The following is a 115,343-nucleotide window of genomic DNA, read 5'->3' as shown; positions in this document are numbered from 1 at the left end:
GTTATGTACCAGCAACAGGCCGTCGGTCATCGGCGTTCCGAGGCGGTTGATAAACTCCAGCGGCGCAGCACCAGTGCCACCCTCACCGCCATCCACCACGATGAAGTCGGGATGCTCACCCGTCTCCAGCATCGCCTTGACGATGCCGAACCACTCCCACGGATGCCCGATTGCCAGCTTGAAGCCAACGGGCTTGCCGCCCGACAGTTCACGCAGTCTGGCAATAAACGCCATCAGCTCCAGTGGGGTATGAAACGCCGAGTGAGCCGCAGGCGACACCACATCCTGCCCCTCCGGCACGCCTCGGGCTTCAGCAATCTCGGCGGAGACCTTGGCCCCCGGCAGAATACCGCCGTGCCCCGGCTTGGCGCCCTGTGACAGCTTGATCTCGATCATTTTCACCTGTGGCAGCCGGGCGTTGCGCTCGAACAGCTCGGCATCAAAGCCGCCATCCGGCGTGCGACAGCCGAAGTAGCCCGAGGCGATTTCCCAGACCAGATCACCGCCGGGGCGCAGGTGGTAGCGCGAGATCGAACCCTCGCCGGTGTCGTGGTAGAAGCCGCCCTTCTTGGCTCCGGTATTGAGCGCCAGAATCGCGTTGGCCGACAACGAGCCAAAGCTCATCGCCGAGATGTTGAATACGCTGACATCATAGGGCTGGGTAGTTTTCGGATGGCTGCCAACCCGCACCCGAAAATTGCTGTCCGCGATGTGCACCGGCGCCAACGAGTGGTTCAGCCACTCATAGCCCTCTTCGTTCATTGGCATCAGCGAGCCAAACGGTTTCTTGTCGAGTACGTTCTTGGCGCGCTGGTAGATCACGTTGCGCTGCTCGCGCGAAAACGGCAGCTCATCGGTGTCGGATTGAATGAAATACTGCCGCAGCTCTGGCCCGATCGACTCCAGCAGATAGCGCAGGTGCGCCAGTACCGGATAGTTGCGGCTGATCGTCCGGCGCCGTTGAGTCACGTCCCAGAGCCCCAGCAGCGCCAGCGCCAGCAAGGGCACAGCGAGCACCCACCAGAGTGGTGATAACGCAGTCAGCGCCAGGCTGATCAATGCGCCCAGCACGCACAGCAGCCAGGTCAGATAACGGGTGGGAATCGCGGTCGGTTGCATTCAGTGGTCCTTGTCAGCGAGGCATCAAGCCAGAGGATTGATAACATATCCGCTCCGGCACTGCACGGTCAGCGCGCCGACACGGCCACCTGATCAGCAATACAGGGCGAGACAAACAGCTCGCCACGCCAGGCACCGCGCAGGGTCGCAGCCATCACTACTAGCCAGAGCAGCGCCAACAGGCAGACCAACCCGGTTCCAAGGTGCGAGAAAAAGGCCAGTTGCAGCGTTTGCCCCAGAGTCAGCGTCGCCAGGGCATACACCCCGAGCGGAAAGGTAAAGGCCCACCAACCCAGGTTAAACGGCATTCCCTCACGCAGATAACGGCAAATGATCAGCAGCGCCAGCAACAGCCACCATAAACCCAGCCCCCAGAGCAACAACCCGCCGACTACCCCAAGGCCGTGCGCGACCACACCGACGCTGGAAAGGCCGTGGGCGGCAAAGACCTCTGTTGCTGCCTGACCCAGCAGCAACAGCCCGAGCGCACCAGTCCCCAGGGGCCCCAGTGCCAGCAAGCTGGACGCCGCCATATTGCGGTGCGGCAACTTGTGGACAGCCATGCGCAGCAACAAGATCACCAGAATGCTCAGCGCGACCGGCACCGAGCAGGCCCAGAGCACATAGCTGGTCACCAGCACGGCATAGGCCTGCTCCGCTGCCAGCCAGGGAATCAGTACCCCACCACTCGCAGCAGCGACCTCAGCGGCCACCACTGGCAGCAGCCATACCGCAGTCATCTGGTCGATACTGTGCTCCTGACGGGTGAACATCAGATAGGGGATGCCGACACCGCAGGCCAGCGCCAACGCCACATCCAGCCACCACAGAGGTAATGCCAGCGTCATCGCGACCTCGCCCCAGAGGGCGACCCCATGACTCGGCAGGCCATTGATCACGGTGGCCAGCCCCATCGGAATGGTACCGATAAACATCGATACGGTAGCGTGGCCGAAGATGCGTCGCGCCTCATTGAAAAACAGCAGCCAACGGGCGGCATACAGCCCGATGAACAGCGTAAAAAGCAGCAGGTTCAGCAGCCACAGCGCCTGCCCCAGCAATGCCGCGCCCGGCAACGCAAGGTGCGGCAGCGCAGCCGACAGAATGCCAGTGCCCATGGTGACGGCGAACCAGTTAGGGGTGAACTGCCGAACGACCTCCCGTGGGTGGCTCAACTGCCCTAGCGGGCGGCAGCAGGCAGTGTTGAATGGCATACGGGGCATGGCGGCACTCCAGCGGTAAATTCCATTTCATTCTACCGACCTTAAATATCGATATAAGCGCATAATTCCTGTTTCGCTTATCGGTTTTACCGAACACTAAGAATGACTGGCACTCTTTGTGCTTCACTGGCAACAGGCACCACACGAGCGCAGTCACATGATTCGATCCGATACCGCCTGCCAGGCACCCGACCGCAGATTGATCAGTCTGCAGAGCACCTGCCTGATCGCCAACTGGCTGGAGGAGCACAATCTGCCTGTTGAACCGGTCCTGGCGGGTTCCGGACTTAGCTCAGCGGACCTGCAGACCCCGGCTCTGCTGATCACCCCAGAGCAGGAGCAGCAGGTATTCGCCAACACGGTAGCGCTGACCGGCGACCCACTGATCGGCCTCAAGCTCGGTCAGCGCATGCGGGTATCGGCCTATGGCCAACTGGGCTATGCGATGCTGTCGGCACCAACGCTGCTCGATGCCTTGCAGGTCATGCTGGCCTTTCCGGTGTTACTCGGCAGTTACTTCCGGCTGCAACTGGAGACCCTCCCGGATGGTCAGCTGGCGCTGCGCGCCGACCACTATCACGAGTCGCCGGCGCTGCGGCTGTTCAACGTCGAACTCTGCCTGTCCTCCATCAAGGCGATGCTGGATGATGCGCTGGGCGGCCAACTTATGATCAGCGCGGTACACCTGAGCGGCAGTCCACCCGACCACAGTGACCAGTACCGGGACTACATGGGCGACTGTCCTCTGCTTTGCGACCAGGACGCCGAGCGCCTGGTGTTTGCAGCAGGCACGCTAAATGCTCCGTTGCCGCTGGCTGAACCGGTCACCCACTTCGAAGCCAGGCGCCACTGCCAGACGGTACAGGACAGCTTCTGCCCCGAGCCGTCGCCGCTGGTCAGCCAGCTGCGCGCGCAGCTGGAGCAACAGCTGGAAGCGCCACCCACCCTTGAGCAACTGGCCAACCAGCTGCACTGCACCACACGCACCCTGCGGCGCCACCTGCAACGTGCCGGCTGTGGCTATCAGCAACTACTCGATCGGCTGCGCTTCCAGCGGGCCAAGCTGCTGCTTAATCGCGAGCAACTGCCGATCTACGCCATCGCCGAACAGCTCGGCTTCAGCGAGACGGCCAGCTTCCGTCACGCATTCCAGCGCTGGTCCGGCACCACGCCACGTGCCTGGCGGCAGAGTCAGCAGCCACCGCACAGCGCGTTCTGACCCGAAGAAGCGGTCTTTCCCGGTCAAAGCACTGTCCGTTTCGGTCCCTTTTCTGTCCCTCTGCAGCATTTCCCGCGGCCCTGCTGAGCGCCATGATCAATGGCAACCCAGCCACTCGCCACAGGATTTACCATGCAGACGTTCTACAGCGACGATCACCGCCTGCACCACGCCAACGCCGAACTCAACGAAGGTCAGCTCATGCCCTGCTTCGAGAAGCCCTCGCGCGCCGATATGGTGCTGGAGCAGGTGAAACGAACCGGTTTGGGGCCAATCAGCGAACCGCAGGACTTTGGACTGGCGCCGATCAAGCGGGTACACAGCCCGGATTTTGTCGACTTTATCCAAAGCGCCTGGCAACGCTGGAGCGCATTGGGCCGCAGCCACGACATGCTGCCGCTGGCCTGGCCGCTACGGCGCATGCCGCCGCGCTGCCCGGATGACATCGACGGTCAGCTCGGCTATTACAGTTTTGACGTTGGAGCGCCGCTGACCGCCGGCAGCTGGCAAGCGATCTACAGCAGCGCCCAGGTAGCGCTCAGCGCTCAAGCCCAGCTGTGTGCCGGTGCACGCAGTGTCTTCGCCCTGTGTCGTCCGCCGGGGCACCATGCCGGCATCGACTACATGGGCGGCTACTGCTACTTCAACAACGCCGCCATCGCCGCCCAGGCGATGCTCGATCAGGGCGCCCGCAAGGTCGCTATCCTCGACGTCGACTTCCATCACGGCAACGGCACCCAGGACATCTTCTACCAGCGCCCGGACGTGCTGTTCACCTCGATCCACGGCGACCCGCGCAACGAATATCCCTGCTTCGCCGGCTACGCCGATGAACGCGGCGAAGGCACCGGCCTTGGCTACAACTACAACTACCCGCTGCCCGCCGGCAGCGACTGGAATGTCTGGTCGCAGGCCCTGCGCGACGCACTGCGGCAGATCGCCGGATTCGGTGCCGATTATCTGATCGTCTCACTCGGCGTGGATACCTACCTGGCCGATCCGATCTCCAGCTTCAAACTCGACAGCCCCGACTACCTGAAGATGGGCGAACTCATCGCTAGCCTCGGGCTGCCGACGCTCTTTGTCATGGAAGGCGGCTACGCCGTGGAAGAAATCGGCATCAACGCCGTCAACGTCCTTACTGCTTTTGACGCAACCGTCACGACTCAAGGAGAAGCACAATGAAACTGGCAAGCAAACTCGGGCTGATTGCCCCGCTGGCCGCGCTGTCATTCAGTGCGCTGGCCGCCGATCAGGTAAAGATCTACAACTGGTTCGACTACACCCCGCAAGCCACGCTGGACGGCTTCCAGGCAGAAACCGGTATTGTTCCGACCCTGGACACCTTTGACTCCAATGAAGTGCTGGAAGCCAAGCTACTGTCCGGTCGGTCGGGCTACGACGTGGTGGTGCCAAGCGACAGCTTTCTCGCCAAGCAGCGCCAGGCTGGCGCCTTTCAACCACTGGACAAAAGCCTGCTGCCGAACCTAGGCAACCTCAACCCGGACCTGATGAAGGTGCTGGAGGGCAGCGACCCCGGCAATCAGTACGCCGTGCCCTACATGTGGGGCACCAACGGCATCGGCTACAACCCGGAAAAAGTCCGTGCCGTGTTGGGTGACGATGCCCCGGTCGACTCCTGGGCACTGGTCTTCGATCCGGAAAACATGAAGAAACTGTCCGAGTGCGGCGTTGCATTCCTCGACTCGCCGTCGGAGATTCTGCCCGGTGCCCTGCACTACCTGGGCCTGGACCCGAACAGCACCCGCAGTGAAGACTACGACGCTGCCGTCGCGATGATGAGCAAAATCCAGCCCTATGTGCGCTACTTCAACTCCTCCCGCTTTCTCAACGATATCGCCAATGGCGAAATCTGCGTTGCGGTCGCCTGGTCCGGTAGCATCCTGCAGGCCAATTCACGCGCACAGGAAGCCAACAATGGCGTCCACCTTGAGTATCGCATTCCGAAGGAAGGGGCACAGGTCTGGTTTGACCTGATGGCGATTCCGCAGGATGCACCCAATCCCGCTGCAGCTCACGCCTTCATCAACTATCTGCTCAAGCCCGAGGTAGTAGCCGAGATCAGTAACGTGGTGGGCTACGCCAACCCCAACGCAGCCGCGACCGAGCTGGTCAATGAAAGCCTGCGCAACAACCCCGGTGCCTATCCGCCGGCCGATGTACAGGCCCGCCTGTTTACCCTCAAGCCGCTGCCCCTGGCCGCCGAGCGCGTGCGTACCCGTGCCTGGAACCGGATCAAGACCGGACAATAATTCCAGTCTGATTTGAGCCAATAAAAACCCGCAGCGATGCGGGTTTTTTGTCTTCCGCAAAATGTCAGGGACACACCATCGCAGCCGCTGCTCGCGACAGCTCAAGGGTGCGACACTAACGTGAGATATAGGGCTAATGGCGACTGGATCAGCGTTGCGCCATCGGCAAGTCTCCATTTCGCCTTCACGGCGAGCCAAGGGGGGCTGCTTGCCCAGCCCCCCTTGGCGATCCCCCCGGGCACCCGGCTACGCGGCCCTGCGGGTTCGCTGCGTTGCTCGGCTTGGCAGGGGCCGGCAGAACTCGGCTCTGCGAGCCTCAAACAGGCTGCCGTCCTTTTCCCTGCCAATCCTGTGCTACTCGCCCGCGTAAACGGGGAGTGGGTCCGTGCAGTCTTCACATCCTGCAACACCCTGATCGTTCCGACGCCTGCGTGCGGTGAGTCTGACAGGGCCTTATCTTGGCGCCAAAGACTCCCGATCAAACAACAAAAAACCCGCATCACTGCGGTTTTTTCATGCCTGCCGGGATCACACTCCCATCGGCTTAACCCCAATCCAGGCGCCATGCAGGTAGAAGGCAAAGGCCGCCCAGGCGACCAGACCGACCACCACAACCACCGCATCCATCACCGGCTTGCCCTTGCCGTAGCCGACACCCGCCGCGCGATCGCGCTTGCGCGAGACCACAAACAGCGCAGTGGCCCAGGCCAGGAAGCCGCCAAACAGCAGCAGATCAGCCAGCGAGCCGTTGGCGATCAGGTGGGCCAGCGCCCAGAACTTCACGCCCAGCAGCATAGGATGACCAACGCGCGCCTTGATACAGGAGCCGGGAATATAGGTCGCAGCGATGAGAATGAATGCAGGAATAGTCAGCAGCGCAGCCAGATGGCGTGTCCAGACCGGCGATATCCACAGCCAGGTGGGGCTCATGCGGGCCTGGCCGTAGCCGTAGATGATCAATACAAAACCGACAATCGACACCAGCGCGTAGATACCCTTCCAGGCCAATGGCCCCTTGGCGGCAATGAAGGACGCGCGTTTTTCCGCGGCGAACAGGCGGGCGGAGTGCATGCCCAAAAACAGTATCAGGCCCAGAATCAGCAGCAGCATCACGGTACTCCGTTGTTATGGTTTTGGTTCACCGGCCCGATACCGGGCCGGACGCTGCCATCTTACTCCAGCCGAGCCTTCAGGGAACCGCCCTCATCACCCTCAAGGATCAGGGCACCGGTTTCATCAAGATGGAAACGACTGATCTGCTCCAGCGTCTGCACAAAACGGGTCTCCTGCTCGTTCAGCGCTGGCGCACAGGCACGCCGGGTGGTCGCCAGTTGCGTCAGCTGCAGGCTGCGGCCATCGACCTGATAGGCGCCGACGTAGTTGTTGCAGCTGGCGCGGCCGGAGACGCGACCGTCGTTGCCGAAGTTGAGCGTCACCCGTGAGCGATCAATGATGCCGCCACGGTTGATGTCCTCAACCACCCACTCTCCGGCTTGCAGCACCAGCGCCCCGGCCGGCTCACACTCGGGCAGGCTTTCGCCCCGAATGGTCAGCAGGCCCTGATCGCCCTTATTCCAGAAACTGGTCGAGCTGTCATCAGGCGCCTCGTAGCGGGCACCTGAGGCGGTAACCACTCGCTCCAGCAAAAACCGGCCCTGCATTGCCTCAACCAGCGCCTGATCACCCGTCAGAGTAACTCGCACCGGTGTCCGGCCACACTGCAGAATCATCACACCGCGCTGCGGAATCTGCTGCTCAGGGGCAGCAACCTCCGCGGGTTGGCTGTCGAGGCCACTGCACCCCGCCAGCATTGCTGCACTGATCATCCCGGCTGCCAACACTGCCTGCCGTACATTCATTCTGCCTCTCCCTGTGTGATTCAATGCTGCAAGCATAGCCGGTTGGCCCTCCCTATCGGGATGCCTGGATCTCAATCCGGCAAATGAATGCAGCCTTCAAGATAGAGCACCGCGTAGCCGCTGATGCGAACTCGCTCGGCCTCGACCTGACAATACAGACGGCCGCAACGCGCGGATGCCTGTACGGCAACCAACCGGTCACATCCCAGTCGCTCGGCCCAGTACGGTGCCAGCCCGGCATGAATCGAGCCGGTCACCATATCTTCCAGCCCGCCATTGGCCGGCCAAAAATAACGCGACACAAAGTCCACCTCGTGTCCGGGCGCAGTAACCACTACATCGCGCGGTGCCAGCTGGCGGATCAGCTCTGGATCCTGCTCGACCGCGCGCACCTGTCCCTCATCAGCATAAACAGCAAACCACGCCTGACGGCTGACCAACACCGAATCCGGCCTGATCGACAGACCGTCGAGCAACAATGCAGGAGCCTCCTCTACCGGTTCCGGTGCCAGCCGCGGCGCATCCATGTGGATCAGCCCATCGGTTTCACGGCTGAGGCTCAGCTCCCCCACCGCAGCCGCCCGAAAACGCAACACTTGGGTATCCGGGTTCAGCCGGAACAGGACAAACGCGGCAGCCAGCGTGGCATGCCCGCAGAAGTCGATCTCGGCCAGCGGCGAAAACCAGCGAATGGCGTAGCCACCGTCAGCCTGTTTAACCACAAAGGCGGTTTCAGACACATTGTTCTCGGCCGCGATCGCCTGCATCAGCTCTGCCGACAGCCAGTCGGCCAGCGGCACAACGGCGGCGTAATTGCCACCAAACAGGGTGTCGGTGAAAGCATCAACCTGAAAGATCGACAATTGCATGAAGCATCTCCGGCAAAAGACTCAAGCCTACGCCATCACATACGGGGCGTCGCAACACAGTTTGCTCAGCGTTCCGGGGTACAGTTTTGCTAGAAAGCACTGCCCTTGGTACGCAGAAACGCCACCTCCTCCGCTGTGCTTGGCCGGCCAAGAATCGCGTTGCGATGCGGGTAGCGGCCAAAACGCTCGATAATCTCCCGGTGCCGCTGCTCAAAACGCAAGTTGTCTTCCAACCCTGGCGTGCTGAACAGCTTCGTTGCCTGTTCATGCATACGCAACGACTCGCTATGCATGAACGGCATGTACAGGAAAGCGCGCCATTTCACCGGCAACGGCTGGTCCGCGCCTTCAGTCACAGCCTCCTGCGCCAGGACCAGCGCCATCCCATCGGCGGCAAAGGCACGTGGCGTATCGCGCCAGATGTTGCGTGAAAACTGGTCCAGCACGATGATCTCGGCCAGCCGCCCCAGTGCAGTACCACGCCAGTTCATCAATTCACCGCGCACCGCACGTTCGTGCAGATCGCCAAAGCGGCTACGGATCAATTCATCCAGCGCCGGATCCTTTTGCCACCACTGAGCCGGGCGCAGCTCAGCAAACCAGAACGCCAGTACTTCATCCGCCGCCGACATCACCGTCTCCTGGTCAATCACTTCAGAGGCCGAGGCAATTCCCGGCATCTGGATCAGATCAGTCACACCCGGATCGGTTCCCAATTGGGACAACAGTGTAGTGAGTTGCCCACGGTGATGGGTCTGATGATTGAAGAAGTGAGTCAGCGCCAGCCACAGCGGATAGCAACGCGGCTCCGGGTTGACCAGGCTCGTGTACCGCAGCTCACCCGCCAGCCGCGCCGGCGACAGGGTGCCGACCCATTCAATGATCCGCTCATCCATCATCTCGCGCGCACGACGCAGCTCGGCAAACCCGGCATACAGTTCGGTATCGAGCGCCGGAGCAGAGAAAGGCTGATCGGTAAAGCGCCCCATCCACAGGTTATCGGCCAGCAGGATGTGGTTCAGCGTGCCATGAATGGAGCCGAAAAAGGCCCCCCGGGGGGCCCGCCGGTCAGCCTCCTCAAGCGTCTCACACAACGCATAAAGCCGCTGATTCATCCACTGGTTATAGCGCGCGAGGGCTATTAGCTGGGCGTAATGCATGGGCTCTCCTTGATCACGATGCTCCCGGCAGTCGACACGGCTAAGAGCCGTCTGTCCAGACCCTTTTGCCTGTCGTCAGTCAGGGTCATGGAGGAAGCCTCGACACACCACCGCCAGCTTGTTGCCATCCGGGTCGCGTACATAGGTACTGTAAAAGTCCGGATTATAGTGCTCGCGCAGCGCCGGCTCGCCTTCGCTGCGTCCGCCGTTAGCCAGTGCCGCAGCATGAAAGGCTCGTACTGATTTCCAGTCGGGCGCCGTAAAGGCGACCATCACCCCATTACCGACCGATGCGGGCTGGCCATCAAAGGGCTCGCACAGCCAGAGCGCCAGCTCCCGGGCACCGCGATTCTCGTAACGCCCCCAGCCGACCCAACCGTCCCAGTTTTCCTCATCCGGCGTAGACACCCGGGCAATACCGAGCGTCGCCATCACCGCGTCATAAAAGCGCACCGCTCGCGGCAGGTTGTTGGTGCCCAGGGTGATATAGGTAAACATGGCGAACTCTCCAAGCAAAAACCGGGGCTTCAGCATAACCAACTGCGGGGCATCAGGTCGTTTTTTAGACATCAATGGATCATTTCGCTATCATGCTCGACTGCTGAACATTCAGCCCATCACTATGATCATTGCAAATTAGCCAATGATCGACGCTTTTTTTCGCCGTTCACTCCAGTTTGTCGGCTTACTTTCATGCACGCGCACTGCTTCTCAGCAGCCTGCCCGATGCGACCTATTGTTTTTTACAAGAAAGATACAGACGATCCTCTATGCCAAAATCCAATCTTTTAGCCGTTACCTCCATCACACCTGATCAGTTCAACGTCAACCAGCTGCGCCACCAGCGCTTCAAGGTTTACACCGCCAAGCAGCTCGACCAGATTCCGCAGCTGCAGCAATTGAGTGCAGAGCAGCGCTTTGAAATGCAGGTTGTCGCTAGCGTCCTGCCGTTCCGGGTCAATCAGTACGTCATTGACGAGCTGATCGACTGGCAGCAGGTGCCGGCCGACCCGATTTTTCAGCTCACCTTCCCACAACGCGGCATGCTCAAGCCAGAGCACTACGACCGGGTTGCCAATGCCATGCGTGATGAGGTCGGGGCCGCCGAGTTGAAGGCGCTGATCAGCGAAGTCCGCGCTGAGCTGAACCCCCACCCGGCAGGTCAGCTGGAACACAACATCCCCAAACTGGATGGCGAGGTGGTGGAAGGTTTGCAGCACAAGTATCGCGAGACCGTGCTGTTCTTCCCCAGCTCCGGCCAGGTCTGCCACAGCTACTGCACCTTCTGCTTCCGTTGGGCCCAGTTTGTCGGTGACAAGGACCTGAAGATTGCTGCCCGTGAATCCAACCAGCTGCAGGACTACCTGCGCGCTCACCCCGAAGTGACCGACGTACTGGTCACCGGTGGCGACCCGATGGTGATGAAAACCCGCAACCTGCGCGCCTACCTCGAACCACTGCTCAGCGATGAATTTGCCCACGTCCGTACCATCCGCATCGGCACCAAGGCACTGACCTTCTGGCCCCAGCGTTTTGTCAGCGATGACGATGCAGAGGACCTGCTGGCCCTGTTTGCTGAAATCCAGGCCGCCGGCAAGCACCTGGCGCTGATGGCGCACTACAACCACTGGAAGGAGCTGGAACCGGAGGTGGCCCGCGAAGCAATCCGCCGTGTCCGCGAAACCGGCGCGCAGATTCGCGCCCAGGGCCCGCTGCTGGCGCATATCAATGACGACGCCAGCGTCTGGGCAAGGCTCTGGCAGACCCAGGTCGAGCTCGGCATCATCCCCTACTATATGTTCGTTGAACGCGATACCGGGGCACGCCACTACTTTGAGGTGCCGCTGGTCAAAGCCTGGCAGATCTACCGCGACGCCATGCAGCAGGTCTCGGGTATCGCCCGCACCGCCCGCGGCCCCTCCATGAGCTCGCACCCGGGCAAGGTGGAAATCCAGGGCGTCACCGAGATCAATGGAGAGAAAGTCATCGCCTTGCGTATGATTCAGGGCCGCAACCCCGACTGGGTGCAGCGCCCGTTCTTTGCCAAATATGATGAGCAGGCCACCTGGCTCAACCACCTGAAGCCAGCATTCGGCGAAGAACGCTTCTTTTTCGACGAGTAACCCGACGACGCCCGGTGGTTTAGCACGCCGCCCGGCTCTTTTATAATGCGCGCCTCATCCCTTGGGGCGCTGCATGAAACCGCAACTGATTCCCGCCGCCGACATCGACCGGCTAGACACCTGGCAGAAGTACCGCAAGGGCCTGTGCGATAGCTGCAACGCCAGTTGCTGCACGCTGCCGGTAGAGGTTCGGCTGGACGACCTGATTCGCTTGGAACTGGTAGATGAATTCGAACGTGGCGAGCCACTAAAGCAGATCGCCAAACGCCTGCAGAGAGAAGGTGTCGTCGAGCGTTTTCACCAGAAGAGCGGCGTTTTCACCCTTAGCCGCATGAGCAACGATGACTGCCTGTTTCTCGATGCCCGCAGCCGGCGCTGCACTGTCTACGACAGGCGCCCTGCGACCTGCCGCAACCACCCGCAAGTCGGGCCGCGCCCCGGTTTCTGCGCCTACCGACCAAAACCCTGACCAACAGCCACAAAAAAGGCGCCGACCCGACGAGGGGCCGACGCCTGCTCCTTGAGCCCGGAACTTAGTACGGGCAGTTGCCGCGATAACCGGAGATCTGGAAATCTGAAGTGTGGTTCGGACCACAGAGGAACTGCTTGTAGCGGTTGTCTTCATCCAGATGCAGTTTCATCCAGGACACGCCCAAGCGGCCCAATACATCGTTGTAAATGCTGCCACCATTGGCACAGAAGTGGCTGCCACCGTTAATTTCCACAAAGGCCTTGTCGATGTTCGACGGCAGCGAATTGTAGAACGGCGATGCGTGCTGGAAGACCGGCGCGATCACATCCGCCTGACAGGCAAAGATCAAGGTCGGCGCCTGAGCGCGGCTGGCGTAGTAGCTGGAAGTATCCCAGGGTGCCAGCGGAATGGCAGCCTTGATACGGCCTTCGCTGGCCACCCGCAGGGTACCGCCACCGCCCATCGACCAGCCGACTACACCGAGGCGATTGGTATCGATCATTCCGCGCACGGGGCTTGTGCTCCGGCTGTTCTGGCTGATCAGGTAATCCAGTGCGTTATTGATCTGACGTGCACGGCTCGGCGGCTGATCAAAGCCGGTGTTGGTGTCAATGGTCATGACCACAAAGCCGTAGGACGCCAGTTTCGGCCCCCACCAGTCAATCGACGACTCGGCAGAAACAAACCCGGGAATCACCACCACCGCTGCCATGGTGCCGGTAGTACCGGTGGGGTAGTAAATGGTGCCGCCGCCAAAGCCGCTGACCAGGCCGGATACGCGGCTGGAGCGCACGCTGTACTGGCCGCGATCGGCTTCGAGGAAACTGACGGATGGATCCGGGCCGCGCTGGTAGCTGGAACCACCGCCGTCACCAGGATCGGTCGGCGGTGGATTGTTGGCCAGGGCAGACATCGAAAACAGCAGCGCGCCAGCGCTACAAATGGCAAGGATGCCTTTTTTGCTGAATGGCATGAGGTGTAGCCTCCATGAATCGTGCGTGGTTTTTGTTGTTGGGTACATCACGATCCGGCCTGCGCCGTTTCGGACCTCGGGTTGCCTGAGCGCTACTCTAGCGCCGCTCCCGACCAACACCAGCACCCATTCAGGTGACTTACCGGCAAATCCACCCTTTCGGGCGATGGCCGCTCCGGCAGCGGCCAACTAGTATCCTGTCTGCAATAAGCGAATCCCGTTGCCCGCCGCTCGGACCTCAGGTTGCCGCCTACACGAGCCAACGCCGATCAGGGGTCGCTCAGCGATGCCCTGATGAACTCGATCTCGTCAAATAGTCCAGCCATGATTTCCACCCCTGCTGGGTCAAAATGCTTACCCGACTGGGCAAGAATGTAGGCCTGTGCCTTCTCTGCGCTCCAGCCTTGTTTATAGGGTCGCGAACTGCGCAGCGCATCATAGACATCGCACAGCGCAACGATGCGCGCCGAAATGGGTATTTCTTCCCCCTTGAGCCCGCCTGGATAGCCGCTGCCATCCCACTTCTCATGGTGATTGAGCGCAATTTCCGCAGCCAGCTCCAGCAAGGACGATCGACCGCTATCGGCAAGAATGTCGTGCCCGATACGCGCGTGCCGCTTCATGATGTCGAACTCGTCCTCAGTCAGCTTGCCCGGCTTGAGCAGAATATGATCAGGTATGCCAATCTTGCCAACATCATGCATGGGCGCGGCGAGCCGCAACAACTCTACCCAGGTCGCTGGTGCGCCAATCGCCCGTCCTAGCAAGGCGGCAGTTTCACCTATCCGCATAATGTGGTTGCCGGTCTCGTTATCCTTGTAATCTGCCGCCCGGGACAGCGCCCGAATCACCGCCTGGTAACTGTCACGCAACCGCGCAGTGCGCTCCTCGACGCGCATTTCCAGGGTCTCCCGCTCCTGCTGCAGCAGGCGATGGGCGAAACTCAAGTCCAGACAGTTGCGCACGCGCAACAGCAGCTCAGGCAAATCAACCGGCTTGGTCAGGTAGTCGTTGCCACCCAGGTCCAGGCCGCGTCGACGACTCACGGCGTCACCCAACGCCGTTACCAGTATTACCTGCTGCGCACTGCGATCGCGGTCGCGCAGCGCCTCCAGAATGGCAAATCCGTCCGGCGCCGGCATGTCCAGGTCCAGCAGCAACAGATCCCAACTGTTCTGCTGCAACCAGGTCAGCCCCTCGGCAGAATTGCTAAAGCCCTTTACCTGACCAAGACCCATAGTGTGCAGGCTGGATTGGAGCAAGCGCAGGTTGGCCGGGACATCGTCAATCACCACCACGGTCGCACGACGCAAGACGTTACTCAGCATGGCCAGCCTCCCGTTCCAGCAACACGTTCACCAGCGCGTCAAACTCGTCACTGTCCAGAGGCTTGCGCACCAGCCCCTGACACTCACTTACCAGTTCATGGACCGACGCCAAATTCGGTGCATCGGCCAGCAGCAGCACTGGCAACGCCAGGCCCGCCTGCAGCTGACGCAACCGCTGCAGCACCGATACAGTAGAGGAATCCACCACTGCATCATCGATCAGCACCAGGGAAGGAGGGCTCTCCGCGGCCTGCTCAAGCAACTTACCGGCGTTGCCGACCCGAAGCTGCGCCCGCTCCCCGAGCACCTCACGCACCTGCTCAATCAACACTTCATCATCGCTGAGGCAATAGACCAGCGGCCCACCGGACCTAGGCAGGGCTGGCGCCGCGCTCAGCGGCAATTCAACCCAAAACCGGCTGCCGACCCCAGGCTCGCTGTGCAGGCCAATGTCTCCTCCCATCGCGCGGGCGTACTCACGACAGATGGACAAGCCGATTCCAGTTCCCTGAATAGCGGTGTTTTCCCGACCCAGTCGCTGGAACGGCTCAAACAACAGCGCCTGATCCTCGGGCTCGATACCCATGCCCGTGTCCTCGACCACCAGACGCAGGCGAGCGCCAAACACGTCAGAGTACAACCGCACACTGCCCCCGACGGTGTTGTATTTCTTGGCATTCGACAGCAGGTTGATCATTACCTGACGCAGCCGCCGAGGATCCGCCATCACGGTCACCCCCTCGGACGGCGGCACAACCTCAAAGGACAAGCCCTCCTGGCTGATCGCGAGCCGCACCATTTCGGCACTTTCATTCATGATCTGGGCAACATCGGTCGGCATCAGCTGCACGCGCCGGGCATCTACCTGAATGGCTGACCAATCGAGGATGTCACTTAACAGCGTATTGAGGTGCCGGCTTGCCAGCAAGATTTCCTGAACGTATTCCGAGGGTTGCCCACTTTCCTGACTGTCGAGCTCCATCAACTGGGCAAAACCGAGAATCGCGTTCAACGGCGTACGCAGCTCATGACTCATGCTGGAGATGAATCGCGCCTTCGCCAGGTTCGCTGCCTCTGCTTCGTGGGTCGCCGAACGCAAGTCACTTTCAATGTGCTTGAGATCATCGATGTCCACATGAGTACCGGCCAGCAGCAGTACCTCGCCGGTAGCCGGGTCCTGCTCAAGGACACGGCCACGGCTGAGCAACCAGTGATACACCCCCTGAGCATCAGCAAACCGGAATTCCGCAGCATACTGTGCGCGGCTGCGCAAAGCCGACTCCTCCGCGCTCAAGACTCGGGCTCGATCATCGGGGTGAATCCGGGCGCGGAACATGTCCAGCGGCACACGCCCGGCTGGCAGCCCGAAGCGCGCGCCAAAGCGCCCGCGCAGCTCTATTTCCCGGTCACCGACGTGCCACTCCCAGATGCTCTCGGTGGTACTGTCGAGCACCAGCTCAATACGCTGTTGGGCGGTACGATTGAGTTCCTGGCTGCGCTCCAGCTGCAATCCAATTTCATGGGTGTGGCGCGCCATGCCGTCGAGTTCGGCGATTTCCGAGTGCACCGGCTCCGAGCGCCAGCGCTCGGCACCGATGTCTGTCATCATTCGAGATATCCCTTCAATCGGAACCAGCAACCGCTCCGTCAAACCTCGGGCCCGAATCCACAGAAATGCAAAGAACACCACATAGAAGGCGATCAAACCGGCGATCAGCAGCATGCCTATCTGTCGATAGTGGCTCGCCATCTGATTGGTCTGAGCAAACAGCAACTCTTCATCCACGACCGTCAACAATTGCCAGCCGGTTTGCTCGACTTCGGTCCAACCCACCAGTAGCGCCTTGTCATTAAGCATCAACTGCTGCACACCGTTGCTACGTCCCTTCAGCACCGCGGCCAGATCAACTGTTTCCGCGCGCTGAGCCAGGTTGAAGTCATCCGGCTTGAATATTTCCCGGCGAATCGCATCCTGATAGGAGTGCGTGGTCAGCTCACGCAAGCCGAAATCCCGCTCGGCGGGCGCAGGCATGGCCATGATGTTGAGGTCCTGACTGACCAGCATGGCATAGCCGTCCCAGGACACCGGCAGGCGGTTGATCTCGGTCAGAATGCCGTCGACGGTGATGTCGACACCCACCACTCCCTCAAGAAAGTCGCCACGGTAAACCGGGGCGATCGCCGACATCATCCAGCCCTGACCGGCCGGGTCCAGATAGACATCCGTCCAGACCACCCCCCTGCTCGGGTTATGCTCGGCGTCCGCTAGATAGTAGAAGTTGTAGTCCGGGATCACCATGTCGTGCGGATACTGATCCGCGGTGGCAAACCAAGGGTAGATGTGGTTGTAGTTATCCCAGCTATTGAAGTAAACACTGGCAATCAGCGGGTTGCTCCGCTGCACCTCACGCATGACCGGATCAAGCGTCGCCATGCGATGGATCTTGTTCCTGTCCTGCCGAGCCGGCGGCGTTGCGCCCGAGTAAAAAAACGCGCTGCCGCCATTGTCGGCCGGGCTGTAGGTCACGCCACTGTCGATGGTTTTAACAGATACCGGCGGGGCAACCATGGGCACCGTCAATGTCTCCGCCACCAGATTGCGATAGCCATTGGCCAGCGACGCTACCTGCTCAAGACGAGCATTGATCACCCGCGCCTCCAGCCGGGCTGCGCCGCTCAGCTCTGTCAGCGCAGTCTGCCGTAGATAGGCAGTCTGCTCGTCACGAATTTCGGAGTTACTGAACAGGTAGATGGCAATCAGCGCCGCCTCCACCAGCACCAGCGGTACCAGCGCACTGCGAATAAAGGCGCGCCAGATCCACTGCTGCAGTCCGATGTGCCGATTTCCACCCATTATTGTTATCCCCGAGCAAACGATGCGAGAAGGCTTTTTGATGTCAATATAATATCACGCAGACGATTCAGAGCTCCCCCTCAAACAGTAGCCATTGGTCGCACATCCCGCCAACTCGGACCCGCAGACATGAAAAAACCCGCGCCGGAATCCGGGGCGGGTTTTTCAGTCGCGGCGAGGCTCAGCTCTTGCTGGCACGCTTGCGGTCGGTCTCGCTCAGCAGCTTCTTGCGCAGGCGAATCGACTTCGGCGTCACTTCGACCAGCTCGTCGTCATCGATAAACTCCAGCGCCTGCTCCAGAGTGAACTTGACCGGCGGAACCAGCTGAATGGTCTCATCCTTGCCGGAAGCGCGCATGTTGTCGAGCTTCTTGCCCTTGGTCGGGTTGATGACCAGGTCGTTGTCACGGCTGTGGATACCAGCCAGCTGGCCTTCATAGATATCCTGACCCGGCTCCAGGAACAGCTTGCCGCGATCCTGCAGGGTTTCCAGCGAGTAGGTCAGTGCCTTGCCGGTTGCCATGGAGACCAGCACGCCGTTCTGGCGGTGGCCTACTTCACCCTGCTTGACCGGGCCGTAGTGGCTGAAGGTACTGGTGATGATGCCGGTACCCGAGGTCATGGTCAGGAAGCTGTTGCGGAAGCCGATCAGGCCACGTGCCGGGACAACGTACTCCAGTCGAATACGGCCCTTGCCATCCGGAACCATGTTGCCCAGGTCGCCCTTGCGCAGACCCATCTGCTCCATGATCGGACCCTGGTGCTGCTCTTCGATGTCGATGGTAACGTTCTCGTACGGCTCCTGCTTCTCGCCGTCGATTTCCTTGATCACTACCTCAGGACGGGAAATACCCAGCTCGAAACCTTCGCGACGCATGGTTTCGATCAGCACCGACAGGTGCAGCTCGCCACGACCAGATACTTTGAACTTGTCAGCGCTGTCGCCTTCTTCAACGCGCAGAGCCACGTTGTGCAGCAGTTCTTTTTCCAGACGCTCTTTGATGTTGCGGCTGGTGACGAACTTGCCTTCTTTACCGGCGAACGGCGAGTCATTGACCTGGAAGGTCATGCTTACGGTCGGCTCGTCGACGGTCAGCGCCGGCATAGCTTCAACGTTTTGCTGATCGCACAGGGTGTCGGAGATGAACAGCGGGTCAAAGCCGCTGATGCAGATGATGTCGCCAGCCTGAGCTTCTTCAACTTCAACGCGCTGCAGACCGTGGTGACCCATGATCTTCAGGATACGGCCGTTGCGCTTCTTGCCCTGCGCATCGATAGAGGTCACCGGCGTGTTGGTCTTGACCTTGCCGCGGCGGATACGACCGATGCCGATCACCCCCAGGAAGCTGTTGTAGTCCAGTGCCGAGATCTGCATCTGGAACGGGCCGTCGAGGTCAACGTCCGGAGACGGCACGCGATCAACGATGGTCTGGAACAGCGGGGTCAGATCCTCGGCCATTTCTTCCGGGTCCATACCAGCAATACCGTTGATTGCGGAGGCGTAGACGAACGGGAAGTCTAGCTGCTCGTCGGTAGCGCCGAGGCTGTCGAACAGGTCGAAGACCTGGTCGATAACCCAGTCAGGGCGGGCACCCGGACGGTCAATCTTGTTCACGACAACGATCGGACGCAGGCCGGCCTGGAAGGCCTTCTGGGTTACGAAGCGGGTCTGTGGCATCGGACCATCAACCGCATCAACCAGCAGCAGTACCGAATCAACCATGGACATCACGCGCTCAACCTCGCCACCGAAGTCGGCGTGGCCGGGGGTGTCGACGATGTTGATGTTGTAGCCGTTCCACTTGATGGCGGTGTTCTTCGCCAGAATGGTAATGCCGCGTTCCTTTTCCTGGTCGTTGGAATCCATGATCCGCTCGGAATCCAGTTCCTTGCGATCCAGGGTACCGGACTGACGCAGCAGAGCGTCGACCAGCGTGGTTTTGCCGTGGTCAACGTGCGCGATGATGGCGATATTGCGGAGATTCTCGATCACTGTGAGCGTCCTGGGTGATGCGGCGACAGCCGGCATACTGAAAAAAAGAGGGGGGCATTATACAGACCCAAAGGTGACAATGGGTGTTTTTTGTTCAAAACACCCTGCCATTACTTCAATTGCGCCGAGCAGAACAGCTGCCCGGTGATGCTATTCAGCGCTTGCTGCTGCCGCCCGGCCGCAGCACACGTACATTGCCGTGACCTTCATCCAGCAGATATTGGGCATGCAGCTGACTCATGACCCCTTTCTCGCAATACAGCAGATAGGCGCGAGACGGGTCGAGTTCGGCAAAACGACTATTGAGGGTATAGAAAGGAATCGACTGCACTTCCACCCCGTCCAGCTGCAGCGGCCTTAGTTCCTGCTCATCGGGGTGGCGGATGTCGATAACGATCTGGCCGGTCAGTGCCTGCTCGACAATTTCGACCGGCGAGCCGCCTTCCATCATCTCGCCCAGCTCGCTGCACTCGCTGTAGGCGGCATTCTCCACCGCCTGCGACAGCACCTCAAAGTTGAATCCGGCTTCAGCCGCCTCAACCCGCGCCACTGTGGTGCGAATAGCCGGACTGACGGAGATCACCCCGCAGTACTCAGGCATGCTGCTGGAAAATTCCAGCGTGCCGATACGCCGGGCCACATCGATAATGTCCAGCTTGCTGGTGGTAATCAGCGGACGAATGACCAACCGCTCTGCCACCTTGTCGATAACACTCAGGTTCGGCAGCGTCTGACTGGCCACCTGGGCAATGGCCTCGCCGGTGACTAGAGCATCGATGCCCAAGCGGTAGGCTACCCGGTCTGCGGCACGCAGCATCATGCGCTTGAGCACCACACCCATCTGGCTGTTTTCAACGTTCTGCAGAATCTCGGCAACCACCCCTTCAAAGGGAACGCTGACAAAGCGCAGGCGGTGACTGGTCGCATAACGCTCCCACAGGTAATGCGCAACCTGACGCACACCCAGCTCGTGGGCTCGGCCCCCCAAATTGAAGAAGACGAAATGCGGAAGCAGGCCTCGCTGCAGCATCTGATAGCTCGCCACCGTGGAGTCGAAGCCGCCTGACAGCAGGCTAAGCACCGGCTCCATGGTTCCCAGCGGGAAGCCGCCCATACCTTCGTGACGCGCCTGGATCAGATAAATTTTCTGATCACGAATCTCGACATGCACTTCCACTTCAGGATCTTTCAAGGACACACCGGCTGCGCCGCAGCGGGTATTGAGCGCGCTGCCCACCTTGATCGCGACATCCTGCGAGCTGAACGGATGGCTACCCACCCGCTTGCAGCGCACCGCAAAGGTCTTGCCGCGCAATTGATCGCCGACATTGGCCACACAGAGCTCGATTAACTCATCGATGGTGCCGAGCGGATACTCGTGCACCTCGAAGCAATGCGAAATGCCCGGCGTGTTGCGCAACCGTTCGATACAGCGCTGCTGCAGCGCCGGATCAGGCCCCAGATTGACTTCGAGACTGTCCCAGTTCCCGTTGACCCGGGCTTGCGGGTCAACCGCCGACAGCACCTTTTTTAAGTTGCCCTTCAATTGGGCAATGAAACGCTTGCGAACCTGACGGCTCTTGATGGTGATTTCCGGGAAAAATTTGATGATCAGTTTCATGGGGGGCTGGCATATCGTGCGCAAAGCGCTGCATTATACGCGCAGCAGGCGCTCAGCGCTCGGCTAACTGCCGTGCAGACAACGCACCAACTTGGCGCACACTCACCATTGAATGCACCAACAAGGTGCTCCAGAATGGTGCGCATCACCAAGTTTCAGAGCAAAAAGCGCCAAATACGGGGCTCACAGGCGATGCTCCGAAATGGCACACCTTTTGCTCACTTGTAATGCAACCGAGCAGCGGCCTGTCCGCTGGACGTTATATAAGGTGCCAGACCGGCTGTCTGGCAAACGATTCCTTTTGGAGGAAACCATGTCGAAAGCGATGCAACTGATCAACGAGCATGACGTGAAGTGGGTAGACCTGCGCTTCACCGACACCAAGGGCAAACAGCAGCACGTCACCATGCCGGCCCGTGATGTCAACGAAGACTTCTTCGAAGACGGCAAGATGTTCGACGGCTCCTCGATTGCCGGCTGGAAAGGTATCGAAGCGTCCGACATGATCCTCATGCCCGATGACAGCACCGCCGTTCTGGACCCGTTCACCGAAGAGCCGACCCTGATCATCGTCTGCGACATCATCGAGCCCTCCACCATGCAGGGCTACGAGCGTGACCCGCGCGGCATCGCCAAGCGCGCCGAAGAATACATGAAGTCCACCGGTATCGGTGACACCGTATTCGTTGGTCCGGAACCGGAATTCTTCGTCTTCGACGAAGTGAAATTCAAGTCCGACATCTCCGGCTCCATGTTCAAGATCTTCTCCGAGCAGGCTTCCTGGAACACTGACGGCGACTTCGAGACTGGCAACAAAGGCCACCGTCCGGGCGTCAAAGGTGGTTACTTCCCGGTGCCGCCGGTCGATCACGACCACGAAATCCGTACTGCCATGTGTAACGCCATGGAAGAAATGGGCCTGACCATCGAAGTTCACCACCACGAAGTGGCAACTGCTGGCCAGAACGAAATCGGCGTACTGTTCAACACCCTGGTGAAGAAAGCCGACGAAGTACAAACCCTGAAGTACTGCGTACACAACGTTGCCGACGCGTTCGGCAAGACCGCTACCTTCATGCCGAAGCCGCTGTACGGCGACAACGGTTCCGGTATGCACGTTCACATGTCCATCGCCAAAGACGGCAACAACACCTTTGCTGGCGAAGGTTACTCCGGCCTGTCTGACACCGCCCTGTACTTCATCGGCGGTATCATCAAGCACGGTAAGGCACTGAACGCGTTCACCAACCCGTCCACCAACTCCTACAAGCGTCTGGTCCCGGGCTTCGAAGCTCCGGTCATGCTGGCCTACTCCGCCCGCAACCGTTCCGCTTCCATCCGTATCCCGTACGTTTCCAGCCCGAAAGCCCGTCGCATCGAAGCACGCTTCCCGGATCCGGCTGCCAACCCCTACCTGGCCTTCGCAGCACTGCTGATGGCTGGCCTGGACGGCATCCAGAACAAGATCCACCCCGGCGATGCGGCCGACAAGAACCTGTACGATCTGCCGCCGGAAGAGTCCGCGCTGATCCCGCAGGTATGTGGCAGCCTGAAAGAGGCACTGGAAGCGCTGGACGCAGACCGCGACTTCCTGACCAAGGGCGACGTGTTCACCAACGAGTTCATCGACGCTTACATGGAGCTGAAGAGCGCCGAAGAGATCAAGGTTCGCACCTTCGTTCACCCGCTGGAATACGACCTGTACTACAGCGTCTGATCCAGAGACAGGCAACTGTCACCCAAAAAAGGGGCGCCCGGTCGGGCGCCCCTTTTTTACGTCTGTCGCCAAGGCAGACCAAGGCAGTTGCCAGCTTTCCCGGACGGTGCCAGCATGAGCAGATGTCTCAAGGAGAGTACGACAATGCCGCGCAAGCTTATCTTTGCCCTGTGCAGCGCGCTGATCTTCAGCCAGAGCGCCACTGCCGAGATCTATACCTGGACCGATGCCGAAGGCAACACCGTCTACTCGGACCAGCCATCCCCCAATGCCAAGCGCATTGAGATTTCCACGCCCAACGCCATGGATGCACCGCGCCCTGCTCCGACCTATAACCAGAGCAGCAGCACCACCGGCAATGCGGCAACAAGCCAAGGACGCTACCGCCGCCTGGAAATCACCAGCCCTGCCAACGACAGCGGGGTACGGGCCAACGACGGCAATCTGGTCCTCGGCATTGCCATTGACCCGCCGCTGCGAAGCGGAGCGCTGCTTCGGGCCCGAGTCGATGGCACCCTCTCCACCCAGGCACTGCCGGGCGATGGCCAGAACGAGGCCAGCCTGACCCTGCCCAACCTGGATCGGGGGTCGCACCAGATTGAAGCGGTGATCACTGACGCCAGCGGCCAGGAATTGATCGCCAGCAGCCCGATCACCGTCCATGTGCAGCGCACCTCGTTAAACCAGCCCGGCCGAATCAACTCACCCAACCAGGCACCGCGGGCGCCGGCCGCACCGACAGCGCCGAACGTGCCCAAGCCACCCGCCAGCACCCCCTGACCCACCCCCCCAGCGCGAATGACGAGCGCACCAAATCGGTGCATACTCGTCACTCGCGACTCCAATTCGCGCACCGTTCCAATGCGCCCAGCCGATATCCACTAGCCCAACGAACGACTGAAACGTCCGCTCAAGGCCCTCGTCGGCAGCGGGAACACCAGCAAACACCGGGCCTGCGCACGCGCCTGAGCATTCCGGGAGCCACTCGTCACAGAAACGGGCAACGGATTATCCATCTCTCCCGGAATACGCCCCGAATTGGTTCGCTTCTTGCATTTCCTTGCCCAAACGACGGATATAGCCATGCTGCCAGACCGATTTCTACGCCAGATTCTCGATAACCTGACCACTGCCGTGCTGCTGCTGGACAGCGACCTGCGCCTGAGCTTCATGAATCCGGCGGCGGAAATGCTGCTGGCAGTCAGCGGACAACGGGTATATCAACAGCCCTTGCAAGGGCTGTTCACTGATAGCGCGGCAGCCCTCGATTCGCTGCACAACGCGGTTGAGAACGGCCACCCTTTTACCAAGCGCGAAGCCCAGCTAACCCTTGGCAACGGCCAGAGCATGATGGCTGATTATTCGGTCACACCGATCATTGCCGCCAACCGCAACTGGCTGCTGATGGAACTGTATCCACGTGATCGCCTGCTGCGTATCACCAAGGAAGAGGCCCAGCTGTCCAAACAGGAAGTGACCAAGGTACTGGTGCGCGGCCTGGCCCATGAGATTAAGAATCCGCTCGGAGGCATTCGCGGCGCGGCTCAGCTGCTGGCCCGAGAACTGCCGGAAGAGAGTCTGAAAGACTATACCGACGTGATCATTGAAGAGGCCGACCGGCTGCGCAATCTGGTCGACAGCATGCTTGGCCCGTACCGGCCACCCGCGCTGCGACCGATCAACATTCACGAGATCACCGAGCGGGTCTGCAGCCTGATCGAGGCCGAAACCCAGGGCGCCCTGCACATCAAGCGCGACTACGACCCGAGCATCCCGGATGTCCAGGCCGACCGTGAGCAACTGATCCAGGCGCTGCTGAACATTGTCCGCAACGCCATGCAGGCACTCGCCGCCAATGGTCCGCTTGAGCAGGGCCAGATCACCCTGCGCACCCGCACGCTGCGCCAGTTCACGATCGGCCAGACCCGCTACCGACTGGTTTGCCGGGTTGAGGTGATCGACAACGGCCCTGGCATTCCGGCCGACATCGCCGAGAGCATCTTCTACCCCATGGTCAGTGGCCGGGCCGAAGGAACCGGGCTTGGCCTGTCGATTACCCAGAACATTATCAGCCAGCATCAGGGCCTGATCGAATGTGACAGCGTGCCGGGAGAAACCACTTTTACCCTGTTCCTGCCACTGGAACAGGAGGGGGCCGACTGAGATGCAGCCACGCCCCCATGACAACACCAGTGCTGCCCCGACGGCAGCGCGACCTTACGCATTCTTGCCTCTGCGCAATGCCTCAACTGCCTGCCGGTGAAACCGGAACTGGAGAACTGTTTTATGACCCGCTCACAGAATCGTGCCGAGAACGTCTGGATCGTTGATGACGATCGTTCCATCCGCTGGGTACTAGAGAAGGCCTTGCAACAGGAAGGCATGGAGCCGGTCGCCTTCGATAGCGCAGACGCCGCACTGGCACGCCTGCAGCGTCAGCACCCGGATGTTCTGATCAGCGACATTCGCATGCCTGGCACCAGCGGTCTGGACCTGCTGGCGACCGTGCGCGAACGTTATCCGAAACTGCCGGTCATCATCATGACTGCCCATTCCGACCTGGACAGCGCCGTCGCCTCCTATCAGGGTGGTGCGTTCGAATACCTGCCCAAGCCATTTGACGTAGACGAAGCCGTTGCTCTGGTACGCCGTGCTCTGGCCCATACCCACGAGCAGGAGGCGCAGGAAGAAGAAACTCTGCAGACCCGTACCCCTGAGATCATTGGTGAAGCGCCGGCCATGCAGGAAGTCTTCCGCGCCATTGGCCGTCTGTCGCACTCCAATATTACCGTGCTGATCAACGGTGAATCCGGTACCGGCAAGGAGCTGGTCGCCCACGCTCTGCACCGCCACAGCCCGCGCTCGCACAATCCCTTCATCGCCCTGAACATGGCGGCGATTCCCAAGGATCTGATGGAGTCCGAGCTGTTCGGTCACGAGAAAGGCGCTTTTACCGGCGCCGCCGTGCAACGCCGTGGCCGCTTTGAGCAAGCCGACGGCGGCACGCTGTTCCTCGACGAGATCGGCGACATGCCCGCCGAAACCCAGACCCGGCTGCTGCGTGTACTGGCCGATGGCGAATTCTACCGGGTCGGTGGTCACACACCGATCAAAGTCGACGTGCGCATCATCGCCGCCACCCACCAGAATCTGGAAGGGCTGGTGCAAGCTGGCAAGTTCCGCGAGGATTTGTTCCACCGCCTCAACGTCATCCGCATCCATATTCCCAAGCTGGCCGAACGCCGCGAAGACATCCCGGCCCTGGCCCAGCACTTCCTCGCACGCGCCGCGCAGGAACTGGCCGTCGAGCCGAAGACCCTGAAGCCGCAAACCCAGGACTACCTGCGCAACCTGCCGTGGCCCGGCAACGTGCGCCAGCTGGAAAACACCTGCCGCTGGATCACCGTCATGGCGTCCAGCCGCGAGGTATTGATCGAGGACCTGCCCCCGGAACTGCTCACCCAGCACCAGGACAGTGCGCCGGATGGGCACTGGGAGCACGGATTGCGCACCTGGGCCGATCAGGAACTGGCTCGCGGCGTCACCAACCTGCTGGATATCGCGGTACCCGCATTCGAACGCATCATGATCGAAACGGCCCTCAAGCACACCGCCGGCAGACGCCGCGATGCCGCGCAGTTACTGGGCTGGGGCCGAAATACCCTGACCCGCAAAATCAAGGAACTAGGCATGAATGTCGACGGTTCCGACGACGATGAAAGCGAATAAAGTACACCTGCAAGGAAACTGGCACGCTTGATGCTAAATGACTAATGGGTGTATTTGGGGTGACCTCGGTTCAGGCAGGCTGGGGTCGCCTTTTTTTTGAGCTGCAAGCCTCGAGTTGCAAGCCTCAACCCAAACCCTTCCAGCCTTCAGACTAACACCAACGCTCGCAGCACCACGGACTGCTTGCGGCTTGCCGCTTGAAGCTTGCCGCTCCAACCGGGTAGCCTACCGCTCCGCCCTTGCGTAGCCGCCAGCCATGTTTCATATCGCCCTGCTCGAACCCGAAATCCCGCCGAACACCGGCAACATCATCCGCCTGTGCGCCAATACCGGCTGCCAGTTGCACCTGATCGAGCCACTGGGCTTTGAACTGGATGACAAGCGCCTGCGCCGCGCCGGGCTGGATTACCACGAGTTTGCCGCCGTACGCAGTTACCCGGATCTGACCAGTTGTCTGGAACAGGTGCAGCCGAACCGAGTGTTCGCACTGAGCACCAAAGGCACCCGCTGGTTCAGTGAACCCGAGTATCAACCGGGCGACCTGTTCCTGTTCGGGCCGGAGAGCCGCGGCCTGCCAGCTGACGTACGTGAATCACTGCCAACCGATCAGGTGCTGCGTATTCCGATGCAGGCCAACAGCCGTAGCCTGAACCTGTCCAACAGTGCAGCAATACTGATCTACGAGGCCTGGCGCCAGCAGGGGTATGGGGGCGCGCTTTAGCGCGCCCAGCCGCAAGCCGCTCAGTCTGTCCCTGGCATTGATGCTGCCACATGGTATTTAGGGATTAGAGTGTCGTCGCGCCCATGAAAAAACCCGCGCGATTCAACACCGCGCGGGTTTTTCTTGTACCTTGCCGCTTGTGGCTTCCCACCAGGGCCAGCCTGCGGCTGGCGTTAGCGGGTCTTGACGACCACTTTGCCCACCGCCTGACGGGTGCTGAGGATGTTCAGCGCAGCTTCGTACTCGTTCAGCTCGAAGGTCTTGGAGACCAGCGGCTTGAGCTTGCCTTCGCTGTACCAGCGAAACATTTCCTGGAAGTTCTCCAGATTGACCTGCGGCTCACGGGCAGCAAAGGCACCCCAGAACACACCCACGATGGACGAGCCTTTCAGCAGCGCCAGGTTGACCGGGAATTCCGGGATACGGCCGCTGGCGAAGCCAACAACCAGCAGACGGCCTTTCCAGTTGATGCAGCGCACGGCTTCGTCGAACAGGTCGCCACCGACCGGATCATAGATCACGTCAGCGCCCTGGCCGTTGGTCAGTTCCTTGACCGCATCCTTCAGGCTGACTTCGCTGTAGTTGATCAACTCGTCAGCACCAGCGGCCTTGGCGACTTCCAGCTTTTCAGCGCTGGAGGCAGCAGCAATGACGCGCGCGCCCATGGCTTTACCCAGTTCAACCGCAGCCAGACCAACGCCGCCAGAAGCGCCCAGCACCAGCAGGGTTTCACCCGGCTTGAGTTCGCCACGCTGCTTCAGCGCGTGCATGGAAGTACCGTAGGTCATGCTGAAACCGGCGGCGGTAACATAATCCATGTCGGCCGGCATTGGCAGCACGCGCATCGCGTCGGTAGCGACCTTCTCGGCAAAACTGCCGAAACCGGTCAGACCCATTACCCGATCACCGACTTTCAGGTGTTTGACGTTCTCGCCAACACTGGCAACCACGCCAGCCGCTTCACCACCCGGGGAGAACGGGAAAGGCGGCTTGACCTGATACTTGCCTTCGATGATCAGGGTGTCGGGGAAGTTGACGCCGGCAGCGTGGATGTCGATGACGACTTCGTTTTTCTTGGCAACCGGATCAGCAGTCTCTTCCAGCACCAGACTGCTGGCAGGGCCGTAGGCTTTGCACAGTACCGCTTTCATTGTTGTCTCCTTGGCTTAAGCTGAGCAATGGCGACAGTCTAGACGTGAACCCGGCTACAGGGTCAATCACCATGCCCTGAAGTGATAGGTTCGCATAAGGTCAAAGGCACGGCTATTTGGCGCTTAACCGCACCTCGGCTATCCTGTGCGCACTTTAATGGAGTTTCAGTCCGATGCATCGCAACCCCCTCACTACCCTGCTGCTGGCCCTGACGTTAATTGCTACCCCGGTTCTGGCGGAAGAGGAAGCCGCAGCCCCCACAGCCCAATACGTCCAACTCAAGCCCGCCTTCGTTGGCACCCTGGGCGCCGGCCCGCGGATTCAGTATCTGAAGGCCGATGTCGCACTGCGCACTGACGACCCGGCTGCGGTCGAGCGTATCCACTACCATGACGCGCTGATCCGCAACGCGCTGGTCTTCCTGTTCAGCGAACAGCTGCCAGAGAACCTGAGCACGCTGGAAGGCAAGGAAGCACTGCGGGCCAGCGCGCTGGCCGCCGTACAGAAGGTACTGGAAGAGGAAGAAGGTGACCCGTTGGTCGATGACCTGCTGTTCACCAACCTGATCGTGCAGTGACAACTGCGGGGGCTTAGGCCCCCGGTGTATCAGGCCTGCTGACTCAGATAACGATCCACAAAGGTATCGAAGTCGACGTCATCTGCCGCTTCAATCGCTGCCTGCTCCGTCAGTGATGCGGCCGCCTCAGCGGCCATTCGCTCCTGCGCATCGCTATCCAGCGGGCGGGCACGAAAATTCTGGCTGTGCTCCTCGGATTGCGCTAGGGCAAAGCGGAAGAAGCTGTCGCCGTGCTCGGCAATCGCCGCCAGCACCTTGGCCGACGGCGTCAGCGACGCATCCTTGAGCTTGGCGCGCTGAACAGCAACGGACTCCAGAAACGCCGAACCGCCCTGTGACTGGTCAAGCAGTTCTGCGCAGGCGGAAATTCCGTCCAGCAAAGACTCGCCCCAACTGACCAGGCTGCGTTCGCTGCCATTGTCGCTCAACATCAGGCCGGGCTCGCGGCCGCGCTTGACCGCCAGACTGAAGTTACCCGCCGCCTGCTCACACTCGCTGTCGCTCAACTCGGGGCTGTCGTTGATCGCGCAGAACAGCAGGAAACTGTCGAGGAAACGAGCTGTCGCCGGCTCGATTCCGAGCGGCACGAAGGGATCGATATCCAGGCAGCGAACCTCGATGTACTCGACTCCGCGCTCACGCAGGGCATGCACCGGCTTCTCACCACTGTTGGCGACCCGCTTGGGGCGGATCGGGCTGTAGAACTCGTTTTCGATCTGCAACAGGTTGGTATTGAGCTGCTGCCATTCACCGTTGGCGTCATGGGTACCCAGCGCCTCATACGGAGCGTAAGGCAGGCTGATCGCATCCAGCATGCTGTTGATGTAGTTGTCGAGACTGTTGTAGCAGACGTTCAGACCGGACTGGGCGTTGTTGTTGTAGCCCAGGTCGCTCATGCGCAGGCTAGTCGCCCACGGCAGGTACAGACTGTGCTCACCCAGCGGCTGCAGCCGGTGATCTCGACCTTGCAGGAAGCTGGCACATACTGCGGGAGAGGCACCGAACAGATACATCAACAACCAAGCATAGCGGCGGAAATTGCGAATCAGTGCGAAATAACGCTCGGACTGATAGTCCTGCGCGCTGCGGGTATCGCCCTCTTTAGCCTGCATGACCTGCCACAGCTGTGGCGGCAGCGAGAAGTTGTAGTGAATGCCGGCAATGCACTGCATCGCCTTGCCGTAACGCACCGCCAGGCCGCGCCGGTAAACGTATTTCAGAGTGCCAACGTTGGAGGTGCCATACCAGGCAATCGGAATCGCCTCATCGGTGGCCGGCAGACGACAGGGCATAGACTCGGTCCACAGCCGCTCATCGCCCAGTTCGCCATAAGTAAAGCGATGAATTTCGTCCAACTGGCCGAATAGCTCCTCGATCCCCTTGCTGACCGGCGTAATCAGCTCCAGCAGCGCTTCGGAGTAGTCGGTGGTGATCCGTGGATGGGTCAGCGCTGAACCCAGCGCCTGCGGGTGCGGCGTCTGCGCCAGCGTCCCGTCGGCGGAGATACGCAGACTTTCTTTCTCGATACCGTGCTGACAGTCGCTCAGCAACGAGCGGTTCGCGGGTGTCGCCAGCAGGGCGAGGCGTTCACGGAGCAGTGGTGACAAAGCGTCACTCCTTAGGCAATGGATCGACGTACGTCGTCGACCCGTTTAATCAGTATAGAAAGACCGCAGGGCGCCGCTCAGATACGAGCGAAGGTCCCCAGACACTTGGCTACCAGCACGCCATCCTGCCACACCTCACCGTCCACGACGATGGTGCGCGTACCGGTGTGCATCACCTTGCCGGTGCATTCCAGCACACCGCCGGTAACCGCCCGGGTGTAGTTGATCTTGCACTCGATGGTGGCGGTGCTTTCGTGCGGTTCCAGCACACTGAACGCGGAAGCGCCCATCGCCGAATCCAGCAGGGTAAACACCACCCCGCCATGCACCCGGCCGGTGGAGTTGAAGTGCTTATCGTCGATAGGCAGGCGCAGGGTACATAACCCACGCTCAATCGCGGCAAACTCGATGCCTACCAGGGCGGTGAAGGCGCTGCTGCGCTCGGCGGCAAAGGCGGCCAATGCCGGATGCAATTCGCTCATGGGATCATTTCTTCTTCAGATTTTTGGCATTGGCAAAGAGGTTGGCGAAGGTGCCGCCCGCGTCGGCCGGGCGCGCACTGTTACCGCCGGCGTTGCCGCGCGGTGCGCCCTGCCGACCACGATTGCGCTCACCCGGCTGTTGGCGTTCGCCGGCAGGCTGAGGCTTGTCGTCCAGGCGCATGGTCAGGCTGATGCGCTGACGCGGGATATCCACCTCAAGTACTTTAACCTTGACGATGTCACCGGCCTTGACCACGTCACGCGGGTCCTTGACGAACTGGTGCGAAAGCATGGAAATATGCACCAGACCATCCTGATGCACGCCGATATCGACAAAGGCACCGAAGTTGGCCACGTTGGTAACCACCCCTTCCAGCGTCATGCCCGGCTTGAGGTCCTTCAGGCTCTCGACCCCTTCCTGGAATTCGGCCGCCTTGAACTCGGGGCGCGGATCGCGACCGGGCTTGTCCAACTCGCGCAGGATGTCGGTAATAGTCGGGATACCAAAGTGTTCGTCGGTGTAACGCGCCGGTTCCAGCTTGCGTAGGAAGGTCGAGTCACCGATCAGACCGCGGACATCACGGCCGGTCTGATCGGCAATCCGCTCGACCAGCGGATAGGCCTCCGGGTGCACCGCCGAGGCATCCAGCGGGTTGTCTCCGTTCATCACCCGCAGGAAGCCCGCGGCCTGCTCAAAGGTCTTGTCACCGAGGCGGCTAACCTTGAGCAGCTCGCGGCGATTGCGGAAGGCACCGTTGCTGTCGCGGTAATCGACGATGTTCTGGGCGATGCTCGGGTTCAGGCCGGAAACCCGGGTCAGCAGCGCCGCGGACGCGGTATTCAGATCGACGCCGACCGCGTTCACACAGTCCTCAACCACCGCGTCCAGCCCGCGTGCCAGCTTCACCTGAGAAACATCGTGCTGATACTGGCCGACGCCGATTGCCTTGGGCTCAATCTTCACCAGTTCGGCCAGCGGGTCCTGCAGACGGCGGGCGATGGACACCGCGCCACGGTAGGTCACGTCCAGATCCGGAAACTCACGGGCCGCCAGCTCGGAGGCCGAGTACACCGACGCGCCCGCCTCGGAGACCATCACCTTCTGCATTTTCTGCCCGCTGCACAGCTTGATCAGGTCGGCAGCCAGCTTGTCGGTTTCACGCGAGGCGGTGCCGTTGCCGACGGCAATCAGGTCAACCTGATGCTTGCTGCACAACGCCGCCAGGGTCGCCAGCGAGCGGTCCCAGTCATTGCGCGGCGCATGGGGGAAGATAGTGGCGGTGTCGAGCAGCTTGCCGGTGGCACCAACCACCACCACCTTGACCCCGGTACGCAACCCCGGGTCGAGGCCCAGCGTAACGCGCGGGCCGGCCGGGGCCGACAGCAGCAGGTCTTTCAGGTTGCTGGCGAATACGCGGATCGCCTCGTCTTCGGCGGCTTCGCGCAGCTCGCCGAGCAGTTCGGTTTCCAGATGGCCAAGCAGCTTGACCCGCCAGGTCCAGCGCACAACCTCGTTGAGCCAGCGATCAGCCGCGCGGCCCTGATTGACGATGCCAACGGTCTCAGCCACCAGTGCCTCACAGGGATGCATGGTGCCCGGCGCCGGTTCGGCGTCGCCCAGTTCCAGGGCGATGCTCAGCACGCCCTCGTTGCGGCCGCGCAGAATCGCCAGCGCGCGGTGCGACGGCACCTTCTTCAGCGGCTCATCGTATTCGAAATAGTCGGAAAACTTGGCGCCTTCCTGCTCCTTACCTGCCACCACACGAGAAACGACACGACCGTCATCACGCAGCGCGCCGCGCAGGCGCTCCAGCAGGCTGGCATTCTCGGCAAAGCGCTCCATCAAGATGTACTTGGCCCCATCCAGAGCGGCCTTGGCGTCCGCTACGCCCTTATCGGCATCAACATAACCGGCAGCGGTGCTCTCCGGATCCAGCGTCGGGTCAGCAAACAACGCATCAGCCAGCGGCTCCAGGCCCGCCTCAATGGCGATCTGGCCCTTGGTGCGGCGCTTGGGCTTGTAGGGCAGGTAGAGGTCTTCCAGCCGGGTCTTGGTGTCGGCCTCGCGAATATCGCGTTCCAGCTCCGGGCTCAGCTTGCCCTGCTCGGCAATGCTCGAGAGCACCGCGGTACGCCGGTCTTCCAGTTCACGCAGATAGCGCAGGCGCTCTTCGAGATAGCGCAACTGGGTGTCGTCCAGACTGCCGGTTACTTCCTTGCGGTAACGGGCAATAAACGGGACGCTGGCGCCCTCGTCCAGCAGGCTGACGGTAGCGGCGACCTGCTCGGGGCGAACCGACAGTTCACTGGCGATGCGCGAGGCAATACTCTGCATGGGGAGACACTTCCACTCTTGGCTATGACAGGCCGGGCAGTATAACCGACAGATGCGCCCGTGGTCGGCCTTCATAAAGCGGCTGGATGATGGCGTCATAACAGGGTAAAAAGAAACCTCTTGTAACAATGGCCAGCCCGCAAGCTACGGGGGCTGGGTCACAATGCAGGCTCACTCACTCCGATAGGTGATACATGGCTGACGAAGGCGAAAAAATTCTGATTGTCGATGACGATGTGCGTTTGCGACGGCTGCTCGAGCGCTTTCTCGGCGAACAGGGTTACCGCGTTCGCGCCGTGGAAGATGTCGCTCAGATGGACCGTCTGCTGGCCCGTGAAATCTATTCGCTGATCGTGCTCGACCTGATGCTGCCCGGGGAAGATGGCATGAGCGCCTGCGCACGCCTGCGGGCCGAGGGCAACACCACGCCGATCATCATGCTGACGGCCAAGGGCGATGAGACCAGCCGCATCCAGGGGCTGGAGATCGGTGCCGACGACTATCTGCCCAAGCCGTTCAACCCCCGCGAGCTGGTTGCCCGCATGAAGGCTGTACTCCGTCGCCAGGCGCCGCAGGTGCCGGGTGCGCCGAGCACTGACGACGATCAGGTCACCTTCGGTGAGTTCACTCTCAACCTCGCGACCCGTGAACTCAAGCGCGGCGACGAGGTGAACATGCTGACCACCGGCGAGTTCGCCGTGCTCAAAGCGCTGGTACGTCACCCGCGCGAGCCGCTGACCCGTGACAAGCTGATGCAGCTGGCCCGTGGTCGCGAGTGGGATGCACTGGAACGTTCGATCGACGTACAGATCTCCCGCCTGCGCCGCATGCTTGAACCCGATCCGTCCAAGCCGCGTTACATCCAGACTGTCTGGGGTGTTGGCTACGTCTTCGTGCCGGACGGTCAGAATACGTGAAGGGCGGACCCGGCTGGCACCCATTGTTGCCACGTAGTTTCTTCGGCCGCACCATCCTGCTGGTGCTGATTGTCACCCTGTTTTCCCAGGTGCTGACGCTGATCTACCTATTGAGCAACGAGGACCTGCTGGTTGACCGCCAGTACAGCCACGGCACCGCGATGCTGGTCCGCGCCTACTGGGCCAGTGGACCGGATGCGCGCCGCGACATCGAGGAAATGACCGGTATCCGTATCATGGTGCCCGAGCAGGTGCCGCAGGGTGAGGTGCACTGGCCTTACTCCGGCATCTTCACCCATCAGCTGCGTGACGAGCTGGGCGATCAGACAGAGGTTCGGGTGCAAACCCAGGCGCAACCGGCGGTCTGGATTCACCAGCCGATCTACGGCAACTACTGGCTCAAGGTGCCGCTGTACGCCCATCCACTGCGCGGTCAGCGGGTCTGGCTGGTGGTCACCTGGCTGGCGCTCATCGGCATGCTCTCGACTGCCGCCGCCTGGCTACTGGTGCGTCAACTCAACCATCCACTGAAGATGCTGGAACGCGCTGCCCAGCGTATCGGTCGCGGCCAGAGCGTGCGACTGCTCGACACCAGCGGGCCGTCGGAGATTTCCGAGGTGTATCGGGCGTTCAATCAGATGTCACAGGACGTCGAGCAGGCCAACCGCGACCGTACCATGCTGCTGGCCGGCGTTTCCCACGACCTGCGCACCCCGTTAACCCGCATGCGGCTGTCGTCCGAGTTGCTGTCAGACGCCGAGCCTGAACTGACTGACGGCATGATTCGCGACATCGAGGACATGGACGCCATCCTCGAGCAGTTCATGAGCTACATTCGTGACGGCAGCGCCGAGCCAACCGAGGAAGGAGACATCAACGAGCTGATTCGCGAGGTAGTCGCCCCGCTGAACAGCAATGGCGAGGTGGTCAGGCTGTGTCTGGCCGAGGTACCCCACCTCACCTTCCGTCGACTGTCGCTCAAGCGCGTACTGATCAACCTGATCGATAATGCGCTGGTGCATGGCGGCACCGGCGTTGAAGTCTGCACCTACGTCACCCGCGTTGGCGCCGAGCGCCTGCTGACCGTCAGCGTGCTGGACCGCGGCCCCGGGGTAGAGATTCTCGAAAACGATGCCCTGTTCAGCCCCTTCATTCGAGGTGACCAGGCCCGGTCGACCAAGGGAACCGGACTGGGGCTGGCCATCGTCAAGCGAATTGCCGATAGCCACGGCGCACAGGTGCAGCTACTCAATCGGGTCGGCGGCGGTACCGAGGCGCGACTGAGCTTTCCGTTGAGTGACTGAGCGGCGGTGCTGCTCAGCTGGCCCGGCGCAGCAGCCCCGCCTGATCCAGCGCCTGTTCCAGCGCCTGCAGATCGGGGATCAGTAGATCCTGCGGCTCATCGCTCAGGCTGACCTGCTGCAGCGTCCACTCGGTTGCACTAGCCGTTGTCGTCAGATCACCACGCTGCAGCTTGCGGGAACGGGGAATGCCCCAGACCCGCAGCGCAATGAAATGCACCCCGGGCGTACCACCAATGGCGTTGAGAATCAGCGTCCGCGGCGATACTTCCGGGGCGTCTGCGGTGTAGCCCATCAACAGGTCGATATCCACCATCGGCACCTGCTGTTCACGCCACAGGGTCCAGCCGAGGAACCAGTCCGGCCCATGGCTGGCCGCCTCGCTCAGACGGAAGCCCACCAGCTCGGCCACTGCCACGTTCGGCAGCAGCAACGACTGCTCACGCAGCGGTACGATCAAGCTGTTCAGTGTCTCCAGCGCATCAGACGCCATGTCCCCATTCCCTCATGATGATCAATGTTGTTGCTCAACTGGCCGCAGACCATTCCTGCGCCAGCCAGCGTTGCAGCGCGGCTGCCAGCTCCTCGGGTGAACCCTGCCGGTGGCTGAAGCCGGCATCGCGTACCGCATCGGGCATGGTCGCACAGGCCGCACTCTGCGTGTCCTGGGTCCAGACTTCAATACCCTGCTGACGCATACGCCCGCAGGCGGCAACGCCGTCTTCGCCCATGCCACTGAAGATAATTGCACCGCAGGCCGGGCCAAACTGCTGACAGACCATGTCCAGCACCGTCTCAATTGACGGCTGATAAGGGCCGGGCCAGGGTTCATCACTGAGACTCAGCACGCCGTCGCGACTGAAGCCCAGGCGCTGGGCAATCGGCACCACCAACACCTCACCCGCCTGCAGGCGGCTGCCGGGGCGGCAGTTGAGTATCTGCCAGTCGTTCTGCCGGCCAATGATCTGGGGCAACTGCTGTTCAAACCCGGGATCGATATGCTGGGCATAAACAAAGGCAACCGGCAGGTTCGGCGGCAGCGTATCGAGAAAGCGTTTGACCGCGGCAGGCCCGCCGAGGGACGCACCCAACACCCAGATACAGGGAGCACGCTCAGCCGGATTGGGCAGCGGTGTTGCAGCCAGACTCGGAGCCTGGCCCTGCACCGGGGTGCCCAGCATCGGCTGCAGCTTGGCATACAGCCGGCACTGCCAACGCGGATAATCTTCGCTGTCGATGGCAGGAATTTCCCCCGCCCCCAATAACACCGGGACCTCGCTGTGCTCAAGCAGCCACTCGGTCAGAGGTGATTCCTCTGCCAGCTCCAGCAACCAGGCATCGGCCTGAACGAGCGCCAATTGCGCCGGCTGCAACGACAACGGGTCTTCGGCGGATACGACACGGTAGCCGAAGGTGCTCAACACCTGCGCCAGCTGTTGACGCTGGCCCGCGTGGCAGGCCAGCAATGCAATACCGGGTGCCGGCTCAGCCACCACTCTCTACCAGTTGATCAATCACCTCCAGCAGCTGGGCTTCCTGATAGGGCTTACCCAGATAGACGTTGACGCCAATACCAAGCGCGCGCTCCCGGTGCTTTTCGCCAGTACGCGAGGTAATCATCACGATTGGCAGCTTCTCCAGCCGCGGATCGTGACGAACCAGCGTGGCGACCTCGAAGCCGTCCATGCGCGGCATCTCGATGTCCAGCAACATGATATCCGGCGTGATGTCCTGCAGCTTGGCGATAGCCTCGACCCCGTCCTTGGCGGTGACCACTTCCATGCCGTTACGCTCAAGCAGGCGGCTGGTAACCTTGCGCACGGTGATTGAGTCGTCGACCACCATCACCAGTGTCGGTCGCTCCTCTTCGTATTCACCAACCAGCGCTGCACGCTCGGCGGCCAGCTGCTGCAGAGCCTGCTGTGCCTGCTGGGCGCGGATGACCGCAAGCAGATCGAGAATCACCACCACCCGACCGTCACCCAGGATGGTCGCACCGGAAATCCCCGGCACCACCGCAAACTGCTTGCCGAGGCTCTTCACCACGATCTCGCGCGAACCCGCCAGTGCATCGACCTGAACGGCGACGCTGTGTTCGGCGCCCCGCACCAGAATCACCGGCAACGGCAAGCTGTGGCCAGACAGCTTGGGCTGCTGACCGGTTACCAGCAAATCGCCGAGATAGCGCAGATCATAGGTCTTGCCAGCGTACTCGAATGGCGGCGCATCCGGCGCGTAATAGGCTTCCAGCTCGTAACCGGAAACCCGTACGATACCCTCGATGGTGTTTAGCGGGATGGCGTAAAGGTCCTCGCCCGAATACACCATTAGCGCGCGGTTTACCGACACGGTAAACGGCAGGCGGATGATGAACGTCGAGCCGTTGCCGGGCTCGGTCGTCAGCGTCATGCTGCCACCGAGCTGCTTGACCTCGGCGTTTACCACATCCATGCCGACCCCGCGGCCAGAAATCTGGGTCACCTTCTCGGCGGTAGAGAAACCCGCTTCGAGAATGTACTGCAGTACTTCCTGGTCGGTGAGATCAGTATCGGCGTCCATCAGGCCGCGTTCGACCGCCTTGCGCCGCACCGCCTCAAGGTTGATGCCGGCGCCGTCATCCTGCAGGGTCAGCACGATTTCACCACCCTCACGCTGCAGATCCAGACTGATTCGTCCTTCACGCGGCTTGCCACTAGCGGCACGCTGTTCGGGCAATTCGATACCGTGATCCACCGCGTTGCGCAACATGTGCTCCAGCGGCCCGATCATGCGCTCCAGCACGCTACGGTCCATTTCCCCTTCAGCGTTGCCGATGGCGATATCGACCTGCTTGCCAAGCTCGCTGGCGACCTGGCGAACCACCCGGCGCAAGCGCGGCACCAGACGCTCGAACGGCACCATGCGGGTGCGCATCAAGCCTTCCTGCAGCTCGGTGTTGACCCGTGCCTGTTGCAACAACAGGGTTTCAGCGTCACGGCTGCGGGTAGCCAAGGTTTCCTTCAGGTCGAGCAAGTCAGACGCCGACTCGAACAGCGAGCGCGACAGCTGTTGCAATTGTGAGTACTGGTCCATTTCCAGCGGATCGAAGTCTTCGTATCCCGGCCCCATCTGGTCCTGGTGGCGCGACAGAATCTGCGCCTGGGTTTCCATATCGAGACGACGCAACTGATCACGAACCCGGTCGATGGTGCTTTCCACGTCTTCCAGAATCTGCGCAACGTCGGTGACCTGCTGCTCAATGCGACCACGGAAAATGGACGTTTCACCCGCCAGGTTGACCAGCTCTTCCAGCAACGCGGCGGAGACCTTAACGCTTTCCTGTGCAGCCGCCCGCTTATTGCCCTCACCGGCAGCCGGCGCATCAGCCTCCATCGCCTGCTTCAGTACGGCGTTGACGTCGGCCAGCGACATGCCGTCGGCGACCGGCGGCTCATCGGCGACAGCAACCGCAGCGGGCGGTATCGAGACCGGTGTTGCCGGCTCCGGCCCGAGAGCTTCGCTACCAGCGGCGAGCTGCGCAACCGCATCCTGCAACGCGGTGAGCTCGGACTCCTGCGCAGTACCGGCAACAAGGGCCCCTTCGAGCTGCTTGGCTTGCTCGGCCAGACCGTGTTGACCAGCTAGACGGGCACTTCCCTTGAGCGTCTGTACCCTGTGCAGCAGGTCTGCCGCAGCGGCGGCATCATTATCCTTGGCTGCGAACAACCACTCGCAGGGCCCCAGCAGCTCCTGGGCTTCTTCGACGAACATCGCCAGCATGCCCTGCATCGGCGGCGCAAGGACCGGCTCGGCCGGCCTGTGCTCCTGCTGCGGGCTGACACTCGCCTCACTGCCGGGCAATGCCGGGACATCCCCGGGGTTCTTGCGGAAGCCATTGATAGCGGCGATCAGCGCAGCACCATCACTGATGGGTCTAGAGGCGACAACCCCTTCGACCATCTCTGCCAGCGCATCGTGGCAGGCATGCAGCAGTGCAATCAGCCCTTCACTGGGCTCATACCGCTGATCACACAAGCCTTCGTAGACGAACTCCATCTCGTGGGCAAGATCGCCAATCGGGCGAATCTCGGCCATCCGTGCGCCCCCCTTGAGGGTGTGCAGGTCACGCTGCAATGCTTCTACCGCCAGCGTGTTACCAGTGTCAGCGATCCATTGCTGCAGGCTGCCTGCGGCGCTATCTATGATTTCCTGCGCTTCTTCCAGGAAGATATCGACCAGTTCGGCATCGGTACCCGCCTCGCTCAGGCTCCAGCTGCCGCCTGTCGGCGCAACCGGGGCGGCCGCTGTCGGTGCCGGCTCGATAGCCAGGCTACCGGGGATCAGCGCTTGCAACGCCTGCAATTCCGCATCGGCGGGCAGCAGGTGTTGGTGGGCCGCAACCTGATCCATCATGCTGATCAAGCGCTCATGGCCAGCCGCCAGCGCATCGACGACCGTGTCATCCGGGCTCAGCAGGCCGGCCTGCAGGCGCTCGTGCACCTGCTCAAGGGTATCGGCCAGTCGCTCCAGCGGCGCCAATTCAACTTCTGCCGCGACCTCGGCCAGAGCGCGCAAACTCGCCGCCAGCTCGTGACTGTCGAACTCGGGCGTAACGCCCGGGGTGCGCATGTTCAGCTCGTCACTGACGTCCAGCAGTTGATCAATGCCCTCAGTCAGGAAAATCGACATCAGGTCGGCGCCAGCGGCCCCTTCCAGGTCAGCCCGACCACTTTCCCGAGCACTCAGTCCCAAATCACGCAGCTGTTCGATACGCTGCAGAAATTCGTCCGATCCGGCGAGCGGCGCCTGCGGCGAAGCGACCAGTTGCTCCAGGCCGGACTCGAACAGGCCGACCGCATCACCCAGCAGCTCAACCAACGCCTGATCGGCCGGGATGAGATTAGCCTTGAAATCCTTGGTGAGTTTTTCCAACGGCGTGGCCAACAGAGCAATCGGCTGAATACCGGCCATATGAGCACTGCCCTTGAGGGTGTGCAGGGCGCGCTGCAGCGAATCGCTCAGGGCACGCGGCGTACCGTAGTCACGGCAGTCGCGCAGATAGGCGTTGATCTGGTCGATATGGTTACGGGTTTCGTTGCGGAAAATCTCCAGCAACACCGGGTCCATTCCAGCGGCCGTATCCAGTTCGGACTCCGGCTCGGCGGCGCCCTCAGCATCGTCGGCAGGCGCGGAGTCAAACTCAACGGGCAGAGCATCCTCCGTCGAGGCCGACATCTCGTCACCAGCCTCGTCCGGCAATACCGGCATATCTTCAAACGGCGGCACCTCGTCTGCGGGCGCGCCTTGCTCATCCAACCCGGAAGAGCCCGACTGAGCCTCGTCAACCGCCGGGGAATCAACCCCCGCATCAAGGCTCAGGTCATCGTCGAGCGTTGCCAACGGCAAGGTTTCGTCATCCGCCGCGGCCACTTCGTCGAGCTCCGGCAGTTCAAACTCGCTCAGATCGACCAGCTCGATGGCTTCGGCTTCGGCTTCGGCTTCGGCTTCGGCTTCGGCTTCGGCTTCGGCTTCGGCTTCGGCTTCGGCTTCGGCTTCGGCTTCGGCTTCGGCTTCGGCTTCGGCTTCGGTATTCAGTGTGTCTGCTTCTGGCTCCAGATCCAGCGTTTCCGGCGTATCCGCGCCTGTAGCGCTGACCTCGGCAGCAGACTCGCCGGCCTCCGGCAACGCTTCTCCGCGGGCCAGTGCTTCCGCTTGCGCAGTCAACTGGGCAACCTCTGGCAGCGGCTGCTGCTGGCCTGCAGCAAAATCTTCAACCAGCCGAGGCATCAACCCGCGTACGGCGTTGACCACCTGGAACAGCGGTGTATCCGCTTCGATGCTGCGATCCAGAACCCGATTCAGCATGTTCTCGACGGCCCAGGCCAACTCGGCCAGCACCCCGGCGCGCACCATCCGACCGCTACCCTTGAGCGTATGGAACCCGCGCCGAACCTCAGCGAGCGCCTTGTTGTCTGCAAGGTCGGCCTGCCATTGCGGAGTAAACTCGGCCAGGGTTTCCAGCACTTCCCCGGCCTCTTCGACAAAAATCTCTATCAGTTCGTCATCAAGCTCGTCATCTTCCGGCTCGTCGGCCGCTGGCTCTGGCTCTGGCTCTGGCTCTGGCTCTGGCTCTGGCTCTACAGCCTGCGGTGCGCCGGCGGCGTCGGCAAGCGGCTCAGGCTCCACCGGCAACTCCGGCGCAACCGAGTCCTGAACCGGCGACAGGGTCGCTGACTCATCGGCAGGCTCGTCTTCTGGCAATGTCTGCGGATGGTAGCCAAGCAGTCCGAGACGCTCTTCCGCCACATCAAGAATGCTGTCGCCACGGCCGCTGTCGTCTTCAGCCAGGCGCTCCAGGTAGTAATCGATACTGGTGATAACGTCAGCCAGCGCGTCCAGAGCGGTCCAGTCCGGTACCAGCTCCCGACCTACCAGTTGCTCGTTGATATAACGCCGGCAAGCCGAAACCGCTGCTGCCGCACGCTCCAGCGGTACCATGGCAAGGCCACCGCGCACACTGGTCAACAGGGCGTCGATGGGCGCCAGTTGGGCGTGATCCCACTGATTGGCGATGAAGGCGTTGATCGCTTCACGGGTTGCCTCGAGCGCGTTACGCGCTTCCTGCACCACTAACTGGTGCACCAGAGCAATGTCCTGTGCCGCGGCCAGGCCCTGCATTTCGCTGTCGCCGCCACCGTCCTGCTCGCTACGCTCGACGCCCAGAATGCCCTGCAGACTGGCCTCGACGTAGAGCATGCCGCCAGCCACATCCATCAACGCCGCATCGGTGATGGCTGACTCGCCAGACGCCAGTCGGGCGACCTGCTCGATCTGTTCAGTCAATACCCGGCGTGGCTGACCAAGGCCCAGCATCGCCAACGTATCGGCAATGCGTTTCATCACCGGCAGGATGTTCTCCAGCCCGTCAAGCTGGCGGCGGTCGCTGCGTACGAACAGATCGAACTGATCCTTCACCTGCATCAGCTCTTCGCCAAGTGCCAATGCGACCGAGTGCATGGCTTCGCGATCCGGGCCAACCAAGCGGTCGCCCACTGCGCGCTGCTCCTCGCTCCAGGTGCCCTTGAGCTGGTAACGCTCTTTCAGGGCATCCAGGCGGGGACTGCCATCGGCACTCTTGGCAACATAAAACAGCAGGTTTCGTAGCAGCTCACGCGGCGGCGCGCTCTCCAAAGCGGTTGCGCCACGCGCCATCAACTGACGCAATTCCTGATCGGCCTGACGCAGCAGCTGACGTACAGCGGCGCTGTTTTCAATGCTGCCGATCTCGAGCCCTTCGGCCACGCCGGCAAAAATCGACCAGAGCTGGGCATAGGGTGCCCCGGCACACAACGACTCCAAGCGAGCAAACACATTGCGCAGATGACGGCTGTTCTGGGCCAACTCCTGACCACGGATTACACTGGCCTGGGCCATCTGCAGCGCCTGACGCAGCTTGCGCAGCTGCCGTACGCTGGCCTCGTCGCTGAGGTCGGCGACGGCGTCACTCCGCGGCTGGGCCTCGCCACCATCCAGCGCCGGGCTGAACACCGCGTTCTCGGACAGTAGCTTGTCACCACGAGCAGTGCGCATGTCGTTGAGCAGCGGCAGCAACACCATAGGCAGGTCTCGGCGACCGGTCTGCACCCGATCAAGGTAGGCTGGCATCTGCAGGATCGCCTGCATCAGGACTTCCAGCGCTTCCCCTTCGCGACTGGCCGAGCCGTTCATCAACGCCTGGGCCAATTGCTCCATTTCCTCGGCAAGCAAGGCCGCACCGTAGAACTCGACCATCTGCAGCGTGCCGTGAACCTGATGGATATAGGTCAGGCAAAAACGCAGTCGGGTCGAGTCCTCGGGGTTTTCGACAAAGGCTTCCAAAGCTTGTCGCGCTTGATTCAGCGTTTCGGATATCTCGCCCTTGACCCAGTCAAGCGCGACATAATCATGCCGATCACCCATATTCACTCCAGACGTCCATTGCTGTCCCGGCGCACGTATGCCTGCACCTGATCATCAGGCAGGCGTTCGAGCAACGGGTTGTTCCAGTCCACGATTTCACCCAGTCCGATCACCAGCAGGCCACCTGGAGCCAGCCGTCTGGCAAGCAGGTTCAACAGGTCGCGACGACGCCAGCGGCGGAAATAGATGAGCAGGTTCTGGCAGAAGATGATGTCCAGGTCCTGAATCGGAGCCTGGGCCAGTTCAAGAATGTTCAAGCGGGCAAAACAGACCCGGTCACGCAGGGCATACGCCACTTCGTGGCGATCATTGGGCAACGGCTGCAGCCATTCGCGGCGCTCCCGTTCGTTCAGCCCGCCGAGTCGGCCGCCCGGATAGATCGCGGTACGACCCTGCTCCAGCGCCTTGTGGCTGATGTCAGTCGCCCAGATGCCGTAGCCCGGAGGATGACCACCAGCCCGTCGAATGCTCTGCTCGACCATGATCGCCATGGAGTAGGCTTCCTCGCCACTGGCGCAGCCGACGCTCCACAGCTGCAGCGGACGCTCCTTGGCCTGCGCCTGCAGCAGTTGATCGAGGTGACGACCAACCACATCAAAGGAAGGGCGATGGCGCATGAAGCTGGTTTCGCGCACCGTCAGACGCTCAATCAGTGCAGACCATTCGACCGCGCCGGCCGCACCGTTGGTCACGTGCTCGAAATACGCCTGATAATCAGCCATATCGAGTTCGCGCATGCGCGCGCTCAGGCTGGTCTGCAGAAAGGTCTTGCGTTGATCGCTGACGCACACGCCCGTGCGCGCCTCCAGCAGCGTTTGCCACTGACGAAACTGCTGCACGTCCATTTCCGGCAGCTGTTGCAACGACCAGTTTTGCGTTGTCTGCACGTATGACCCTCGCACTCAGCGTCTTCGGGCGACGTCTGACGCCGCCCGTTTCAGCTTAGTCGCCCTGCGGCAGTGTGAAACCATCAACCGACTGACGCATCGCCTCGGCCAGTTTCGCCAGTTCACCAATGCTGCGCGCCGTCGTGGTAGTACCTGCAGAGGTCTGCGAGGTAATTTCCTGAATGACGTTCATGGTGTTGGAGATGTGGCCGGCCGAAGAGGCCTGTTGGCGTGCTGCGTTGGAGATGTTCTGAATCAACGCTGCCAGGCTAGTCGATACTTTTTCAATCTCTTCCAGAGCGACACCGGCGTCCTGCGCCAGGCGAGCACCCCGTACCACCTCGGAAGTGGTCTGTTCCATCGAGATTACCGCTTCGTTGGTATCGGTCTGAATGGTTTTAACCAGGGCCTCGATCTGCTTGGTTGCACCGGAGGAGCGTTCTGCGAGGCGCTGTACCTCGTCCGCAACCACCGCGAAGCCTCGACCTGCGTCGCCAGCCATGGAGGCCTGGATCGCCGCGTTAAGAGCCAGAATGTTGGTCTGGTCGGCAATGTCGTTAATCAGGCTTACGATGTCACCGATCTCCTGGGACGACTCACCCAGACGCTTGATCCGCTTGGAGGTGTCCTGGATCTGCTCACGAATGGTGTCCATGCCAACGATGGTGTTCTGTACCACCTCGTTACCCTTGTTGGCGATGGCTACCGAGCGCTCCGCTACCGCCGCCGATTCGGAGGCGTTGGCAGATACCTGGTCAATGGAAACCGCCATCTCGTTTACCGCCGCCGAGGCGCCGGCAATCTCCTGCGCCTGGTGCTCGGAGGCTTCGGCCAGATGCATCGCGGTGCCCTGTGTTTCCTGGGCTGCGCGCTCCACTTCCTGAGCGGTGTCGTTAATGGTACCTACCAGCGCACGCAGTTGGTCGATGGACTCGTTGATGGAGTCGGCGATCGCGCCGGTGAAGTCCTCGGTTACCGTTGCCTGGGCTGTCAGGTCACCGTCGGCCAGATCGCCGATTTCGTCGAGCAGCCGCAGAATTGCCGCCTGGTCACGCTGGGTTTTTTCCAGCGTCTCGTCCAGACGCAGACGGGTATCACGGGTCAACTGGATACCAATCAACAGCAGACAGGTCAGCGCGATGGCCGCCAGCACGTAGCCCAAAATGGTGTTGGCAACACGGGCATCGGCGTTGTCTTCAAATGCTTTTGCCAGGCGGGATGCGTTCTCCAGCAGCGACTGCGAGTCGGTGAAGATGTCGTTGGCAGCAGTCCGTACCTGATACAGCTCCGGGGAGGTCAGCAGAATCTGGTCAACCGAGTCGGATACATAACGGAACAGCGACTGAATTTCCTGCAGTCGGCTGGCTGCCTCTGCGTCAGCTACCTTGGTAATGCCGATACTGGCGTTACCTTCGATCATGCCCTGCAGTACCCGCCCGAACAGGCTGGCATCACGGCCGAAGCTGTCGGCCGCCATAACCGCGTCTTCGTCACCTTCCAGTACCCGGTTTACCGAACCAAGGATACGTTCAGCCAGCAGAGACTGGCGCTGGGCGATAGCGACTTGATCGGCTGGCGCATTGCTCGCGATCAGCACGTCTACCACGTCTTCATACTCGACCTGCAACTGCGGCACCGTGTCAGACAAGGTAGCGGCAACCTCATGCAGCGAAAGTACTGTGGTCTGGCTGGCCAGGATCGCATCAGCGTTGCGACGTACCTTGTCCCAGTCACTCTGCAGCTGTGCCTGCTGGTCAGCCATGCTCGCCGGCATCGGCGGCAGACCGGAAGCGGCGTCGCCCTGGACCAGGAAGTCCCAGCGTTGCTGGAAGTCATTACGTGCGCTCAACAGCAGACCAAAGGCCTCCGGCGTACCGGTGGCCGCTTCGGTTGCCGACTTGGAGATCTGCTGGGACAGAACCCGCAGCTCACCGGCGTGACCGATGTACTCGGTATCACGCGAGCTCTGCGTGTTCAGATACAGGAAGTTGGCGATCAGCAACACCAGCGACAGCAACAGAATGGCGCCTAGGCCAAGTACCGTACGGTTGCTTCGCAAGGAAGACAGCGTCTGTGTATCAAGTATCTTCATATTACTGGCCCCTACCTGGCCTACGGCTGTTTTTTCTGGCTAACATGCTCCGGCGCAAGTGCGGCGCTAACCGCACGTCACACCAATTCTGATCAGATAGCTACGTCAAGAAAGTCCTGATCACGTGCCAGGGCGCGAAAATTGAACACCAGCGCCTCACGCTCCCCCTGGTATCCACCGATCACATACGGCCGCACCCGCGGCTCCAGCTCTGGCAATTCGGTACTGAAGGTACTGACCGGCAAATGCTGCATCCCCAGTACTTCATCGACCAACAGGCCGACAAACAGGTCGTCACGATCCAGCACCAGCACCCGACGCTGCTTACGCCCGCCACTGGTGGCCACACCGAAAAAGCGACTCATATCAACAATCGGCAGCAGACGCCCGCGCACGTTCGCCACACCACGCACCCAGGCCTTGACCCGAGGAAGTGCGGTGTAGCGAGGTTCGTGGAGAATTTCCGTGATTTCACCCATGGCGGCCAGCATGACATGGCCCGCAAGGCGAAAACCGACACCGCTCCAGGTTTCGCTGACTTCGTCCTGCGACGGAAGACCCGCCGCCTGTTGGCGACATTGGCCAGCGAGTTGCTGCAGCAGTTCAAAGGGATGTTGAGTGTCTGACATGCCGTCCCTGTTCTCTTTCTTATCCGGCATCGAAGGTGCCGGCACCTAGCTACCGAGCACGGTTTTCAGCGTCTTGATCAGGATGGACTCATCGACGGGTTTGGTCAGATAGTCCTTGGCGCCCTGACGGGTACCCCACACCTTGTCGGTTTCCTGATCCTTGGTGGTCACGATGATGACCGGGATATGATTGGTTTCCGGGTCCTTGGTCAGCTGACGTGTTGCCTGAAAGCCGTTCAGGCCAGGCATAACGATATCCATCAGCACCGCATCCGGTTTCTCCTGCCGGGCCAGCGCCACACCGTCAGCGCCATTTTCGGCCTTGAGGACTTCGTAACCGTGTTTTTCCAGCATGCCGGTCAGCTTGTACAGCTCGGTCGGCGAATCATCTACTACCAAAATGCGAGCCATCAGACTCCCCCGGGTTGTTCTTCGAATGAGTTAGTGCTCAGGCACCAGCGGCGCCCGCGACGCTACCGCTCTGCGGAACATGGGCACGAATGGCGCCCAGCAGTTCTTCCTTGCTGAACGGTTTGGTCAGATATTGGTCAGACCCGACGATCCGACCCTTGGCCTTGTCAAACAGGCCGTCCTTGCTCGACAGCATGATGACCGGGGTAGCCCGAAAGGCGCTGTTGTTCTTGATCAGGGCACAGGTCTGATAGCCGTCCAGGCGCGGCATCATGATGTCGACAAAGATGATATCCGGGTGGTTGTCGGCAATCTTGGCCAGTGCGTCAAAGCCGTCAACCGCCGTGATCACGTTACAGCCAACTTTCTTCAGCAGGGTCTCAGCCGTGCGTCGGATCGTCTTGCTGTCATCAATCACCATGACCTTGAGGCTCTCGAAATTTTCTTCCATAAGACCAGCCTTTGTTATTGATGGAGGGTCGTTTCAGAAGGCTGCTGTGTGGCACCCCTCGACCAGCCAAATCCCTTTCCGCGTACTTTTAGCATAGATTCCGCAGTCAATCTATAAAGCCGGAGCGGCTCCGAGGCAACACTGCCTACCTGTCCGCACTGGCTGTGCAGACACTCTGGCGCTACACTCGATTCCCCTTCCGAAACAGCCAGGAAAGCACACATCCTATGCGAATCCGCCTCGGTATAGTCATGGATCCAATCAACGCGATCCACTACAAGAAGGACAGTTCTCTGGCCATGCTGCTGGCCGCCAGCACCCGCGACTGGGAACTCTTCTATCTGGAGCCCCAGGACCTCTATCTGGCCAATGGCAAAGCCATGGGCTGCCTGCGTCCGCTGCAGGTTCACGCTAACCCGGATCACTGGTATGACCTGGGTGCACAACAGCAGGCGCCGCTCGATTCGCTGGACGTGATCCTGATGCGCAAGGACCCGCCGTTCGATAACGAGTTTCTCTATGCCACCCACATTCTGGAAGCGGCAGAGCGTGACGGTGTACTGATCGTCAACCGCCCCGCCAGCCTGCGCGACTGCAATGAAAAGCTGTTCGCCACCCAATTCCCGCAATGTGCACCGGATCACGTAGTAACTCGCCGCGCGGACATTCTCCGCGAATTCGCCACCCGGCACCGTGACGTTATTCTCAAACCGCTCGACGGAATGGGCGGTTCAATGATTTTTCGCATAAGAGAAGGCGATCCCAATCTCAGCGTGATCATCGAGACACTGACCCAGCACGGTACGCAGCAGATCATGGCCCAGCGCTACCTGCCGGAGATCAAGGATGGCGACAAGCGGATCCTGATGATCAAGGGTGAACCGGTGCCCTACTGCCTCGCCCGCATCCCGCAGCAGGGCGAAACCCGCGGCAATCTGGCCGCCGGCGGCCGCGGCGAAGCGCGACCGCTGACCGAGCGCGACCGCTGGATCGCAGCGCAGGTTGGCCCGGCGCTGCGTGAGCGTGGCCTGCTGTTCGTCGGCCTGGATGTGATCGGCGACTATCTCACCGAAATCAACGTCACCAGCCCGACCTGCATCCGCGAAATCGACGCAGCCTACGACACCGGCATCGGCGGTCGCCTGATGGACGCCATCGAGGAGCTGCTGCAGGCTCGCTGAGTTGGCAGCACGCCGCCGGGCGCAGATGTTCGGCGGCGTGACGCAGCACATGGACTTTTCCAGTCGCCGCGGGCAGACTGCTGCAGATAGTGACAGCACCCAGCACACGGATCGCATGAACAACGCAGCACCCCCCATTGCCGCCAGCACACCACCGACCGTCACCCCACGTGATCGCCTCGGCTTTGCCCTGTTTCTGGCCGCGGTGCTGCATGCCCTGGTCATTCTTGGCATCACTTTCGACATACCGACCCCGAACGAGCTGTCGAAGAGCCTAGAAATCACCCTCGCCACCCAGCACAGCGAAGCACCACCGGAAGACGCCGACTATCTTGCCCAGATGAATCAGCAGGGCAGCGGGACACTGGATGAAAAGGCTGCGCCCAGCACCACGGAAGAAGCGCCTTTCCAGGACAGCGAGATCAACCAGATCAGTCCGCCACCCCAGGTCAGCGCGCCGCCGCCCGAGCCCGTGCAGCAGAAAACCGTAACCACCACCGCACCCAGCCCGCAACGCGTTGATACCGCACCGCCGACGCCCAAACCGGTACCCGCGCCTGCAGCCCAGTTGCGTTTCGACATGAATGACCTGTCGCGCGAGATCGCCAGCCTGGAAGCCCAACTGGCCGAAGACCGCCAGGCCTATGCCCGCCGCCCGCGCATCCTGCGCCTGAACGCCGCCTCGACCATGCAGGACAAAGGCGCCTTCTACAAAGATGCCTGGCGCCGCAAGGTCGAGCAGGTCGGCAACCTCAACTACCCAGCCGAAGCCCGCGCCAACCGCATTTACGGCAGTCTGCGCCTGCTGGTTCAGATCAACCGCGACGGCACCCTGCGCGATGTGCAGATCCTTGAGTCCTCAGGCGAGCGGGTGCTGGATCAGGCCGCCATGCGCATCGTCCGCCTGGCTGCGCCTTTCATGCCTTTCACCGGCGACCTGATGGACATCGACGTACTGGAGATCATCCGCACCTGGCGCTTCGAACCGGGCGACCGGGTATCCAGCTTCTGACCCACAAGCGAGCGGCCTGCGCGGCAATTCGGGCCTTGCCCTGCCCGGCCTTCGGCTCAATACTATGGCCATGATGCAAACAACCCCCAGCAACCTCACCCATCACTTCCTGATCGCCATGCCGCACATGGCTGATCCGCATTTTGATCACAGCCTGATCTACCTCTGTGAACACAGCACTGAAGGTGCGATGGGCTTGATTATCAACCAGCCCAGCGATCTCAACCTGAGCGATCTGCTCGATCAACTGGCCCCCGACATCACTACCGGCATCGACGTCGCCGTACTCAACGGTGGCCCGGTCGAGCCAGAGCGCGGCTTCGTGCTGCATGGCGGCGAGCGCAAATGGGAGTCCAGCGTCGATCTCGGCCCACTGACGCTGACCACCTCGCGTGACATCCTCTGCGACATGGCCCAGGGTGCAGGGCCGGACAACGTCCTGATCACCCTCGGCTATGCCGGCTGGGGTGCTGGCCAACTGGAACAGGAGCTGGCCGACAATGTTTGGCTGAGCTGCCCGGCCGATCACGGCATTCTGTTCGCGCTGCCCTGTGACGAACGACTGGCCGCCGCGGCGCGCTCACTTGGCGTGGACTGGAGTCTGCTGACCAGCCAGGCAGGCCACGCCTGATGCCAACCACCCACCGCCGCGCCATGGCGTTCGACTACGGCACCCGGCAGATCGGCGTCGCCGTTGGCCAGACCCTGACCGGTAGCGCCGAGCCGCTGACTAACCTGCGGGCCCGTGACGGCGTACCGGACTGGGATCAAATCGGCAAACTGATCCGCGAATGGGAGCCGAACGTGTTGGTGGTTGGCCTGCCGTTGAACATGGACGGCAGCGCCAGTGACATGAGCGAACGCGCCGCCCGCTTTGCCCGCCGCCTGAACGGCCGCTTTCAGCTGCCGGTCGAGACGGTCGACGAGCGCCTGAGTACCTTTGAAGCCAAACAACACCTCAAGTCGCAGGGACGCACACCGAGCAGCTACCGGGACGACCCGGTCGACAGCCTCGCCGCGGCCCTGCTGCTGCAGACCTGGCTGAGCAGCCAGAGCAAGGAGACACCATGAGCACACTTCCCGCGGTCGACAGCCTGCTAAACAGCATGGCCGACCAGTTGCGCGCCCACCTCAGCGCGCGACAGATCAGCGACCCGGCCTTTGTCGGCATTCATACCGGTGGTGTCTGGGTTGCCGACGCTCTGCACGCTGCCGTCGCCCCTGAGGCGCCGATGGGCACGCTGGACATCGCCTTCTACCGTGATGACTTCGAGCAGCACGGCCTGCCGCAACGGGTTCGCCCGTCGGAACTGCCGTTCAGCGTCGACGATCGTCACATCATTCTGGTCGACGACGTGTTGATGACCGGCCGTACCATCCGCGCCGCGCTGAACGAGCTGTTCGATTACGGCCGCCCGGCCTCCGTCACCCTGGTTACCCTGATTGACGTCGACGCCCGCCAGTTGCCGATTCGCGCTGACATTCTTGGCGCCAGTCTGGCCCTGGAGGAAGGCCAACGGGTAAAATTGACCGGACCCGCCCCGCTGCAACTGACCCTGACTGACGCAGCTACCAACTGAGATCGCCATGAGCCTGACGCCGCATCACCTGCAACTCAACCAACAGGGCCAGCTGCGCCACTTCCTGACCATCGAAGGGCTGTCACGCGACCTGCTGACCGAACTGCTCGATACCGCCGACTCCTTCCTCGAAGTCGGTGAGCGCGCGGTCAAGAAAGTACCGCTGCTGCGCGGCAAGACGGTCTGCAACGTGTTCTTCGAGAACTCGACCCGGACCCGCACCACCTTCGAACTGGCGGCCAAGCGGCTGTCGGCCGACGTGCTCAACCTGAACATCTCGACCTCGTCGACCAGCAAGGGCGAAACCCTGTACGACACCCTGCAGAATCTCGAGGCGATGGCCGCCGACATGTTCGTCGTGCGCCACGGCGATTCCGGCGCCGCGCACTTTATCGCCGAGCGGGTCTGCCCGGACGTAGCCGTGATCAACGCCGGCGACGGCAACCACGCGCACCCGACCCAGGCCATGCTCGACATGCTGACCATCCGTCGGCACCGCGGCGACTTCGAGAACCTTTCGGTCGCCATCGTCGGCGACATCCTGCATTCACGGGTTGCACGCTCCAATATGCTCGCCCTGAAAACCCTCGGCTGCCCGGATATCCGCGTGATCGCCCCACGCACCCTGCTGCCCGAGGGCATCGACCAGTATGGCGTACGGGTCTTCAACGACCTGCGCGTGGGCCTGCGTGACGTCGACGTGGTCATCATGCTGCGCCTGCAGAAAGAGCGCATGCAGAGCGGCCTGCTGCCGAGCGAGAGCGAGTTCTACAAGCTCTACGGCCTGACCCGCGAAACCCTCGCACTGGCCAAGCCAGATGCACTGGTCATGCACCCCGGCCCGATCAACCGCGGCGTCGAAATCGAATCGGAAGTCGCCGACGGTCCGCAATCGGTGATCCTCAAGCAGGTGACCTACGGCATCGCCGTGCGCATGGCCGTCATGTCGATGGCCATGACCGGACAGACCACCCAGCGCCAGCTCAACCAGGAAGCGAACTGAACCATGCGACTGACGATTGAAGGCGCCCGGGTCATCGACCCCGCCAGCCAGTTTGATGAAATTACCGATCTGCATATCGCCGCTGGCCACATTCTGGCCATCGGTGCCGCACCCGAGGGCTTCAGCCCCAACCAGCGCATCGACGCCCGCGGCCTGATTGCTTGCCCCGGCCTGGTGGACCTCAACGTTTCCCTGCGCGAGCCCGGCTACAGCCGCAAGGGCAGCATCGCCAGCGAAACCCGGGCCGCGGCCGCCGGCGGCGTGACCACCCTGTGCTGCCCGCCGGACAGCCGCCCGGTACTGGACACCCCGGCGGTGGCCGAGCTGATCCTGGATCGCAGCCAGGCTGCCGGCAACGCCCGCGTGCTGCCCATCGGTGCCCTGACCAAAGGGCTGGAAGGCGAGCAACTGAGCGAACTGGTCGCCCTGCGCGATGCAGGCTGTGTTGCCTTTACCCAAGGGCTGGCGCCGATGGGCAGCAATCGCATCCTGCGTCGCTCGCTGGAATACGCAGCGACCTTCGGCCTGACCATCATTTTCACTCCGCAGGATGCTGACCTGGCCGAAGGCGGCATGGCCCATGAAGGGCCAACCGCCTCCCGCCTGGGCCTTGTCGGCATCCCGGAAAGCGCCGAAACCGTCGCTTTGGCCCGTGACCTGCTGCTGATCGAGCAGACCGGCGTGCGCGCCCACTTCAGCGGCCTGACCAGCGCCCGCGCGATGGACATGCTGGCCGATGCTCAGGCCCGCGGCCTGCCGGTAACCGCCGACGTTGCCGCCTACCAACTGCTGCTGTGCGACGAGGACCTGACCGGTTTCTCCAGCCAGCTGCACGTCATGCCCCCGCTGCGCTCCGCCGACGACCGGCGTGCCCTGCGCCAGGCCGTGCAGGGCGGCGTGGTGCAGGCTATCGCCTCGCATCATCAGCCGCACGAAGCCGAAGCCAAGCGAGTGCCCTTCGCCGCCTCGGCACCGGGCATCAGCAGCGTCGAAATTCTGCTGCCGCTGACCATGACACTGGTCGCCGATGGCCTGCTGGAAATGCCTGCGGCGCTGTCGCGGGTCACCACCGGGCCGGCGGCGGCTCTAGGGCTGTCAGCCGGGCAGTTGAACCAAGGCGGCGTCGCCGACATCACCCTGTTCGACCCGGCCCAGGCCTGCGAAATCGGCCGCAACTGGCTGTCCAGGGGAGCGAACTGCCCGTTCATCGGCAAAGGCGCGCCAGTGGCGGTCACCCACACACTGTACGGCGGAAAGCTGGTATACCAGACACCCTGACGCCGGAGCGGAGGACCGCCCGGCGAGGCACACACTGACCGATTGGAAGGAGTCCGGGCATGGCCGCATTCGGCTTGCGTGGCAAATCACTGCTGGCCCTGGTGCTGGCCTGTCTGTTGGCACTGGTACCCGCCGGCCTGATCGGCTGGTCGGTGCTAAGCGGCATTCACGAGCACTTTGGCGAGGCCTACGCCCGCAACGCAACGCTGCTTAGCCGCGAGAAAATTAGCGCGCCAATCAGCCGCGAGCTGGCGCTGTCCTTGCGCTTTGCCAATTCCGAAGTAACCCGCCAGTGGCTGCTTGACCCGAACGATCCGGCCAAGGCCGATCTGTTCTTCCGGGAGGCAGAGCTGTACCGGGCCGACTTCCGTGATCATGCCTACTTCATCGGCCGCCTGGACAACCTCAGCTACTACTTTAACGGCGGCGACCAGCCCCCCAGTACCGAGCCGCGCTATATTCTCAATCCCGACTCCGACGCCGACAGTTGGTTCTTCAGCTCCCTGCGCAATACCAAGAACTACAACATCAACGTCGACACCAACCCCGAGCTGGATACCACCAAGGTCTGGCTCAACATGGTGGTCAAGGATCACGACGGCAGCGTACTGGCCCTCGCGGGTTCCGGGCTGGATCTGTCCGACTTCATTCGCGACTTCATCACCAGCGATGATCCGGGTGTAACCCCCATGATCATCGACGCCGATGGAGCCATCCAGGCGCACAGCGACCGCAGCCTGATCGCGCTCAATTCCGGTGCCGACGCCAACAAGGGCACCGGCGCCAACCTGCTCAACCTGGTCAGCGACAAGGATCGCGCAGCGGTAGTCGCCGCCATCACCGCAGTCACCGCCGAACCGGGCGCTGTGCGTACACTACCGGTGCAGCTGCAAGGCACCTCCGAGCTACTGGCCCTGACCTTTATTCCGGAACTGAACTGGTATGTGGTCAACGCCATCGACCTGACCACCGCCGAGGTCATCGACAGCACCTGGCTGACCCCGTTGCTGATCGGCCTGGCCGCCCTGCTGCTGCTCATGGTGCTGATCTTTGCGGTTGCCATCGAGCGCCTGCTGCTTGGCCCGCTGCGCCAGCTCAAAAGTGGCGCCCAAGCGATGGCCGCCGGCAACTATGACGTGACCATGCCCGCTGCCCGCGACGATGAGATTGGCGAACTCAGCGACGCCTTCGGCATCATGGCCGAGAAAGTGCGCAGCCATACCCAGGAGCTGGAACAACGGGTTCAGGAACGCACTCAGGATCTGGAACAGGTCAACCAGCAGATGCACGCAGCGCGCAAGAAGATTGAAGACTCGATCGACTACGCCAGTCTGATCCAGCGCTCGATCCTGCCCAACCGGGAGCTGGTTAATGCCCTCGGCGAGCATCACGCCGTGCTCTGGCGCCCGCGCGACGTGGTCGGCGGCGACTTCTACATTTTCCGCAACGAACAGGACCACTGCCTGTTCGGCGTCGTCGACTGCGCCGGCCACGGCGTTCCCGGCGCTCTGATGACCATGCTGGCCCACGCCGCGCTGGACCAGGCCATCAGCGATTGCGGCATGCACGATCCGGCTGCCGTCCTGCGCCGCACCGACCAGATCGTCCGGCACATGCTCAGTGATTCGGAGGAAACCAAGTCGGTGGCGACCAACATGGACGTCGGCCTTGCTTACGTCGACCTCACGGCCCAGCAGGTTACCTTTGCCGGCGCCAAGATCTCCCTGTATCACAGCGACGGCGAAGTCGTGGAGCATCTCCCGGGCGCGCGCCGGGCACTGGGCGACAAGCGCCAGGGCGAGTACCAGAACGCACAGATCGCGCTACAGACCGGTCGCACCTTCTACCTGTGTACCGATGGTTTCCTCGATCAGGCCGGTGGCGACCGCGGCTTCGGCTTCGGCAACAGCCGCTTTGCCGAAATGCTACGCAGCCACGCCAGCTTGCCACTGAGCGAGCAAAGCGCCGCATTCAGCGATACACTGGCCGCATACCAGGGCAATTACCCGCAGCGCGACGACATCACCATGCTGTGTTTCCGTTTTGACTGAGCAACCGCCCGACCGCACAGGAGTTGTAATGGACAATATCGACCTATTCTCGATGCGCGAGAGCTTCAACAGCCAGCAGATCTTGCTGTGTTTCAACGGCCCGATTTCGCGCAGCCTGATTGAAGAGATCGGCAATGCGTTGCGCAATTACCTGGCGGCCGACAGCGCACCCACCTCCGCGGCCATGGACGTATTCGCGGTCTATATCGAAATGACCCAGAACATCAGCCACTACACCCGAGGCAAGGGCTGGAGCGAGCCGGAAGCAGGCGCCACTGTGGTCGTCTCACGCAACCAGGAAGGGCGCTATGTGGTATCGGCGGGCAACCTGATCGAAAGCGCGGATGGCGACAGTCTAGTCAAAGCCATCGACGACCTGGCAAAGCTCGACAAGGCCGGCCTGAAGGCAGCCTACAAGGAGCAGCTTCGACGCCCGCGTGACGGCGAGCGCCCCTCCGGCGCCGGCTTGGGCCTGATCGATATTGCTCGCAAATCCAGCGCCCCGCTGCAGGCTTCCCTGCAGCCCGCCGCCAACGGCCGCAGCTTCTTCAGCCTGCGCGCCGTGATCTGACCGAACCAAGAGCCAAGTAACCATGAATGATTTCAGCATCCCAAGCTCGCAATCCACCCCGGAAGTCCGCAGCGACTGGGCCGCAGGCCAACTGCACATGGCCGGCGATTCCTACCCGGAAAACTCGTTCGACATGTTTCAGCAAGTATTCGACTGGATCGAATCCTACCTTGAGCAGGCCAACGCCGAGCTGAGCCTCGAGTTGCGTCTGCTATACCTGAATACCAGTAGCGTCAAAGCCATGATGGACGTCTTTGACTTGCTCGAAGCAGCTCACCAGGACGGCAAGCCGGTTCAGGTCAACTGGTACTACGACCCACAAAATGAACGCGTCGCGGAACTGGCTGAGGAGTTCAAGGAAGACTGTACGTTCACCTTCAACATCATCAGTCACTCCTGAGCACGCCATGAAAGAGTCAAAAGGGGACCTTGAAACGCAGATCAGCCAGTTGCTGGAGCAAACTGCCTACCAGGACAGTCCTCTCTACGCACCGCTGCGCGAACTGTGGACAGCCCATCAGGACCTGGCACGGCGCATCGACCGGATCAGCCACATCTCTGACGGCTACCAGAGCATGGCCAGGCAGCGAGAGCAATCACTGACCGAGCGCCTCAACAAGCAACTGCGTCAATTGGAAAAGGTCGCCCGCATCTCGGATCGCTACCAGAACATGATGCGCGACCTGAACGAGGCCCTGCGCGAAGCGTCAACCCACGACGCGCTGACCGGCCTGGGTAACCGTCGCCTGCTGGTAGACCGCCTGAAGAAGGAAGCAGAGCGCTATATCCGCTATCAGCGCCCGTTCAGTCTCGCCATGCTGGATGTGGACCACTTCAAGAGCATCAATGACCGTTACGGTCACGAAGTCGGTGACGGGGCACTGGTCGAGCTGGCCCGCGTTCTGGATGCGGAAATCCGCGACAGCGACCTGTGCGGCCGCTGGGGTGGTGAGGAGTTTTTGATCCTGCTGCCGGAAACCGGCAGCGACGAAGCGACGCTGGTGATGGAGCGGGTCCGCACCGCGGTGGAGCGTCTGGGCATTCGAGTACAGGACGAACTGGTCGGCATGACCGTCAGTATCGGCATCGCCCAGCACGGTAAGAACAGCAGCTATTCCGATACCATTAGCCAGGCCGATCACGCCCTGCTTGAAGCCAAACGCGGTGGCCGCAACCGTCTGAGCACAGCAACCAATAACGCACCCGCCGTCAGCGAGTGACGGCGGTAACAGGCCATGCCTCAGAAGCGGCGCGTGCGTGAGGCGACCTCTTCCTCTTCCTCCAGCGATAGCCCGTTACTGAGCTGATCTTCCATCAGGTGCTGGCCGTCGGTCTCGGACCCCAGCTTGATCATCAGACGCAGGTCGTTCGCCGAGTCAGCGTGCAGCAGCGCATCTTCATAGGTGATCTCCCCTGCGCTGTAGAGCTTGTACAACGCCTGATCGAAGGTCTGCATGCCCAGCTCGTTCGAGCGCGCCATCAGTGGCTTGAGCTCGTGCACCTCGCCCTTGCGGATCAGGTCGGCTGCCAGCGGGGTATTGAGCATCACCTCAATTGCCGCGCGACGCCCCTTGCCGTCTGGTGTCGGGATCAATTGCTGGGCAACGATGGCCTTGAGGTTTAGCGACAGGTCCATCCAGACCTGATCGTGCATCTCATTCGGGAAAAAGTGAATGATCCGGTCCAGCGCCTGGTTGGCATTGTTGGCGTGCAGGGTTGCCAGACACAGGTGACCGGTTTCAGCGAAGGCAACCGCGTGGTCCATGGTCTCCTTGGACCGCACCTCACCGATCAGAATCACGTCCGGCGCCTGCCGCAGGGTGTTCTTCAGTGCGACCTCAAACGAGTCGGTATCGATACCAACCTCGCGCTGGGTCACGATGCAGTTCTGGTGCTGATGAATGAATTCGATCGGGTCTTCGATGGTAATAATATGGCCGCTGGAATTCTTGTTGCGATAGCCAATCATCGACGCCAGCGAGGTCGACTTACCGGTCCCGGTGGCACCAACGAAGATGACCAGACCACGCTTGGTCATGGCCAGTTGCTTGAGCACCTCCGGCAAGCGCAGATCTTCCATGGTCGGGATGTTGATCTCGATCCGACGCAGCACCATACCCACCAGATTGCGCTGGTAGAACGAGCTGACCCGGAAGCGACCAATACCACGTGCGCTGATGGCGAAGTTGCACTCACGCTTCTCGGCAAACTCGCGGCGCTGTGCTTCGGTCATCACGCCCAGCACGGTTTCGCGGGTCTGTTCCGGTGAAAGCGGGGTTTTGGTAACCGGCAGAATCTTGCCGTTGACCTTCATGCTCGGCGGTACACCGGCGGTAATAAAAAGGTCGGACGCGCCCTTCTCGACCATCAACCGCAACAGCTTCTCGAACTCCATGCGTTGCCTCTACCTTTCCTTCATGGCGACAGGCACACCGCCGCCGGCACTATTGTTGAACTCAGAACCCGTCAGCGACCTTGGCCTTTTCACGCGCGCTTTCCTTGCTGACCAGCCCCTTGGCGACCAACGACTTCAGACACATGTCGAGGGTCTGCATGCCGAGGTTGCCACCGGTCTGGATCGCCGAGTACATCTGCGCGATCTTGTCTTCACGGATCAGGTTACGGATCGCCGGGGTACCGATCATGATTTCGTGGGCAGCCACCCGACCGCCGCCGATCTTCTTCAGCAGGGTCTGAGAGACAACCGCCTGTAGTGACTCGGACAGCATCGAGCGCACCATCGCTTTTTCTTCACCGGGGAACACGTCGACGATACGGTCAATGGTCTTCGCGGCCGACGTGGTGTGCAGGGTGCCGAACACCAGGTGACCGGTTTCTGCCGCAGTCAGCGCCAAACGGATGGTTTCCAAGTCACGCATCTCACCAACCAGGATAATATCCGGGTCTTCCCGCAGTGCCGAGCGCAACGCTTCGGCAAAGCCAAGTGTGTCACGGTGTACTTCACGCTGGTTGACCAGACACTTCTTCGACTCGTGAACAAATTCGATCGGGTCTTCAATGGTCAGGATGTGGTGATACTTGGTGGAGTTGAGATAGTCGAGCATGGCCGCGAGACTGGTCGACTTGCCCGAACCGGTCGGGCCGGTGACCAGCACCAGACCGCGCGGCACATCGGAAATTTTCTTGAACACATCGCCCATGCCCAGATCTTCCATGGTCAGTACCTTGGAAGGAATGGTCCGGAATACGGCGCCTGCGCCACGATTCTGGTTGAACGCATTGACCCGGAAGCGGGCCACACCGGGAACCTCGAACGAGAAGTCGGTTTCCAGAAACTCCTCATAGTCCTTGCGCTGCTTGTCATTCATGATGTCGTAGATCAGCGCATGAACCTGCTTGTGCTCCATCGCCGGTACGTTGATCCGGCGCACGTCGCCGTCAACACGGATCATGGGCGGCAGTCCTGCCGACAGGTGCAAGTCCGACGCGCCCTGTTTAGCGCTGAAGGCTAACAGCTCGGTAATATCCATAGGGTTCCCCATAACAACCTGCATGCATGTAGAATGCCCGCAGTGTCTATTCCATTGGCAAGGTATTAACGTCCGTAATGTCCACGATAGCAGAGAATATTGCAAACGTTCGTGAGCGCATCCGGCGGGCTGCTGAGGCAGCCGGGCGCCCAGCCGAGGCGGTTACCCTGCTGGCAGTCAGCAAGACTCGCCCAGCCAGCGCCATTCGCGACGCCTGGGCCGCAGGGCTGAAGGATATCGGCGAGAACTATCTGCAGGAAGCCCTGGACAAGATGGCCGAGCTGGGTGATCTGCCCTTGTGCTGGCACTTCATCGGCCCCATTCAATCCAACAAGACCCGCCCCATCGCCGAACACTTCGACTGGGTGCACAGCGTCGATCGCCTGAAGATCGCCCAGCGCCTCTCTGATCAGCGCCCGGAACATCTGCCGCCGTTGAATGTCTGCCTGCAGGTGAACATCAGCGCCGAGGACAGCAAATCCGGCGTCTCGCTGGCCGAGCTGCCGGAGCTGGCTGCGGCGGTCGCTGCGCTGCCACGCATTCGGCTACGCGGGCTGATGGCGATTCCGGCCCCGGCCGAGACCAGCGAAGCACGCCGCGCGCCGCTGGCGGCACTGCGCCAGGCAGCACAAAGCCTGCCGCTGGAACTCGACACGCTGTCGATGGGCATGAGCGATGACCTGACCGAAGCGGTACAGGAAGGTGCCACCATTGTGCGTATCGGCACCGCCCTGTTCGGGCAGCGCCAGTACCCCCACTCCTAACGCATGCAGAACGAGGTTTCCCACATGACTGCACCCGTAATCGGCTTTATCGGCGCTGGCAACATGGCTACCAGCCTGATCGGCGGCATGCTGCAGAAGAACGTCAAGCCGGCAAACCTGATCGCCAGCGACACCAAGGCCGAGCAGTGCGCCGCTCTGGAACGTCAGTTCCACATTCGCACCGCGACCGACAACGCAGTGCTCGCTGCCGAGTGCGACATCCTCCTGCTGGCAGTCAAGCCGCAGGTCATGCAGGACGTCTGCCGCGCACTGCCGCGCAGCCGCAAGCCGGGCCAACTGATCATATCAATTGCCGCCGGCATCACCTGCGGCAGCCTGGAAAACTGGCTTGGCGCCGGTACCGCCATCGTCCGCTGCATGCCCAACACACCGTCACTGCGTGGCCAGGGCGTCAGCGGCCTGTATGCCAACGCCGCGGTCAGCGACGAGCAGCGCGAGCAGGCCGAAAGCATCCTCAACGCGGTCGGTATCAGTGTCTGGCTGGAGGAAGAAAAACTGATCGACGCCGTCACTGCGGTGTCCGGTAGCGGTCCGGCCTACTTCTTCTATCTGATGGAAGCGATGATCGACGCGGGCGAAAAACTCGGCCTGCCACGTGACACCGCCGAGCGCCTGGCTCTGTTCACCGGCCTGGGTGCCGCCGACATGGCCGTGCACAGCGACGTCGACGTGGCCGAGCTGCGCCGCCGCGTTTGCTCGCCGAACGGCACCACCGAACGCGCCATCGAGACCTTCCGCAGCCAGGGGCTGCCGAAGATGGTCGACGACGCCATGCAGGCCTGCGCCGACCGCGCAGCCGAAATGTCCCGCGAGCTCGCCTGAGGATTGACTGCCCATGAACAGCCTGAATACGGCCGCCATCTACCTGCTGCAAACCCTCGGCAATCTCTACCTACTAGTGGTGCTGCTGCGCTTTCTGCTCCAGCTGGTCCGCGCCGATTTCTATAACCCGATCTCGCAGTTCATCGTCCGCGCCACCAAGCCGCTGTTGATGCCGCTGCGCCGGATCATTCCCGGTTACGGCGGGCTGGACTTCGCTTCGCTGGTCCTTGCGCTGGTGATTCAACTGGTGCTGATGGTGCTGATCATCGTACTGATGGGCTACGCGCTGCCGAACATTGTCCTGCTGGTCGCCTGGTCGGCCATTGGCATCCTCGCGCTGTTCGCCAAGATCTTCTTCTTTGTGCTGATCATCAGTGTGATCCTGTCATGGGTTGCCCAGGGCAGCTACAACCCGGCAGTGTTACTGATCAACCAGCTGTGCGAGCCGCTGCTCGCACCGATCCGCAGAATTCTGCCGGCGCTTGGCGGGCTGGACCTGTCACCGATCTTTGCCTTTATCGCCATTCGGCTGTTCGACATGTTGGTGATCGCCAATCTGGCGGCCGCGGCCAGCATGCCACGCGGCCTGACGCTGGCGTTGTAAGCCGGATCGTGGCCTTCTACTACTGGCAGGGCGAGGACTTGGTCCTCGACTGCCATCTGCAGCCCGGCGCCAAGCGCGCCGAGTTTGCCGGCCAGCATGGCGAACGGTTGAAAATCCGCATCAGCGCACCGCCCGTCGACGGCAAGGCTAACGACGCGCTGATCCGTTTTCTCGCCGATGCCTTTGCGGTCAGCCGCCAGCAGGTCAGCCTGCTCAGCGGTCAGACCAGCCGGCAGAAACGTATGTTGATCAAACAACCGCAGCAACTGCCCGAGGATCTGGCTATCAGCCGCGGCTGAATGTTGCACCGGACCAACGCCCTCTTTAGACTGGCGCCTCTATTATTGGCCCTTCGCCTGCCTGCAGCACCCCGGAGCAACCCTCCTGCGAAGTTCGGCCAAGCGACACAGGAACAGGTTACCGATGTCCAGACTACCTGCTGACTCCGTCGGCCTGGTCACCCCCCAGCGCCAGACCTTCACCGACCCTCTGCCCCTGGCCTGCGGCAAGCCGCTGAACAGCTACGAGCTGGTCTACGAGACCTACGGTGAACTCAACGCCAGCGCCAGCAACGCGGTGCTGGTCTGCCACGCCCTGTCCGGCCATCACCACGCCGCCGGCTACCACAGCGTCGATGACCGCAAGCCAGGCTGGTGGGACAACTGCATTGGCCCCGGCAAGGCCATCGACACCAATCGCTTCTTCGTCGTCAGCCTGAACAACCTCGGCGGCTGCCATGGCTCCACCGGCCCCTCCAGCATCAACCCGGAAACCGGCAAGAGCTACGGCGCCAGCTTCCCGGTACTGACCGTTGAAGACTGGGTCCACAGTCAGGCTCGGCTGGCCGACGTGCTGGGCATTCAGCAGTGGGCTGCGGTAGTCGGCGGCAGCCTTGGCGGTATGCAGGCGCTGCAGTGGGCAATCAGCTACCCGGAGCGCGTCCGCCACTGCGTGGCCATTGCCACCGCGCCCAAGCTGTCGGCGCAGAACATCGCCTTCAACGAAGTGGCCCGGCAGGCGATCATCACTGACCCGGACTTCCACAACGGCGACTACGCCGCCTTTGGCGTGATCCCCAAGCGCGGCCTGATGCTGGCGCGCATGGTCGGCCACATTACCTACCTGTCGGATGACTCGATGGGCGCCAAATTCGGCCGCGATCTGCGCTCCGATCAGCTCAACTACGACCTCACCAGCGTCGAGTTCGAGGTGGAAAGCTACCTGCGTTATCAAGGGCAGGAGTTCTCCGGCCGCTTTGACGCCAACACCTATCTGCTGATGACCAAGGCGCTGGACTACTTTGACCCGGCGGCAGCCAACGGCGGTGACCTGGCGCGCACCCTGGCAGGCCTCAAGGCGCGCTGCCTAGTGATGTCCTTTACCACCGACTGGCGCTTTTCACCGGCGCGCTCGCGCGAGCTGGTTGACGGCCTGCTGGCCGCCCGCAAGGACGTCTCCTATCTGGAGATCGAAGCAGCCCAGGGCCACGACGCCTTCCTGCTACCGATTCCCCGCTACATCGAGGCCCTGAGTGGCTACATGAACCGCATCGAGGTGAGCCAATGAACCTGCGCGCCGACCTTGAGATCATCCAGCAATGGATTCGCCCGGGCAGCCGGGTACTCGACCTGGGCTGCGGCGAGGGCCAGTTGCTGCGCCACCTGCGCGACCATAAGCAGGTGCAGGGCTACGGCCTGGAAATCGACCCGGACAAGATCAGCAGCTGTATCCGTCACGGCGTCAACGTGATGGAGCAGAACCTTGACGAAAGCCTCGACAACTTCGAAGACAACAGCTTCGACACCGTGGTCATGACCCAGTCGCTGCAGGCCATGCATTACCCTGACCGGGTGCTGGAAGACATGCTGCGCATCGGTCACGAAGGCATCCTGACCTTCCCCAACTTTGCCCACTGGCGCTGCCGCTGGTATCTGGGCACCAAGGGCCGCATGCCGGTGTCCGAGTTCATGCCCTACACTTGGTACAACACTCCAAACATCCATTTTTGTACCTTCAAGGACTTCGAGCAGCTGTGCCGTGAGCGCAACATCAAGGTGCTGGACCGTCTGGTGGTCGACCAGACCCACCAGAGCAGCTGGTTGAGTGGTCTGTGGCCCAACCTGCTGGGTGAAGTCGCGATCTACCGGGTCAGCCGCTAGTCCACTTTTGAGGAGAACTGCCATGTTTCGTCGTCTCTGCCTGCTGAGCCTGATGCTGCTCAGCCTCAACGTCTTCGCCGGTCCCGAGCCCACCCGCTTCGGTGATCTGGTGGTCTACCACAACGTATTCAACAGCAGTCTGCTGCAACCCGACATCGCCGCCAACGCTGGCCTCAAGCGTGGCCCGACCCACGGTGTGCTCAACGTCGCCGTGCAGCGCGCCGACGGCAGCGCGGTCGACGCTATCCTTAAGGGCGAAGTACGCAGCCTGATCGGCCAGCCGACAACCCTCGACTTCAAGCGCATTCAGGAAGGCGACGCCATCTACTTTGTCGCCAACTACACCGCCACCCAGCGCGGCATCTTGCTGTTCAAGGTCGATATTCAAGCCGAAGAAGGCGCCATGGTGCACAGCCTGAGCTTCCAGCAGGAATTCTTCCCCGATGACCAATAAAACTGCCCTGCCCTTCAGTGAGTTAGTGCTCGCCAGCAACAACAAGGGCAAGCTTGCTGAACTCCAGGCCATGCTGGGTGACAGCATCACCGTCCGCCCGCAAAGCGATTTCACCGATATCGAAGCCGAGGAAACCGGGCTGACCTTCGTCGAAAACGCGCTGATCAAGGCGCGTCACGCCGCCCGCGCCTCGGGCCTGCCGGCGCTGGCCGACGACTCCGGTCTCGCGGTCGATGCCCTCGGCGGCGCGCCCGGCATCTACTCTGCCCGCTACGCAGGCGGTGGCGGCGACGCCGCCAACAACGCCAAGCTGCTTGAAGCGCTGAAGGACGTACCGGACACCGAGCGCGGCGCCCAATTTATCTGCGCACTGGCACTGCTGCGCCACGCCGAAGACCCGATCCCGCTGATCTGCGAAGGTGCCTGGGAAGGGCGCATCCTGCACGCCGCCAGCGGCGAGCACGGTTTTGGCTATGACCCGCTGTTCTGGGTACCGGAGCGCGATTGCTCCAGCGCCGAACTCAGTCCGCAAGAGAAGAACCAGCTCAGCCACCGCGCCCGCGCCATGGCGCTGTTGAAGACCAGGCTGGGCCTGTGAAGCCACAAGCGGCAAGCGGCAAGCGGCAAGCAAACCCAAACGCCAGCACGGACCGCTTGCAGCTTGAGGGGGCAACGCCCCCGTCTTGTGGCTTGCAGCCGCCGCCCCTGGCGGCGTACATCCACATCCCCTGGTGCGTAAAGAAGTGTCCCTACTGTGACTTCAACTCGCACACCAGTCACGATGCCCTGCCGGAAACCGAGTACGTTGACGCTCTGATCGAGGATCTGGAACAGGATCTGCGCTTGCTCGACAGCTTGCCCGCCCGGCCGCTAACGTCGATTTTCTTCGGTGGCGGCACGCCGAGTCTGTTCTCGGCCGCCGTGCTGGATCGCTTCCTGCAGGCGCTGAATCAGCGCGTGCCGTTCGCAGACGATATCGAAATCACCCTCGAAGCCAACCCCGGCACCTTTGAGCAGGCCAAGTTTCGCGACTACCGTCTGGCCGGCATCAACCGCCTGTCGATCGGCATCCAGAGCTTCAACCCCGAACACCTGAAGGCGCTGGGCCGTATCCATGATGACCGCGAAGCCCTCGGCGCGGTGGACATGGCGCGCCGCGCCGGCTTCGACAACCTTAACCTCGACCTGATGCATGGCCTGCCGAATCAGGAGCACGCCCAGGCGATGGCCGATCTGGATCAGGCTATGGCGCTCGCGCCTGAGCACCTGTCCTGGTATCAGCTGACGCTGGAGCCGAACACCGTGTTTTACTCGCGCCCGCCCACGCTGCCCGAGGAAGACATTCTCTGGTCGATTCAGGAAGCCGGGTTGCAGCGCCTGGCCGCTGGCGGCTACGCCCAGTACGAGATTTCTGCCTATGCTCGTGACGGCCGCCGTGCCCGCCATAACCTGAACTACTGGCAGTACGGCGACTTTCTCGGCCTGGGCGCCGGCGCCCACGGCAAGCTGACCAACGCCAGCGGCCAGGTACAGCGCTACTGGAAAACCCGCTTGCCCAAGGACTACCTGAGCCCGGACAAGGCCTATCTGGCCGGCAGCAAGACGCTGGACGCAGACGAGCTGCCGTTCGATTTTCTGATGAACGCCCTGCGGCTGGTCGATGGTGTGCCCAGCGCCTGGTACGCCGAGCGCACCGGCCAGTCGCTGGAGCAGATCGCCGACACCCTGAACCAGGCCGAAGCCAAGGGCCTGCTCGAGCCCTGGGGCCAGCAGCTACGCCCGACCGAACGCGGCCGACTGTTCCTCAACGACTTGCTGGAGATGTTCCTCTAGGCCGCTTGGGAAGGCCGAGTTGAAATTCGCCTCTCCCGCCCTGCCGCGCTGTAAATTACCATCGGTAACATCAATAGCCCTTGCCGCATGAACGTACAGTCAGCAGAATTGACTCAGTCTGGAAACTGATTTCGATCTCGCCAGCCGGTGACTACCCGGCGACGACCACACAACAACCGCGGCCCACGGGCACGCAGCAGATCGAACCCGCACCCAACCCGGAGGCCCGATGAATCCCTTCAGCTTTGCCACCACCGCGCAGATCCTCTGCGAATCCGGTTCCGCCAGCCAGCTCGGCGAGCTGTGCAAGGTCCGCGACGCCCACCGCGTGCTGATTGTCACCGACCCCGGCATCACCAAGATCGGCCTGCTCAGCGGCGTAGTGCCGACCCTGAGCAGCGCTGGCATTGCCGTTGAGGTATTCGATCAGGTCGAGGCCGATCCGCCGGAGTCCGTGGTCCTGGCGGCCGTTGAGCAGGCCAAGGCCATGCAGGCCGAGCTGATCATCGGCTTCGGCGGCGGCAGCTCGATGGACGTGGCCAAGCTGGTTGCCCTGCTCGCGCATCCGAGCTGCACGCAGACCCTGCAGGACATCTACGGCGTCGGCAATGCCCGCGGCCAGCGCCTGCCGCTGATTCAGGTACCGACTACCGCCGGCACCGGCTCGGAAGTGACCCAGATCGCGATCATCACCACCGGCGCTACTACCAAGATGGGCGTGGTGTCACCGATTCTGCTGCCGGATCTGGCCCTGCTGGATGCCGACCTGACCCTCGGCCTGCCCGCCCACGTCACCGCCGCCACCGGCATCGACGCCATGGTGCACGCCATCGAGGCCTACACCAGCAAACTGAAGAAGAACCCGCTGTCCGACATGCTCGCCCGCGAGGCCCTGCGCCTGCTGGCCGGCAACCTGGATGCGGTGGTGCAGGACGGTCAGAACCGCGAAGCCCGTCAGGCCATGCTGCTCGGCGCCCTGCTCGCCGGTCAGGCCTTCGCCAACGCGCCGGTCGCTGCGGTCCACGCGCTGGCCTACCCGCTAGGCGGTCACTTCCACATTCCCCACGGCCTGTCGAACGCGCTGGTGCTGCCAACTGTCGTTGAATTCAACGCTCCGGCTGCCGCGCCGCTGTATGCCGAGCTGGCACCACTGATCGTCGGCCCCGGACTGGTTGCCGGTGACGCCGACAGCCTTACCGCCCAGATGATCAGCGCACTGGCTGAGCTGAGCCCGCGCTGTGGCCTGCCGAGCCGTCTGCGCGACGCTGGCGTACCGAAAGACAAACTGGAAATGCTGGCCAAGGACGCCATGCTGCAGCAGCGTCTGCTGGTCAACAACCCACGCGAGGTCACCGAAGCGGACGCGCTGGCCATCTACAACAAGGCTTACTGAGCCAAGCGGAGCATTTATGAGTACGAGCAAGCCCACGCGCAGCGATTACCCCTACCTGCACGCCATCACCACCCGCTGGCACGACAACGACATCTATGGCCACGTCAACAACGTGACCTACTACAGCTACTTCGACAGCGCGGTAAACAGCTGGCTGATCGCCGAAGGCGGGCTGGATATCCATACCGGCGATCAGGTCGCCTTTGTGGTCAGCTCCAACTGCGACTACTTCGCGCCCATCGCCTTTCCTGACGCCATCGAGATTGGCGTCAAGGTCGCGCGCCTGGGCAGCAGCTCGGTGCATTACGAACTGGCCGTGTTCAAACAGGGCCGTGAAGAAGCCTGCGCGGCGGGCCGCTTCGTCCACGTATTCGTCGACCGCGCCAGCAATACCGCCTTCCCGATCCCCAACTGCTGCCGCGCCGCCCTTGAGCGGCTGATGGACCCGATCTGATGCGCCGCCGGTGGCTGTTGCCGCTGCTGCTTGGTCCGCTGCTGCTGGCGGCAGGCCCGAGCAGCGCCGAGCCCCGCCTGCAGAGCCGGGTGGAGAGTTTTGATGTCAGTGGCGCCACCGTCGACACCATCCGCGCCAGCCTGAACCGCAACCGCCAGCACAGCGCCAACCGGGTCAACTGGAACTTCCGCTGGGAGTCCACGCCCGGTCAGTGCCGCATCACCGAAGCGACCACAGACGTCAGCATCACCGCCTACATACCGCAACTGCAGCCCGACCCGCAGCGCACCGCCAGCGTACAGGCACAATGGGACAGCTACCTGCTTGCCCTGCAGCTGCATCATGATGGTCATGTAGAGTTGGCAATGAACGCCGCCAGACAGATCGAACAGGCAATTCAAAACCTGCCGCCCGCGGCCTCCTGCGAGCAACTGCAACAAGCCGCCAACGCCACCGGCCGCCGCCTGCTGGAACAGCTTGCTATCGACGACCGCGAATACGACAAACGCACCCAGCAGGGGACGCTGGAGGGTGCGCACTTCCCGTAGATACCGTCTTCACGTCTGCACGATCCCTCTTCCCGCCAAGCCCCCCCCGGCAGACTGGGCACGGCATGCAGTGCCCCCACGATACCGATTACGCCATCCCACCCGGCGCAAAGATCTCGATCCAGTAGCCATCCGGGTCACGGATAAAGGCGATGTTGTGCATCTTGCCGTCCTGCGGGCGCTTCACGAAGGACACACCCAGCTCCTCAAAGCGCGCGCAAGCCGCCTCCAGATCCGGCACAGCAAAGCCGATATGGCCAAAGCCGCGTGGATCTTCGTTGCCGTTGTGATAACTGAATTCCGGATCGCCTTCGGTGCCCCAATTGTGGGTCAGCTCCAGCATGGCCGGACGACCGAAGGTCTGGTGGGTGCGCTCGACCGGATCGTCAGACCAGGTGTCGAGCGCGTTACTGTCGACCGCGGCCAGAAAATACAGGCTGAACTTGGCCGCCGGAAAATCCAGCTTCTTCACCAGCGTCATCCCCATCACGCGGGTATAGAAATCCAGCGTCGGCTCAGGGTCCTTGATGCGCAGCATGGTCTGGTTGAAGACAAAGCCCTCGGTAGCCGGATCGCGGCTCTCGCACAGGCCCGGGGCGGATTCAAAGTGACGACTCATGGCAACAGCTCCCATTGGGTAGAAAAGGCCAAAGCCTAACACTGAAACGCCCGCACACAGAACGTGCGCGGGCGTCGTATCCGGTCGGTAACGCGTCGCGCTTCCGACCGGCAGTTAAAGCGTCACCGAGGCAGGCAGTGCAAGGCGAAGTGAAGACCAAAAAGCGATCGGAGTCGCGCCCGACCTTACAAAGAGTAAGTGAGCATTTTTGGCCTTTGCTTCAACGCAGCAATGCCAACGCAGGTAGCTTTTATCGGAACTTGCGCTCTTCCCACCATGGGAAAAACGCAGGCTTGTCCGTGCTCGGACGCAACTTGAACTGCGGCGCACGCTTCTCCAGGAACGAACTGACTCCCTCTTTCGCATCTTCGGACTCACCCATAAAGGCAATCGCGCGGGAATCGATGATATGCGCTTCCATCGGATGATCCGCCGCCATCATGCGCCACAGCAGCTGACGGTTCAGCGCGGCGGACATGGCAGAAGTGTTGTCGGCAATCTCACGGGCCAGCTCGCGCGCGGCCGGCAGCAGTTCATCAGGCTCGTGGACGCTGCGCAGCAGACCGCCCTTGAGCGCTTCTTCGGCGCTGAAGACACGGCCGGTATAGACCCACTCGGCCGCCTGCATCGGGCCGACGAGGCGCGGCAGGAACCAGCTGGAGCAGGCTTCCATGGTGATGCCACGACGGGCAAACACGAAACCGAACTTGGCGTTGGTCGAGGCCATACGAATGTCAGCAGGCAGACTCATGGTCACGCCCACGCCGACAGCCGCGCCATTAAAGGCAACGATGACCGGCTTGAGGCACTCGTAGATACGCAGCGAGACAGTACCGCCGCCATCACGCAGGTCATCACCCTCGGGCTGATCCTGACGCTTGTGACGGTTGAAGGTATCACCGCCCTTCTCCAGGTCCGCACCGGCACAGAACGCACGGCCCGCACCGGTCATGATCACCACACGCACCGCATCATCGGCATCGGCAGCATCAAAGGCCGCAATCAGCTCACGACGCATCAGGCCGTTAAAGGCATTCATGCGGTCGGGACGGTTCAGCGTCAGCGTGAGGACACCGTCCTCCACCTGATAATCGAGGGTCTCGTACGTCATTGGGGCTCTTCCTGTTTGTTCAAATGCCGCCCAGTGTAGAACCGGCCAGTCACGGTAACCAGTTGAGTTACCGTGGCGTATGTGAGGGTATTGGTGGGGTGGATGGCAGATAGCAGAAAACCTCATGAGCGTGAGGATTCAGCACTCCGCCGATCAATCTCAACATTAATCCGCACGATCGTGCAGATTAATCTTTGCTGTGCGCGCTGTCGGCTCCGCCCGATACCAACGCCTGCAAGCCCGATAAAACGTACTCGCATCCTTAAACCCCAACTGCTCGCTTACCCGCTCCATGGTCAGGCCCTGCTCTATCAGAGCCTGGGCTAGCTCCCTACGTATCTGGTTGACCAGTTCGGTGTAGCTGGTGCCTTCCTGTTTCAGGTGCCGGTAGAGGGTCTGGCGGCTCATGTGCAGTTGGGCGCAGATGCGATCGAGGCTGAGGTTGTTAGGCAAACTCTGGCGAATACACTGGCTGACCGTGCGGCTCAGGCTGTTGCACTGCTCGACCTGCTGCAGGGTATCCAGCGCGCGCGCCTGGAGCATCTGCCGCAGATAGTCATTGGCGCCAGTGATCGGCGTATCCAGGAAACTGCGCGGCAGTTGCAGACTGTTGCGGCTGGCGTTGAAACACAGGTTGCGCCCGAGCAGTTGCTCGAAGGACTCAATCTGCTGCGGACGCGGGCGCATCAGTTCGCAGCTGAGCGGGGTCACGCTGGTGCCGGTCATTTCGGCTGACCAGCGCAGCAGAGCGCTGAGGCTACGCTCTACCGCGATCTGGGGGTAGGCGCGGTCGGGGGCGAATTCAACTGTCAGCGTCAGCGCGCGTTTGCCTTCGGTCAGCGTCCAGTGTTCCGTGGGGTTCATCAGCGCGATGTTGCGCTGGAATACCGCAAGCGCTTCGTCGGCACGGCGGCAGTGTCGCAACCAGCTGGCGAGCACGCCGTGGGCAGCCGGGTTGTAGTGCTGTCCGATGATCAGTCCAAGCTCGGGCCGTGTGCCGTGACGCTCGGCCAGCTGCCAGAGTATAAGCAGCAGGGTCTCGCTGGCCCGCTGCTCCTGCAGCGGCGCGGCGTTGGTGCGCTGATTGAGCAGCTTTTCACGGTAGATGCCGGCGCCGCGCAATTGCTGCGCGCTGACCACGTTCAACTCCAGCAGCAGGTCGTGCAGATCGAGTACCGCCACGGCCGATACGCTGGTGTGCTTGCCCATTTTGCCTCGCTCCTGAGGACTCTCCTGCCACGACTCTACCGGTCCACCCGCTGCCGTACCAGCACCAACGTGCAACCAAAAGCCAGACTATTTGAGCGCCGCTGCAATGGTCTGCCCAGCGCCCGCTGCCTAGCATCGACTGACCCGATCTAACGAGGAACATGCGATGCACGAACACCAGGTTGATTCGCTGAGCAAGCTGCGGGAGCTGATCCCCTCGCCACCGGCAATGATGCACAAGCGCCTGCAACGCGAACTGGACGACTACTGCCTGACCATCATCCGCCACGCCTCGGTCTGTGCGGTCGGCTTTATCGAAGACGCGCTGGATGTGACCTATCTGGACCTGCGCAACCATCCGGTGCTGCAGGCCGAAGGACACACCATTGTCTTGCCCTGGCCTGCGGGCAAACCGCAGCCGACCCTGCCACCGGCGGGGCTGGCCTGCAGCCTGTATTTCTTCCTGCCCGGCGTGGGCTTCAGTCTGCGCGCCAATGGCCGCTGCGTGCTGCAGCCGAATACGACCGGTGACGTGCTGACGTTTCAGGCCGACGCGCTGTTTCTGCATTGCTCGCGCGCCAAGGTGCGGGCGGATTTCTGGCGGGTGCGCGGCCCTGACCAGCCCTTCGTCGCGGAGGAAGGCGACGCCCTGAGCGAGCGCGCCCTAGCCTTTGTCGCAAAGGCGCCGTATCTGTTGATGCTGACCCAGCAGGGCGAGCATACCGAGCTGTCCCCACGCGGTGACCCTGAAGGTTTTGTGCAGTCCCTTGGCCCCGGCACCCTGCTGATCCCCGAACGCCCCGGCAACAAGGTGGCCTGCACTCTGACCAATATCATTGCCGACGGTGCACTGCGACTGTCGCTGATCCAGCCCGGCAACAGCACGGTGCTGTCGATCGCAGGTCAGGCCTGGGTCACCAGCGACCCAGAGACACTGAAGCCATTGGCGGTGAACAACAAAGCGCCCAAGGTAGCGACCGTGCTGGAGGTAGAGCGCTATCGCTTTCAGCACTGCCCCGAACTGGTCAGTGCCGGGCTATGGGATGCGGCGACCCACCTTCCCGAGAGGGCGATACCGGCATTCTCGAAAATGCTGTCCGAGCACATGAACGGCCGCGGCCTGCTCGGCAAGGCCACCACGCTGGTGGTGGATGCAGTGGTCAAGCACGACCTGCGCAACCTGTATTAACCGGGCATGGCCCGATTGCGGCCAGCGGCCTTGGCAGCATACAGCGCGCGGTCTGCGCGGCTGAGCAACGCTTCGATGGACGGGTCATCCGGCCGCCACTCGGTGAAGCCGATGCTGACCGTGATGTCGGGCAAGCCCGGCTCGCTGGTCCTCGCGGCCAGCAGCAACCGCTCAGCCAGCTCACCGGCCTGAGCCACGGTGGTTGCCGGCAGCAGTACGATAAATTCCTCGCCACCTACCCTGCCGAGCACATCAGCCTGTCGCATGGCATCCTCCATGTGCCGGCAGAATGCCTCCAACACGCGGTCACCGCACTGATGGCCGAACTGGTCGTTGATCGCTTTGAAATGATCCAGGTCGAGCGACAGCACCGAATAGGGCTTGCCGCTCCGCCTGCTGCGCTGGAGCAGGTCGCTGGCGGCTCCCACCACCGCTCGACGACTGCGCACGCCGGTAAGCGTATCGGTCATGGCCAGGTCTTCAAAGCGGCTTCGGATGCATTCGGACATGAGCAACAGGAAACCGATGTTAACGATCACCAGGCCGAAGGCGAAGGTGCCAAGGTAGAGCGCCTGCAACCAGGACACATCGAGCAAGCCCTGCCCATCCTGCGGCTGGAAGATGGCGTGCAGCCAGCGGGCACCAAACACCAGTGTCGAGAACGCGACCCAGAAACCGGTGAAGGGCAAACCCAGCCCGCGTTGCCTCCAGGCGCCTCTGCCGCAGCGTAGCTCTTGCGCAAACACGATGGTATGCATAAGGCTGGCAGCGAACACGTAGCCGGTTAAGCTAAGGTAACGTCCCCGCACGCTTTCTTCGACATGGGTAAAGTAGACCTGCCCGATCCAGGCCACTAAAAACAGCACGACCCAGCCCTTGAGCTGCGGCTGCCGACCGAAATACCTGGCGCTGCCAATCCAGTAGAGGGTGTAGGCCAGCATCGCTGCGGTGTTCTCGACAGTATATGTGAGCCATTGCGGCCCCACACCACGCAGGACAATCAGCATGCCCGACAGTGCCATCAGCAGCGACCCCGTCGCCCAGCAGCGAACGCCTGGAATACGTGGTGTGCTCGCGCGACCCAGCAACAGAAGCATGATGCCTATCACGCCGGTCAGCAGGCAGGCCAGCATAAGCAGGGTTTTGGGGTCGTAGGCGGGTGTCACGTCGATCGGTTCTGCGTCGTCAAATGCATCTCTTCATTATGAACGTTATAGGCAGGCTGCTGGCGCCACAAGTTTTGCCAATGATGACCAGATCGCGTGCGCCGCAGATGCTGTCAGTAGATCGGGCAGCACTGGCTACGAGACCTCACGTTCACCGAAGCGAGCGGGCTGGACTACTCTATCCATAAGGTGCGCCCCCGAAAAGGATAAGAACACGCTTGGCACGCTCCCCGATACACCGCCTCTCTCGTTACTACCGAACCCTGATGCTGCTGGGGTCGTTCATATTTCTGAGCATCGTTGGCCTGACAGTCTGGGTCGGCTGGAAGCAGGAGGAAGCCGTCGAAATAGCCATCGCCCAACAGCGGGTAGACGAAACGGCCATACGCCTGCAGGCCATGATCAAGGCCGCCAACGACACCGTCTCGCAGGCTGTGAGCTGGGCAAACACGTTCCCCCAGCACGCACCCTATCCGGGCAGTGCCGGATTGCGCCGTTCGGTGGAGCAGGCAATCCGGCAGTCCGAGCAGGGCACGTTCACCCTGGATCAGCGTGGCAATCTGCCGGCGCAGGAGCGCTTGGGACAGCTAATTGGCTTGAATTCAGTGCAGCAGGTAGACGCCACTCACGGTGTGTCGCATCTGGACCTGGCGATATCGTTGCTCGACCGCATGGGCAGTAGCCAGGCCACCTCGCCCTTTCTGCGCTGGACCTATTTCTTTTCCGCCAGTGAGGACTTACTAGCGCTGACTCCGTGGGCATCCAGTGCTGAGATGCTGGGCGAATCGCCCGATATCCCGACCTTTCTGCACAGCTCATGGCAGAATTACGACCTTACCAGAATGGCCCTGCCTGCCAACAATCCACAGCGCCAGGCGTTCTGGACTCCCGCCTACCTGGATCAGGTCGGTGCTGGCCTGATGGTCTCCCATGCGCAGCCGGTCTACTGGGGTGATGATTTCGTTGGGGTCGTCGCAGTCGATGTACTGCTCAACTTCCTGCATGAGGAACTACGCAACTTCCCCGATCAGGATGGCACGCTGCTGGTCGCCAACGCCTACGACCAGGTGCTGGCGAGGCGCGACCAAACCATCCAAAGCCACTCCGAGATCACGTCACTGAGCACGCTGCTGCCCATGTTGTCGGGCACGCCAGACGGGGTAAAGCAGCTCGGCGGCTCAGTCCAGCATGACAATCTGATGCTGGTGGACCAGTTGAATAACCCCCACTGGACGGTGCTTTTTCTCCTGCCACGCAACGCGATCACCGAAAGGGTAGTCGCGTCGTTCATGCCACAGCTGCTGCTGGCGCTAATCCTGGTGATTGGCGGCGCACTGGCCAACATCGTCCTTTGGCGCAGGTTTGTAGCGCCAACCATCAGTGTGGCCGAATACGTAGCCAAAACCGCGGATAATACTCCGCCCGATCCTCCCGAGGTGCCGCCGCTCTGGCGCCCGTGGGTTGCAGGCATGGTGCAAGCCTTTGTCGAACGTCGGCGGCTGTTCAACGACCTGGCGCAGGCCAACGCTGAGCTGGAGCTCAAGGTTGCCCAGCGCACACAGGAACTGATGGTCGCCAACAAGCAGCTAACCGCGCAGGCCAGCACCGACCCGCTTACCGGCGCCTATAACCGCCGCTACCTGTTTGAGCTACTGAGCGCAGAATACGCCAGAGCCCGGCGTAGCGCGGCAGCGATCTCGGTACTGCTGATCGACCTGGACCACTTCAAGCGCGTGAACGACAACTACGGCCACGACGCCGGAGATGCAGTCCTGCGTGAGTTTGTGGAACGGGCGCGGAATAGCGTACGCAGTTCGGACCGTATCTGCCGCTACGGCGGCGAGGAGTTCGTGGTATTGCTACCAGACTGTGAAGCAGAAGGCGCTATGGTTCTCGCTGAGCGCCTACGCCTCAGCGTGGCTGCCACTCCAATTCAGCACGCAGGCCACACTATCTTGGTCACCGTCAGCATTGGCGTTGCCATGCTCAGCTCGACTGATACCGAGCAAAGCCTGCTCAAACGCGCGGACCAGGCGCTCTATCGCGCCAAAAATGACGGCCGTAACCGGTCCGTGCTGGACATGGACTGAGCAACCAACCCAGCCGTGCGCTGTGACGTATTCGACAGGTCGAGCCGGCAACTGGTTGATCGTAACCTGAGTGTCATCTGTCTGTCGCACTCTGGCAGCCCTGCACCCCGCTGTCAGATGAATGAGGTCCATCATGCACTCGGTTCGTCGCCGTCTTCACCACCTGTGGCTCTCGCTTGCCCTGCTGCCCGGTCTGGTCAGCGCCCACGCACTGGAGATTCACGGCTCCAATACCATCGGCGCGGCTCTGGCGCCGATGCTGATGACCGGCTTTCTGCAGCAGTTGACCGGCAATGCCGTCAGCGCCCAGCCGACCGGGGTAGCCAACGAGACGATTCTGTCCACCACCCATGACGGCAAGCCGCTGACGGTGCTGGTCGCAGCGCACGGCTCCAGCACCGGGTTTACCGCACTGGCAGCCAACCAGGCGGACATCTGGGCCGCTTCACGACGGGTCAAGGACAGCGAAAACGCCGCTATGTCGGCGCGCGCCGACATGACCAGCCCCGCCAGTGAACACGTGATTGCGATTGACGGACTGGCGATTCTGGTACACCCGTCCAACCCGGTTGAGCGGCTGGACATCGATACCCTAGCGCGCATTTTTGCTGGCGAAATTAGCAACTGGGCAGCCGTTGGTGGCCCGGATCGACCGATTCATATCTATGCCCGCGACGAACAGTCGGGCACCTGGGATACCTTCAAGGAGCTGGTACTGGCCGGCCGCTACAGCCTGACCTCAAGCGCACGCCGTTACGAGTCAAACGATGCCTTGTCGAGTGATGTGAGCAGCGATCCCTCCGGCATCGGCTTTGCCGGTTTTGCCTCGGCCGGTAACAGCAAGCTGCTGGCGATTGCCGACGGCACTGCACCGGCGCTCAAGCCAAGCAAACTGTCGGTCGCCACCGAAGACTATCCGCTGGCCCGTCGGCTATACCTGTATACCGCCGCAGACACCGGCAAGCCGCTGGCCCAGCAGTTCATCGAATATGCTCAGAGCCAGGCCGGGCAGGCGATTGTGGCCGAGTCCGGATTCTTCTCGCAGACGCCCTTTGCCGTCGATCTACCGCCGGATGCCAGTGTGCCCGATACCTTCAAGCGGCTGACCCAGCACTACCAGCGCCTGTCGGTGAACCTGCGCTTTGCCGAGGGACACACCCAGCTGGATAACAAGGCCCTGCGCGACCTGCAGCGCGTCCAGCAATACCTTGCCGACACCGGCAGAACCGGCCGAGACCTGATGCTGATCGGTTTTGCTGACCAGCAGAACCACGAACTGCGCGCGCAAATGATCTCTGAGTTGCGAGCCCTGTCTGCGGCCAAGGCACTGCGGGAAATGGATGTGCAGGTGCAAGGCTATGTGGGGTACGGGCACTACATGCCGGTGGGCTCGGCAGGCGGGGAAAGTGGTGCGCGACGCAATGGGCGGGTTGAGTTGTGGGTGCGGCGGTAAGACGGCTGGGGCGTCTGACATAGGTGCCACGGAACCGCTTGATGCGGAAGCGTCGCCAAACCTGCGTATACATCGCCTCCACCGGGAAGGTCGAGCGGGCCATCCCGGGCAACGCATAAGGCTGCCGTTATAGCACCAGGCCTGCCCACTCCTCGTCATCCCCGCGCAGGCGGGGACCCAGTCAGGCGAAAGTCGCGGGCAACCGTGGGCTCAGTCGACCCGCTCGAACTTGAGATCCCAGACGCCGTGGCCCAGACGCTCGCCGCGCCGCTCGAACTTGGTCACCGGGCGCTCTTCCGGGCGCGGTACGTAACCGGCATCACCGGCCTGGTTACGATAACCGGGGGCGGCACTCATCACTTCAAGCATGTGCTCGGCGTAGTGCTCCCAGTCGGTGGCCATGTGGAACACGCCCCCAACTTTCAGCTTGCGACGCACCTGCTCGGCAAAGGCCGGCTGCACAATGCGGCGCTTGTTGTGCTTCTTCTTGTGCCAGGGGTCCGGGAAGAACAGCAACAGACGATCCAGGCTGCCGTCCGGAATGCAGCGGTTGAGCACTTCGATCGCATCGCAATCAAATACCCGCACGTTGCTCAGGCCGCTGGTCAGCAGACCGTTGAGCAGCGCTCCGACGCCAGGGCGGTGCACCTCAATACCAATAAAATCCTGCTCGGGCGCGGCCGCTGCCATTTCCAGCAGCGAGTGGCCCATGCCAAAGCCGATCTCCAGCGTGCGCGGCGCACTGCGACCAAACAGGGCATCCAGATCGAGCATGCCCTGGTCCAGTGTCAGGCCGAAACGCGGCCAGCCCTGATCAATCCCCTTCTGCTGACCTTCGGTCATGCGGCCGGCACGCATGACAAAACTGCGAATGGCGCGACGCGGAGGGCTATCGGGGTTCGGGGTGTCTGCGCTTTCGGGCAGTTCAGGAGTATCAGACATGGGCAGCTCGGTAATGATTCGAATGAGACGGCGCCCCGCGGGGCGCCTGACAGAAGGATAGCCTGCTCAGCGCAGGGTGCCGTCCAGCGGCGATGAGGCCGAGGCGTACAGCTTGCGCGGCATGCGACCAGCCAGATAGGCAGCGCGACCGGCCACCACAGCGTGGTGCATGGCCTGAGCCATCAGCACCGGCTGATCGGCGTGGGCAATCGCACTGTTCATCAGCACACCGGCGCAGCCCAGCTCCATCGCGATGGTCGCGTCGGAGGCGGTACCAACCCCAGCATCCACCAGCACCGGCACGGTGGCTTCTTCCAGAATGATGCGCAGGTTCCAGGGGTTGCAGATGCCCATGCCGGAGCCGATCAGGCCGGCCAGCGGCATGACCGCAACGCAGCCCATGGCCGCCAGCTCGCGGGCGATGATCGGGTCATCGCTGGTGTAGACCATGACGTCGAAGCCGTCCTTGATCAGCACTTCGGCGGCTTTGAGGGTTTCAACCACGTTCGGGAACAGGGTCTTCTGGTCGGCCAACACTTCCAGCTTGACCAGCTTGTGTCCGTCCAGCAGTTCACGGGCCAGCCGGCAGGTGCGCACCGCCTCTTCAGCGGTATAGCAGCCAGCGGTGTTCGGCAGGATGGTGTAGCGATCCGGCGGTACAACATCCAGCAGGTTGGGCTCGTCCGGATTCTGGCCGATGTTGGTGCGGCGAATGGCAACGGTCACGATCTCGGCGCCCGAGGCTTCGATCGAGCGGCCGGTCTCGTCCAGGTCCTTGTACTTGCCAGTGCCGACCAGCAGACGTGAACGGTAGCGAACGCCAGCGATTTCCAGCGCATCCTGGGTCATATCAGTCATCAGGTTCTCCAGCGAAGGGTTGGGTTAGCCGCCACCGATGGCATGCACGATCTCCACCCGATCCCCTTCGGCCAGACGGGTTTCGGCGTGCTGACTACGCGGCACGATATCGAGGTTCAGCTCAACCGCCAGACGCTTGCCGGTCAGCCCCAGGCGGGCGATCAGCTCAGTCAGGGTAAGCGGCTGGTCGAGGTGATAGGGCTCACCGTTCAAATGAATCTGCATGGGCGGCTCGGCAACGACGGATGGAGATAATAGGGCAGCTCAGCGCGGTCAATGTTGACCGGCGACAAGGGCGCTATGATAACGCCCTTTGCCACCCGCTGACCACGGCGGATCAGAGCGTGCGCCAGACCGCTAGCCCCAGGCACAGCCAGGCCACCAGCCAGAGCACGCCGCCGAGCGGAGTAATCATGCCCAGCTTGCCGATGCCGCTGAGCGTCAGCAGATAGAGACTGCCGGAAAACAGCACGATACCCAGCGCAAAGAGCACACCAGTGGCTTTGAGCAAAGTGCTGTCCGGGCTGCGAAGCAGCAGCAGCGCCACCCCGATCAGCGCCATGGTGTGCCACAGCTGATAGCTCACGCCGGTCTGAAATACATTCAGCATGTTCTCGGACAGTTTGCCGCGCAGCCCGTGGGCAGCAAACGCGCCCAGTGCTACGCCGGTGAAACCACTCAGTGATGCCAGTAACAGCAGCCATTTGGCCATGCTTTGCCCCCTCGGTTTATACTCCGGACCAAATCACTGGCCGGACTCCCATGTTCAAACTCATATTGCGCAAGACCGCCAAGTGGCTCCTGATTGTCGCCCTGCTCAGCCTGCTGCCCGTGCTGGTGTTGCGCTGGGTGCCTGCGCCCGGCTCGATGCTGATGGTCGAGCGCTGGATCAGCCAGCGTGACGACGCCGACTACCGCCGCCAGTACCAATGGCGACCGTACGAGCAGATCCCCGACAGCATGAAAATGGCGGTGATCGCCGCAGAAGACCAGCGCTTTGCCGACCACTACGGCTTTGACCTCAAGGCCATTCGCGCCGCCGTCGAACATAACATGCAGGGCGGCAATCTGCGCGGCGCCAGCACCATCAGCCAGCAGGTAGCGAAGAACCTGTTCCTCTGGTCAGGCCGCAGCTATCTGCGCAAGGGGCTGGAGGTCTGGTTTACCGCCGGCATTGAACTGCTCTGGCCCAAACAGCGGATTCTGGAGATGTACCTGAATATCGCCGAGTGGGACAAGGGCGTCTACGGCGTAGAAGCCGCGTCACGCCACCACTTTGGAATCGGCGCCAGCTATCTGTCCAGCCAGCAGGCCGCGCAACTGGCTGCGGTGCTGCCCAGCCCGCTCAACTGGGACGCGGCCAGCCCACCGCCCCACGCCCTGCGCCGCGCCAACTGGATTCAGCGCCAGAGCAGACAGTTGGGCGGGCGCCACTATCTGGATCGGATGGAAGCAGGCAAGCCGTTGCCGCACTGGCTGACCGTGCGGTATTGGCGCAATCGACTGGATATTTGAGACGACTCGTTGAGACGGCTCGCCGAGCCTGCCTCACACCCTCCGCGAGCGATCTGGCAAGCAGAAGCGCAACGCCGCAGATGGGCGCTTAAGCACCCGCACTACTGCTCAAGGTCGTCGCGCAGACCAAACATGATCGAATGCGCCTGCTCTTCACCAACAGCAACCACCGCGCCCACCTTCGGATAAACCCAGGCTTCCCCTTCGCTGACCGGCAAACGCAGATCCGGGTTGCCGAAGGTGCCCTGCACCTGCGCCAGCGACATCGGCTCGTTGGGGATCAGGCTCAGGCGCACGATCTTGCGGTCTTTCAGGGCATCACCGACTGCCGAGTTGATCGGCTGATCCGGCAGCTCCGGTTGCCAGGCCTGGGCCTGGACCAGACTGTCGGTCTGCTCGGGTGTCAGGCCGATCACCGCCTGCACGCGCCAGCTCAAGTCATCGCTTTCCATCGTATAGCGGCTGACCAGCAACGGCTCACCTTCAGAGCTGATCATCCATAGGGTGCCATGCCCCAGCACCGCTCCCGCATCACCAAGGGTCAGCTGCTGCTCGTGCAGCGGAGTCAGCAGATTGGCCTGATAACGCTCCTGCCATTGCATCGGTTCGGGAGCCTCGGGCCGAGACTGCCAATAGCCAAATGCATAGAAGGCGAGAATCACCACGGTGAACAGTGTGGCCAATCGCACACCCTGACGGCGCGTCATGCGTTACTCCTTGGTTTTATGTTTATTCCAGACAAACAAAAAGGGCATCCTGCGGATGCCCCTTGTTCAATGCAGCAAGCGTCAGACTTCAACCTCGGTTTCAAGATTCTTCTTCAGCTTGTTCATGGCGTTCTTTTCCAGCTGACGGATACGTTCGGCCGACACCTGATACTTCGCTGCCAGCTCGTGCAGCGTGGCCTTCTCTTCGGCCAACCAGCGCTGGTAAAGAATATCGCGGCTGCGCTCGTCCAGCGCCTCCAGACCGGTCAGCAAACTGGTGCTGGCACTGTCAGACCAGTCAGCCGACTCCAGCTGGGTAGCCGGATCGTAGCGCTTATCTTCCAGATAATGCACCGGGGCGTAGGCCGCATCGTCGTCACCGTCCTGCGCGCCATCGAAGCCCAGATCCTGGCCGTACAGACGGCTCTCCATCTCACGGACTTCGCGCTCGGCAACGCCCAGATCAGCCGCTACTGCCTCCACTTCATCCTGTGACAGCCAAGACAGCTTCTTCTTGGCGCTGCGCAGGTTGAAGAACAGCTTGCGCTGGGCCTTGGTGGTCGCCACCTTGACGATACGCCAGTTGCGCAGGATGAACTCGTGGATCTCGGCGCGAATCCAGTGCACGGCAAAGGAGACCAGGCGCACGCCCATCTCCGGATTGAAACGCTTGACCGCCTTCATCAACCCAACGTTACCTTCCTGCACCAGATCAGACTGAGCCAGACCGTAACCGGAGTAGCTGCGAGCGATGTGCACGACAAAACGCAGGTGAGACATGACCAGCTGACGTGCAGCTTCCAGGTCTTCGTGATAGTACAGGCGATCGGTCAACACCCGCTCCTCGTCTACACTGAGAATCGGAATGGCGCTGACGCTTTGAATGTAGGCTTCGAGATTGGCTCCCGGAGCCAAGGTATGAACAGGCTGCAATGCAGTGCTCATGTTCGAACTCCCCAAATAAGAACGGCTGAGTGTATCACCGCAAAATAAGACTGTGAACGTAACCTAAAGTTCAGCGTGGCGGCAAGCGTAACCAGGATACTTCCGGCGGGCGGCCTGTAAACGGGTTATCCCGGCGTTTACTGCCACACCGCGCTCGACGGACAAACTCGCCATTAAACGCCTCGCGGTTTTCGCTTGAGGCTTGCGGCTTGTCGCTGCCTTATTGCGGCTCAATAGCCCTTACATGCTGCCCAACCGCCAGCCAGGCGCCGGCCAGCCCCAGCACCATAGAGCCGAACACCAGCGCCAGGCCGTCACTCCAGGGCATGCCGAACAGGGCGAAATCGCTCTGATAAAGCGATGCCACGCGTTCGACGGTAACATTCAGCCAGGCTAGGCCAAACGCCAGCAGTATCCAGGCCAGCACTCCGGCGAGCAGGCCATAGAGCACGCCAATATAGAGGAACGGGCGACGCACGAAGGCATCGGTGCCGCCCACCAGCTTGATCACCAGAATCTCTTCACGGCGGCTTTCGATAGCCAGCCGGATGGTGTTGGCCATAACCAGCAGCAAGGCGATGATCAGCAAGACGCCAAGGCCACCGGCAAAACGCTCAAACATCGCCAAAATCGCCGCCAGTCGCTCAACCCAGAGCAGATCAATCTGCACCTGTTCAACGCCGTCAATGGCGGCAAGGCGATCACGCAGTGGCTCCAGCGCCGCGGCGCCACCGTCGATACTCAACGGAGTGACCACAATCACGCTGGGCAACGGGTTGTAGTCAAGCTGCAGCAGCGCATCGCCCATGCCCGCGTGCTGCTGGAATTCGGCCAGTGCCAGATCCTTGTCGAGCAGTTGCGCCTGCGCCACACCCACCAACTGACCGATCTGTTCGGTCAGGCTCTGCTGTTTCTCGGCGCTGACGTCATCCGCCAGATACACGGAGATCTGCGCTGCTTCCTGCCAGTTCACCCCCAGTTGCTTAACCTGACCAATCAGCACCGAAAGGCCCATCGGCAGCGCCAGGGCAATGGTCATCACCAGCACCGTCATAGCGCTGCTGAACGGATAGTGACGCACCCGCACCAGCGCCTGACGGGCGCTGTCACGGTGGCTACCGAACCAGCTGCGCAGCGGGTGACGCCAGTCGCGCTGGGAGCGCGCCGCCCCACTGGGTGTCTTGCGGCGGCCGGGCTGGGGTTGCTTGGCGCTGCTCATCAGGACTCTCCATCGGCCAGCAGATGGCCTTGATCCAGCGTCAGGGTGCGGTGATGCAGGCGGGCAATCAGCGGCAGGTCATGGCTGGCGATGATCACGGTCACGCCGACCCGATTGAAGTCTTCAAACAGCGCCATGATTTCCGCCGACAGTTCCGGGTCAAGGTTACCGGTCGGTTCGTCCGCCAGCAGCAGCGCCGGCTTGTGCACCACCGCGCGGGCGATACCGACCCGCTGCTGCTCACCGCCAGACAGCGCGATCGGGTAGCTGTTTTCCTTGCTCAGCAGGCCGACCTTGTCGAGCGCCGCGCGCACCCGGCGCCCTACTTCGTCGGCCGGGGTACCGTTGATGATTAACGGCAGAGCGACGTTGTCGAATACGGTGCGGTCGAACAGCAACTGGTGGTTCTGAAACACCACGCCGATCTGGCGGCGCAGGTAGGGAATGTCGTCACTGCCGAGGTCGCGCAGGTTCTGACCACCGACGTGCACGGCGCCGCTGCTGGGGCGCTCCATGCACATGATCAGCTTGAGCAGGGTGCTCTTGCCGGCGCCAGAGTGGCCGGTAATAAACACCATCTCGCCGGTCCGGATGTGGAAGCTGAGTTTGTCCAGCCCCTGATGTCCGTTAGGGTAGCGTTTGCTGACATGCTCGAAGCGAATCATTTATGGCTTCTGTCCAAACAACGCGGCAACGAAGTCGGGTGCGGTGAAGGGGCGCAAGTCGTCGATCTGCTCGCCCACACCGATGAAACGAATCGGCAAACCAAACTGCTTGGCCAGGGCAAAGATCACCCCGCCCTTGGCGGTGCCGTCCAGCTTGGTCAGGGTCAGACCGGTCAGGCCAACCGCCTGATCGAACAGCTTGGTCTGGGAAATGGCGTTCTGGCCGGTGCCGGCGTCGAGCACCAGCATCACTTCATGGGGCGCATCGGCATCCAGCTTGGCCATGACGCGCTTGACCTTGGCCAGCTCGTCCATCAGGTGGTCCTTGTTGTGCAGACGGCCGGCGGTGTCGGCGATCAGCACGTCGGCGCCACGGGCCTTGGCGGCCTGCAGGCCGTCAAAGATCACCGAGGCGGAGTCAGCACCGGTGTGCTGGGCAATCACGCCGATCTGGTTGCGCTCGCCCCAAACCTGCAGTTGCTCAACCGCGGCAGCGCGGAAGGTATCGCCGGCGGCCAGCATCACCTGCTTGCCTTCGCTCTGCAGCCGCTTGGCCAGCTTGCCGATGGTGGTGGTCTTGCCGACGCCATTTACGCCGACCACCAGAATCACATAAGGCTTCTTGCTGCTGTCGATTTCCAGCGGCTTGGCCACATGCGCCAGCAGCGCTTCCAGCTCACCCTGCAGGGCACGATAGAGCGCCTTGCGGCTGGACACCTGACGGCGGGTCACGCGCTGCTGCAGGGTTTCCATGATCATGGTGGTGGCTTCAATGCCGACGTCGGCCATCAGCAGCCGGGTTTCCATGTCTTCCAGCAGTTCGTCGTCGATTTCCTTTTCGCCGAGGAACAGGTTGGCCATACCCTCGCCGAGGTTGACGCTGGTCTTGGACAGGCCCTGGCGCATGCGCGCGAAGAAGCCCTTGGCCTCCGGCTCGGCGACCGGTTCCGGGGTTTCCTCGACCGGCGCTTTCTGGCCCAGTTCGGAAAACAGCGAGGCAGCCGCCTCACGGGCCGCTGCTTCACGGCCCTCGACGGTATTCAGGTCACCACTGAGCGGGGCTGGAGCATCGGCCTGCGGCTCACTCGGTGCCGGCTCTTCCCGGCGCCGTGCCCAACCGAACAAGCCTTTCTTTTCCGGCTTGGTAGTATTCTGGGCTTCGGGGTTTTGCGGTTTGTCTTTGGAACCAAACATGAAGAGTCACTATCTGAGTTCGACGGCGAATGCTTCGCCGTATTGAAGGTTGGGTTATCCTACCCCACTTCCGCCAACGGCGGTATGACTCAGCAGCAGGCAGTACGCCAGTCTGCATGCAGGGTCACACGATTACCGCGCTGTATAACAGGACACCTGCATGTTGCGCTTGCGTACTCTCCTGCTGTTGCTTCCACTGCTCGCGCCGACGGCCATGGCCGAAAGTCGGCAACCTACCCACAGTTACACCCTCGACAATGGGCTGAACGTCATTATCCGCGAGGATCACCGCGCGCCGGTGGTGGTCTCGCAGGTCTGGTACAAGGTCGGCGGAGTCGACGAGCCACCGGGGCAGACCGGCCTTTCGCATGCACTGGAACACATGATGTTCAAGGGCAGCGAACACCTTGAACCCGGCCAGGCCTCGCGTCTGCTGAGCAGTCTTGGCGCCAGCGAAAACGCCATGACCAACCGCGACTACACCGCCTATTACCAGATGCTCAGCCGCGATCAGCTACCGGTAGCGCTGGAGATGGAAGCCGAGCGCATGCACCTGCTGACCCTGCCCAAGGACGAATTCCTGAAGGAGATCGAGGTCATCAAGGAAGAGCGCCGCATGCGGGTAGACGACAACCCGAACGGGCTTGCCTACGAACGCTTTCTGGCCCAGGCCTACACCGCCAGCCCCTCCGCCCAGCCAGTGATCGGCTGGATGCACGACCTCAACCGCATGCAGATCGAAGACCTGCGCGCCTGGTACAAGGCCCACTACGTGCCGGGCAACGCCACCCTGGTGATTGTTGGCGACGTCTACCCGGAAACAGTCAAGCCACTGGTCGAGCGCTACTTCGGCGCCGTCCCGGCCGGCACCCTGCCGGTGGTACGCCAGCCGCTGGAGCTGGCGGCACCCGGGGAGCGCAGCCTGACCCAGCATCTGGACCTGCAGCTGCCGAGCCTGCTGCTCGGCTTCAACGTACCGTCACTCAATACCGTCAGCGAGCCGTGGGAAGCCCACGCCCTGCGCCTGCTCGATGCCGTGCTGGACGGCGGCTACAGCGCCCGCCTGCCAAGCCACCTGGAGCGCGGCGACGCCATCGCCACCTCGGCCGGCACCAGTTACGACGCCTTTACCCGCGGCGACAGCCTGTTCGTCTTTAGCGGCATCCCCAATGAGGCACGCAATACCGACCTGCCGAAACTGGAAGCCGCCATCTGGAAAGAGATTGACGCGATCAAACAGACGCCGCCAAGCGCAGAAGAGCTGGCCCGCGTGCAGGCACAGGTGGTGGCCGGGCTGGTCTATGCCCAGGACAACATCATGCAGCAGGCCAACCGCATCGGCGAACTGGTGACCGTCGGCCTGCCCTGGAAGCTGGTCGACAACGATATCGATGCGCTGCAAGCGGTTACCCCGGAACAGATCAGTGAGGTTGCCCGTCGCTATCTGGTACGCGAGCGCATGACCCGCAGCTACAACCTGCCCAATGCCCGCGAGGAGCAGCAGCCATGAGCCAGAGCAAACCCTTTTCCGTCCTGCGCTGGCTGATCGCACTGGCTGCCCTCGGCACGATGCTGTTCCTGCTGATGGAACGCACCCCTGACAACCCGCCAGCCGTTGACACGCCTGCCGTTGCCCAAGCGCCGACTGCAACAGCGGCTGACACCGCCAGTGAGGTCTTCGGCTCACCTTTACCGGCACTCAGCTCACTGGAGGAACTGGATCTGGATACCCCGCCGGCGCGCCGCGGGCTGGATCTGCAGCACTGGCAGACCCGACAAGGCACACCGGTGTACTTCATGCACGCCGGCGAGCTGCCGATGCTCGACATTCAACTGCTCTACGCCGCTGGCGCCAGCCGCGACGGTGAGCTGCCCGGGCTGGCCATGTTGACCAACGCCATGCTCAACGAAGGCACCGGCAGCTTGGATGCCGGAGACATCGCCTCGGGCTTCGAGCGTCTCGGCGCCCAATTCAGCAACAGCTCGCACCGTGATATGGGCCTGATCAGCCTGCGCACCCTGACCGCTGCCGACAAGCTGGAGCCGGCACTGTCGCTGTTTGCACAGATTCTGGCCAAGCCGAGCTTCCCGGCCAACTCATTGGAGCGCATCCGCGAGCAACTGCTCGCTGGCCTGCGCTACGCCCGTCAGCGCCCCGGCGCGCAGGCCAGCGAGGCGCTGTGGAGCACACTCTACCCCGACCACCCCTACGGCATCCCGCCGGATGGTACCGAAGACAGCCTCAAGGCCATCAGCCGTGACGATCTGCAGCGCTTCCAGCAGACCTACTACAGCGCCGGCAACGCAGTGATCGCATTGGTCGGCGACATCGACCGTGCCCGCGCCGAGCAGTTGGCCCAGCATCTGGCCGATGCCATGCCGCAAGGACCTGCTGCCGAGCCAACGCCGCCAGCGGAAAAAATCTCCGCTAGCAGCCAGCATATCGACTTTGCCAGCAGCCAGACCCACGTACTGGTCGCCCAGCAGGGCATGAGCAAGGATGACCCGGATTACGCCGCGCTCTACCTCGGCAACCAGATCCTCGGTGGCAGTGGCTTTGGCTCACGCCTGGTTGAGGAGGTGCGCGAGAAGCGCGGCCTGTCCTACAGTGTCAGCAGCCACTTCAGCGCGATGCAGGCGCCCGGCCCGTTCGTGATCTCACTGCAGACCCGCAGCGATCAGGCCGAGCAGGCACTGATGGTGGTCAACCAGACCCTCGACCGCTTCATCAGCGAGGGCCCGACCGAGGCCGAACTGAGCCGTGCCAAGCAGCAGTTGCTCGGCGAGTTTCCACTCAGCACCGCAAGCAATTCGGCCATCGTTGCGCAACTGGCAGCGATTGGCTTCTATCATCTGCCGCTTAATTACATGCAGCTGTTCCTCGACCGCGTGCAGGCATTGACGGTGGATGACATCCGCGACGCCTTTGCCCGCCACCTGCCCGCCAGCGAGCGCGTGGTGATCACCGTAGGGCCACCGCAACAACCCGCAGAATCAGACGACGATGCCGACCAGCCGAGCGCGGCGGCAGAGCAGGAGCCCAGTGCATGAAGTCCAACCAGGCCAAGGCCAGAGTCAGCCAGCTGCGTATCATCGCTGGCGAGTGGCGCAGCCGCCGCTTCACCTTTACCGAACAGCCAGGCCTGCGTCCGACCCCGGACCGAGTGCGCGAAACCCTGTTCAACTGGCTGAGCAGCGACGTGCCCGGCGCGCATTGCCTGGACCCCTTCACCGGCAGCGGCGCGCTGACCCTGGAAGCGCTGTCGCGCGGGGCCGCCAGTGCACTGGCCGGCGACCTCAGTCGTGACGTCGTGCATACCCTGCGCGGCCATCTGCAAACGCTGAACTGCGACCGTGCCGAGGTAGTCCAGCAGGACGGTCTGTCACTGCTGGCCAGCACGCCGCCACGGCGCTTTGATCTGGTGTTTCTCGACCCGCCGTTCCGCCAGGGACTGCTGGAACCGGCCTGCGCGGCACTGGAAGCCAACCAGTGGCTGGCCGACGAAGCGCAGATCTACATCGAAAGCGAACAACCGCCAAGTCAGCTGGCACTGCCCGGCAACTGGCAGCTGCACCGCGAGAAGCGCGCCGGTCAGGTCTGGTACAGCCTGTGGCATCGACAGGATTGAGCAGCTTCCGGCCCTCGCGCTGGCTGCCCGGCGGCCATCTGCAGACCCTGTTCAGCCCGCTGCTGCGGCGCCCACCGCAGCTCGAGCGTGAGCGCGAACGGCTGACGCTGGCCGACGGCGACTTTCTCGATCTCGACTGGTTTGGCCCGGACCATTATGAGCAACCCTGCGTGATTCTGCTGCACGGGCTGACCGGCAGCTCCAGCTCGCTGTACATCCTCGGCCAGCAACAACAGCTGGCCAAACTCGGCTGGCGTAGCGTCGCGGTCAACTGGCGCGGCTGCTCGGGTGAGCCCAACCACAGCGCCCGCGCCTACCACTCAGGCGCCAGCGACGACCTGGCCGAGGTGGTCAATCATGTGTTGTTGCGCTACCCCGGCCGCACGCTCGCTGCCGCCGGCTTCTCCCTCGGTGGCAACGTGCTGCTGAAGTATTTGGGCGAGTGCGCGGACGCCTGCCCGATGCAGGCTGCGGTCGCGGTGTCGGTGCCGTTTCGGCTGGATGAATGCGCCGACCGCATCAGCGTCGGCTTTTCCCGCGTCTACCAGAGCCGCTTCATGCGCGACATGCTGGCCTACGTCAGCAACAAGAAGCGGCTGTTCAGCCATCAGGGCTGGCACAGCGAACACGCCCGATTGGATGCGCTGGGCTCACTGGACGGGATGGATACCTTCTGGGACTTCGACGGCCGGGTCACCGCACCGCTGCATGGCTTTGCCAGCGCCGACGACTACTACCGGCGTTGCAGCAGTCGCTACTTCCTCGGTGCCATTCAGGTGCCTTGCCTGCTGATTCAAGCCGCCAACGACCCCTTCGTCTATCCGCGCAGCTTGCCGCAGCTGAGCGAGCTGGGGTCGCGCACCGAATTTGAACTGCATCAGGGCGGTGGTCACGTCGGCTTTATCGAAGGCTCGCCGTGGCGACCGCGCTACTACCTCGAGCGGCGCATTCCCGACTGGCTGCAGCAACAGCTTCAGGCGTCCGGCAACTCGGTGTAGTAGTCGCGCAGCATCGCCTCAACCCGCGGGCGGGCCGCATCGCTCAACAGACCCAGTTCCTGGGCCAGCACCTGATAGACCGCCCGACGCTGCATCTGCGGAGTCAGCTGAACTTGCGGGTCGGTCAACACCGTGGTGCAGAGGAAATTGGTCCAGCTGTTCATCAGCAGCCAGCTGTTCAGCGCCAGCACCTCGGCGTTGGCGTAGCGGGCGTCGAGAATGCCGGCGTCGATGGTGCCCTGAAAGATCCCCTCAACCGCCTGCAGTGCCCGCCGCGAGAACAGGCGGTAACGCTCGGCCACCTGCGCGTCGCTGGCCAGCAGATGCTCAAGGTCGCGCTGCAGGAAGCGGTAGCGCCACAGCGACTCACTCAGACTCTCGACGTAGCGCGCCTTGTCATCCAGATCGAGCCCGCGGTCTGCCGGCAGCGCCAGACTGTCTTCCAGCTCGCGCTCGTAGTGATCAAACAGCTCGGCAATGATCTGCTGCTTGTTGCGGAAGTGGTAATAGAGGTTGCCCGGCGACATCCCCAGATGAGCGGCGATGTGATTGGTAGTAACAGCGCGCTCGCCCTGCTCGTTAAACAGCTGCAGGCTGGCTTCAAGAATACGGTCGCGGGTTTTCATGGCAATAGATCGGCTTCGTTTGCTGAATATTTGACACTTTAGAGCAATTACTCTAAAAATTACATCCCAGACCACTTGCTGGCGGGAGTCACCACTCCACCGGCAGTCAGAAAACAACAACAGTGGTGAAAACCACCGGTCAGTCCACGGAGGCCCCATGGTAGCCGATATTGCTTATCTGCAAGAGCAACAGCAGTCCATCAGCCGCATGCAGAAGCTGTTCGAGGCGCAACGCACCGCTTTTCGCAAGGCGCCCATACCCTCGGCTGACGACCGCATTGAGCACCTGAAAGCGCTCAAGCAGGCCATCCTGAAACATCAGGAGGCGCTCATCACCGCCATCAACGAGGACTTCGGCCGCCGCTCTGCAGACGAAACCCGCCTGGCGGAAATCATGCCCTCACTGGAAGGCATTCACTACGCCAGCAAGCGCGTACGCCGCTGGATGAAACCATCAAAGCGCAAGGTTGGCCTGGCCTTCCAGCCAGCCAAGGCCCAAGTGGTCTATCAGCCGCTCGGCGTCATCGGCATCATCGTGCCCTGGAACTACCCACTGTTTCTCGCCATTGGCCCGCTGGTCACAGCGCTGTCTGCCGGTAACCGGGCGATGATCAAGATGAGTGAATCCACACCGCGCACGGCCGAGGTGCTGGAGCAAATGCTGAGCGAGATCTTCCCCGAAGAGCAGGTCGCCGTCGTCACGGGCGAAGCCGATGTTGGGGTCGCCTTCTCGAAACTGCCATTCGATCATCTGCTGTTCACTGGTGCCACCAGCATCGGGCGCCACGTGATGCGTGCAGCCGCCGACAACCTGACCCCGATCACCCTGGAGCTGGGTGGCAAATCACCGGCGATCATCTCAGCGGATGTACCGCTCGCCGACGCCGCCGAACGCATTGCCTTCGGCAAGGCGATGAATGCCGGCCAGACCTGCGTCGCCCCCGACTACATTCTTTGTCCACGCGATCGGGTCGAGGCCTTGGCCGAGGCACTGCATCATCAGTTCACCGCGATGTATCCGAGCCTGCTCAACAATGCCGACTACACCCAGGTGGTCAATCCGCGTCAGTACCAGCGCCTGCAGAGCTACCTCAGCGACGCGCAGGAAAAAGGCGCCCGCGTTCTGCCGGTCAACCCGGCCAACGAGGATCTGACCGGCACTCGCATCATTGCGCCCACGGTACTGCTCGATGTCAGTGACGAGATGAAGGTGATGCAGGAGGAGATCTTCGGGCCGCTGCTGCCGATTCTGCCCTACGACCAGCTGGACGCCGCGCTCGACTACATCGCCGACCGCCCGCGCCCGCTCGCCCTGTACTATTTCGGTTATGACAAAGCCGAGCAGCAGCGCCTGATGGAGCAGACCCACGCTGGCGGCATGTGCGTCAACGATGCCGTGTTCCACGTTGCCCAGGATGATCTGCCGTTTGGCGGTGTCGGAGATTCCGGCATGGGCCACTACCACGGCCACGAAGGTTTTCTCACCATGAGCAAAGCCAAGGGCGTGTACATCAAGCAGCGTTACAACGGCGCCAAGCCGATCTACCCGCCCTACGGCGGCAAGCTGCTGAAGCTGGTGTACAAGCTGTTCCTGCGCTAAACGTGCGCCGATGCCACCCGGCAGGCCCACCCTGCCGGCAACAGGAAGAAGACTGATCATGTCAGACAACAATTCACCCGACCTCGACCGGCGCAGCCTGCTCAAGCTCGGCCTCGGTGCCAGTGTGATGCTCAGCACCGCTGGCCTGACCGCTACCCTAAGCGGCTGCAGCTCTGCCGAACCGGCCAGCAACCTCGCCGTACTGCGCGAATCCGACTTGCCCCTGCTCGCGGCGTTGTTTCCAGCCGCAGTCGGCCCGCACCCGGCCTTTAGCGAAAACAGCAACGCCATCGAACTGGCCATCGCCCAGCTTGACCATTCCCTGCATTACAGCTCGCCCTTCGTTCAGAGCGAGGTCTTGAACCTGTTGGGCATGCTCTCGATGCCACTGACCCGCGGCCCGCTGACCGGCATTTGGGGCGACCTGGCCAAGGCCAGTCCGGCCCAGCTTGAGGCCTTCCTGCTGCGCTGGCGCGACAGCCGCTTCGATATGCTGCGCAAAGGCCACAAGAGCCTGCTGCAACTGCTGCACATGGCTTGGTACGCCACGCCTCAGTCCTGGGCCGCCGTTGGCTACCCCGGTCCGCCCATCATCTGATTTCGATTGCAGGGAATTACCATGCCCGTACCCGATCTATTTTTGCAGGGAATTGAGCGCGGCTGGCAGGTCATAGACGCCAGCGCCCTCGACCAGGAAACGACCCTTGAAGCCGACGTCGTGATCATCGGCACCGGCGCCGGTGGCGGCACCAGCGCGGAAATTCTGGCCAACGCCGGCCTGCGTGTGCTGCTGGTGGAAGAAGGCTCGCTGAAAACCTCCAGCGACTTCAAAAATGACGAAGGCAAGGCCTACGCCGAGCTGTATCAGGAAGGTGCCGCCCGGGCGACCGCCGATGCCGGTATTGGCATCCTGCAGGGCCGCACCGTCGGTGGCACCACCACCGTCAACTGGACCAGCAGCTTCCGCACCCCGGACCAGACCCTGGCCCACTGGGCCGAGGCGCACGACGTCAAGGGGCTGGACAGCGCCAGCATGGCGCCCTGGTTTGCCCGCATGGAAGAACGCCTCGGCGTTGCACCCTGGGCAGTCCCGCCGAATGCAAACAACGACGTGATCCGCCTGGGTTGCGAAAAGCTCGGCTACCACTGGAAGGTGATTCCGCGCAACGTCCGTGGCTGCTGGAACCTCGGCTACTGCGGCACCGGTTGTCCGACCAACGCCAAGCAGTCGATGCTGGTCACCACCCTGCCCGCTGCCCTGGAGCAAGGTGCAGTGCTGGTGCACAGCGCTCGCGCCGAGCGCCTGGTATTTGATGGCGACCGCATCAGCGAGGTGGAATGCCGGGCAATGGACGCCACCCTGAGCAAGCCCGCAGGTCAGCGTCTGCGCCTGCGCGGCCGCCACATCGTGCTGTCCGGTGGCGGCATCAACAATCCAGCGCTGCTGCTGCGCTCGAAGGCGCCGGATCCGCACGACCGGGTCGGCAAACGCACCTTCCTGCATCCGGTCAACCTGACCCTGGCCCAGTACGACCGCGACATCCACGGCTACTATGGTGCGCCACAGTCAATTTACTCAGACCACTTTCAGTGGGATCAAGGCACCACCGGCCCGGTCGGCTACAAGCTGGAAGTACCGCCGATGCAGCCGAGCCTGACCTCCACCCTGATGGGCGGCTTTGGCATGCAGCATTTGCACCGCATGGCGTCGCTGCCACAGAGCAACATCCTGCTGGCGCTGCTGCGCGACGGTTTCCACGAACAGAGCCAGGGCGGCACCGTGGCACTGCGCGACAACGGCGACCCGGTGCTCGACTATCCGATCACCGACTATCTCTGGGACGGCCTGCGCCGCGCCTTCCTCAGCATGGGTGAAATCCAGTTCGCCGCTGGTGCCAAAGCGGTGATGCCGAGCCACGCCCACGGCCGCCTGAGTACCAGCTGGGCCGACTACCAGGAACAGGTCGCCAGCCTGAGCTACCGTCTGCACGACGTCCGGCTGGCGAGCGCCCACGTCATGGGCGGCTGTGCCATGGGCGAGGACCCAACACGGGCGGTGGTGGACAGCGCCGGGCGCCATCACCAACTGGAAAACCTGTCGATCATCGACGGTTCGCTGTTCCCGACCAGTATCGGCGCCAACCCGCAGCTGTCGATCTACGGCCTTGCCGCGCGGCTGGCCAGTCAGCTGGCCAGCGACCTCAGCTGACTACGGCGGCGACACCTTAGCGGTGTCGCCGCCGCTCTGCATCTGGGTTTTCGCCGAGTGTTGAGCTACCATCTGCCTCTCGACAACACAGCCGCAGGACTCGATCACGCATGAATACCGTACTCTACCCCGGCACCTTCGACCCCATTACCAAAGGTCATACCGATCTGGTCGAACGCGCATCACGGCTGTTTGATCGGGTCGTCGTTGCCGTGGCAGCCAGCCCGAAGAAAAACCCGGCGTTTACCCTGGAGCAGCGCGTCGAACTAGCCAACACCGTGCTGGGCCACCTGCCCAACGTCGAGGTGGTCGGCTTCTCCTCGCTGCTCGCGCATTTCGTCAAGGAAGTGGACGCCAACGTTCTGCTGCGCGGCCTGCGCGCGGTATCCGACTTTGAGTACGAATTCCAGCTGGCCAACATGAACCGCGTACTCGCCCCGGATGTCGAAAGCCTGTTCCTGACGCCGTCGGAGAAGTACTCCTACATTTCTTCTACCCTGGTACGCGAAATCGCCGCACTGGGTGGCGACGTTACCAAGTTTGTTCATCCGGCCGTGAATGAAGCGCTGATCCAGCGCTATCACGCCTGATCCTGCGGAGAGCGCACGCATGTCTCTGATCATCACCGATGACTGCATCAACTGCGATGTATGCGAGCCCGAGTGCCCCAACGGCGCCATCTCACAGGGCGAGGAAATCTACGTCATTGACCCCAACCTGTGCACCGAGTGCGTCGGTCACTTCGACGAGCCCCAGTGCCAGCAGGTCTGCCCGGTCGACTGCATCCCGCTCGACCCGGACAACGTCGAGAGTCAGGAGGAGTTGATGGACAAGTATCGGATCCTCACCGGTAAGGCCTGACCATGATCAGTCTCAGCGTGCGCACGCTCACCCGCCTGCTCGGCCTCACCGCCCTGCTGGCGCTCGCCGCGCCGCTGCAGGCAGCCGACGGCCCCGGCCGCAACGCCGTCGCCAGCGCTCACCCGGTAGCGACCAACGCGGGTCTGCAAATCATGACCGACGGCGGCAACGCCTTTGATGCGGCTGTCGCCGTCGCCGCCACGCTGGCGGTCGTCGAGCCATACAGTTCCGGCATTGGCGGCGGCGGCTTCTTCCTGCTGCGCCAGCCCGCCAACAGCGAACAACCTTACCGGTTCATCGATGCCCGCGAGACCGCGCCGGGCCGAGCAGGCCGCGACCTTTACCGCGACGCCAGCGGCAAGGTGCAGCGCGATCCGGCGATCAATGGTCCGCTTGCCGCTGGCATTCCCGGCATACCTGCCGCACTGGTCCACCTCGCCACCCATTATGGCCGCCTGCCGCTGGCTCAGTCCCTGGCGCCCGCCATCGATGCCGCCGAAAACGGCTTCACCAGCAGCGAGCACTATCGCACCCTGGTCGGCTACCGACTGGAAGCCATGCAGCGTGACGCCGAGACCACTCGGCTGTTTCTGCGCAATAACCAGGCACCCGAGGTCGGCACGCTGATCACCCAGCCGGAGCTGGCTGAGACCCTGCGCGCCATTGCCAGCGAGGGACGCGACGGCTTCTATCGTGGCCCCGTTGCTGAACGGCTGCTGAGCGGCGTTCAGGCCGCCGGCGGCGTCTGGCAGCAGCAGGATCTGGATAACTATCGGGTCATTGAACGCAGCCCGATCCGCTTTGTCAGCGACGGCTACCAGGTTATCAGCGCGCCGCTGCCGTCGGCCGGCGGCATTGCGCTGGCGGGCATTCTGCAGGCATTGCCCGCCCTGCCGGCCAGCGCCAATGGCTCGATCCAGCAGACCCACCAGTTGGTCGAGCTGATGCGCCGCACCTACCGCGACCGTGCCATGCTGCTAGGCGATAACGACTTTGTGCCCGTGCCGGTGGCCGAGCTGACCTCCAAGGCCTACGCCGTGGCAATGGCCCGGGATATCGACCCCGAGCGCGCCACCCGCAGCAGTGAACTCGGCCCACTGCGCGACTTCCATGAAGGCACCAACACCACCCACTTCTCGCTGATCGATGCCGATGGCAATGCCGTCGCCGCCACCTTGAGCATCAACCTGCCGTTCGGCGCGGCCTTCACCCCGCCCGGCACCGGCGTATTACTCAACAACGAGATGGACGATTTCGCTGCCGACCCGAGCGGCAGCAACGCGTATGGTCTGGCCGGCAGTGAGGCCAACGCGATTGCACCCGGCAAGCGTCCGTTGTCGAGCATGACCCCGACCATGCTGGAAAACGACCGCCAACTCGCGCTGCTCGGCACCCCTGGCGGCAGCCGCATCATCACCATGGTGCTGTTGGGCGCACTGGAAGCCATGCACGGTGAGCCGGTCGAGCGCTGGGTCAGCCGCCCGCGCTTTCACCATCAGTACCTGCCGGACTACATTCAGGTCGAAGACGCCGCCTTCACCGAGCAGCAGCGTCAGGCGCTGGAAGCGATGGGTCATCGGATCGAACCAGTGGGCCGTGACTACGGCAACATGCACGCGGTGTCCTGGGACAAGGCAACCAACCGCGTCTCCGCAGCCAGTGATCCTCGCGGTATCGGCGCCGCCAGCGTGCAGGCGCAGGCGGCACCGGTACCAAGCGAATAACCCGGCAACAAACCAACCGCATCACGACGCAAAGGTGTTCGTATAAAAACCTTTATCTACGAGTTCTGGCGTTTCGGCCTCAAACAGGCCTATGCCTGCCTGTTCGGCGGTTTTTTGTTGCTGGTGATGGTGGTGACCCGCTACTGGTACCCGATTGAAGGGCTGCACCGTTACGACTTCATCTTCCTCGCCGCGATCGGCTTTCAGCTATTTATGCTGGCCGCGCGTCTGGAAACCCTGCGCGAGTCCATGGTGATTGTAGTGTTTCATGTCACCGCCACGATCATGGAGCTGTTCAAGACCTCGGATGCCATCGGCTCCTGGCAGTACCCGGAGGCGTACCTGTTTGGTATCGGTAACGTGCCTTTGTTTACCGGTTTCATGTACAGCGCTGTGGGTAGCTATATCGCCCGCGTCTGGCGCCTTTTTGACTTTCAATACACCCACTACCCGGTGCGCTGGCAGACCCTGGTACTGGTCATCCTGATCTACCTCAACTTCTTTACCCATCACTTTTTCTGGGATTTGCGCTGGGTATTACTGGCGACCACGGTCTACCTCTTCTGGCGGACGCAAATTCATTTCAAGATCAGCAAGACCCATCGCTGGATGCCCTTGCTGCTAGGCTGGTTTCTGGTGGCGCTGTTCATCTGGATTGCCGAAAACATCGCCACCTACGCCAACATCTGGGTCTACCCCAACCAGAAAGAACAGTGGCACATGGTCTCTCTGGCCAAACTGAGTTCTTGGTATCTATTGATGCTGCTGAGCTTTGTCCTGGTGTCGCTGATCAACAACCCGGTCACGCGCGTGCCAAGCAAACCAGTCCAAGGGCGATAGAACTCGAGTTCACCACCCAATATCGGCCAATCGCCCAAGCGAGCGCAGCACGGCTGCTGTTGTCACCAGGCAGAAAAAAGCCGGACCACGATATCGCTGGTCCGGCTTTTTCATACGCATCTGAACGCGAAGGAGACTCAGCCCGTCCAGCCTACCACTTGGGCATAGATAACAAAGCACAGGGAAATGCCGATCCAGATGCCGAACAGCGGCAGGAAAAAACGTACCCAGCGATCCCAGGTGACACCGCCCAGCGCCAGTGTGGCCATAAAGTAGCCCGAGGTCGGATACAGGATGTTCGACAGACCGTCACCCAACTGATACGCCAACACCGCCGTTTGCCGAGTTACACCAATCAGATCAGACAACGGCGCCATGATCGGCATGGTCACCAGTGCCTGTCCGCTTCCGGACGGAATGACAAAGTTGAAAGCCACTTGGGAGATAAACATGCCCACTGCGGCCAGCGTCTCGGGGAAAGAACCAACCAGATTGCCCAGGCCAAATACCAAGGTATCCATTACCTGCCCCTGCTCGAGCATCACCGCAACGGCACGGGCGAGGCCACAAATCATGGCGCCAACCAAGACTTCGCGAAATCCACGGTTGAACGCTTCGCAGATATTGCCCAACGACAGGCCAGCGATCATACCCACAGCCACGCCCATGATGACGAACAGACCCGCCATCTCCATCATGAACCAGCCACGCGTCAGCACGCCCCAGACCATCACCGCGAAGAAACCCAGCGCCGCCATGCCTGCCCAGAACTGACGGGGACTGAAGTGCATCGGCTCACCGATTTCCTCGTTCTGATAATGGCGACGCTTCTCGGCTTCCTTGCTGTCACCGGCCATCAGGCTCAATTCGGGGTTGGCGCGCACCTTCAAGGCATAGCGAGTGATATAGAGTACACCTGACCCGACCAGCAGCAGGAACAGCAGCGAGCGCAAACCGGCGCCGGAGTAGATCGGCACCTCGGCGATCATCTGCCCCAGACCAGTGTTGATCGGGTTGAGCACCCCGGCGGAGAACCCGGCGGTCGTCGCCAGCAGCGCGACGCCCACTGCAGTAATACTGTCAAAACGCAGTGCGATCATCAGCGGCAGGATAACCGGCACATAGACCAACGCCAGTTCCTGGGTGCCAATCAGTGTTGCCACCACCGAAAAGGTCAGCATCAGCACCGGCAGAATAAGCACGGAGCGGTTGGCAAAGCGGCGGGTCAGCTTGTCCACGGCGATGTCGATCACGCCAGTGGTGCGAATGACCATGAACATGCCGCCGATAATGAAGGTGAAAAACACCACCATGGAGGCATCGACCAGGCCCTGCGGAATCGCCAGCATGAACTGCTCCAGGCTGACCGGGGTTGCCTCGACCTGGCGGTAACTCTCGGGGTTGATTGCGACCCGGCCATTCTCCAGGGTCACGCGGTCGTACAGCCCCGCAGGGATAAAGTGCGTCAACACCGCTGCGATAGCGGTAAATACAAAAAGAATGACGTAGATGTGCGGCATCTGAAAACCGACACGCTCTTCTACGACCGCCTCGTCGCTCATATTGCTGTTGTTATCGGCCACGGTTGTTCTCCGCTGGGTAGTTTGATGTCAAGGTGATTTACAACACTGCAGTTGCAGGAAAAAAGGCGACACCTTAACAGTCATGTAGCGCGCACGCGCTCAGATAAACCGAGCTGATGCCGCTTGATTGCGCACAGCTATAAACAATCAACGCCCGCATAGTGCCATCGCCAGACAGACGGCAGAGGTCTTAACACTATTTCATCGTAAAAGCCGAGAGTTTCTTTTTCGATTCCTGTATATTGACCGCCTGTTTTTTCACCCGGCTATCAGAGACTGCCATGACTGATCTATCCCTCTACCGCAATATTGGTATCTTCGCCCACGTTGATGCCGGTAAGACAACTACTACCGAACGTATCCTCAAACTCACCGGCAAGATCCACAAGCTGGGTGAAACACACGAGGGTGAGTCCACCACCGACTTCATGGAACAGGAAGCCGAGCGCGGTATTACCATTCAGTCTGCTGCTGTCAGCTGCTTCTGGAAAGGCCACCGCTTCAACGTCATCGACACCCCCGGCCACGTTGACTTCACCGTTGAAGTGTATCGCTCGCTGAAAGTACTCGACGGCGGTATCGGCGTATTCTGTGGTTCCGGCGGCGTTGAGCCCCAGTCCGAAACCAACTGGCGCTACGCGAACGACTCCAAAGTTTCCCGATTGATCTTCGTCAACAAGCTGGACCGCATCGGTGCAGACTTCCTGCGCGTAACCGAGCAGGTCAAGAGCGTACTGGGCGCCAAACCGCTGATCATGACCCTGCCGATTGGCCGCGAAGACACCTTCTCCGGTGTGGTTGACCTGCTGACCCGCAAGGCCTACATCTGGGACGAAACCGGTCTGCCGGAAAATTACAAGGTTGAAGACGTACCGGCCGACATGGCCGACGACGTCGAAATGTACCGCGAACAGCTGATCGAAATGGCTGTCGAAATGGACGACGACCTGATGATGGCGTACATGGACGGCGAAGAGCCGGCCATCGATGACATCAAGCGCTGCATCCGCAAGGGCACTCTGGAACTAGCATTCTTCCCGACCTACTGCGGTTCTGCGTTCAAGAACAAAGGTATGCAACTGCTGCTCGACGCCGTTGTTGACTACCTGCCGTCCCCGACTGAGGTTAACCCGCAGCCGCTGACCGACGAAGAAGGCAACCCGACCGGCAAGTTCGCCATCGTGTCTGCCGACGAACCTTTCCGCGCCCTGGCATTCAAGATCATGGACGACCGTTTCGGCGCCCTGACCTTCTGCCGCATCTACTCCGGCAAGCTGGCCAAGGGTGACACCATCCTGAACGCCTTCACCGGCAAGACCGAGCGTGTTGGCCGCATGGTGGAAATGCACGCCAACGACCGTAACGAGCTGACCAACGCTCAGGCCGGTGACATCATCGCCATCGTCGGCATGAAGAACGTTCAGACCGGTCACACCCTGTGTGATCCGAAGGACCCCTGCACCCTGGAAGCGATGGTCTTCCCCGAGCCGGTAATCTCCATATCTGTTGAGCCGAAAGACAAAGGCTCCACCGAGAAGATGGGCGTCGCGATTGGCAAGATGGTTGCAGAAGACCCGACCTTCCGCGTTGAGACTGATCCGGATTCCGGCGAAACCATCCTCAAAGGCATGGGCGAGCTGCACCTGGACATCAAGGTCGACATTCTGAAACGTACCTATGGCGTAGAGCTGGTTGTTGGTCAGCCGCAGGTGGCCTACCGCGAAACCATTACTCGCGAAGTAACCGACAGCTACACCCACAAGAAGCAGTCTGGTGGTTCCGGTCAGTACGGTAAGATTGACTACGTCATCCGTCCCGGCGAGCCGAACTCCGGCTTCACCTTCAAGTCCAGCGTTGTTGGCGGTAACGTTCCCAAGGAATTCTTCCCGGCCATCGAGAAGGGCTTTGCGTCTCTGATGGACACTGGCCCACTGGCTGGCTTCCCGGTTCTGGACGTTGATTTCGAGCTGACTGACGGTGGCTACCACGCCGTTGACTCCTCGGCCATCGCGTTCGAAATCGCCGCCAAAGGCGCATTCCGTCAGTCCATGCCGAAGGCTGGTCCGCAGCTACTGGAGCCGGTCATGAAGGTTGACGTGTTCACTCCTGAAGACCACGTTGGTGACGTTATCGGTGACCTGAACCGTCGTCGCGGCATGATCGCAGGCCAGGAAGCCGGTGTAACTGGCGTCCGCATCAAGGCCGATGTACCGCTGGCAGAAATGTTCGGCTACATCAGCACCCTGCGTACCATGACCTCCGGTCGCGGTCAGTTCTCCATGGAGTTCTCGCACTACTCCGCGTGCCCGGCCAACGTTGCCGAAGCCGTGATCGCGAAGGAAAAAGAGAAGCGCGCAGCCAAATAAGGCTCGCGTTACTCGGCAGTAACAAAAAACGCCTGATGCGCTGCATCAGGCGTTTTTTTATGTCTGTGATTTACCGCGAACAATGCGCCACACCGCAGTTGTTCAGGCTGCCTCCGTCAGCGCCGCACGGGTATAGATCATGTCATGCGCGGCGCGCAGGTTGCTGCTAATTTCCAGCAGGTAATGCAGATCGTTGATCAGACTGGTTGCCTGCCAGCCGTCCAGCTCGCCAGCGCGCAGCTGCTGTTGCAGACGCTGCTCGAACTGACTGCGAAACAGCTGCTCCTGATCCAGATAGTCAGCCGACTGCTGCCGATCGGCGGCGCCGGACAATGACTCGGCCTCCCGCCGGGCCTGATCACTCAACAGCAGCATGCCCTGCTCGCGCAGCTGGCGATAACCGTCACGCATGGCCTGACGCGGGCTCTCAAGGTGCTTGCGCAGATTGGTTTGCAGGTGCTTGGCTGCCTTCACCGACTCCACAAGGTCCCGTGCGGCCAGGTTTACATCCATCAGCGCCTGCTGCTGTTCCGGCAGCAGTTCGCAGTCAAGATGCCCGATAAAGTCGACGATGTCGGCGTAAATACCCTTGATATGCTGATGATAGAGCACATCCGCGTCCTCCCGTTCGGTCAGCGGCGGCACCGCCAATGCCTCACCCGGATCCCGTTCGCGAGTCATATCCTGACGGAAACTGCCCGGCAGATACAACGCCGACGCAATAACCTGTCGACTGGTTGCGGCGAGATGAGCTAGCTCCTGCTGCAACACCCTGACCGCCGACCCTGCGTGCAGTTGTGCGGCACCGTCGAGGTAGAGCGCATGGGAACGCGGACGATCCGCCAGCTCCTCGTTAACCGGCTCACTCGGAGGTGGCAGCAGCCGGGTCAGCAGGCGCACCAGCACCGGTATCAGCGGCAGCATCAGCGCCAGCCCGAGCAGATTGAACAGCGTATGGAACAAAGCCAGCTTGAGGGTGTAGGACTCGGCCGCAATACTAAGCCAGCCGGCCAGAGTATCGACCAACTGTGCCAACACCGGCAGCACCGACAGCGCAACAACGCCGGTGACCAGGTTGAACAGAATATGCGCGACGGCCAACTGGCGACCGGCATTATTGGCACCCAGAGCAGCAAGCACAGCAGTCACCGTGGTTCCCAGGTTGGCACCCACCGCCATCGCCAGTGCATTGGTATATTCAAGCTGGCCGCTGGCAAGCGCCGCCAAGGTGATCATCAGGGTGGCATGGCTGGACTGCATCAGTACCGTCGCCAGAATACCGAGCAGCGCGTAGAGCAGCATGCCCTGCCAGCCGCCGACGCTGTAGGCGGACAGGTCGAAGATTTGCTGCATACCATCGAAGCCAAGCTTCATCAGGTCGATACCAAGAAACAGCAAACCAATACCCAGCAGCACCTGACCTGTACCCCGCCAGCGCGCCGCGCTGTTACGCTCGAACAACACGCCGAGCACCAGCAAGGGCATACCCACCTGCGCTAGATCAACCTTGAGGCCAATCAGCGCAATCAGCCAGGCGCCGGTAGTGGTACCCAGATTGGCACCAAAGACAATACCGATCCCCGCCGTCAGACTGATCAGGCCAGCGCTGAGAAAAGCGATACTAAAAAGGGTAACAAGCGAGCTGGATTGCACCAGCGCGGTACTGACCGTACCGAAGGTAAGACTCTTCCATAGCCGGTCGGTGCTGATCGCCAACCAACGCTCCAGTGCACCGCCGGAGAAGGCACGGAAGCCGTCTTCCAAATAGCGCATGCCAAGCAGAAACAGAGCAATACCGGCAAACAGCTGGGCCAGCGACTGGTGCTTGAGGAACAACAGCAGCACCAGAGCCAGCCCGAAGGCCATGCCGACCGGGCGTAGCTTCGCCAGTCGCGAACGAATCAGGCGACTGGTGTTCAATGCATCAGCCACCCCTCACTCTCCAGGGTGGCAACATCAGCGCCGACTCCAACAACAACCCTGCTGCGTCAATCTCAGCGAAGCTCGTCCTGCTGCTGACGACCATAGCCCGCGCGGGTACAGCCCAGGCAGCGCACGAAGGTTTCCTCGGCGGGACGAATGACCAGCTCGCGCCCGGCCTCGGGCACGTTTCCGCCCAACGCACTGAACGGCAGGCTGACCAGAAAGGCGCCGGTACCCAGCACGGTGGCACCCAGCAGCAACGGACGCGCGATAACCAGATCACCGATCATGGCAAAGTAGCCCGGCTCGTCTTGCTGGTAGTTGTTGTAGGAATCGGCAGCCATGACGCTGGCGCTCATCAGCAGGCCGGCGACAAGTGCGGTGGAATGACGTAACAGGCGCATAGTTAATCCCTGGTTGTGGCCCGAAAGGCAATGATCTGGTTGCGTGTCCCAAACTCCTGTGGGCCCACGGCATCGCCTTCATTGTAGGCACAAACCCGGCGTTACGGAACGCACCTGATGAAAATTGCGACACAGCGCAGCTGGAGCGGGCGTTAGCATGCGCAGGGCAAGTCGGTAACTCACCCGTTTAGCGTTGACACTGTCGGCAGAACACGGTGCTACGCTGGCCCAGCCGGCACTCTGAAAGCGTGGTACCGCACTGCTTGCACAGCTCCCCGCCACGTCCGTAAACAAACAACTCCTGCTTGAAGTAACCAGGTTGACCATCGCCGCCAACGAAGTCGCGCAGCGTGGTCCCGCCTTGCTCGATTGCCCTGGCCAGGATGCGCTTGATCTCTTCGGCCAGCCGTTGATAGCGCTGACGGCTGACCCGACCCGCCTCCCGGCGCGGATCAATGCCCGCAGCAAACAGGGCTTCAGTCGCATAAATGTTACCGACCCCGACCACCACTGCGTTATCCATGATGAAGGGTTTAATCGCGGTGCTCTTACTGCGCGACAACTGGTAGAGTCGCTCGCCATCGAAAGCATCGGACAGCGGTTCCGGCCCAAGCTTGCCGAGCAGTGCATGCGGCTCGTCCGCCCGCGCCCAAAGCAGCGCGCCAAAGCGCCTGGGGTCGGTGTAGCGCAGCGCCATGCCCGAATCCAATTCGATATCGACGTGATCGTGCTTGGCCGCCGGCGTGCCTGCCGGCACCAGCCGCAAACTGCCCGACATTCCCAGGTGACCGATCAACGTGCCGCCGCCGATCCGCATCAGCAGGTACTTGGCACGGCGGTCAATACGCTCGAACAGCTGCCCTTCGATCTGGATCGCCAGATCCTCCGGAATCGGCCAGCGCAGGCGACGATCGCGGACGATCAGGCGGGTAACCCGACGCCCCTCCAGGTGCGGCGCAATCCCGCGGCGGGTTGTTTCGACTTCAGGCAATTCAGGCATGTCAGCTCTGCAACCAGTAGGTAATGAAGATCAGCAACAACAGCAACGGCATGACGCTGGCAACAAAGCGCCCGTTCCAGCCAAAAGCCACCTGATACGGTGACTCGCCGCTGTAGCGCGACAGGATAAGCGTCGAAGGACCGAAGGGCGAGAAGATCATCGCCAGCGAAAACCCGCACATCAGCCCTACCGCTGGCGTCATGATCGGCACCCCGAGCAGTGACAGCTGGGCCAGCAGTCCCGCGGTCAGTGATAGCGACACAATCGGTGCCAGCCCCAGCACTGCCAAGGTAATGGTGCTGAACAGGCTGCCAATCGCCAGCAGCACATTGTACTTGGGCTCCTGCGCCAGCCAAGCAGCGATCTGCTCCAGCGGCGCCACCGCGCCCAACACACCACCCAGTAGCGCCGCGCAACCAAAGATGAACATTTCGTTGTGCATGCTGACCATATTGTCGGTCACTTCCTGCAGCACCTGCGCAGGTTTGCGTTCGCGCCACAGCAGGTAGCTGATAACCCCGGCAGGCACCAACACCATCGCCGCCTGCGACGCGCTCAATGTTGTCAGGGACGCCAGCAGGCCGATGGCACCAAGGCCCAGCAGACTACCAATCAACAGCTGCGGCATGCCGTCGGCCTTGCTGCTGTCACCAATATTGTCGCGCAGCGCCAGCAGCCCGCGGGTTTCCCGGCGCCAGCCGACCACAATCATCATCACCGCAGCAACCGCGCCGTAAGGCACCATAGTGCTCCAGGACTGCTCGGGCATTTCCCGCGATATGATGGCGATGGTCACGCTGGTTGGCGCCAGCAGCGGCACCAGGGCAAACCCCCGCAGCGTCGTCACCATGACGCTGCGCAGACCGGCCCGGCGCTGCTCATCGGTCAACGAATAGCGCTTGAGATGCTCGCTCAGGGTCCCACAGAGCAGGTTCATCATGCCGAAGTTGAGAATCGAGCCGATACTGCCGGCGGCCAGCACATAACGCGGATACAGCACGACCTTGGACCCGGATAACAGCGCCTTGTGCAGCTCGCGCAGCTGCGGCAAGCGCTGCGCCAGTAACTGCATCAACCCCAGTGCACCCAGAAAGCTGGTGTAGTAGGCCACCGAACTGGCCAGCTTTGGCCAAAGCTCGGCACCTGGACGCGCTATCACGATGGCCGCCGCCAGCACTGCCAGCGTGCAGATTCCGAGCCAACGTGGATAGGGGTTCAGGCGGGTGAAGAAGCGCAGGAAATAAACTGCAAAGGCGCCAGCCGCGAGCCAGCTCAACCAGTGCTGGTGACTGAGCAGCCCTGCCAGCTCTAGCGCAACACCGAGCGGCAGCAGCGCAGCACTCACGGCAGGTCCTTGCGATAGGCGCCCTTCTTGAATACACCCTCACCAAAACCGATCAGCTTGTCATTCTGATCAAGCAGATCACAACTGGCCATGAATACCTTGTGACCGGCGTTGCGGCAGGTAGCGACCGCCCGCACGTGCGTACCAACCGGCGCGGTCGCGGTGAAGTTGGTGTTGAGTGACAGGGTAATGGCAACCCGGCGATCTTCCGCCGATGCCGCCCAGGTGCCACAGAGCCCCATAGCAATGTCTAGCAGACTGGCGGTGACCCCACCATGCAATGAGCTGGCGTTGTTCATGTGCTTTTCGGTCAGAGTCAGGCCGACAACAGCTCGCCCCTCCGAGTACTCTTCCAACTGGGCACCAAGCTCCTGAAAGAAGCCGGTAACGGTACGGGCAATGGCCTGACGTTCATCTTGATTCACGGGTGCGACACCTTTTATTCACTACACTCGATCTGGCTGGCCACACGACAGTCACGGCGGGCAGGCCTGCCCGGCACGCAGTAACGGCCAGTTTGAAGGGGGCGAGTATGCCACGCACAAGCATGCGCAGACTGTCGCCAAACTTGCACTCCTACAACGCAGGATTTAATCTCGCACCACTTAAACGAAATACCGTTTCGCCATGCGGAACAACGAGCGTACTCCAGGAGGCAAAGCATGTTCAAGCGGATTGGCGTCATCGGCGCCGGAGCCATGGGGCGCGGTATCGCCCAGCTGTTCGCCAGCAGTGGTCAGCAGGTTCTGCTGTTCGATACCCGTGCAGAGGCCATCGACGATGCACTGGCCTTCAACCGTAACCTGCTGCAGCGGGCACAGGCCAAGGGCAAGATGACCGAAGCGGAGCTGGAGGCAACCGTCGCGCGCATGCAACCAGCCGCCAACCTGACCGACCTGGCCGACTGCGACCTGGTGATCGAGGCCATCGTCGAGCTGCTGGAGGTCAAACAGAAGCTGTTTGCCGATCTGGAAGCCATCGTCAGCGCAGACTGCGTACTGGCTACCAACACCTCATCGCTGTCGGTCACCCGCATCGCCAGCACCGCCAAACACCCCGAGCGCGTTGCCGGTTTCCACTTCTTCAACCCGGTGCCGCTGATGAAAATCGTCGAGGTCGTCCGCGGTGAACGCACCGACGAGCGCCACATTCAGGCACTGGTCGCCCTGGCCGATCAGGCCGGTCACTTCCCGGCAATCACCCCGGACACCCCCGGCTTCCTGGTCAACCACGCCGGTCGCGCCTTCGGCACCGAAGCGCTGCGCATGCTCAGCGAAGGGGTCGCGACGCCTTCGCAGATCGACCGCATTCTGCGTGATGGCCCTGGCTTTCGCATGGGGCCCTTTGAGCTGTTTGATCTGACCGGGCTGGACGTGTCCCACGCGGTGATGGAGTCGGTCTACGAGCAGTTCTACCACGACCCGCGCTACACCCCGTCGTTCATCGCCGCCCAGCGCGTCGCCGCCGGCCTGCTGGGCCGCAAGACCGGCCAAGGCTTCTACCGCTACGAAGACGGCCAGAAGATCGAGCCGGCTGAGCAGCAGCCCGAGACCGTGCTGATCACTCGCCCGTTCTGGCTGGAAACTGACGACGACGCACTGCGTAACCAGGTCAGCGAGGTATTGAACAAGGCTGGCGCCACACTGGAAACTGGTACCAAACCGTCGGATGACGCCATCTGCCTGATCACCCCGCTGGGCGATGACTGCAGCACCGCGCTGACCCAACTGGGCCTGCCTGCTGAGCGCACCCTGGCACTCGACAGCTTCGCCAACTGGGACAAGCGCCGCACGCTGATGCGTCAGCCCGCCGCCAGAGCCGAGATCGTTGCCCAGGCCCGTCAGGCCCTCGGCGCCGATGGCGTCCCCGTCGAGGTGATCAACGATTCGGCTGGCTTTGTCATCCAGCGCCTGATCGCCAGCGTGGTCAATCTGGGCTGCGAAATTGTGCAGAAGGGCATCACCGCGCCACAAACGCTGGACCGCGCCATTCAACTGGCGCTGGGCTACCCCAAAGGCCCGCTGGCCTTCGGTGAGTATTATGGCGAAGCCAACATTCTTGCCGTCCTCAACAACATTCAGGCCGTTTACGGCGAGCCACGCTACCGCCCCAGCCCCTGGCTGCGTCGTCGCGTACAGCTGGAACTGCCTTTGACCACACCCGATTTCCAGGAGTAAGAGCATGACTGCCTATATCTATGATGGTTTGCGTACCCCGTTCGGCCGCCACGCCGGCGCCCTGGCCAGCGTGCGTCCCGATGACCTGCTAGCGGAAGTGATTCGTGCCGTGGTCACCCGCAACCCGTTCGAAGGTCAGGACTACGAAGACGTGGTCATGGGCAATACCAACCAGGCGGGCGAAGATGCGCGCAACGTCGCCCGTCACGCCGGGCTGCTGGCGGGTCTACCGCAGGAAGTAGCCGGTGTCACCATCAACCGCCTGTGCGGCTCTGGTCTGGCAGCCATTCTCGACGCCGCTCGAGCGGTAAAAACCGGTGAAGGCGAGCTGTTCGTCGCTGGTGGTGTGGAAAGCATGAGCCGCGCGCCCTTTGTCATCGCCAAGAGCGAGAGCGCCTACAGCCGTGATTTCCGCGCCTTCGACAGCACCATCGGCGCGCGCTTCCCGAATCCCAAGGTCGAGAAGCAGTACGGTGACGACACCATGCCGCAGACCGCCGACAACGTCGCTGCCGATCTGGGCATCAGCCGTGAAGAAGCCGACACTTATGCCGCCCGCAGTCAGGCGCTGTATGAGAAGGCCCGCGCTGAAGGCTTCTTCGCTGAAGAAATCCACCCCATCGAGGTCTCTCAGGGTCGCAAGAAACCGGCCAAGATCGTCGATCAGGATGAACATCCGCGTCCGAGCAGTGACATGGCCGCCCTGTCCGGTCTGCGGGCACTGTTTGAAGGCGGCGTGGTCACCGCCGGCAACGCCTCCGGGGTCAACGACGGCGCCGCTGCGCTGATCATCGGCAGCGAGGCCGTAGGCCAGAAATACGGCGTCAAGCCCCGCGCCCGCATCCTCGCCGGCGCGGTTTCCGGTGTCGCTCCCCGCGTAATGGGTCTGGGCCCGGTCGAAGCCTGCAAGAAGGCGCTGAGCCGCGCTGGCCTGACGCTGGAGCAGATGGATGTTATCGAGATCAACGAAGCCTTCGCCTCCCAGGTCCTCGGTTGCGCCAAGCAGTTGGGTATCGCCTTTGACGACCCGCGCCTGAACCCGAACGGCGGCGCCATCGCTGTCGGTCACCCGCTGGGTGCCTCCGGCGCTCGCCTGACCCTGACCGCCCTGCGCCAACTGGAACGCACCGGCAAGCGTTACGCACTGGTCAGCCTTTGTATCGGCCTGGGCCAGGGCGTGGCGGCGGTGATCGAGCGCGTTTAACGCGCTCGCGGAGCTACAAGCTACAAGCTACAAGCTACAAGCTACAAGCTGAGAACCCCTGCCTCGCCCTGGTTTGGGTTTTAGCTTGCGGCTTGAAGCTTGCGGCTTGAAGCTGATAGCTTCTACCCCCTCATTCCCTGTCAGCGACCCCTTGCATGCAGCTCAACTCCAGCAGCCCCTTTGAATGGCTCGGTTCCGCCATCGGTAGCGTCGTCCGCGTTGTCATCGACAGCCTGATTTGGCTGTTCACCATGCTGAGCAATGCCAGCTCGGACTTTATCAACGGCTTTGCCAGTGCCCTCGGCGTCAACAGCAACCTGCTGAGCATCGCTGCAGTCATTCTTGGGCTGTTTCTGATCTACACCGGCGTGCGGGCCTTTATTCGCCGCAAGATCGTGCTAGGCATCATCTGGGTGCTGCTCGGGCTCTGGCTGCTGAGCGCCCTGATCAGGTGAAACGCGCTTGTGTCATCACAGACGCATACTAGTATTTCGGTAGTTTTCGGCTAAAAATCTAAGGAGAACACCATGGGATTCGCATTTTCCAACGAACTGGAACTGACCAGCAGCGCCTTTGCCAACAACGGCGCCATCGCTGCCAAACACACCGGCGACGACGCTGACGTCTCCCCTGCCCTGAGCTGGAAGAACGCACCGGCGGACACCCAGTCCTACGCCGTCATCTGCCACGACCCGGACGCTCCGCTGATTTCCGCCAACGGCACCTATGGCTTCGTGCATTGGGTGCTGTACAACATTCCGGCCAACGTCAGCGAGTTGCCGGAAGCCTGCGGCGACTACACTCAAGGCGTAAACAACTTCGGCAACAGCGGCTACAACGGTCCGCTGCCTCCGGAAGGCCACGGTCAGCACAAATACTATTTCTGGGTCATCGCGCTGGACACCGAGCTCAATCTGCCAGCCGGTCTGACGCTGTGGCAATTGCTGGAGAAGATCGAACCGCACGCCAAAGCAATGAACCGGCTGATTGGTACCTATCAGCGCGGTTGAGCGTCGTTGCGCGGCACCCGCAAGGGTGCCCGCGCCCTCTCGGAAGCCCAACCTGAAAACCACCGCAACGCCCACTTCTCCCCGGTCGATAGCAGCGGATTCACAGCGTCAAGCTTGATGGCCAAACCACTCAGGCGCTGCCTATTATGACCATCATATTGACTCATTCCCGCCGTAACGGAATCCCGCAGATGACCGCATCTACTCCCGCCAGCCACGCCTTTGACCGTGCCATCGCATTAACCGCGGCAGGTGCCAACCTGTTCAAGGGCAACGTCGACGACAGTTTTCAGAACATGGTCGGGCCATTTGGCGGCGTAACCGCTGCAACCCTGCTCAACGGTGCCCTGCAGCACCCGGAGCGGATTGGCGAACCGATCTCGCTGACCATCAACTTCGCCGGCCCGGTACAGCTCGGTGCCTTCGAGCTGGAAGCCATCCCGCTGCGCACCAACCGCTCAACCCAACACTGGCTGCTGCTGCAGCGCCAGGACGGCGAGGTGGTTACCAGCGGTACCGCGTTCTTCGCCACCCGCCGCGAGACCTGGTCCGAGCAGCAACACGGCATGCCGACAGCGCCGCCGGCCGACAGCCTGCCGCGACTGGTACGCGGCGAGCGCAATTGGTTCCGCAACTACGATTTCCGTTACGTTTCGGGCTTGTTTGACCCCAGCCGTGGCGACGGCAACCCCGAGGATGCCCATAGCGAAACCCTGCTGTGGACCCGCGACAATCCACCCAGGCCGCTGGACTTCGCGTCACTGACCGCGCTGGGCGACGTGTTTGCGCCACGCATCTTCCACCGCCGCCAGCGCTTTACTCCCGCCGGCACGGTGTCGCTGACCCACTATTTTCACGCCGACACCGAACAACTGGCACGCGCCGGCGACCGTCATCTGCTCGGTCAGGCCCACGCCACGCGCATGCACAACAATTATTCGGATCAGGTCGCCCATCTGTGGAGCGATGACGGTCAGCTGCTGCTGACCACCACTCAGGTCGCGTATTTCAAGGAGTAAGACCGGAAGATCGCCGGGGCACAGCATGCTGTGCCCGCCCCGATCACCCCTGCAGAGCGACAAACGCCTCACGCAACGGCGCATTCAACAGCGCCCGGGTCTCACGGTAGGCGCGACGGTCCAGCCCGGCCAGCTGTCGGATTTTGGCACGGGCACGCTCAAGCAGTTGCTCGGCCGGCTGCAACTCATCAAAGAAACCGGCTTCCAACGCGCCAGCCGAGGCAAACACCTCGGCCTGCAACACACAGCGGCTGAGCCACTGCGGCGACAGCCGCGCCCGGGCCTGGAGCATGGCGCCCTCTGGCATGGTCATGCCGATAGCGACTTCATTCAGCGACACCCGATAATCACCCTCGGTGCCCAGCCGGTAGTCGGCCAGCAGTAGCATGAACGCCGCCTTGGCCATCGCGTGCCCGTTAGCGGCAACCACCAACGGTGCCGGATAGTCCAGCAACGCCAGCGTCAACCGGTCACCGGCCGCGCGCATGGCGTCACAGGCCGGCCCGCCGGCATCAATCAGCTTGCGGTCATAACCACCACTGAAAATACCAGGACGGCCGCTGATCAGCAGCGCTGCGTCCGCCTCTGCCGCCGTAGCGATAGCGGCCAGCAACTGCTCCAGCATGCTCTCCGATAGCGCGTTAACCTTGCCATCGTCCAGCCGTATTTCAGCGATGCCATCCTGCAGACTGAACTGCAGAGAGGCGTTCACGCCTTCGCCTCGCCGTTCGCTTCATCACGCAGCACCCGGCGCAGCAGCTTACCAACGGTGGATTTGGGCAGTTCGTCGCGAATCTCGACGTGCTTGGGAATCTTGTAACCGGTCAGGTTTTCGCGGCAGTGGGCGATGATGGCCGCGTCGTCCAGACCTGCGTCGTTGAGGCTGACGAAAATCTTGATCGCCTCGCCAGTACGCTCATCCGGCACACCCACTGCGACGCACTCGCGCACGCCGGCATGACGCATGACCGCGTCTTCAACATCGTTCGGATAGACGTTGAAACCAGACACCAGAATCATGTCCTTCTTGCGGTCGACCAGTTTGAGGAAGCCCTCTTCGTCCAGCAGACCAACGTCACCGGTCTTCAGCCAGCCATCGTCGGTAAAGGTAGCTGCGGTCTCATCCGGGCGATGCCAGTAGCCCTGCATTACCTGCGGCCCCTTGATCAGCACTTCGCCCGGCTCGCCGCGCGGGGTCTCGTTGCCTTCGTCATCCACGGTCTTGACCCAAGTGTCGATCACCGGCTGACCGATGAAACCTTCCTTATAGGGGGTCTTGGAGGTCGAGGCCACCACCACCGGTGAGGTTTCGGTCAGGCCGTAGCCTTCGCGAACCACACTGCCGGTACGCTCCTGCCAGCGGCGGGCGATCTCGGTGTTAAGCGGCGCACCACCGGAGTTGACCCATTTCAGGCGGCTGAAATCGACGCTGTCGAACTCCGGGTGGTTCATCAGCGATACAAACAGCGAGTTGATCCCGGTCAGCAGGGTTATGGGGTGACGCTTGAGGTCGGCGATCAAGCCATCAAGATCCCGTGGATTGGTGATCAGGATGGTATGGAAACCGGTAAACACCGAGGCAATGCAGTTCGCGGTGAAGGCGAAGATATGGTACAGCGGCAACGGTGAAACCCGGACTTCACCACCGTAGGTCACGTGACCTTCCTTGAGGATGCTCACCGCCTGCAGCACGTTGCAGAGGATATTACGGTGGGTCAGCATCGCGCCCTTCGACACGCCAGTGGTACCGCCGGTGTACTGCAGCAGCGCCAGGTCGTCCAGCCCGCGCTCAATCGCAACCGGGGGCAATTCATCACCCAGCCGCAACGCCTGCATAAAGCGCACCTCGTCCGACTCGCTGCTATCGAATTGCGGGTTGCTGTAATCGTCCATGCTGGTGACGATCAGGGTTTCGATCTCGGTCTCGTCCTGAATCTTGCGCACCAGCGGAACCAGCTTGTCGAGTACGACGACGGCGCGGGCACCGGAGTCGGCAAACTGGTGGCGGGTTTCATAGGGGGTGTATTGGGGGTTGGTGTTGACGATCACCAGACCGGCACGCAGCGCGCCAAAAATGGCGACGGTGTATTGCAGCAGGTTCGGCAGCTGGATCGCCAGCCGGTCACCCGGCTGCAGCCCGGCGTGCTGACGCAGATAGCGGGCAAAGGCGTCGGCACGCCCGCGCAGCTGGTTAAAGGACAGAGTGTCGGCACCGCAGGAGAACGCCGGCTGGTCGCCATAGCGACTGCAGGACTGGTCCAGGATATCGAAAAGCGTGGTGTGACCCAGCTCGGCCAGCTGTGCGCTGACGGCGTAGTGCTCAGGAGTAGACATCTCATCCTCTTGTTTTTGAACTATTGTTTTGCACTGCGAAACAGAATACCAAAAAGATGCTATTCTATTCGAGGTTAGCTGTGCAATGATCGAGACAGTTAGCGTGCGCCCCGGTAACAAAACAGCAACAGAGTGTCTGCGTGTCACTGTGCAGAACCCCTGATCGTGCTATCGTTCCGCGCTCTGACCATAACAATAAAAGACAGCATCAAATCACGTTCGGCCGCACCCACCGATGGGCCACAAGGTATACAACCCAATGAAAGATGAGTTGGAAGCAGCAGTAAAGGAATCCCCTGCCAAGGACCGCAAGTTCGTCGAAGCACTCTCTCGTGGGTTGGACGTTTTACGCGCATTC

Annotated in this window: 106 protein-coding genes (2 of these 106 only partly in view); 58 read left to right on the top strand and 48 right to left on the bottom strand. The window is 61.7% G+C overall.

The window, feature by feature from the left end:
* Window positions 1–1,119, bottom strand: partial view of an FMN-binding glutamate synthase family protein gene (locus ACKPCU_RS03875; RefSeq protein WP_104736485.1) — the 5' portion only. The gene continues 528 nt to the left of window position 1, outside the view; only the first 1,119 of its 1,647 coding nucleotides appear in the window; the start codon lies at window positions 1,117–1,119; the stop codon falls past the left edge of the window.
* A gap of 68 nt (window positions 1,120–1,187) precedes the next feature.
* The gene (locus ACKPCU_RS03870; protein ID WP_321350055.1) at window positions 1,188–2,342 is read right to left on the bottom strand and encodes an SLAC1 family transporter; all 1,155 of its coding nucleotides are present in this window, start codon (window positions 2,340–2,342) and stop codon (window positions 1,188–1,190) included.
* Between the two features lie 157 nt (window positions 2,343–2,499).
* Here ACKPCU_RS03870 and ACKPCU_RS03865 point away from each other — a divergent pair, with 157 nt between their 5' ends.
* From ACKPCU_RS03865 to ACKPCU_RS03855, 3 genes are all read left to right on the top strand, one after another.
* Window positions 2,500–3,561, top strand: coding sequence for an AraC family transcriptional regulator (locus tag ACKPCU_RS03865; protein ID WP_321350054.1), 1,062 nt, complete (start codon window positions 2,500–2,502; stop codon window positions 3,559–3,561).
* Between the two features lie 132 nt (window positions 3,562–3,693).
* Window positions 3,694–4,746: a histone deacetylase family protein gene (locus ACKPCU_RS03860; protein ID WP_104736488.1), complete on the top strand. Its 1,053-nt coding sequence runs from the start codon at window positions 3,694–3,696 to the stop codon at window positions 4,744–4,746.
* Window positions 4,743–5,834: a polyamine ABC transporter substrate-binding protein gene (locus tag ACKPCU_RS03855; protein WP_321350051.1), complete on the top strand. Its 1,092-nt coding sequence runs from the start codon at window positions 4,743–4,745 to the stop codon at window positions 5,832–5,834. Before ACKPCU_RS03860 ends, ACKPCU_RS03855 begins: the two co-directional genes overlap by 4 nt.
* Window positions 5,835–6,362: 528 nt before the next feature.
* On the opposite strand, the gene ACKPCU_RS03850 is transcribed toward ACKPCU_RS03855, so the two are convergent.
* From ACKPCU_RS03850 to ACKPCU_RS03830, 5 genes are all read right to left on the bottom strand, one after another.
* Complete coding sequence (locus tag ACKPCU_RS03850; protein WP_321350049.1) at window positions 6,363–6,944, bottom strand: NnrU family protein; 582 nt, start codon at window positions 6,942–6,944, stop codon at window positions 6,363–6,365.
* Between the two features lie 62 nt (window positions 6,945–7,006).
* Window positions 7,007–7,693, bottom strand: a complete 687-nt coding sequence (locus ACKPCU_RS03845; RefSeq protein ID WP_321350047.1) for an META domain-containing protein — start codon at window positions 7,691–7,693, stop codon at window positions 7,007–7,009.
* A 71-nt stretch (window positions 7,694–7,764) separates the two neighbouring features.
* Window positions 7,765–8,562: a PhzF family phenazine biosynthesis protein gene (locus ACKPCU_RS03840; RefSeq protein ID WP_321350043.1), complete on the bottom strand. Its 798-nt coding sequence runs from the start codon at window positions 8,560–8,562 to the stop codon at window positions 7,765–7,767.
* 89 nt (window positions 8,563–8,651) lie between these two features.
* Complete coding sequence (locus ACKPCU_RS03835; protein ID WP_321350042.1) at window positions 8,652–9,722, bottom strand: DUF924 family protein; 1,071 nt, start codon at window positions 9,720–9,722, stop codon at window positions 8,652–8,654.
* Window positions 9,723–9,797: 75 nt separating this feature from the next.
* Window positions 9,798–10,220, bottom strand: a complete 423-nt coding sequence (locus ACKPCU_RS03830; protein WP_321350040.1) for a VOC family protein — start codon at window positions 10,218–10,220, stop codon at window positions 9,798–9,800.
* A gap of 272 nt (window positions 10,221–10,492) precedes the next feature.
* Between ACKPCU_RS03830 and ACKPCU_RS03825 the strand changes: the two genes are divergently transcribed.
* Together ACKPCU_RS03825 and ACKPCU_RS03820 are read left to right on the top strand one after the other, a co-directional pair.
* Window positions 10,493–11,845: a KamA family radical SAM protein gene (locus ACKPCU_RS03825; RefSeq protein ID WP_321350039.1), complete on the top strand. Its 1,353-nt coding sequence runs from the start codon at window positions 10,493–10,495 to the stop codon at window positions 11,843–11,845.
* A gap of 73 nt (window positions 11,846–11,918) precedes the next feature.
* Window positions 11,919–12,314, top strand: a complete 396-nt coding sequence (locus ACKPCU_RS03820) for a YkgJ family cysteine cluster protein (protein ID WP_321350037.1) — start codon at window positions 11,919–11,921, stop codon at window positions 12,312–12,314.
* A 64-nt stretch (window positions 12,315–12,378) separates the two neighbouring features.
* Here the strand turns inward: ACKPCU_RS03820 and ACKPCU_RS03815 are convergent, their stop codons facing one another.
* The 5 genes from ACKPCU_RS03815 to thiI form a co-directional block, all read right to left on the bottom strand.
* Window positions 12,379–13,290 carry an alpha/beta hydrolase family protein gene (locus ACKPCU_RS03815; RefSeq protein WP_321350036.1) on the bottom strand — a complete coding sequence of 304 codons (912 nt, stop codon included), beginning with the start codon at window positions 13,288–13,290 and terminating at the stop codon, window positions 12,379–12,381.
* A 269-nt stretch (window positions 13,291–13,559) separates the two neighbouring features.
* Window positions 13,560–14,618 carry an HD domain-containing phosphohydrolase gene (locus tag ACKPCU_RS03810; RefSeq protein WP_321350034.1) on the bottom strand — a complete coding sequence of 353 codons (1,059 nt, stop codon included), beginning with the start codon at window positions 14,616–14,618 and terminating at the stop codon, window positions 13,560–13,562.
* On the bottom strand, window positions 14,608–17,472 hold the full coding sequence (locus tag ACKPCU_RS03805) for an ATP-binding protein (RefSeq protein WP_321350032.1): 2,865 nt from the start codon (window positions 17,470–17,472) through the stop codon (window positions 14,608–14,610). Before ACKPCU_RS03805 ends, ACKPCU_RS03810 begins: the two co-directional genes overlap by 11 nt.
* Window positions 17,473–17,653: 181 nt before the next feature.
* On the bottom strand, window positions 17,654–19,465 hold the full coding sequence (gene typA / locus ACKPCU_RS03800; protein WP_321350031.1) for a translational GTPase TypA: 1,812 nt from the start codon (window positions 19,463–19,465) through the stop codon (window positions 17,654–17,656).
* Between the two features lie 154 nt (window positions 19,466–19,619).
* Complete coding sequence (gene thiI, locus ACKPCU_RS03795) at window positions 19,620–21,086, bottom strand: tRNA uracil 4-sulfurtransferase ThiI (RefSeq protein WP_321350029.1); 1,467 nt, start codon at window positions 21,084–21,086, stop codon at window positions 19,620–19,622.
* 313 nt (window positions 21,087–21,399) lie between these two features.
* Here thiI and glnA point away from each other — a divergent pair, with 313 nt between their 5' ends.
* From glnA to trmL, 5 genes are all read left to right on the top strand, one after another.
* A complete protein-coding gene (gene glnA, locus ACKPCU_RS03790) occupies window positions 21,400–22,803 on the top strand; it encodes a glutamate--ammonia ligase (protein ID WP_104736498.1) in 1,404 nt (467 codons plus the stop codon).
* Between the two features lie 144 nt (window positions 22,804–22,947).
* Window positions 22,948–23,583 carry a DUF4124 domain-containing protein gene (locus ACKPCU_RS03785; protein WP_321350027.1) on the top strand — a complete coding sequence of 212 codons (636 nt, stop codon included), beginning with the start codon at window positions 22,948–22,950 and terminating at the stop codon, window positions 23,581–23,583.
* Window positions 23,584–23,886: 303 nt separating this feature from the next.
* The gene (gene glnL, locus ACKPCU_RS03780; protein WP_104736500.1) at window positions 23,887–24,966 is read left to right on the top strand and encodes a nitrogen regulation protein NR(II); all 1,080 of its coding nucleotides are present in this window, start codon (window positions 23,887–23,889) and stop codon (window positions 24,964–24,966) included.
* A gap of 123 nt (window positions 24,967–25,089) precedes the next feature.
* Window positions 25,090–26,532, top strand: coding sequence for a nitrogen regulation protein NR(I) (ntrC, locus tag ACKPCU_RS03775; RefSeq protein WP_104736501.1), 1,443 nt, complete (start codon window positions 25,090–25,092; stop codon window positions 26,530–26,532).
* Between the two features lie 256 nt (window positions 26,533–26,788).
* The gene (gene trmL / locus ACKPCU_RS03770; RefSeq protein ID WP_104736502.1) at window positions 26,789–27,253 is read left to right on the top strand and encodes a tRNA (uridine(34)/cytosine(34)/5-carboxymethylaminomethyluridine(34)-2'-O)-methyltransferase TrmL; all 465 of its coding nucleotides are present in this window, start codon (window positions 26,789–26,791) and stop codon (window positions 27,251–27,253) included.
* Between the two features lie 173 nt (window positions 27,254–27,426).
* On the opposite strand, the gene ACKPCU_RS03765 is transcribed toward trmL, so the two are convergent.
* Window positions 27,427–28,404, bottom strand: coding sequence for an NADPH:quinone oxidoreductase family protein (locus ACKPCU_RS03765; protein WP_104736503.1), 978 nt, complete (start codon window positions 28,402–28,404; stop codon window positions 27,427–27,429).
* A 173-nt stretch (window positions 28,405–28,577) separates the two neighbouring features.
* Between ACKPCU_RS03765 and ACKPCU_RS03760 the strand changes: the two genes are divergently transcribed.
* Window positions 28,578–28,982 carry a flagellar basal body-associated FliL family protein gene (locus ACKPCU_RS03760; RefSeq protein ID WP_321350024.1) on the top strand — a complete coding sequence of 135 codons (405 nt, stop codon included), beginning with the start codon at window positions 28,578–28,580 and terminating at the stop codon, window positions 28,980–28,982.
* A 29-nt stretch (window positions 28,983–29,011) separates the two neighbouring features.
* Here ACKPCU_RS03760 and gshA read toward each other — a convergent pair whose 3' ends face one another.
* The 3 genes from gshA to ACKPCU_RS03745 form a co-directional block, all read right to left on the bottom strand.
* Window positions 29,012–30,589, bottom strand: a complete 1,578-nt coding sequence (gshA, locus tag ACKPCU_RS03755; RefSeq protein WP_321350023.1) for a glutamate--cysteine ligase — start codon at window positions 30,587–30,589, stop codon at window positions 29,012–29,014.
* A 77-nt stretch (window positions 30,590–30,666) separates the two neighbouring features.
* Window positions 30,667–31,071, bottom strand: coding sequence for a PaaI family thioesterase (locus ACKPCU_RS03750; protein ID WP_321350020.1), 405 nt, complete (start codon window positions 31,069–31,071; stop codon window positions 30,667–30,669).
* A 4-nt stretch (window positions 31,072–31,075) separates the two neighbouring features.
* Window positions 31,076–33,406 carry a Tex family protein gene (locus ACKPCU_RS03745; RefSeq protein ID WP_321350018.1) on the bottom strand — a complete coding sequence of 777 codons (2,331 nt, stop codon included), beginning with the start codon at window positions 33,404–33,406 and terminating at the stop codon, window positions 31,076–31,078.
* Window positions 33,407–33,600: 194 nt separating this feature from the next.
* Here ACKPCU_RS03745 and ompR point away from each other — a divergent pair, with 194 nt between their 5' ends.
* Both ompR and ACKPCU_RS03735 read left to right on the top strand, forming a co-directional pair.
* On the top strand, window positions 33,601–34,323 hold the full coding sequence (ompR, locus tag ACKPCU_RS03740; RefSeq protein ID WP_104736507.1) for an osmolarity response regulator transcription factor OmpR: 723 nt from the start codon (window positions 33,601–33,603) through the stop codon (window positions 34,321–34,323).
* Window positions 34,320–35,627: an ATP-binding protein gene (locus ACKPCU_RS03735; protein ID WP_229744327.1), complete on the top strand. Its 1,308-nt coding sequence runs from the start codon at window positions 34,320–34,322 to the stop codon at window positions 35,625–35,627. Before ompR ends, ACKPCU_RS03735 begins: the two co-directional genes overlap by 4 nt.
* A gap of 13 nt (window positions 35,628–35,640) precedes the next feature.
* On the opposite strand, the gene ACKPCU_RS03730 is transcribed toward ACKPCU_RS03735, so the two are convergent.
* From ACKPCU_RS03730 to ACKPCU_RS03695, 8 genes are all read right to left on the bottom strand, one after another.
* Window positions 35,641–36,117 (bottom strand): chemotaxis protein CheW, encoded by a 477-nt coding sequence (locus ACKPCU_RS03730; protein ID WP_321350013.1) that lies wholly within the window; start codon window positions 36,115–36,117, stop codon window positions 35,641–35,643.
* Window positions 36,118–36,151: 34 nt separating this feature from the next.
* Window positions 36,152–37,117: a chemotaxis protein CheB gene (locus tag ACKPCU_RS03725; RefSeq protein WP_321350011.1), complete on the bottom strand. Its 966-nt coding sequence runs from the start codon at window positions 37,115–37,117 to the stop codon at window positions 36,152–36,154.
* The gene (locus ACKPCU_RS03720) at window positions 37,110–43,562 is read right to left on the bottom strand and encodes a hybrid sensor histidine kinase/response regulator (protein ID WP_321350006.1); all 6,453 of its coding nucleotides are present in this window, start codon (window positions 43,560–43,562) and stop codon (window positions 37,110–37,112) included. The genes ACKPCU_RS03725 and ACKPCU_RS03720 overlap by 8 nt, the downstream gene beginning before the upstream one ends.
* 2 nt (window positions 43,563–43,564) lie before the next feature.
* A complete protein-coding gene (locus ACKPCU_RS03715; RefSeq protein ID WP_104736510.1) occupies window positions 43,565–44,449 on the bottom strand; it encodes a CheR family methyltransferase in 885 nt (294 codons plus the stop codon).
* Window positions 44,450–44,504: 55 nt separating this feature from the next.
* The gene (locus tag ACKPCU_RS03710) at window positions 44,505–46,541 is read right to left on the bottom strand and encodes a methyl-accepting chemotaxis protein (protein ID WP_321350004.1); all 2,037 of its coding nucleotides are present in this window, start codon (window positions 46,539–46,541) and stop codon (window positions 44,505–44,507) included.
* Between the two features lie 92 nt (window positions 46,542–46,633).
* Window positions 46,634–47,170 (bottom strand): chemotaxis protein CheW, encoded by a 537-nt coding sequence (locus ACKPCU_RS03705; RefSeq protein WP_321350003.1) that lies wholly within the window; start codon window positions 47,168–47,170, stop codon window positions 46,634–46,636.
* A 45-nt stretch (window positions 47,171–47,215) separates the two neighbouring features.
* Complete coding sequence (gene pilH / locus ACKPCU_RS03700) at window positions 47,216–47,581, bottom strand: twitching motility response regulator PilH (RefSeq protein ID WP_104736513.1); 366 nt, start codon at window positions 47,579–47,581, stop codon at window positions 47,216–47,218.
* A 37-nt stretch (window positions 47,582–47,618) separates the two neighbouring features.
* Window positions 47,619–48,032 (bottom strand): response regulator, encoded by a 414-nt coding sequence (locus tag ACKPCU_RS03695; RefSeq protein WP_104736514.1) that lies wholly within the window; start codon window positions 48,030–48,032, stop codon window positions 47,619–47,621.
* A gap of 227 nt (window positions 48,033–48,259) precedes the next feature.
* Between ACKPCU_RS03695 and gshB the strand changes: the two genes are divergently transcribed.
* The 11 genes from gshB to siaD all read left to right on the top strand — a co-directional run bounded on the left by gshB (window position 48,260) and on the right by siaD (window position 57,928).
* Entirely contained in the window at window positions 48,260–49,213 is a 954-nt protein-coding gene (gene gshB, locus ACKPCU_RS03690) for a glutathione synthase (RefSeq protein WP_321350000.1), read from the top strand.
* 115 nt (window positions 49,214–49,328) lie between these two features.
* A complete protein-coding gene (locus tag ACKPCU_RS03685) occupies window positions 49,329–50,225 on the top strand; it encodes an energy transducer TonB (RefSeq protein ID WP_321351731.1) in 897 nt (298 codons plus the stop codon).
* A gap of 70 nt (window positions 50,226–50,295) precedes the next feature.
* Window positions 50,296–50,856 carry a YqgE/AlgH family protein gene (locus ACKPCU_RS03680; protein ID WP_321349998.1) on the top strand — a complete coding sequence of 187 codons (561 nt, stop codon included), beginning with the start codon at window positions 50,296–50,298 and terminating at the stop codon, window positions 50,854–50,856.
* Complete coding sequence (gene ruvX, locus ACKPCU_RS03675) at window positions 50,856–51,296, top strand: Holliday junction resolvase RuvX (protein ID WP_321349996.1); 441 nt, start codon at window positions 50,856–50,858, stop codon at window positions 51,294–51,296. The genes ACKPCU_RS03680 and ruvX overlap by 1 nt, the downstream gene beginning before the upstream one ends.
* On the top strand, window positions 51,293–51,805 hold the full coding sequence (pyrR, locus tag ACKPCU_RS03670) for a bifunctional pyr operon transcriptional regulator/uracil phosphoribosyltransferase PyrR (RefSeq protein ID WP_321349993.1): 513 nt from the start codon (window positions 51,293–51,295) through the stop codon (window positions 51,803–51,805). The genes ruvX and pyrR overlap by 4 nt, the downstream gene beginning before the upstream one ends.
* Before the next feature lie 7 nt (window positions 51,806–51,812).
* Window positions 51,813–52,808 (top strand): aspartate carbamoyltransferase catalytic subunit, encoded by a 996-nt coding sequence (locus ACKPCU_RS03665; RefSeq protein ID WP_104736517.1) that lies wholly within the window; start codon window positions 51,813–51,815, stop codon window positions 52,806–52,808.
* A 3-nt stretch (window positions 52,809–52,811) separates the two neighbouring features.
* Window positions 52,812–54,086, top strand: coding sequence for a dihydroorotase (locus ACKPCU_RS03660; protein ID WP_321349990.1), 1,275 nt, complete (start codon window positions 52,812–52,814; stop codon window positions 54,084–54,086).
* Between the two features lie 59 nt (window positions 54,087–54,145).
* Window positions 54,146–56,137, top strand: a complete 1,992-nt coding sequence (siaA, locus tag ACKPCU_RS03655) for a biofilm regulation protein phosphatase SiaA (protein ID WP_321349988.1) — start codon at window positions 54,146–54,148, stop codon at window positions 56,135–56,137.
* 28 nt (window positions 56,138–56,165) lie between these two features.
* Entirely contained in the window at window positions 56,166–56,708 is a 543-nt protein-coding gene (gene siaB / locus ACKPCU_RS03650) for a biofilm regulation protein kinase SiaB (RefSeq protein WP_104736520.1), read from the top strand.
* 22 nt (window positions 56,709–56,730) lie between these two features.
* Window positions 56,731–57,108, top strand: coding sequence for a biofilm regulation phosphoprotein SiaC (gene siaC / locus ACKPCU_RS03645; RefSeq protein WP_104736521.1), 378 nt, complete (start codon window positions 56,731–56,733; stop codon window positions 57,106–57,108).
* Window positions 57,109–57,115: 7 nt separating this feature from the next.
* Window positions 57,116–57,928, top strand: coding sequence for a biofilm regulation diguanylate cyclase SiaD (siaD, locus tag ACKPCU_RS03640; protein WP_104736522.1), 813 nt, complete (start codon window positions 57,116–57,118; stop codon window positions 57,926–57,928).
* 20 nt (window positions 57,929–57,948) lie between these two features.
* On the opposite strand, the gene ACKPCU_RS03635 is transcribed toward siaD, so the two are convergent.
* Both ACKPCU_RS03635 and ACKPCU_RS03630 read right to left on the bottom strand, forming a co-directional pair.
* Entirely contained in the window at window positions 57,949–59,103 is a 1,155-nt protein-coding gene (locus ACKPCU_RS03635; protein ID WP_321349984.1) for a PilT/PilU family type 4a pilus ATPase, read from the bottom strand.
* A 61-nt stretch (window positions 59,104–59,164) separates the two neighbouring features.
* Complete coding sequence (locus ACKPCU_RS03630) at window positions 59,165–60,199, bottom strand: type IV pilus twitching motility protein PilT (RefSeq protein WP_104736524.1); 1,035 nt, start codon at window positions 60,197–60,199, stop codon at window positions 59,165–59,167.
* Window positions 60,200–60,276: 77 nt separating this feature from the next.
* Here ACKPCU_RS03630 and ACKPCU_RS03625 point away from each other — a divergent pair, with 77 nt between their 5' ends.
* From ACKPCU_RS03625 to ACKPCU_RS03570, 12 genes are all read left to right on the top strand, one after another.
* Window positions 60,277–60,963, top strand: coding sequence for a YggS family pyridoxal phosphate-dependent enzyme (locus tag ACKPCU_RS03625; RefSeq protein ID WP_321349981.1), 687 nt, complete (start codon window positions 60,277–60,279; stop codon window positions 60,961–60,963).
* Window positions 60,964–60,987: 24 nt separating this feature from the next.
* Complete coding sequence (gene proC, locus ACKPCU_RS03620; protein ID WP_321349980.1) at window positions 60,988–61,806, top strand: pyrroline-5-carboxylate reductase; 819 nt, start codon at window positions 60,988–60,990, stop codon at window positions 61,804–61,806.
* A gap of 13 nt (window positions 61,807–61,819) precedes the next feature.
* Window positions 61,820–62,410 (top strand): YggT family protein, encoded by a 591-nt coding sequence (locus tag ACKPCU_RS03615; RefSeq protein ID WP_321349978.1) that lies wholly within the window; start codon window positions 61,820–61,822, stop codon window positions 62,408–62,410.
* A gap of 8 nt (window positions 62,411–62,418) precedes the next feature.
* Complete coding sequence (locus ACKPCU_RS03610) at window positions 62,419–62,709, top strand: DUF167 family protein (protein ID WP_104736528.1); 291 nt, start codon at window positions 62,419–62,421, stop codon at window positions 62,707–62,709.
* Between the two features lie 124 nt (window positions 62,710–62,833).
* The gene (gene metX / locus ACKPCU_RS03605; protein WP_104736529.1) at window positions 62,834–63,976 is read left to right on the top strand and encodes a homoserine O-succinyltransferase MetX; all 1,143 of its coding nucleotides are present in this window, start codon (window positions 62,834–62,836) and stop codon (window positions 63,974–63,976) included.
* A gap of 2 nt (window positions 63,977–63,978) precedes the next feature.
* Entirely contained in the window at window positions 63,979–64,569 is a 591-nt protein-coding gene (gene metW, locus ACKPCU_RS03600) for a methionine biosynthesis protein MetW (RefSeq protein WP_321351729.1), read from the top strand.
* 22 nt (window positions 64,570–64,591) lie between these two features.
* The gene (locus ACKPCU_RS03595; protein WP_321349974.1) at window positions 64,592–65,023 is read left to right on the top strand and encodes a DUF4426 domain-containing protein; all 432 of its coding nucleotides are present in this window, start codon (window positions 64,592–64,594) and stop codon (window positions 65,021–65,023) included.
* Window positions 65,013–65,621: an RdgB/HAM1 family non-canonical purine NTP pyrophosphatase gene (rdgB, locus tag ACKPCU_RS03590; RefSeq protein WP_321349973.1), complete on the top strand. Its 609-nt coding sequence runs from the start codon at window positions 65,013–65,015 to the stop codon at window positions 65,619–65,621. Before ACKPCU_RS03595 ends, rdgB begins: the two co-directional genes overlap by 11 nt.
* A 56-nt stretch (window positions 65,622–65,677) precedes the next feature.
* Entirely contained in the window at window positions 65,678–66,856 is a 1,179-nt protein-coding gene (gene hemW / locus ACKPCU_RS03585; protein ID WP_321351727.1) for a radical SAM family heme chaperone HemW, read from the top strand.
* Window positions 66,857–67,085: 229 nt separating this feature from the next.
* A complete protein-coding gene (locus ACKPCU_RS03580) occupies window positions 67,086–68,249 on the top strand; it encodes an iron-containing alcohol dehydrogenase (protein ID WP_321349971.1) in 1,164 nt (387 codons plus the stop codon).
* A 16-nt stretch (window positions 68,250–68,265) separates the two neighbouring features.
* The gene (locus tag ACKPCU_RS03575) at window positions 68,266–68,703 is read left to right on the top strand and encodes an acyl-CoA thioesterase (protein WP_321349969.1); all 438 of its coding nucleotides are present in this window, start codon (window positions 68,266–68,268) and stop codon (window positions 68,701–68,703) included.
* Complete coding sequence (locus ACKPCU_RS03570; protein WP_321349968.1) at window positions 68,703–69,251, top strand: DUF922 domain-containing protein; 549 nt, start codon at window positions 68,703–68,705, stop codon at window positions 69,249–69,251. The genes ACKPCU_RS03575 and ACKPCU_RS03570 overlap by 1 nt, the downstream gene beginning before the upstream one ends.
* Window positions 69,252–69,339: 88 nt before the next feature.
* Here ACKPCU_RS03570 and gloA read toward each other — a convergent pair whose 3' ends face one another.
* From gloA to ACKPCU_RS03555, 3 genes are all read right to left on the bottom strand, one after another.
* A complete protein-coding gene (gloA, locus tag ACKPCU_RS03565) occupies window positions 69,340–69,870 on the bottom strand; it encodes a lactoylglutathione lyase (protein WP_321349966.1) in 531 nt (176 codons plus the stop codon).
* Window positions 69,871–70,120: 250 nt separating this feature from the next.
* Complete coding sequence (locus ACKPCU_RS03560; protein ID WP_321349964.1) at window positions 70,121–70,981, bottom strand: crotonase/enoyl-CoA hydratase family protein; 861 nt, start codon at window positions 70,979–70,981, stop codon at window positions 70,121–70,123.
* A gap of 165 nt (window positions 70,982–71,146) precedes the next feature.
* The gene (locus ACKPCU_RS03555; protein ID WP_321349962.1) at window positions 71,147–72,190 is read right to left on the bottom strand and encodes an AraC family transcriptional regulator; all 1,044 of its coding nucleotides are present in this window, start codon (window positions 72,188–72,190) and stop codon (window positions 71,147–71,149) included.
* Window positions 72,191–72,356: 166 nt separating this feature from the next.
* Between ACKPCU_RS03555 and ACKPCU_RS03550 the strand changes: the two genes are divergently transcribed.
* Complete coding sequence (locus tag ACKPCU_RS03550) at window positions 72,357–73,379, top strand: PNPOx family protein (protein ID WP_321349961.1); 1,023 nt, start codon at window positions 72,357–72,359, stop codon at window positions 73,377–73,379.
* Here ACKPCU_RS03550 and ACKPCU_RS03545 read toward each other — a convergent pair.
* Entirely contained in the window at window positions 73,376–74,545 is a 1,170-nt protein-coding gene (locus ACKPCU_RS03545; RefSeq protein WP_321349959.1) for a GGDEF domain-containing protein, read from the bottom strand. The two genes, ACKPCU_RS03550 and ACKPCU_RS03545, sit on opposite strands and share 4 nt — an antisense overlap.
* A gap of 218 nt (window positions 74,546–74,763) precedes the next feature.
* On the opposite strand from ACKPCU_RS03545, the gene ACKPCU_RS03540 reads away from it, so the two are divergent.
* Both ACKPCU_RS03540 and ACKPCU_RS03535 read left to right on the top strand, forming a co-directional pair.
* On the top strand, window positions 74,764–76,635 hold the full coding sequence (locus ACKPCU_RS03540) for a sensor domain-containing diguanylate cyclase (RefSeq protein WP_321349957.1): 1,872 nt from the start codon (window positions 74,764–74,766) through the stop codon (window positions 76,633–76,635).
* Between the two features lie 133 nt (window positions 76,636–76,768).
* On the top strand, window positions 76,769–78,088 hold the full coding sequence (locus tag ACKPCU_RS03535) for a substrate-binding domain-containing protein (protein WP_321349955.1): 1,320 nt from the start codon (window positions 76,769–76,771) through the stop codon (window positions 78,086–78,088).
* Between the two features lie 210 nt (window positions 78,089–78,298).
* Here ACKPCU_RS03535 and trmB read toward each other — a convergent pair whose 3' ends face one another.
* From trmB to ACKPCU_RS03515, 4 genes are all read right to left on the bottom strand, one after another.
* Entirely contained in the window at window positions 78,299–79,030 is a 732-nt protein-coding gene (gene trmB, locus ACKPCU_RS03530) for a tRNA (guanosine(46)-N7)-methyltransferase TrmB (protein ID WP_104736542.1), read from the bottom strand.
* Between the two features lie 66 nt (window positions 79,031–79,096).
* Window positions 79,097–79,888: a thiazole synthase gene (locus tag ACKPCU_RS03525; RefSeq protein ID WP_321349953.1), complete on the bottom strand. Its 792-nt coding sequence runs from the start codon at window positions 79,886–79,888 to the stop codon at window positions 79,097–79,099.
* A 24-nt stretch (window positions 79,889–79,912) separates the two neighbouring features.
* On the bottom strand, window positions 79,913–80,113 hold the full coding sequence (gene thiS / locus ACKPCU_RS03520) for a sulfur carrier protein ThiS (protein ID WP_088276023.1): 201 nt from the start codon (window positions 80,111–80,113) through the stop codon (window positions 79,913–79,915).
* A gap of 112 nt (window positions 80,114–80,225) precedes the next feature.
* Window positions 80,226–80,600 (bottom strand): DUF423 domain-containing protein, encoded by a 375-nt coding sequence (locus tag ACKPCU_RS03515; protein ID WP_088276021.1) that lies wholly within the window; start codon window positions 80,598–80,600, stop codon window positions 80,226–80,228.
* Between the two features lie 50 nt (window positions 80,601–80,650).
* On the opposite strand from ACKPCU_RS03515, the gene mtgA reads away from it, so the two are divergent.
* Window positions 80,651–81,403 (top strand): monofunctional biosynthetic peptidoglycan transglycosylase, encoded by a 753-nt coding sequence (gene mtgA / locus ACKPCU_RS03510; RefSeq protein ID WP_321349948.1) that lies wholly within the window; start codon window positions 80,651–80,653, stop codon window positions 81,401–81,403.
* A gap of 101 nt (window positions 81,404–81,504) precedes the next feature.
* Here the strand turns inward: mtgA and ACKPCU_RS03505 are convergent, their stop codons facing one another.
* The 5 genes from ACKPCU_RS03505 to ftsY all read right to left on the bottom strand — a co-directional run bounded on the left by ACKPCU_RS03505 (window position 81,505) and on the right by ftsY (window position 86,133).
* Window positions 81,505–82,110: a hypothetical protein gene (locus tag ACKPCU_RS03505; RefSeq protein ID WP_321349946.1), complete on the bottom strand. Its 606-nt coding sequence runs from the start codon at window positions 82,108–82,110 to the stop codon at window positions 81,505–81,507.
* Window positions 82,111–82,191: 81 nt separating this feature from the next.
* Entirely contained in the window at window positions 82,192–83,055 is an 864-nt protein-coding gene (rpoH, locus tag ACKPCU_RS03500; RefSeq protein ID WP_321349943.1) for an RNA polymerase sigma factor RpoH, read from the bottom strand.
* Between the two features lie 220 nt (window positions 83,056–83,275).
* The gene (gene ftsX, locus ACKPCU_RS03495) at window positions 83,276–84,274 is read right to left on the bottom strand and encodes a permease-like cell division protein FtsX (RefSeq protein WP_321349941.1); all 999 of its coding nucleotides are present in this window, start codon (window positions 84,272–84,274) and stop codon (window positions 83,276–83,278) included.
* Window positions 84,274–84,939 (bottom strand): cell division ATP-binding protein FtsE, encoded by a 666-nt coding sequence (gene ftsE, locus ACKPCU_RS03490; protein WP_321349940.1) that lies wholly within the window; start codon window positions 84,937–84,939, stop codon window positions 84,274–84,276. Before ftsE ends, ftsX begins: the two co-directional genes overlap by 1 nt.
* Complete coding sequence (ftsY, locus tag ACKPCU_RS03485) at window positions 84,940–86,133, bottom strand: signal recognition particle-docking protein FtsY (RefSeq protein WP_321349938.1); 1,194 nt, start codon at window positions 86,131–86,133, stop codon at window positions 84,940–84,942.
* Between the two features lie 160 nt (window positions 86,134–86,293).
* Here ftsY and ACKPCU_RS03480 point away from each other — a divergent pair, with 160 nt between their 5' ends.
* Genes ACKPCU_RS03480 through ACKPCU_RS03465 form a run of 4 tightly spaced genes read left to right on the top strand, consistent with a single transcriptional unit; the run spans window position 86,294 to window position 90,760 of the window.
* On the top strand, window positions 86,294–87,643 hold the full coding sequence (locus ACKPCU_RS03480; protein WP_407651803.1) for a M16 family metallopeptidase: 1,350 nt from the start codon (window positions 86,294–86,296) through the stop codon (window positions 87,641–87,643).
* A complete protein-coding gene (locus ACKPCU_RS03475) occupies window positions 87,640–89,184 on the top strand; it encodes a M16 family metallopeptidase (protein ID WP_321349936.1) in 1,545 nt (514 codons plus the stop codon). Before ACKPCU_RS03480 ends, ACKPCU_RS03475 begins: the two co-directional genes overlap by 4 nt.
* A complete protein-coding gene (gene rsmD / locus ACKPCU_RS03470) occupies window positions 89,181–89,762 on the top strand; it encodes a 16S rRNA (guanine(966)-N(2))-methyltransferase RsmD (RefSeq protein ID WP_321349934.1) in 582 nt (193 codons plus the stop codon). Before ACKPCU_RS03475 ends, rsmD begins: the two co-directional genes overlap by 4 nt.
* The gene (locus tag ACKPCU_RS03465; protein ID WP_321349932.1) at window positions 89,744–90,760 is read left to right on the top strand and encodes a hydrolase; all 1,017 of its coding nucleotides are present in this window, start codon (window positions 89,744–89,746) and stop codon (window positions 90,758–90,760) included. Before rsmD ends, ACKPCU_RS03465 begins: the two co-directional genes overlap by 19 nt.
* Here the strand turns inward: ACKPCU_RS03465 and ACKPCU_RS03460 are convergent.
* Window positions 90,736–91,386, bottom strand: a complete 651-nt coding sequence (locus ACKPCU_RS03460; RefSeq protein WP_104736554.1) for a TetR/AcrR family transcriptional regulator — start codon at window positions 91,384–91,386, stop codon at window positions 90,736–90,738. The genes ACKPCU_RS03465 and ACKPCU_RS03460 overlap by 25 nt on opposite strands.
* A gap of 157 nt (window positions 91,387–91,543) precedes the next feature.
* On the opposite strand from ACKPCU_RS03460, the gene ACKPCU_RS03455 reads away from it, so the two are divergent.
* From ACKPCU_RS03455 to ACKPCU_RS03425, 7 genes are all read left to right on the top strand, one after another.
* On the top strand, window positions 91,544–92,986 hold the full coding sequence (locus ACKPCU_RS03455) for a coniferyl aldehyde dehydrogenase (protein WP_321349929.1): 1,443 nt from the start codon (window positions 91,544–91,546) through the stop codon (window positions 92,984–92,986).
* Window positions 92,987–93,044: 58 nt separating this feature from the next.
* A complete protein-coding gene (locus tag ACKPCU_RS03450; protein ID WP_321349927.1) occupies window positions 93,045–93,584 on the top strand; it encodes a twin-arginine translocation pathway signal protein in 540 nt (179 codons plus the stop codon).
* Window positions 93,585–93,605: 21 nt separating this feature from the next.
* Window positions 93,606–95,195, top strand: coding sequence for a GMC family oxidoreductase (locus ACKPCU_RS03445; RefSeq protein WP_321349926.1), 1,590 nt, complete (start codon window positions 93,606–93,608; stop codon window positions 95,193–95,195).
* A gap of 110 nt (window positions 95,196–95,305) precedes the next feature.
* Window positions 95,306–95,785, top strand: a complete 480-nt coding sequence (gene coaD / locus ACKPCU_RS03440; RefSeq protein ID WP_104736557.1) for a pantetheine-phosphate adenylyltransferase — start codon at window positions 95,306–95,308, stop codon at window positions 95,783–95,785.
* 19 nt (window positions 95,786–95,804) lie between these two features.
* On the top strand, window positions 95,805–96,056 hold the full coding sequence (locus ACKPCU_RS03435; RefSeq protein ID WP_104736558.1) for a YfhL family 4Fe-4S dicluster ferredoxin: 252 nt from the start codon (window positions 95,805–95,807) through the stop codon (window positions 96,054–96,056).
* Between the two features lie 2 nt (window positions 96,057–96,058).
* Window positions 96,059–97,780, top strand: a complete 1,722-nt coding sequence (gene ggt / locus ACKPCU_RS03430) for a gamma-glutamyltransferase (protein ID WP_321349922.1) — start codon at window positions 96,059–96,061, stop codon at window positions 97,778–97,780.
* Between the two features lie 114 nt (window positions 97,781–97,894).
* Window positions 97,895–98,620, top strand: a complete 726-nt coding sequence (locus ACKPCU_RS03425) for a DUF817 domain-containing protein (RefSeq protein WP_321349920.1) — start codon at window positions 97,895–97,897, stop codon at window positions 98,618–98,620.
* 137 nt (window positions 98,621–98,757) lie between these two features.
* On the opposite strand, the gene ACKPCU_RS03420 is transcribed toward ACKPCU_RS03425, so the two are convergent.
* The gene (locus tag ACKPCU_RS03420) at window positions 98,758–100,203 is read right to left on the bottom strand and encodes a YfcC family protein (protein WP_211287028.1); all 1,446 of its coding nucleotides are present in this window, start codon (window positions 100,201–100,203) and stop codon (window positions 98,758–98,760) included.
* A gap of 281 nt (window positions 100,204–100,484) precedes the next feature.
* Here ACKPCU_RS03420 and fusA point away from each other — a divergent pair, with 281 nt between their 5' ends.
* Window positions 100,485–102,569, top strand: a complete 2,085-nt coding sequence (gene fusA / locus ACKPCU_RS03415) for an elongation factor G (RefSeq protein ID WP_321349916.1) — start codon at window positions 100,485–100,487, stop codon at window positions 102,567–102,569.
* 102 nt (window positions 102,570–102,671) lie between these two features.
* Here the strand turns inward: fusA and ACKPCU_RS03410 are convergent, their stop codons facing one another.
* The 5 genes from ACKPCU_RS03410 to ACKPCU_RS03390 all read right to left on the bottom strand — a co-directional run bounded on the left by ACKPCU_RS03410 (window position 102,672) and on the right by ACKPCU_RS03390 (window position 107,666).
* Window positions 102,672–104,501, bottom strand: coding sequence for a Na/Pi cotransporter family protein (locus ACKPCU_RS03410; protein WP_321349914.1), 1,830 nt, complete (start codon window positions 104,499–104,501; stop codon window positions 102,672–102,674).
* 62 nt (window positions 104,502–104,563) lie between these two features.
* On the bottom strand, window positions 104,564–104,896 hold the full coding sequence (locus ACKPCU_RS03405) for a multidrug transporter (protein ID WP_104736563.1): 333 nt from the start codon (window positions 104,894–104,896) through the stop codon (window positions 104,564–104,566).
* A 187-nt stretch (window positions 104,897–105,083) separates the two neighbouring features.
* A complete protein-coding gene (gene mutM, locus ACKPCU_RS03400) occupies window positions 105,084–105,896 on the bottom strand; it encodes a bifunctional DNA-formamidopyrimidine glycosylase/DNA-(apurinic or apyrimidinic site) lyase (protein WP_321349913.1) in 813 nt (270 codons plus the stop codon).
* Window position 105,897: 1 nt separating this feature from the next.
* Window positions 105,898–107,241, bottom strand: a complete 1,344-nt coding sequence (locus ACKPCU_RS03395) for a hypothetical protein (RefSeq protein WP_104736565.1) — start codon at window positions 107,239–107,241, stop codon at window positions 105,898–105,900.
* Entirely contained in the window at window positions 107,238–107,666 is a 429-nt protein-coding gene (locus ACKPCU_RS03390; protein WP_104736566.1) for a PaaI family thioesterase, read from the bottom strand. Before ACKPCU_RS03390 ends, ACKPCU_RS03395 begins: the two co-directional genes overlap by 4 nt.
* A 237-nt stretch (window positions 107,667–107,903) precedes the next feature.
* Between ACKPCU_RS03390 and ACKPCU_RS03385 the strand changes: the two genes are divergently transcribed.
* The 5 genes from ACKPCU_RS03385 to ACKPCU_RS03365 all read left to right on the top strand — a co-directional run bounded on the left by ACKPCU_RS03385 (window position 107,904) and on the right by ACKPCU_RS03365 (window position 112,651).
* Entirely contained in the window at window positions 107,904–109,418 is a 1,515-nt protein-coding gene (locus tag ACKPCU_RS03385) for a 3-hydroxyacyl-CoA dehydrogenase (protein ID WP_321349910.1), read from the top strand.
* A 4-nt stretch (window positions 109,419–109,422) separates the two neighbouring features.
* Entirely contained in the window at window positions 109,423–110,622 is a 1,200-nt protein-coding gene (locus ACKPCU_RS03380; protein ID WP_321349908.1) for a 3-oxoadipyl-CoA thiolase, read from the top strand.
* A 155-nt stretch (window positions 110,623–110,777) separates the two neighbouring features.
* A complete protein-coding gene (locus tag ACKPCU_RS03375) occupies window positions 110,778–111,077 on the top strand; it encodes a hypothetical protein (RefSeq protein ID WP_104736569.1) in 300 nt (99 codons plus the stop codon).
* A gap of 72 nt (window positions 111,078–111,149) precedes the next feature.
* Window positions 111,150–111,632, top strand: coding sequence for a YbhB/YbcL family Raf kinase inhibitor-like protein (locus ACKPCU_RS03370; RefSeq protein WP_104736570.1), 483 nt, complete (start codon window positions 111,150–111,152; stop codon window positions 111,630–111,632).
* 191 nt (window positions 111,633–111,823) lie between these two features.
* A complete protein-coding gene (locus tag ACKPCU_RS03365) occupies window positions 111,824–112,651 on the top strand; it encodes an acyl-CoA thioesterase (RefSeq protein ID WP_321349906.1) in 828 nt (275 codons plus the stop codon).
* 43 nt (window positions 112,652–112,694) lie between these two features.
* Here ACKPCU_RS03365 and ACKPCU_RS03360 read toward each other — a convergent pair whose 3' ends face one another.
* Both ACKPCU_RS03360 and ACKPCU_RS03355 read right to left on the bottom strand, forming a co-directional pair.
* On the bottom strand, window positions 112,695–113,363 hold the full coding sequence (locus ACKPCU_RS03360; protein ID WP_104736572.1) for a crotonase/enoyl-CoA hydratase family protein: 669 nt from the start codon (window positions 113,361–113,363) through the stop codon (window positions 112,695–112,697).
* On the bottom strand, window positions 113,360–114,985 hold the full coding sequence (locus ACKPCU_RS03355) for an AMP-binding protein (RefSeq protein WP_321349904.1): 1,626 nt from the start codon (window positions 114,983–114,985) through the stop codon (window positions 113,360–113,362). Before ACKPCU_RS03355 ends, ACKPCU_RS03360 begins: the two co-directional genes overlap by 4 nt.
* 259 nt (window positions 114,986–115,244) lie before the next feature.
* Between ACKPCU_RS03355 and ACKPCU_RS03350 the strand changes: the two genes are divergently transcribed.
* Window positions 115,245–115,343, top strand: partial view of an IclR family transcriptional regulator gene (locus ACKPCU_RS03350; protein WP_104736825.1) — the start only. Its footprint extends 696 nt past the window's final position; the window shows 99 of its 795 coding nt (coding positions 1–99); it begins with the start codon at window positions 115,245–115,247; its stop codon lies off the right edge, out of view.

The sequence above is a fragment of the Halopseudomonas oceani genome (assembly GCF_963677335.1).
GTDB classification, from domain to species: domain Bacteria; phylum Pseudomonadota; class Gammaproteobacteria; order Pseudomonadales; family Pseudomonadaceae; genus Halopseudomonas; species Halopseudomonas oceani.
The sequence above is the reverse complement of the archived record's forward strand: the minus strand, read 5'-3'. Positions and strand labels throughout refer to the sequence as shown.

Bases quoted from the DNA above. Each gene is read 5' to 3' on its own strand.
- ACKPCU_RS03450 (WP_321349927.1), top strand. From the start codon at position 93,045: ATGTCAGACAACAATTCACCCGACCTCGACCGGCGCAGCCTGCTCAAG.
- ACKPCU_RS03730 (WP_321350013.1), bottom strand. From the start codon at position 36,117: ATGGCGTCTGATGCGCTGGAGACACTGAACAGCTTGATCGTACCGCTG.
- ACKPCU_RS03765 (WP_104736503.1), bottom strand. From the start codon at position 28,404: ATGAAAGCGGTACTGTGCAAAGCCTACGGCCCTGCCAGCAGTCTGGTG.
- siaA (WP_321349988.1), top strand. From the start codon at position 54,146: ATGGCCGCATTCGGCTTGCGTGGCAAATCACTGCTGGCCCTGGTGCTG.
- ACKPCU_RS03460 (WP_104736554.1), bottom strand. From the start codon at position 91,386: ATGAAAACCCGCGACCGTATTCTTGAAGCCAGCCTGCAGCTGTTTAAC.
- ACKPCU_RS03680 (WP_321349998.1), top strand. From the start codon at position 50,296: ATGATGCAAACAACCCCCAGCAACCTCACCCATCACTTCCTGATCGCC.
- ACKPCU_RS03570 (WP_321349968.1), top strand. From the start codon at position 68,703: ATGCGCCGCCGGTGGCTGTTGCCGCTGCTGCTTGGTCCGCTGCTGCTG.
- ACKPCU_RS03505 (WP_321349946.1), bottom strand. From the start codon at position 82,110: ATGACGCGCCGTCAGGGTGTGCGATTGGCCACACTGTTCACCGTGGTG.
- rdgB (WP_321349973.1), top strand. From the start codon at position 65,013: ATGACCAATAAAACTGCCCTGCCCTTCAGTGAGTTAGTGCTCGCCAGC.
- ACKPCU_RS03405 (WP_104736563.1), bottom strand. From the start codon at position 104,896: ATGCGCCTGTTACGTCATTCCACCGCACTTGTCGCCGGCCTGCTGATG.
- coaD (WP_104736557.1), top strand. From the start codon at position 95,306: ATGAATACCGTACTCTACCCCGGCACCTTCGACCCCATTACCAAAGGT.
- ACKPCU_RS03375 (WP_104736569.1), top strand. From the start codon at position 110,778: ATGCAGCTCAACTCCAGCAGCCCCTTTGAATGGCTCGGTTCCGCCATC.
- ACKPCU_RS03560 (WP_321349964.1), bottom strand. From the start codon at position 70,981: ATGACGTACGAGACCCTCGATTATCAGGTGGAGGACGGTGTCCTCACG.
- ACKPCU_RS03860 (WP_104736488.1), top strand. From the start codon at position 3,694: ATGCAGACGTTCTACAGCGACGATCACCGCCTGCACCACGCCAACGCC.
- ACKPCU_RS03380 (WP_321349908.1), top strand. From the start codon at position 109,423: ATGACTGCCTATATCTATGATGGTTTGCGTACCCCGTTCGGCCGCCAC.
- ACKPCU_RS03535 (WP_321349955.1), top strand. From the start codon at position 76,769: ATGCACTCGGTTCGTCGCCGTCTTCACCACCTGTGGCTCTCGCTTGCC.
- ACKPCU_RS03695 (WP_104736514.1), bottom strand. From the start codon at position 48,032: ATGGAAGAAAATTTCGAGAGCCTCAAGGTCATGGTGATTGATGACAGC.
- ACKPCU_RS03720 (WP_321350006.1), bottom strand. From the start codon at position 43,562: ATGGGTGATCGGCATGATTATGTCGCGCTTGACTGGGTCAAGGGCGAG.
- ACKPCU_RS03630 (WP_104736524.1), bottom strand. From the start codon at position 60,199: ATGGATATTACCGAGCTGTTAGCCTTCAGCGCTAAACAGGGCGCGTCG.
- ACKPCU_RS03575 (WP_321349969.1), top strand. From the start codon at position 68,266: ATGAGTACGAGCAAGCCCACGCGCAGCGATTACCCCTACCTGCACGCC.
- rsmD (WP_321349934.1), top strand. From the start codon at position 89,181: ATGAAGTCCAACCAGGCCAAGGCCAGAGTCAGCCAGCTGCGTATCATC.
- ACKPCU_RS03445 (WP_321349926.1), top strand. From the start codon at position 93,606: ATGCCCGTACCCGATCTATTTTTGCAGGGAATTGAGCGCGGCTGGCAG.
- mtgA (WP_321349948.1), top strand. From the start codon at position 80,651: ATGTTCAAACTCATATTGCGCAAGACCGCCAAGTGGCTCCTGATTGTC.
- ACKPCU_RS03370 (WP_104736570.1), top strand. From the start codon at position 111,150: ATGGGATTCGCATTTTCCAACGAACTGGAACTGACCAGCAGCGCCTTT.
- ACKPCU_RS03550 (WP_321349961.1), top strand. From the start codon at position 72,357: ATGCACGAACACCAGGTTGATTCGCTGAGCAAGCTGCGGGAGCTGATC.
- fusA (WP_321349916.1), top strand. From the start codon at position 100,485: ATGACTGATCTATCCCTCTACCGCAATATTGGTATCTTCGCCCACGTT.
- siaB (WP_104736520.1), top strand. From the start codon at position 56,166: ATGGACAATATCGACCTATTCTCGATGCGCGAGAGCTTCAACAGCCAG.
- ACKPCU_RS03365 (WP_321349906.1), top strand. From the start codon at position 111,824: ATGACCGCATCTACTCCCGCCAGCCACGCCTTTGACCGTGCCATCGCA.
- ACKPCU_RS03785 (WP_321350027.1), top strand. From the start codon at position 22,948: ATGCCGCGCAAGCTTATCTTTGCCCTGTGCAGCGCGCTGATCTTCAGC.
- ACKPCU_RS03625 (WP_321349981.1), top strand. From the start codon at position 60,277: ATGTCCACGATAGCAGAGAATATTGCAAACGTTCGTGAGCGCATCCGG.
- ACKPCU_RS03710 (WP_321350004.1), bottom strand. From the start codon at position 46,541: ATGAAGATACTTGATACACAGACGCTGTCTTCCTTGCGAAGCAACCGT.
- thiS (WP_088276023.1), bottom strand. From the start codon at position 80,113: ATGCAGATTCATTTGAACGGTGAGCCCTATCACCTCGACCAGCCGCTT.
- ACKPCU_RS03555 (WP_321349962.1), bottom strand. From the start codon at position 72,190: ATGGGCAAGCACACCAGCGTATCGGCCGTGGCGGTACTCGATCTGCAC.
- ACKPCU_RS03835 (WP_321350042.1), bottom strand. From the start codon at position 9,722: ATGCATTACGCCCAGCTAATAGCCCTCGCGCGCTATAACCAGTGGATG.
- glnA (WP_104736498.1), top strand. From the start codon at position 21,400: ATGTCGAAAGCGATGCAACTGATCAACGAGCATGACGTGAAGTGGGTA.
- ACKPCU_RS03435 (WP_104736558.1), top strand. From the start codon at position 95,805: ATGTCTCTGATCATCACCGATGACTGCATCAACTGCGATGTATGCGAG.
- ACKPCU_RS03595 (WP_321349974.1), top strand. From the start codon at position 64,592: ATGTTTCGTCGTCTCTGCCTGCTGAGCCTGATGCTGCTCAGCCTCAAC.
- ACKPCU_RS03855 (WP_321350051.1), top strand. From the start codon at position 4,743: ATGAAACTGGCAAGCAAACTCGGGCTGATTGCCCCGCTGGCCGCGCTG.
- ACKPCU_RS03685 (WP_321351731.1), top strand. From the start codon at position 49,329: ATGAACAACGCAGCACCCCCCATTGCCGCCAGCACACCACCGACCGTC.
- ACKPCU_RS03750 (WP_321350020.1), bottom strand. From the start codon at position 31,071: ATGAGCGAATTGCATCCGGCATTGGCCGCCTTTGCCGCCGAGCGCAGC.
- ACKPCU_RS03455 (WP_321349929.1), top strand. From the start codon at position 91,544: ATGGTAGCCGATATTGCTTATCTGCAAGAGCAACAGCAGTCCATCAGC.
- ACKPCU_RS03760 (WP_321350024.1), top strand. From the start codon at position 28,578: ATGCATCGCAACCCCCTCACTACCCTGCTGCTGGCCCTGACGTTAATT.
- ACKPCU_RS03580 (WP_321349971.1), top strand. From the start codon at position 67,086: ATGAATCCCTTCAGCTTTGCCACCACCGCGCAGATCCTCTGCGAATCC.
- trmB (WP_104736542.1), bottom strand. From the start codon at position 79,030: ATGTCTGATACTCCTGAACTGCCCGAAAGCGCAGACACCCCGAACCCC.
- ACKPCU_RS03850 (WP_321350049.1), bottom strand. From the start codon at position 6,944: ATGCTGCTGCTGATTCTGGGCCTGATACTGTTTTTGGGCATGCACTCC.
- ftsX (WP_321349941.1), bottom strand. From the start codon at position 84,274: ATGAGCAGCGCCAAGCAACCCCAGCCCGGCCGCCGCAAGACACCCAGT.
- ggt (WP_321349922.1), top strand. From the start codon at position 96,059: ATGATCAGTCTCAGCGTGCGCACGCTCACCCGCCTGCTCGGCCTCACC.
- ACKPCU_RS03515 (WP_088276021.1), bottom strand. From the start codon at position 80,600: ATGGCCAAATGGCTGCTGTTACTGGCATCACTGAGTGGTTTCACCGGC.
- ACKPCU_RS03385 (WP_321349910.1), top strand. From the start codon at position 107,904: ATGTTCAAGCGGATTGGCGTCATCGGCGCCGGAGCCATGGGGCGCGGT.
- ACKPCU_RS03745 (WP_321350018.1), bottom strand. From the start codon at position 33,406: ATGCAGAGTATTGCCTCGCGCATCGCCAGTGAACTGTCGGTTCGCCCC.
- metX (WP_104736529.1), top strand. From the start codon at position 62,834: ATGTCCAGACTACCTGCTGACTCCGTCGGCCTGGTCACCCCCCAGCGC.
- ACKPCU_RS03870 (WP_321350055.1), bottom strand. From the start codon at position 2,342: ATGCCCCGTATGCCATTCAACACTGCCTGCTGCCGCCCGCTAGGGCAG.
- glnL (WP_104736500.1), top strand. From the start codon at position 23,887: ATGCTGCCAGACCGATTTCTACGCCAGATTCTCGATAACCTGACCACT.
- ompR (WP_104736507.1), top strand. From the start codon at position 33,601: ATGGCTGACGAAGGCGAAAAAATTCTGATTGTCGATGACGATGTGCGT.
- proC (WP_321349980.1), top strand. From the start codon at position 60,988: ATGACTGCACCCGTAATCGGCTTTATCGGCGCTGGCAACATGGCTACC.
- ftsE (WP_321349940.1), bottom strand. From the start codon at position 84,939: ATGATTCGCTTCGAGCATGTCAGCAAACGCTACCCTAACGGACATCAG.
- ACKPCU_RS03355 (WP_321349904.1), bottom strand. From the start codon at position 114,985: ATGTCTACTCCTGAGCACTACGCCGTCAGCGCACAGCTGGCCGAGCTG.
- ACKPCU_RS03475 (WP_321349936.1), top strand. From the start codon at position 87,640: ATGAGCCAGAGCAAACCCTTTTCCGTCCTGCGCTGGCTGATCGCACTG.
- ACKPCU_RS03705 (WP_321350003.1), bottom strand. From the start codon at position 47,170: ATGTCAGACACTCAACATCCCTTTGAACTGCTGCAGCAACTCGCTGGC.
- thiI (WP_321350029.1), bottom strand. From the start codon at position 21,086: ATGAAACTGATCATCAAATTTTTCCCGGAAATCACCATCAAGAGCCGT.
- siaD (WP_104736522.1), top strand. From the start codon at position 57,116: ATGAAAGAGTCAAAAGGGGACCTTGAAACGCAGATCAGCCAGTTGCTG.
- ACKPCU_RS03810 (WP_321350034.1), bottom strand. From the start codon at position 14,618: ATGCTGAGTAACGTCTTGCGTCGTGCGACCGTGGTGGTGATTGACGAT.
- rpoH (WP_321349943.1), bottom strand. From the start codon at position 83,055: ATGAGCACTGCATTGCAGCCTGTTCATACCTTGGCTCCGGGAGCCAAT.
- ruvX (WP_321349996.1), top strand. From the start codon at position 50,856: ATGCCAACCACCCACCGCCGCGCCATGGCGTTCGACTACGGCACCCGG.
- ACKPCU_RS03805 (WP_321350032.1), bottom strand. From the start codon at position 17,472: ATGGGTGGAAATCGGCACATCGGACTGCAGCAGTGGATCTGGCGCGCC.
- ACKPCU_RS03820 (WP_321350037.1), top strand. From the start codon at position 11,919: ATGAAACCGCAACTGATTCCCGCCGCCGACATCGACCGGCTAGACACC.
- gshB (WP_321350000.1), top strand. From the start codon at position 48,260: ATGCGAATCCGCCTCGGTATAGTCATGGATCCAATCAACGCGATCCAC.
- pilH (WP_104736513.1), bottom strand. From the start codon at position 47,581: ATGGCTCGCATTTTGGTAGTAGATGATTCGCCGACCGAGCTGTACAAG.
- ACKPCU_RS03840 (WP_321350043.1), bottom strand. From the start codon at position 8,562: ATGCAATTGTCGATCTTTCAGGTTGATGCTTTCACCGACACCCTGTTT.
- ACKPCU_RS03815 (WP_321350036.1), bottom strand. From the start codon at position 13,290: ATGCCATTCAGCAAAAAAGGCATCCTTGCCATTTGTAGCGCTGGCGCG.
- ACKPCU_RS03830 (WP_321350040.1), bottom strand. From the start codon at position 10,220: ATGTTTACCTATATCACCCTGGGCACCAACAACCTGCCGCGAGCGGTG.
- ftsY (WP_321349938.1), bottom strand. From the start codon at position 86,133: ATGTTTGGTTCCAAAGACAAACCGCAAAACCCCGAAGCCCAGAATACT.
- ACKPCU_RS03480 (WP_407651803.1), top strand. From the start codon at position 86,294: ATGTTGCGCTTGCGTACTCTCCTGCTGTTGCTTCCACTGCTCGCGCCG.
- gloA (WP_321349966.1), bottom strand. From the start codon at position 69,870: ATGAGTCGTCACTTTGAATCCGCCCCGGGCCTGTGCGAGAGCCGCGAT.
- ACKPCU_RS03665 (WP_104736517.1), top strand. From the start codon at position 51,813: ATGAGCCTGACGCCGCATCACCTGCAACTCAACCAACAGGGCCAGCTG.
- ACKPCU_RS03660 (WP_321349990.1), top strand. From the start codon at position 52,812: ATGCGACTGACGATTGAAGGCGCCCGGGTCATCGACCCCGCCAGCCAG.
- pyrR (WP_321349993.1), top strand. From the start codon at position 51,293: ATGAGCACACTTCCCGCGGTCGACAGCCTGCTAAACAGCATGGCCGAC.
- ACKPCU_RS03615 (WP_321349978.1), top strand. From the start codon at position 61,820: ATGAACAGCCTGAATACGGCCGCCATCTACCTGCTGCAAACCCTCGGC.
- ACKPCU_RS03525 (WP_321349953.1), bottom strand. From the start codon at position 79,888: ATGACTGATATGACCCAGGATGCGCTGGAAATCGCTGGCGTTCGCTAC.
- ACKPCU_RS03845 (WP_321350047.1), bottom strand. From the start codon at position 7,693: ATGAATGTACGGCAGGCAGTGTTGGCAGCCGGGATGATCAGTGCAGCA.
- ntrC (WP_104736501.1), top strand. From the start codon at position 25,090: ATGACCCGCTCACAGAATCGTGCCGAGAACGTCTGGATCGTTGATGAC.
- ACKPCU_RS03825 (WP_321350039.1), top strand. From the start codon at position 10,493: ATGCCAAAATCCAATCTTTTAGCCGTTACCTCCATCACACCTGATCAG.
- siaC (WP_104736521.1), top strand. From the start codon at position 56,731: ATGAATGATTTCAGCATCCCAAGCTCGCAATCCACCCCGGAAGTCCGC.
- mutM (WP_321349913.1), bottom strand. From the start codon at position 105,896: ATGCCTGAATTGCCTGAAGTCGAAACAACCCGCCGCGGGATTGCGCCG.
- ACKPCU_RS03865 (WP_321350054.1), top strand. From the start codon at position 2,500: ATGATTCGATCCGATACCGCCTGCCAGGCACCCGACCGCAGATTGATC.
- ACKPCU_RS03635 (WP_321349984.1), bottom strand. From the start codon at position 59,103: ATGGAGTTCGAGAAGCTGTTGCGGTTGATGGTCGAGAAGGGCGCGTCC.
- trmL (WP_104736502.1), top strand. From the start codon at position 26,789: ATGTTTCATATCGCCCTGCTCGAACCCGAAATCCCGCCGAACACCGGC.